The organism is Klebsiella sp. 2680 (genome assembly GCF_900198535.1).
Classification (GTDB): Bacteria; Pseudomonadota; Gammaproteobacteria; order Enterobacterales; family Enterobacteriaceae; genus Klebsiella; species Klebsiella indica.
In genome coordinates this window covers 115,344-230,686 of record NZ_FZNJ01000002.1, presented here as the reverse complement: position 1 = coordinate 230,686, position 115,343 = coordinate 115,344, and the positions used below count along the sequence as shown (strand labels likewise).

General features: G+C 54.2%; 104 protein-coding genes, 5 pseudogenes and 2 riboswitches (2 of these 111 cut by a window edge). Of the genes and pseudogenes, 36 read left to right on the top strand and 73 right to left on the bottom strand.

Features of this window, described 5'->3' with window-relative positions; translation table 11 throughout:
• Window positions 1-81 carry the 5' portion of a trans-aconitate 2-methyltransferase gene (tam, locus tag FN037_RS08475; protein WP_142502000.1) on the bottom strand. It extends 690 nt beyond the left edge of the window, so the window shows 81 of its 771 coding nt (coding positions 1-81); the start codon lies at window positions 79-81; its stop codon lies off the left edge, out of view.
• Window positions 82-781: 700 nt separating this feature from the next.
• On the opposite strand from tam, the gene FN037_RS08470 reads away from it, so the two are divergent.
• From FN037_RS08470 to FN037_RS08450, 5 genes are all read left to right on the top strand, one after another.
• A complete protein-coding gene (locus tag FN037_RS08470) occupies window positions 782-1,129 on the top strand; it encodes a hypothetical protein (protein WP_260607827.1) in 348 nt (115 codons plus the stop codon).
• Between the two features lie 74 nt (window positions 1,130-1,203).
• Window positions 1,204-1,572 carry a copper-binding protein gene (locus FN037_RS08465; protein WP_138362788.1) on the top strand — a complete coding sequence of 123 codons (369 nt, stop codon included), beginning with the start codon at window positions 1,204-1,206 and terminating at the stop codon, window positions 1,570-1,572.
• 13 nt (window positions 1,573-1,585) lie between these two features.
• A complete protein-coding gene (locus FN037_RS08460) occupies window positions 1,586-2,833 on the top strand; it encodes a TolC family protein (RefSeq protein ID WP_142501998.1) in 1,248 nt (415 codons plus the stop codon).
• A complete protein-coding gene (locus tag FN037_RS08455) occupies window positions 2,833-4,302 on the top strand; it encodes an efflux RND transporter periplasmic adaptor subunit (protein WP_142501997.1) in 1,470 nt (489 codons plus the stop codon). Before FN037_RS08460 ends, FN037_RS08455 begins: the two co-directional genes overlap by 1 nt.
• Window positions 4,299-7,412, top strand: a complete 3,114-nt coding sequence (locus tag FN037_RS08450; RefSeq protein WP_142501996.1) for an efflux RND transporter permease subunit — start codon at window positions 4,299-4,301, stop codon at window positions 7,410-7,412. Before FN037_RS08455 ends, FN037_RS08450 begins: the two co-directional genes overlap by 4 nt.
• Before the next feature lie 35 nt (window positions 7,413-7,447).
• Here FN037_RS08450 and FN037_RS08445 read toward each other — a convergent pair whose 3' ends face one another.
• Window positions 7,448-7,738 (bottom strand): hypothetical protein, encoded by a 291-nt coding sequence (locus FN037_RS08445; RefSeq protein ID WP_142501995.1) that lies wholly within the window; start codon window positions 7,736-7,738, stop codon window positions 7,448-7,450.
• Between the two features lie 301 nt (window positions 7,739-8,039).
• Window positions 8,040-8,432 (bottom strand): VOC family protein, encoded by a 393-nt coding sequence (locus FN037_RS08440; protein WP_142501994.1) that lies wholly within the window; start codon window positions 8,430-8,432, stop codon window positions 8,040-8,042.
• 59 nt (window positions 8,433-8,491) lie between these two features.
• On the opposite strand from FN037_RS08440, the pseudogene FN037_RS08435 reads away from it, so the two are divergent.
• Together FN037_RS08435 and FN037_RS08430 are read left to right on the top strand one after the other, a co-directional pair.
• Window positions 8,492-8,779, top strand: a pseudogene (locus FN037_RS08435) (LysE family translocator); the annotation flags it as partial.
• Window positions 8,780-9,267: 488 nt separating this feature from the next.
• Window positions 9,268-9,360 (top strand): annotated as a pseudogene (locus FN037_RS08430) (LysE family translocator); the annotation flags it as partial.
• A 49-nt stretch (window positions 9,361-9,409) separates the two neighbouring features.
• Here FN037_RS08430 and FN037_RS08425 read toward each other — a convergent pair.
• Window positions 9,410-9,700 carry a hypothetical protein gene (locus tag FN037_RS08425; protein ID WP_260607826.1) on the bottom strand — a complete coding sequence of 97 codons (291 nt, stop codon included), beginning with the start codon at window positions 9,698-9,700 and terminating at the stop codon, window positions 9,410-9,412.
• On the opposite strand from FN037_RS08425, the pseudogene FN037_RS24575 reads away from it, so the two are divergent.
• Window positions 9,684-9,818: pseudogene (locus FN037_RS24575) on the top strand (nitronate monooxygenase); the annotation flags it as partial. The gene FN037_RS08425 and the pseudogene FN037_RS24575 overlap by 17 nt on opposite strands.
• Before the next feature lie 140 nt (window positions 9,819-9,958).
• Here the strand turns inward: FN037_RS24575 and FN037_RS08415 are convergent.
• Both FN037_RS08415 and FN037_RS08410 read right to left on the bottom strand, forming a co-directional pair.
• Window positions 9,959-10,150, bottom strand: coding sequence for a hypothetical protein (locus FN037_RS08415; protein ID WP_138362383.1), 192 nt, complete (start codon window positions 10,148-10,150; stop codon window positions 9,959-9,961).
• 70 nt (window positions 10,151-10,220) lie between these two features.
• On the bottom strand, window positions 10,221-10,430 hold the full coding sequence (locus FN037_RS08410; RefSeq protein ID WP_142501993.1) for a YdgH/BhsA/McbA-like domain containing protein: 210 nt from the start codon (window positions 10,428-10,430) through the stop codon (window positions 10,221-10,223).
• A gap of 308 nt (window positions 10,431-10,738) precedes the next feature.
• On the opposite strand from FN037_RS08410, the gene FN037_RS08405 reads away from it, so the two are divergent.
• A complete protein-coding gene (locus FN037_RS08405) occupies window positions 10,739-11,338 on the top strand; it encodes an inorganic diphosphatase (protein ID WP_142501992.1) in 600 nt (199 codons plus the stop codon).
• A 69-nt stretch (window positions 11,339-11,407) separates the two neighbouring features.
• Here FN037_RS08405 and FN037_RS08400 read toward each other — a convergent pair whose 3' ends face one another.
• The 4 genes from FN037_RS08400 to FN037_RS08385 form a co-directional block, all read right to left on the bottom strand.
• On the bottom strand, window positions 11,408-13,120 hold the full coding sequence (locus tag FN037_RS08400; protein ID WP_142501991.1) for an ABC-F family ATP-binding cassette domain-containing protein: 1,713 nt from the start codon (window positions 13,118-13,120) through the stop codon (window positions 11,408-11,410).
• Window positions 13,121-13,464: 344 nt separating this feature from the next.
• Window positions 13,465-15,162, bottom strand: a complete 1,698-nt coding sequence (locus FN037_RS08395) for an NAD-dependent malic enzyme (RefSeq protein WP_138362379.1) — start codon at window positions 15,160-15,162, stop codon at window positions 13,465-13,467.
• A 183-nt stretch (window positions 15,163-15,345) separates the two neighbouring features.
• Window positions 15,346-15,486 carry a stationary-phase-induced ribosome-associated protein gene (gene sra, locus FN037_RS08390; protein WP_138362378.1) on the bottom strand — a complete coding sequence of 47 codons (141 nt, stop codon included), beginning with the start codon at window positions 15,484-15,486 and terminating at the stop codon, window positions 15,346-15,348.
• 314 nt (window positions 15,487-15,800) lie between these two features.
• On the bottom strand, window positions 15,801-16,652 hold the full coding sequence (locus FN037_RS08385; RefSeq protein ID WP_142501990.1) for a Vmh family MBL fold metallo-hydrolase: 852 nt from the start codon (window positions 16,650-16,652) through the stop codon (window positions 15,801-15,803).
• A gap of 113 nt (window positions 16,653-16,765) precedes the next feature.
• Between FN037_RS08385 and FN037_RS08380 the strand changes: the two genes are divergently transcribed.
• The 7 genes and pseudogenes from FN037_RS08380 (at window position 16,766) to FN037_RS08350 (ending at window position 23,710) form a co-directional block, all read left to right on the top strand.
• Window positions 16,766-17,692 (top strand): LysR family transcriptional regulator, encoded by a 927-nt coding sequence (locus tag FN037_RS08380; protein WP_142501989.1) that lies wholly within the window; start codon window positions 16,766-16,768, stop codon window positions 17,690-17,692.
• The gene (locus tag FN037_RS08375) at window positions 17,667-18,146 is read left to right on the top strand and encodes a GNAT family N-acetyltransferase (RefSeq protein WP_142501988.1); all 480 of its coding nucleotides are present in this window, start codon (window positions 17,667-17,669) and stop codon (window positions 18,144-18,146) included. Before FN037_RS08380 ends, FN037_RS08375 begins: the two co-directional genes overlap by 26 nt.
• A 228-nt stretch (window positions 18,147-18,374) precedes the next feature.
• A complete protein-coding gene (locus tag FN037_RS08370; protein ID WP_138362374.1) occupies window positions 18,375-18,806 on the top strand; it encodes an OsmC family protein in 432 nt (143 codons plus the stop codon).
• A 115-nt stretch (window positions 18,807-18,921) separates the two neighbouring features.
• On the top strand, window positions 18,922-19,791 hold the full coding sequence (locus FN037_RS08365; protein WP_142501987.1) for an oxygenase MpaB family protein: 870 nt from the start codon (window positions 18,922-18,924) through the stop codon (window positions 19,789-19,791).
• A 90-nt stretch (window positions 19,792-19,881) separates the two neighbouring features.
• Window positions 19,882-19,974 (top strand): annotated as a pseudogene (locus FN037_RS08360) (ibestrophin); the annotation flags it as partial.
• 328 nt (window positions 19,975-20,302) lie between these two features.
• The gene (locus FN037_RS08355; RefSeq protein WP_138362372.1) at window positions 20,303-22,603 is read left to right on the top strand and encodes an FdhF/YdeP family oxidoreductase; all 2,301 of its coding nucleotides are present in this window, start codon (window positions 20,303-20,305) and stop codon (window positions 22,601-22,603) included.
• A gap of 216 nt (window positions 22,604-22,819) precedes the next feature.
• Window positions 22,820-23,710 (top strand): LysR family transcriptional regulator, encoded by an 891-nt coding sequence (locus tag FN037_RS08350; RefSeq protein ID WP_142501986.1) that lies wholly within the window; start codon window positions 22,820-22,822, stop codon window positions 23,708-23,710.
• A gap of 122 nt (window positions 23,711-23,832) precedes the next feature.
• On the opposite strand, the gene FN037_RS08345 is transcribed toward FN037_RS08350, so the two are convergent.
• On the bottom strand, window positions 23,833-25,242 hold the full coding sequence (locus tag FN037_RS08345) for an MFS transporter (RefSeq protein WP_142501985.1): 1,410 nt from the start codon (window positions 25,240-25,242) through the stop codon (window positions 23,833-23,835).
• Window positions 25,243-25,971: 729 nt separating this feature from the next.
• Here FN037_RS08345 and FN037_RS08340 point away from each other — a divergent pair.
• The 4 genes from FN037_RS08340 to mgtU all read left to right on the top strand — a co-directional run bounded on the left by FN037_RS08340 (window position 25,972) and on the right by mgtU (window position 29,770).
• Window positions 25,972-26,667 carry an MgtC family protein gene (locus FN037_RS08340; RefSeq protein WP_138362369.1) on the top strand — a complete coding sequence of 232 codons (696 nt, stop codon included), beginning with the start codon at window positions 25,972-25,974 and terminating at the stop codon, window positions 26,665-26,667.
• Window positions 26,668-26,823: 156 nt separating this feature from the next.
• Window positions 26,824-29,556, top strand: a complete 2,733-nt coding sequence (gene mgtA, locus FN037_RS08335) for a magnesium-translocating P-type ATPase (RefSeq protein WP_142501984.1) — start codon at window positions 26,824-26,826, stop codon at window positions 29,554-29,556.
• A gap of 18 nt (window positions 29,557-29,574) precedes the next feature.
• On the top strand, window positions 29,575-29,667 hold the full coding sequence (gene mgtR, locus FN037_RS08330; protein ID WP_138362367.1) for a protein MgtR: 93 nt from the start codon (window positions 29,575-29,577) through the stop codon (window positions 29,665-29,667).
• A 16-nt stretch (window positions 29,668-29,683) separates the two neighbouring features.
• Window positions 29,684-29,770, top strand: a complete 87-nt coding sequence (gene mgtU / locus FN037_RS24570) for a magnesium transporter protection protein MgtU (protein ID WP_260607868.1) — start codon at window positions 29,684-29,686, stop codon at window positions 29,768-29,770.
• 40 nt (window positions 29,771-29,810) lie between these two features.
• Here the strand turns inward: mgtU and katG are convergent, their stop codons facing one another.
• Both katG and FN037_RS24370 read right to left on the bottom strand, forming a co-directional pair.
• Window positions 29,811-31,988, bottom strand: a complete 2,178-nt coding sequence (gene katG / locus FN037_RS08325) for a catalase/peroxidase HPI (protein WP_138362366.1) — start codon at window positions 31,986-31,988, stop codon at window positions 29,811-29,813.
• Between the two features lie 362 nt (window positions 31,989-32,350).
• Window positions 32,351-32,497 (bottom strand): hypothetical protein, encoded by a 147-nt coding sequence (locus FN037_RS24370; protein WP_185929241.1) that lies wholly within the window; start codon window positions 32,495-32,497, stop codon window positions 32,351-32,353.
• Between the two features lie 141 nt (window positions 32,498-32,638).
• Window positions 32,639-32,737, top strand: a riboswitch (guanidine-I (ykkC/yxkD leader).
• Between the two features lie 57 nt (window positions 32,738-32,794).
• Between FN037_RS24370 and FN037_RS08320 the strand changes: the two are divergent.
• The 9 genes and pseudogenes from FN037_RS08320 (at window position 32,795) to FN037_RS08280 (ending at window position 45,325) form a co-directional block, all read left to right on the top strand.
• Window positions 32,795-33,853, top strand: a pseudogene (locus FN037_RS08320) (putative urea ABC transporter substrate-binding protein).
• Between the two features lie 24 nt (window positions 33,854-33,877).
• Entirely contained in the window at window positions 33,878-34,693 is an 816-nt protein-coding gene (locus tag FN037_RS08315; RefSeq protein ID WP_138362364.1) for an ABC transporter permease, read from the top strand.
• Window positions 34,690-35,466 carry an ABC transporter ATP-binding protein gene (locus tag FN037_RS08310; protein ID WP_138362363.1) on the top strand — a complete coding sequence of 259 codons (777 nt, stop codon included), beginning with the start codon at window positions 34,690-34,692 and terminating at the stop codon, window positions 35,464-35,466. Before FN037_RS08315 ends, FN037_RS08310 begins: the two co-directional genes overlap by 4 nt.
• Before the next feature lie 4 nt (window positions 35,467-35,470).
• Window positions 35,471-36,199 (top strand): urea amidolyase associated protein UAAP1, encoded by a 729-nt coding sequence (locus FN037_RS08305; RefSeq protein WP_142501983.1) that lies wholly within the window; start codon window positions 35,471-35,473, stop codon window positions 36,197-36,199.
• A 10-nt stretch (window positions 36,200-36,209) separates the two neighbouring features.
• The gene (locus FN037_RS08300) at window positions 36,210-36,845 is read left to right on the top strand and encodes an urea amidolyase associated protein UAAP2 (protein WP_138362361.1); all 636 of its coding nucleotides are present in this window, start codon (window positions 36,210-36,212) and stop codon (window positions 36,843-36,845) included.
• Window positions 36,846-36,971: 126 nt separating this feature from the next.
• A complete protein-coding gene (uca, locus tag FN037_RS08295; RefSeq protein ID WP_142501982.1) occupies window positions 36,972-40,577 on the top strand; it encodes an urea carboxylase in 3,606 nt (1,201 codons plus the stop codon).
• On the top strand, window positions 40,578-42,371 hold the full coding sequence (gene atzF, locus FN037_RS08290) for an allophanate hydrolase (RefSeq protein ID WP_142501981.1): 1,794 nt from the start codon (window positions 40,578-40,580) through the stop codon (window positions 42,369-42,371).
• Window positions 42,372-42,557: 186 nt separating this feature from the next.
• On the top strand, window positions 42,558-44,477 hold the full coding sequence (gene mrdA / locus FN037_RS08285; RefSeq protein WP_171034920.1) for a penicillin-binding protein 2: 1,920 nt from the start codon (window positions 42,558-42,560) through the stop codon (window positions 44,475-44,477).
• A gap of 104 nt (window positions 44,478-44,581) precedes the next feature.
• Window positions 44,582-45,325, top strand: a complete 744-nt coding sequence (locus tag FN037_RS08280) for a glutamine amidotransferase (protein ID WP_138362358.1) — start codon at window positions 44,582-44,584, stop codon at window positions 45,323-45,325.
• Window positions 45,326-45,547: 222 nt separating this feature from the next.
• Here FN037_RS08280 and FN037_RS08275 read toward each other — a convergent pair whose 3' ends face one another.
• The 17 genes from FN037_RS08275 to FN037_RS08195 all read right to left on the bottom strand — a co-directional run bounded on the left by FN037_RS08275 (window position 45,548) and on the right by FN037_RS08195 (window position 63,004).
• Entirely contained in the window at window positions 45,548-47,029 is a 1,482-nt protein-coding gene (locus FN037_RS08275) for a pyridoxal phosphate-dependent decarboxylase family protein (RefSeq protein WP_185929240.1), read from the bottom strand.
• Window positions 47,030-47,038: 9 nt separating this feature from the next.
• On the bottom strand, window positions 47,039-48,424 hold the full coding sequence (locus FN037_RS08270) for a diaminobutyrate--2-oxoglutarate transaminase (RefSeq protein WP_138362356.1): 1,386 nt from the start codon (window positions 48,422-48,424) through the stop codon (window positions 47,039-47,041).
• 304 nt (window positions 48,425-48,728) lie between these two features.
• Window positions 48,729-49,664 (bottom strand): ABC transporter substrate-binding protein, encoded by a 936-nt coding sequence (locus FN037_RS08265; RefSeq protein ID WP_142501979.1) that lies wholly within the window; start codon window positions 49,662-49,664, stop codon window positions 48,729-48,731.
• 25 nt (window positions 49,665-49,689) lie between these two features.
• Window positions 49,690-50,430: an ABC transporter permease gene (locus tag FN037_RS08260; RefSeq protein ID WP_142501978.1), complete on the bottom strand. Its 741-nt coding sequence runs from the start codon at window positions 50,428-50,430 to the stop codon at window positions 49,690-49,692.
• Window positions 50,427-51,155, bottom strand: coding sequence for an ABC transporter ATP-binding protein (locus FN037_RS08255; protein WP_185929239.1), 729 nt, complete (start codon window positions 51,153-51,155; stop codon window positions 50,427-50,429). Before FN037_RS08255 ends, FN037_RS08260 begins: the two co-directional genes overlap by 4 nt.
• On the bottom strand, window positions 51,152-51,847 hold the full coding sequence (locus tag FN037_RS08250; RefSeq protein ID WP_142501977.1) for a TenA family protein: 696 nt from the start codon (window positions 51,845-51,847) through the stop codon (window positions 51,152-51,154). Before FN037_RS08250 ends, FN037_RS08255 begins: the two co-directional genes overlap by 4 nt.
• 69 nt (window positions 51,848-51,916) lie before the next feature.
• Window positions 51,917-52,018: riboswitch (TPP riboswitch) on the bottom strand.
• Between the two features lie 158 nt (window positions 52,019-52,176).
• The gene (locus FN037_RS08245; protein WP_142501976.1) at window positions 52,177-53,349 is read right to left on the bottom strand and encodes a Gfo/Idh/MocA family protein; all 1,173 of its coding nucleotides are present in this window, start codon (window positions 53,347-53,349) and stop codon (window positions 52,177-52,179) included.
• A 15-nt stretch (window positions 53,350-53,364) separates the two neighbouring features.
• Entirely contained in the window at window positions 53,365-54,288 is a 924-nt protein-coding gene (locus tag FN037_RS08240) for a TIM barrel protein (RefSeq protein ID WP_138362351.1), read from the bottom strand.
• 184 nt (window positions 54,289-54,472) lie between these two features.
• Window positions 54,473-55,507 (bottom strand): LacI family DNA-binding transcriptional regulator, encoded by a 1,035-nt coding sequence (locus tag FN037_RS08235; RefSeq protein ID WP_138362350.1) that lies wholly within the window; start codon window positions 55,505-55,507, stop codon window positions 54,473-54,475.
• 244 nt (window positions 55,508-55,751) lie between these two features.
• Window positions 55,752-56,150, bottom strand: coding sequence for a hypothetical protein (locus FN037_RS08230; protein WP_138362349.1), 399 nt, complete (start codon window positions 56,148-56,150; stop codon window positions 55,752-55,754).
• 246 nt (window positions 56,151-56,396) lie between these two features.
• Entirely contained in the window at window positions 56,397-57,476 is a 1,080-nt protein-coding gene (lptG, locus tag FN037_RS08225) for an LPS export ABC transporter permease LptG (protein ID WP_142501975.1), read from the bottom strand.
• Window positions 57,473-58,543: an LPS export ABC transporter permease LptF gene (gene lptF / locus FN037_RS08220; RefSeq protein ID WP_142501974.1), complete on the bottom strand. Its 1,071-nt coding sequence runs from the start codon at window positions 58,541-58,543 to the stop codon at window positions 57,473-57,475. Before lptF ends, lptG begins: the two co-directional genes overlap by 4 nt.
• A 3-nt stretch (window positions 58,544-58,546) precedes the next feature.
• On the bottom strand, window positions 58,547-59,137 hold the full coding sequence (locus FN037_RS08215; protein ID WP_138362399.1) for a YtfJ family protein: 591 nt from the start codon (window positions 59,135-59,137) through the stop codon (window positions 58,547-58,549).
• A gap of 24 nt (window positions 59,138-59,161) precedes the next feature.
• On the bottom strand, window positions 59,162-60,028 hold the full coding sequence (locus FN037_RS08210) for a hypothetical protein (RefSeq protein ID WP_138362346.1): 867 nt from the start codon (window positions 60,026-60,028) through the stop codon (window positions 59,162-59,164).
• A gap of 4 nt (window positions 60,029-60,032) precedes the next feature.
• Complete coding sequence (locus tag FN037_RS08205; protein ID WP_142501973.1) at window positions 60,033-61,361, bottom strand: lipopolysaccharide biosynthesis protein; 1,329 nt, start codon at window positions 61,359-61,361, stop codon at window positions 60,033-60,035.
• 131 nt (window positions 61,362-61,492) lie between these two features.
• The gene (locus tag FN037_RS08200) at window positions 61,493-62,248 is read right to left on the bottom strand and encodes a hypothetical protein (protein ID WP_138362344.1); all 756 of its coding nucleotides are present in this window, start codon (window positions 62,246-62,248) and stop codon (window positions 61,493-61,495) included.
• 30 nt (window positions 62,249-62,278) lie between these two features.
• Entirely contained in the window at window positions 62,279-63,004 is a 726-nt protein-coding gene (locus FN037_RS08195) for a hypothetical protein (RefSeq protein ID WP_185929238.1), read from the bottom strand.
• Window positions 63,005-63,372: 368 nt separating this feature from the next.
• On the opposite strand from FN037_RS08195, the gene FN037_RS08190 reads away from it, so the two are divergent.
• The gene (locus tag FN037_RS08190) at window positions 63,373-64,104 is read left to right on the top strand and encodes a dTMP kinase (RefSeq protein ID WP_142501972.1); all 732 of its coding nucleotides are present in this window, start codon (window positions 63,373-63,375) and stop codon (window positions 64,102-64,104) included.
• 60 nt (window positions 64,105-64,164) lie between these two features.
• Here FN037_RS08190 and spt read toward each other — a convergent pair whose 3' ends face one another.
• The 4 genes from spt to FN037_RS08170 are packed head-to-tail and all read right to left on the bottom strand — an operon-like array spanning window position 64,165 to window position 68,266.
• Window positions 64,165-65,337: a serine palmitoyltransferase gene (gene spt, locus FN037_RS08185; RefSeq protein ID WP_138362341.1), complete on the bottom strand. Its 1,173-nt coding sequence runs from the start codon at window positions 65,335-65,337 to the stop codon at window positions 64,165-64,167.
• Entirely contained in the window at window positions 65,324-65,584 is a 261-nt protein-coding gene (locus FN037_RS08180) for an acyl carrier protein (protein ID WP_138362340.1), read from the bottom strand. Before FN037_RS08180 ends, spt begins: the two co-directional genes overlap by 14 nt.
• A gap of 31 nt (window positions 65,585-65,615) precedes the next feature.
• Window positions 65,616-66,530 carry an NAD(P)-dependent oxidoreductase gene (locus FN037_RS08175; protein WP_142501971.1) on the bottom strand — a complete coding sequence of 305 codons (915 nt, stop codon included), beginning with the start codon at window positions 66,528-66,530 and terminating at the stop codon, window positions 65,616-65,618.
• Window positions 66,527-68,266 (bottom strand): fatty acyl-AMP ligase, encoded by a 1,740-nt coding sequence (locus FN037_RS08170; protein WP_138362338.1) that lies wholly within the window; start codon window positions 68,264-68,266, stop codon window positions 66,527-66,529. The genes FN037_RS08175 and FN037_RS08170 overlap by 4 nt, the downstream gene beginning before the upstream one ends.
• Before the next feature lie 824 nt (window positions 68,267-69,090).
• Here FN037_RS08170 and FN037_RS08165 point away from each other — a divergent pair.
• Window positions 69,091-70,215, top strand: coding sequence for an N-acetyltransferase (locus FN037_RS08165; RefSeq protein ID WP_142501970.1), 1,125 nt, complete (start codon window positions 69,091-69,093; stop codon window positions 70,213-70,215).
• Between the two features lie 73 nt (window positions 70,216-70,288).
• On the opposite strand, the gene FN037_RS08160 is transcribed toward FN037_RS08165, so the two are convergent.
• From FN037_RS08160 to FN037_RS08100, 13 genes are all read right to left on the bottom strand, one after another.
• Window positions 70,289-70,930, bottom strand: coding sequence for an NrsF family protein (locus FN037_RS08160; protein ID WP_138362336.1), 642 nt, complete (start codon window positions 70,928-70,930; stop codon window positions 70,289-70,291).
• The gene (locus tag FN037_RS08155) at window positions 70,917-71,477 is read right to left on the bottom strand and encodes an RNA polymerase sigma factor (RefSeq protein ID WP_138362335.1); all 561 of its coding nucleotides are present in this window, start codon (window positions 71,475-71,477) and stop codon (window positions 70,917-70,919) included. Before FN037_RS08155 ends, FN037_RS08160 begins: the two co-directional genes overlap by 14 nt.
• Window positions 71,478-71,490: 13 nt before the next feature.
• The gene (locus FN037_RS08150; RefSeq protein ID WP_142501969.1) at window positions 71,491-72,714 is read right to left on the bottom strand and encodes a protein-disulfide reductase DsbD family protein; all 1,224 of its coding nucleotides are present in this window, start codon (window positions 72,712-72,714) and stop codon (window positions 71,491-71,493) included.
• 15 nt (window positions 72,715-72,729) lie between these two features.
• Window positions 72,730-73,296 carry a peroxiredoxin gene (locus FN037_RS08145; RefSeq protein WP_138362333.1) on the bottom strand — a complete coding sequence of 189 codons (567 nt, stop codon included), beginning with the start codon at window positions 73,294-73,296 and terminating at the stop codon, window positions 72,730-72,732.
• A gap of 249 nt (window positions 73,297-73,545) precedes the next feature.
• Window positions 73,546-74,871 carry a glycoside hydrolase family 10 protein gene (locus FN037_RS08140; protein WP_142501968.1) on the bottom strand — a complete coding sequence of 442 codons (1,326 nt, stop codon included), beginning with the start codon at window positions 74,869-74,871 and terminating at the stop codon, window positions 73,546-73,548.
• A gap of 200 nt (window positions 74,872-75,071) precedes the next feature.
• The gene (locus FN037_RS08135) at window positions 75,072-76,472 is read right to left on the bottom strand and encodes an efflux transporter outer membrane subunit (RefSeq protein WP_374043509.1); all 1,401 of its coding nucleotides are present in this window, start codon (window positions 76,470-76,472) and stop codon (window positions 75,072-75,074) included.
• Between the two features lie 3 nt (window positions 76,473-76,475).
• The gene (locus tag FN037_RS08130) at window positions 76,476-79,577 is read right to left on the bottom strand and encodes a multidrug efflux RND transporter permease subunit (protein WP_138362331.1); all 3,102 of its coding nucleotides are present in this window, start codon (window positions 79,575-79,577) and stop codon (window positions 76,476-76,478) included.
• A complete protein-coding gene (locus tag FN037_RS08125) occupies window positions 79,574-82,786 on the bottom strand; it encodes an efflux RND transporter permease subunit (protein ID WP_142501967.1) in 3,213 nt (1,070 codons plus the stop codon). Before FN037_RS08125 ends, FN037_RS08130 begins: the two co-directional genes overlap by 4 nt.
• Complete coding sequence (locus FN037_RS08120; protein WP_138362329.1) at window positions 82,783-84,000, bottom strand: efflux RND transporter periplasmic adaptor subunit; 1,218 nt, start codon at window positions 83,998-84,000, stop codon at window positions 82,783-82,785. The genes FN037_RS08125 and FN037_RS08120 overlap by 4 nt, the downstream gene beginning before the upstream one ends.
• Window positions 84,001-84,391: 391 nt before the next feature.
• The gene (locus FN037_RS08115; RefSeq protein WP_142501966.1) at window positions 84,392-85,273 is read right to left on the bottom strand and encodes a LysR substrate-binding domain-containing protein; all 882 of its coding nucleotides are present in this window, start codon (window positions 85,271-85,273) and stop codon (window positions 84,392-84,394) included.
• Between the two features lie 106 nt (window positions 85,274-85,379).
• On the bottom strand, window positions 85,380-86,513 hold the full coding sequence (locus FN037_RS08110) for a M20 family metallopeptidase (protein WP_138362327.1): 1,134 nt from the start codon (window positions 86,511-86,513) through the stop codon (window positions 85,380-85,382).
• Window positions 86,506-87,300 carry an Asp/Glu racemase gene (locus FN037_RS08105; protein WP_171034916.1) on the bottom strand — a complete coding sequence of 265 codons (795 nt, stop codon included), beginning with the start codon at window positions 87,298-87,300 and terminating at the stop codon, window positions 86,506-86,508. The genes FN037_RS08110 and FN037_RS08105 overlap by 8 nt, the downstream gene beginning before the upstream one ends.
• Before the next feature lie 16 nt (window positions 87,301-87,316).
• Window positions 87,317-88,657, bottom strand: coding sequence for an alanine racemase (locus FN037_RS08100; protein ID WP_142501965.1), 1,341 nt, complete (start codon window positions 88,655-88,657; stop codon window positions 87,317-87,319).
• Window positions 88,658-89,046: 389 nt separating this feature from the next.
• On the opposite strand from FN037_RS08100, the gene FN037_RS08095 reads away from it, so the two are divergent.
• From FN037_RS08095 to FN037_RS08085, 3 genes are all read left to right on the top strand, one after another.
• Window positions 89,047-89,838, top strand: a complete 792-nt coding sequence (locus tag FN037_RS08095) for an ABC transporter substrate-binding protein (RefSeq protein WP_142501964.1) — start codon at window positions 89,047-89,049, stop codon at window positions 89,836-89,838.
• Between the two features lie 87 nt (window positions 89,839-89,925).
• The gene (locus FN037_RS08090; RefSeq protein ID WP_142501963.1) at window positions 89,926-91,443 is read left to right on the top strand and encodes an amino acid ABC transporter permease/ATP-binding protein; all 1,518 of its coding nucleotides are present in this window, start codon (window positions 89,926-89,928) and stop codon (window positions 91,441-91,443) included.
• 37 nt (window positions 91,444-91,480) lie between these two features.
• Entirely contained in the window at window positions 91,481-92,446 is a 966-nt protein-coding gene (locus tag FN037_RS08085) for an ornithine cyclodeaminase family protein (protein WP_142501962.1), read from the top strand.
• Between the two features lie 76 nt (window positions 92,447-92,522).
• On the opposite strand, the gene FN037_RS08080 is transcribed toward FN037_RS08085, so the two are convergent.
• Window positions 92,523-93,191, bottom strand: a complete 669-nt coding sequence (locus FN037_RS08080; protein WP_138362322.1) for an epoxyqueuosine reductase QueH — start codon at window positions 93,189-93,191, stop codon at window positions 92,523-92,525.
• Between the two features lie 293 nt (window positions 93,192-93,484).
• On the opposite strand from FN037_RS08080, the gene yjjJ reads away from it, so the two are divergent.
• Complete coding sequence (gene yjjJ / locus FN037_RS08075; protein WP_142501961.1) at window positions 93,485-94,789, top strand: type II toxin-antitoxin system HipA family toxin YjjJ; 1,305 nt, start codon at window positions 93,485-93,487, stop codon at window positions 94,787-94,789.
• A 264-nt stretch (window positions 94,790-95,053) separates the two neighbouring features.
• The gene (locus FN037_RS08070) at window positions 95,054-95,401 is read left to right on the top strand and encodes a DUF596 domain-containing protein (RefSeq protein WP_260607825.1); all 348 of its coding nucleotides are present in this window, start codon (window positions 95,054-95,056) and stop codon (window positions 95,399-95,401) included.
• A 235-nt stretch (window positions 95,402-95,636) separates the two neighbouring features.
• On the opposite strand, the gene FN037_RS08065 is transcribed toward FN037_RS08070, so the two are convergent.
• The 25 genes from FN037_RS08065 to FN037_RS07950 form a co-directional block, all read right to left on the bottom strand.
• Window positions 95,637-96,023 carry a type II toxin-antitoxin system death-on-curing family toxin gene (locus tag FN037_RS08065; protein WP_142501960.1) on the bottom strand — a complete coding sequence of 129 codons (387 nt, stop codon included), beginning with the start codon at window positions 96,021-96,023 and terminating at the stop codon, window positions 95,637-95,639.
• On the bottom strand, window positions 96,020-96,241 hold the full coding sequence (locus tag FN037_RS08060; RefSeq protein WP_142501959.1) for a type II toxin-antitoxin system Phd/YefM family antitoxin: 222 nt from the start codon (window positions 96,239-96,241) through the stop codon (window positions 96,020-96,022). The genes FN037_RS08065 and FN037_RS08060 overlap by 4 nt, the downstream gene beginning before the upstream one ends.
• 295 nt (window positions 96,242-96,536) lie before the next feature.
• Entirely contained in the window at window positions 96,537-97,754 is a 1,218-nt protein-coding gene (locus FN037_RS08050; protein ID WP_142501561.1) for an IS4 family transposase, read from the bottom strand.
• Between the two features lie 543 nt (window positions 97,755-98,297).
• Window positions 98,298-98,528 (bottom strand): hypothetical protein, encoded by a 231-nt coding sequence (locus tag FN037_RS08045; RefSeq protein ID WP_142501958.1) that lies wholly within the window; start codon window positions 98,526-98,528, stop codon window positions 98,298-98,300.
• A gap of 200 nt (window positions 98,529-98,728) precedes the next feature.
• The gene (locus FN037_RS08040; protein ID WP_185929237.1) at window positions 98,729-99,904 is read right to left on the bottom strand and encodes a type II secretion system protein GspD; all 1,176 of its coding nucleotides are present in this window, start codon (window positions 99,902-99,904) and stop codon (window positions 98,729-98,731) included.
• Complete coding sequence (locus tag FN037_RS08035) at window positions 99,901-100,953, bottom strand: zonular occludens toxin family protein (RefSeq protein WP_094638162.1); 1,053 nt, start codon at window positions 100,951-100,953, stop codon at window positions 99,901-99,903. Before FN037_RS08035 ends, FN037_RS08040 begins: the two co-directional genes overlap by 4 nt.
• Before the next feature lie 10 nt (window positions 100,954-100,963).
• Window positions 100,964-101,242, bottom strand: coding sequence for a DUF2523 family protein (locus tag FN037_RS08030; protein WP_094638161.1), 279 nt, complete (start codon window positions 101,240-101,242; stop codon window positions 100,964-100,966).
• A gap of 15 nt (window positions 101,243-101,257) precedes the next feature.
• Complete coding sequence (locus tag FN037_RS08025; protein ID WP_142501956.1) at window positions 101,258-102,529, bottom strand: hypothetical protein; 1,272 nt, start codon at window positions 102,527-102,529, stop codon at window positions 101,258-101,260.
• Between the two features lie 123 nt (window positions 102,530-102,652).
• Window positions 102,653-102,871, bottom strand: a complete 219-nt coding sequence (locus FN037_RS08020; RefSeq protein WP_142501955.1) for a hypothetical protein — start codon at window positions 102,869-102,871, stop codon at window positions 102,653-102,655.
• A 351-nt stretch (window positions 102,872-103,222) separates the two neighbouring features.
• A complete protein-coding gene (locus tag FN037_RS24365) occupies window positions 103,223-103,396 on the bottom strand; it encodes a hypothetical protein (RefSeq protein ID WP_153255412.1) in 174 nt (57 codons plus the stop codon).
• Between the two features lie 102 nt (window positions 103,397-103,498).
• Complete coding sequence (locus FN037_RS08015) at window positions 103,499-103,807, bottom strand: DNA-binding protein (protein WP_142501954.1); 309 nt, start codon at window positions 103,805-103,807, stop codon at window positions 103,499-103,501.
• 17 nt (window positions 103,808-103,824) lie between these two features.
• On the bottom strand, window positions 103,825-104,826 hold the full coding sequence (locus tag FN037_RS08010) for a replication initiation factor domain-containing protein (protein WP_142501953.1): 1,002 nt from the start codon (window positions 104,824-104,826) through the stop codon (window positions 103,825-103,827).
• Entirely contained in the window at window positions 104,810-105,100 is a 291-nt protein-coding gene (locus FN037_RS24360; protein ID WP_185929236.1) for a hypothetical protein, read from the bottom strand. The genes FN037_RS08010 and FN037_RS24360 overlap by 17 nt, the downstream gene beginning before the upstream one ends.
• 900 nt (window positions 105,101-106,000) lie before the next feature.
• Window positions 106,001-106,582 carry a DJ-1/PfpI family protein gene (locus FN037_RS08005; protein ID WP_142501952.1) on the bottom strand — a complete coding sequence of 194 codons (582 nt, stop codon included), beginning with the start codon at window positions 106,580-106,582 and terminating at the stop codon, window positions 106,001-106,003.
• Between the two features lie 83 nt (window positions 106,583-106,665).
• Window positions 106,666-107,208, bottom strand: coding sequence for a GNAT family N-acetyltransferase (locus tag FN037_RS08000; protein WP_142501951.1), 543 nt, complete (start codon window positions 107,206-107,208; stop codon window positions 106,666-106,668).
• A gap of 39 nt (window positions 107,209-107,247) precedes the next feature.
• Entirely contained in the window at window positions 107,248-108,087 is an 840-nt protein-coding gene (ccmI, locus tag FN037_RS07995; RefSeq protein WP_142501950.1) for a c-type cytochrome biogenesis protein CcmI, read from the bottom strand.
• Window positions 108,084-108,527 (bottom strand): cytochrome c-type biogenesis protein, encoded by a 444-nt coding sequence (locus FN037_RS07990; RefSeq protein WP_185929259.1) that lies wholly within the window; start codon window positions 108,525-108,527, stop codon window positions 108,084-108,086. Before FN037_RS07990 ends, ccmI begins: the two co-directional genes overlap by 4 nt.
• Before the next feature lie 11 nt (window positions 108,528-108,538).
• Complete coding sequence (locus FN037_RS07985) at window positions 108,539-109,096, bottom strand: DsbE family thiol:disulfide interchange protein (protein WP_142501948.1); 558 nt, start codon at window positions 109,094-109,096, stop codon at window positions 108,539-108,541.
• Complete coding sequence (locus FN037_RS07980) at window positions 109,096-111,045, bottom strand: heme lyase CcmF/NrfE family subunit (RefSeq protein WP_142501947.1); 1,950 nt, start codon at window positions 111,043-111,045, stop codon at window positions 109,096-109,098. The genes FN037_RS07985 and FN037_RS07980 overlap by 1 nt, the downstream gene beginning before the upstream one ends.
• Window positions 111,042-111,500 (bottom strand): cytochrome c maturation protein CcmE, encoded by a 459-nt coding sequence (ccmE, locus tag FN037_RS07975; protein WP_138362288.1) that lies wholly within the window; start codon window positions 111,498-111,500, stop codon window positions 111,042-111,044. Before ccmE ends, FN037_RS07980 begins: the two co-directional genes overlap by 4 nt.
• Window positions 111,484-111,714, bottom strand: a complete 231-nt coding sequence (gene ccmD / locus FN037_RS07970; protein WP_142501946.1) for a heme exporter protein CcmD — start codon at window positions 111,712-111,714, stop codon at window positions 111,484-111,486. The genes ccmE and ccmD overlap by 17 nt, the downstream gene beginning before the upstream one ends.
• Window positions 111,711-112,448: a heme ABC transporter permease gene (locus FN037_RS07965; protein WP_142502415.1), complete on the bottom strand. Its 738-nt coding sequence runs from the start codon at window positions 112,446-112,448 to the stop codon at window positions 111,711-111,713. Before FN037_RS07965 ends, ccmD begins: the two co-directional genes overlap by 4 nt.
• A gap of 52 nt (window positions 112,449-112,500) precedes the next feature.
• Complete coding sequence (gene ccmB / locus FN037_RS07960) at window positions 112,501-113,160, bottom strand: heme exporter protein CcmB (protein WP_142501945.1); 660 nt, start codon at window positions 113,158-113,160, stop codon at window positions 112,501-112,503.
• Window positions 113,157-113,780, bottom strand: a complete 624-nt coding sequence (gene ccmA / locus FN037_RS07955) for a cytochrome c biogenesis heme-transporting ATPase CcmA (protein ID WP_142501944.1) — start codon at window positions 113,778-113,780, stop codon at window positions 113,157-113,159. Before ccmA ends, ccmB begins: the two co-directional genes overlap by 4 nt.
• Before the next feature lie 223 nt (window positions 113,781-114,003).
• Window positions 114,004-115,343, bottom strand: partial view of a c-type cytochrome gene (locus FN037_RS07950; protein WP_260607824.1) — the 3' portion only. 88 nt of this gene lie beyond the right edge of the window; the window shows 1,340 of its 1,428 coding nt (coding positions 89-1,428); its start codon lies off the right edge, out of view — the gene reads right to left on this strand; it ends in the stop codon at window positions 114,004-114,006.

Below are 115,343 nucleotides of genomic sequence, written 5' to 3'. Positions count from 1 at the left end.
GATGCGGGCGAGGAGTTCAGCGGCGGGGCGCGTGCGTTCCGCGCCAAATTTCAAATACAGAGAAGGATTCCAGTCTGCCATAGGGGGCTCCGGTTGAGGGATAATCCACCACCAGCATATACTGCAATGCTTATCTGGCAAAGCGTCGGCAACATCATCATAACAATCTCGGCCATACTGCAATTTACAGGCGAGTCCTCACCCTGTCCGCACAGGGAAGTCTGGTTACCAGGATTCGTGTCTGCCAAATTTGTCGCTCTCTGGCTGCATTGTTCGCTCCGCGGTGGTCAACGTATGAGCGGTTTAAATTAGTTGTGGTATATACCCGTCATACTTCAAGTTGCATGTGCGTTGGCTTTCCTCGTTCACCCCAGTCACGTACTGGAGTACGCTCCCGGGGATTCACTGCCTCGCCGCCTTCCTGCAACTCGAATAATTTAGGGTATATCTCTTATTTAAAATCACAAATAAATAACATCTGTGTTATTTATTGAATACAATTACTGATGGCCAACATGGCAGCAAAATGCCAGACATTTAAAATGCAATGGCCATATATCTTCACCACAACGAAAGGTCAAATTGTTTTTTGCCATGCTGTGTAAATAATTATAGAGAAACTTCATTTATATATTTAGCTGAAAAATCGCGTTTAATTATTCTGATGAGTGTGATTTAATTCATCGGTCGTTTTATTGTGAATATCATTATGATCCAGTCCATACAGGTATTATTCAAACAAGCAACCCGGCGCAGGCTTCGTATACGCGCAGGGCTTGTTATGGCCTGTTGGCTACTACTTAATCTTCAGTTAGCTGTCGCAGCGCATCATAGCGGGCAGCAGCAACCAGTCACGACGCAGCTTCAGGTTCATCATGTTGTCGATGGCAGGGTGATTATGCCGGGTATGGAAAACGCAGGCCAGAAAGTGATCTGCGATAAACACTGCGGCCCGGATAGCGCACAGCCTAACGCTTCCACCTCGCTACAACTGAATGCATTGACTGGCGACACCGCCTTAGTTGTTGTTTCTCCACAACAGGAGATTTGCGCTGAACGTATAGACTGGCATACGCCGCCCGTCACTGGCCCACCGGCTGAAATACGCTTCTGCCGCTTCAGAGAATAAATCACCGTTAAAAAACATCCATCAGATCGGCCCGGTTTGCGGGCGACTTACTGTTTTTTTTCGGAGATTTTATTATGCGTTCGACCTCTATTTTTCTGGTTATCACCAGCGTTCTGACCCTTTCCACCGCTTCATTTATCGCCAGCGCTGAAGAGAGCGCCATGCATCACCATAATATGTCTGCAATGGCAGATATGCCGGGTATGAATTCGCAGGATAATAGCGCACCGATTTATTCCGCCAGCGGCGTAATAAAAGCCTGGCGTGACAATGCTGTCGCGATCGCCCATGGTCCGGTGACACAACTGAACTGGCCCGCGATGACCATGAGTTTTGCACTTGATGATTATCAGGGGGAAAAACTCATGGCAGGACAGCGGGTCGATTTTACCTTCCGTCAGACTGATTCCGGCTACGCGCTCGTTTCCATTACCGCGCTATAACCTCGGAGTCATTATGCACATCTTAAATAAGGCGGCCCTGGGGCTGCCACTTCTGCTGTTGCTGATATCAACCGGCGGGCAAGCGACGACGCTGACAGAAGCCTTATCGGCGGCGGAAAGTTATTCCGCCGAACTTTCCGCCAACGATTATCAGGTTAACGCATTAAAAAACAGGGCGGATTCCGCTCTGCAACTGCCCGATCCGAAGCTGAAACTGGGGATTGAGAATGTCCCGATCGGCGGAAACAACGGTCGTCGTCTGACCCGCGAGGGCATGACCATGGAAAAGGTCGGCATAATGCAAGAATACATCAGCAGCACCAAGCGCGAGCGTAAAGCCGACTCGATAACCGCCGAGGCGCGGCGAGCTGCCGCCAATGCGGATGTTATTCGCGCGAGACTTCAGCGGGAAACCGCTCAGGCGTGGCTGGATCTGGCGGTGGCGCAGAAGTCGCTGCGTTCGGTTCAGGCACTGATTAGCGAGACGTCCCGACAAATCGGGGTGCAAAAAGCGGGCGTCAGCAGCGACAGCGTCACGCCCGGTAGCGTGCTGGACGTTCAACTGGCGCTGAACGCCATGAGAAATGAGCAGGATAACGTCCGTCGCGACGTGCAGATTGCTCAGGCGCGGTTAATGCAGCTTACCGGCAAGGATGTCCGCGATATCTCCGGCCCGCTACCGCGTATCGAGCGATTGCCTGCCGATGAGGCCACCTTGCTTGAAGGCGTTAAGCTCCATCCGGAAGTGATTCAGGCGGCGCGAGAAGCCGATCTGGCAAAAGCGAAGTCGGGGCAGTCCGCCGTGGCGGCGATCCCCGATGTCGGGGTCGAGGTCTATTACGCCAGGCGCGGGGACGATTACGACGATATGGTCGGTGTGATGTTTACCGTCGACCTGCCTGTTTTTCAGGGTAAACGCCAGGACAAAGATCACGCCGCCGATGTCTCCCGCACCTATGAAGCCAATGATCGGTTGACCCTGCTGGTGCGCGAACACCAGGCGCAGCAGTATCAGTTGATCTCGCAATACCATGCCGCGAAAGCCATTTATGACCGCCAGCAAAACGACATTTTGCCGCTGCTGCGCAAAAAAGTGAGCCTCGTCAACGCCCGCTATCGGGCTGGCGGCGGTGGGCTGATGGAACTGCTCTCGGCCCGGCGTGATCTGCTTAACGGCGAGATCGCCAGTAATAATGCTGAGAAAGCGCTCGCTAATGCGTGGGCCGCCATTCGCTACCTTATTCCGCAGGATGTTAAATAATGAAGCTTAAATCTGTTCTTTTTTTTGTGGCGCTGGCCGTCATTCTTGCCATAACGGGTGGATACTGGCTGGGCTCGCGTAACGTGTCGATGTCATCCGTTGAGAAGCCGCACAACCCGGCGGAACGTAAAGTGCTGTACTGGTACGATCCGATGAGCCCCGGCACGCGGTTTGATAAACCGGGAAAATCACCGTTTATGGATATGGATCTGGTCCCGCGCTATGCCGATGAAGGCGAGGGGGATGACGCCGGTGGGGTGCGAATCAGCGCCCGTGTGCAGCAAAATCTTGGGGTGCGCACGGCTAACGTTTCCCGCCAGCCGCTGGCGCCGAAGCTAAATGCCTTCGGGACGGTCGCCATTGATGAGCGCAGCGTTGAGACGGTTCCGGCGTTGGCCACAGGCCTGATTGAGAAACTCCACGTCAACGCCTCTCAGCAGTTTGTTAAAAAGAACGAGGCGCTGGCGGAACTGTGGATTCCCCAGTGGGCGGCAGCCCAGCAGGAGTATCTGGCGGTGAGACAGCTTGGCGATCGCGGGCTGACTGCCGCCGCACGCGGCCGCCTGCAACTGCAGTTTATGCCGGAAGCGATTATCCGCAGCGTCGAGCGCAGCGGCAAGCCGCAAACCCGCATGACCGTTCGTGCGCCGCATGAGGGGTATATCAGCAAGCTTGATGTCCGTACTGGCGCGCAGGTGACGGCAACGCAGCCGCTGTTCGAGCTGGCCAGCCTCGATCCGGTATGGATAGTGATTGATTATCCAGAAAACCAGGCCAGCTTGCTGCACGTTGGAAGTCAGGTGACGGCGACCACCCGCAGCTGGCCTGGCACCACCTTTCAGGGAACGGTGAGTGAACTGCTTCCTGACCTTGAGACCAGCACCCGCACGCTGAAAGCCCGCGTGGTCCTCACTAATCCGCAGCATCGGCTCAAACCGGGAATGTATGTAAACATCCAGTTGGTTGATGAGACTCAGGGGAGTGCGGTTCTGACTATTCCTGAAGAGGCGCTGATCGTTACGGGTGCCAGCAATCGGGTGCTGATCGCCGACGGCGAGGGGCATTTCCGACCGGTGGAAGTGATCGCCGGGCGTACGCAGAATGGTCTGGTTGAGATTAAATCCGGTCTTGCAGAGGGACAGAAAGTGGTCACCTCCGGTCAGTTCCTGATTGACTCCGAAGCCAGTCTGCGCAGCGCGTTGCCACAGCTTTCCGGGCAGAGCGAAGAGAGAAAAAACTACTCAACGCATGGCGTTATCAAAGCGCTGAACGGTGAGACGGTGACCATTGAGCATCAGCCGGTCGCCGAACTGAAATGGCCGGCAATGACCATGGATTTCGCTATTACGCCGCAGCAGCGCCAACAAATCCGCCCCGGCGAGTCGGTTATGTTTAGCTTTGCCCTTACCGATGACGGGGCGCGAATCACGACAATAATGCCGATGAGCGGCGCTAAGGAGTCGCTATGATTGCCGCCGTTATCCGTTGGTCATTGCGCAATCGCCTGCTGGTACTGTTGGCGGCGTTTATTATGGCTGCCTGGGGCGTCTGGTCGGTGCAGCGAGCACCGCTGGATGCGTTGCCGGACCTCTCCGATACCCAGGTGATCATTCGCGTGAGTTATCCCGGTAAAGCGCCGCAAATTGTGGAAGACCAGGTAACCTATCCGCTCACCACCACGATGCTGTCGGTGCCGGGAGCGAAAACCGTGCGCGGTTTTTCCATGTTTGGCGATTCTTACGTTTACATACTGTTCGATGACGGGACCGACCCGTACTGGGCGCGCTCCCGGGTACTGGAATATTTAAGCCAAATCCAGAGCAGTCTGCCGCCGGAAGCGAAAGCATCGCTGGGGCCGGACGCCACCGGTGTAGGTTGGGTGTTTGAATATGTGCTCACCGATAAAAGCGGTCAGCATAGTCTGGGCGATTTGCGGGCAATTCAGGACTGGATCATTAAATATGAACTGAAAACTGTGCCGGATGTTTCGGAAGTTGCCAGTGTTGGCGGGATGGTGAAAGCGTATCAGGTGATCCTCAATCCCGATCGGCTGCGGGCGCTGAATGTCACCCATGAACAGGTCATTAGCGCGATCCAGAGCGCCAACCAGGAAGGAGGCGGTTCAGTGCTGGAAATGGGCGAAGCGGAATATATGGTGCGCACCACCGGCTACCTGAAGTCTATTGATGATTTCAATCAGGTGGTAATCGCTTCGCGCAACGGCGTGCCGGTGCTGCTTTCCGACGTCGCCAGCGTGCGCCGCGGCCCGGCGATACGTCGCGGGGTCGCCGAGCTGAATGGCGAAGGCGAAGTGGCGGGCGGGATTATCATTATGCGCTCGGGCAAAAACGCCCTGACCACCATTAATGCGGTGAAGGCCAAACTGGCGGAGGTGAAAAAAAGCCTGCCCGCAGGAGTAGAGATTGTCCCGGTCTATGACCGATCGCAGCTGATTAAAAATTCGGTCGAAACCCTGACTCATAAGCTTATTGAAGAGTTTATCGTCGTTGCGCTGGTTTGCTCGCTATTTTTGTTCCACTTCCGCAGCGCGCTGGTGGCGATGATCACGCTGCCGCTGGGGATCCTCGGCGCGTTTATTGTCATGCACTATCAGGGCGTCAGCGCCAATATGATGTCGCTTGGCGGCATTGCGATAGCCATCGGGGCGATGGTCGATGCGGCAATCGTGATGATTGAAAATATGCATAAGGTACTGGAGCAGTGGCGGCACGATCATGCCGAACGCCAGCCATCTTCCGCCGATTACTGGCAGATAGCTCAGCGCGCGGCATCGGAAGTGGGGCCTGCGTTGTTTTGCAGTCTGTTGATTATCACCCTGTCGTTTATTCCGGTATTCACCCTTGAGGCGCAGGAAGGCAAGATGTTCGCACCGCTGGCGTTCACCAAAACCTGGTCGATGGCGGTGGCTGCAGGGCTGGGGATCACGCTGGTTCCGGTGCTGATGGGGTATTTCATTCGCGGCAAAATCCCTGATGAAACCGCCAATCCGCTTAACCGCTGGCTGATCCGCGCCTATGAGCCGCTGCTGGACAAGGTGTTGCAGTGGCCGAAAGTGACGCTGACGGTGGCCGGGCTGCTGCTGGTTGCCACGCTATGGCCGCTGTCCCGGCTTGGCAGCGAGTTTCTGCCGCAAATTGATGAGGGCGATCTGTTATATATGCCCTCGACGCTGCCGGGGATCTCCAGCCGTGAAGCCGGACGCCTGCTGCAACAGACCGACCGTCTGATTAAGACCATTCCAGAAGTGCAAAGCGTGTTCGGCAAGGCCGGACGGGCGGATAGCGCCACCGATCCGGCGCCGCTGACCATGCTGGAAACCACCATCCGGTTAAGGCCCAAAAGTGAATGGCGGCCCGGCATGACCATGGATAAGCTTATCAGCGAGCTGGACAATACGGTGAAGGTTCCGGGAATCGCCAACGTCTGGGTTCCGCCGATTCGTAACCGCCTGGATATGCTGGCGACCGGCATTAAAAGCCCGGTAGGCATCAAAGTGAACGGCAATAATCTTGCGGAAATTGAAAAAACCGCCGAGGAAATCGAACGCATCGTGCGTAACGTGCCGGGGGTGACATCGGCGCTGGCCGAACGCCTCGACGGTGGTCGTTATATTGATATCAATATTGACCGGGTGAAGGCGGCACGTTATGGCGTATCGGTGAAGGAGCTACAGTCGGTGGTCGCCAGCGTCGTGGGCGGCGATAACATCGGTGAGACCATCGAGGGGCGCGAACGCTATCCAATAAGCGTCCGCTATCCGCGTGAAATCCGCGACTCGCTGCAAAAGCTGCGCGATTTGCCGGTGGTAACGCGTGGCGGGGCGCAGGTGGCGCTCTCTGAACTGGCGGATATCGCCATCACTGATGGACCGCCGATGCTGAAAAGCGAAAATGCCCGCCTGTCGGACTGGATCTACGTCGATATTCGCGGGCGCGATCTGAAATCCGCCGTTGACGAGATGCAGAGTAACGTCAGCAAGCAGCTCACGCTGCCCGAAGGCGTCTCGCTGACCTGGTCCGGGCAGTATGAGTATCTGGAGCGCGCCACGGCGAAGCTGAAAATCGTGCTGCCATTTACCCTGATGATTATTTTTATCCTGCTTTACGTCACCTTCAGTAAGGTTAAAGACGCGCTGTTGATCATGGGCACCTTGCCGTTTTCACTGATCGGCGGCGTCTGGCTGCTGTGGTTGCTGGGCTACAATCTGTCGGTAGCGGCAGCCGTCGGCTTTATTGCCCTTGCGGGCGTGGCGGCGGAGTTCGGGGTGATTATGGTGCTCTATTTAAATCAGGCAATCGCCAAACGACACGGCCAGCTTGATGACCAAAGCCTCAACGAAGCGATCCATGAAGGGGCGGTGCTGCGTGTCCGTCCGAAAGTGATGACCGTGGCGACAATTATGGCCGGACTGCTGCCGATTATGTGGGGAGGCGGTACCGGCTCAGAGGTGATGCAGCGTATTGCCGCGCCGATGATCGGCGGGATGATTACCGCGCCGTTACTGTCGATGCTGGTGATCCCGGCGGTTTACCGCCTGATGCACCGTAAAAAACGCTAATACCGGACATCCGGGTCAGACGGCCCGGGTGTAAATTATTCGGCGTTTTTAAGATCTTCCGCGCGTTTAGCGGTGGCGTAAACAAAATCCAGCATCGGCTCAAGGTCGGTATCATAGCCAGCCTGAATAATTTTGCCGCGTAACCATTCGATCTCACTGGTAATATCCGGGTGGAAGATATTGTTGTCCTGAGCTTTGCGCAGCCATTTCAGCAGGAAATTATTTTTCCCCCGGACGCCACCCGATTTTTTCGATTTTGTATATATTTTCAGTGCGACCAAAACGCAGTAATAAAAATGGACGCGCTGATTAAAACTTTGGTGCATGTTTTTATTTCCCGCCAGATCAGGTTGCGGACGGGCATGGACCTTAAATCATACGATCTCTGATATTCACCCGTACCACCATCGCGCCTCTTTGCCGGGCGCTGACGCGATGGTGGCATGGAAGCCGAATTGCAGTCAAATATTGATTAGTTTTTTGCCAACATTTGCGTCAGACATCGCTCGACGCATATTCCTCAGCGCCGCAATAAACCAGCACGTTATTGCAGGTAAATTCACGAACTCGATATAACACCAGCCGGTTAGCGCGATAATCAATACATCGATAAGTGGTGTAGCCGATTTAGAGTATCCAGCGTCTGTTTTGCAGCACCACGCGATAACCATCGTGATCGACAAAGGTTTTGCCGTTCACATTCCAGTACGGATTAAACGCGCTGACCAGTATGAAACCGGCGGTCAGCATTTTTCCGCACTGCTCCTGCCATGCTGCGGCTTGCGGGTAATAGAGCACCAGTAAATCCTCCGCGCCGGGTGAGGGCGTGAGCGGATGATGATGGCAGAGGGTGAACTCCAGATGCCAGCCAGTATCCCGGTGCCCGACCATCACACCGCTAAAGCCGTCATGATCGGAAAAACTCGCTATCTGCGCCAGGCCAAGGCCTTCGCAGTACATTTTACTACTCAGTGCAAGATCGGAGACCGGCCTGGCGATGCGCATATGGTTAAATGTCATAATAACCTGTATTGATAAAGGGTTGGTCAAATGACTGTATCTGTTTTTGCGGCAGTCATTTGTCGCGAAGAGCCTTTATTCTTGCCTGTTCTTTTGCCGCGCTTCTGCTGACGCTTACCCCAGGCCTTGATACTCATTAATTTTGCGCACATCCACCGCGGAAGGCGGAAAAAAGTCTTTCAGGCGGCACTGGGGATTGATACAGGGTGTTTTATCTGGGGGCGGCGGTCGCTTTTGGTCTCGGGGCGTTGCTGGCGGCATCGGAGCTGGCGTATGACTTGCTGAAGTGCTGCGGAGCCGTCTACTTATGCTGGCTGGGTAGTCAATTAATACTCAGACCCCGTCGTAATGCCGTTCACTTAAGCAAATCATCGGAGTTGTCTTTTGTTTTATTTTCCTGTGGCAATCGCATTATCGGTGGTTTAAACGAAAATCTGATTCAGTTGATTCGCTTACTGAGCTGATACGGGCTGAAATATAAAGGATATAACTTTTTTATGATTTTCAGCCTCTGAAAAGCCCCTGACGAATAACGGACTCACCGCATGGGGGTTGGGCGCATCAAGGAAACCTGGCGGGAACGCAGGCGCGCATCCAGGACTGGTCGCCAGGACGGCGGCCAGAGGGCGGGTCGAGACAGGGACGTCGAGTCCCGCCCGGTCCGCCAGATGAAGCCGGAGTGGAGCGGACCGCGGAGCGGCAGGTTTTCAGCGCAATGCCGGGGGTGCAGGGGGACGGGCGAAACGTCCCCCTGCCCGTTCACACGCTGTGGATATAACGAATATCCGCGAGTTTATAGTGAACGGAACAGACCACGGAATCTGAATGGGTGAAATTGAAAACACCGACCTTCGTTCAATGGATGGATCGCGCGACCGGCGGTCTCTTTATGCTGTTTGCCGCCAGACTGGCTTTCAGCCACCGATAAAATATCCCGGACATGAATGTCCAGGACTCAGCAGTACCCCGCGTCATATTCACTGTTCAGCTAAGCATCTGGTATCGTTCAATCCCGCGTTAATCGTGGTGTCGATCATGCTGCTGGTTCTGGCACCCGGTAACGCATCATGATCGGACGCTGATTCAAGGAGCTGGCGCATTTGATTCAGAGCCGGAGAGGAATAGTCTTTACGCCAGATAAGTTGCGTGATCGCCTGTCCAACCGGCTGCACCTGGTTTCCCGGAGGCAGATACAGAGTGTCGAGTACGCTTTGAGGCAGCAGGCAGGCGTAGCCACCGGAGGCGACGCAGGCCAGCGCGGCAAGCATTCAGGGGGATTACCAGTATGGCGCTCACTGGGCAGGACAGGGAGTTAATCTTATTCGCGAGCTTCCTGCGGCTGAGCTGATACGAACTTTGATTAAAGAATGCGGGTTTATAGAGTAACGTGACGTTCTTTTCTTTTATAGCCTTGAACGACTGCTTTTTGCGAATTTTGAATAAGGGAATCACCGGCGGATAATGGGTGGGGAAAGGGCAGGAAAAACAGGCGCCAACGGATATTTCCGCTCGCGCCATGTACTGTCTTACTGAAGATTATTTGCCGTCAGACTCTCTTTATCAAAAGCATGGCTGACATCAATATGATTTTGATGCACCGAGGTATCAATATTTGCCCCCGCTTCTGGTTGAGTAAAACTATGTTCTGCGGCCACCACACCGGACGAAAGCGAAGCAGCCAAAAGCAGTGCGGTGATCATCACGCTGATATTTTTCATGTTTTGTTCCTTCTCTCATCGTGCTGTCGTTGTCGACTGTCTCTTTTGGCGGCCCGGCGATGTGTTAATTTTATTTAGTCAGTTCAGCGGTCATATGCACGCGGTTATTGAACTGAGCGCTGGTAATTTTGTAGGACGAATCTTGTTTGGCTGCCTGGGCGGCAATTTTCGCTTCTGCGCGGTCCAGTGTTGCAGCGCTGGCGCTGATGCTTTGGGCAAAAGAACCGAAGGAGATCATTGAGAGAGCGGCAACTGAAACGAAAATTTTGATGGATTTCATGGTCGTATTCCTTAAGCATTTTGTGTGTAGAGGAGCGTTTTTGCCCCGATGTGATAAATAATATGCCGACCATTCGCTGATTAAAATCGAAACAATTTGCGGATATTGTTCATAAAATTTGAATAAATTATGCAGGCAGAAAATGATTGTTATACACCGGACTCATCGCGTAGCGGAACAGAAGGGCGACGGAGGTAAGTGCCCGGATTTCGCCATCACCTTAGTGAAATATTATCGTCATATTTAATTCATCCGTTCCCTTTATCGTTTTGGTTTTCAATTTCTTATAACAATAGAGCGATAATACAATGCATCTGGTAAAAACTATCCTTACCGCAGGGCTTCTGCTTTCCGCAGCCGCCCAGGCACAGAACGTACTGGACTTCCCGCAGCCGAAAAACAATCCGGAAGAGTTTTACGCCGTGACTGAAATCCCGGCGGGCGGCATTATCAAATATGAAACCGACGCCAAAACCGGCTTTCTGATTGCCGATCGCTTTCAGTCGATGCCGGTGGCCTATCCGGCTAACTACGGTTCACTGACTCAATCTCTGGCTGGCGATGGCGATCCGCTGGATGTGGTGTTTTATACCCGTGCGCCAATGGCCCCAGGGACGCTAATCAAACTGCGCGCCATTGGCGTACTAAAGATGATTGACGGCGGCGAGAAGGACGACAAAATCATTGCCGTTCCGGCAAGTAAAATTGACCCGACCTACGACGACATCAAAAATATCAGCGATCTGCCGAAGATTGAGCAGGAGCGTCTGCAGGCCTTCTTCCGCGTTTATAAACAGCTGCCGGATGGCCGTAAAAAAGTTGAGCTGGACGGTTTCAACGATGCCGCCACGGCGAAGCAGGAAATTAAAGCGGCATGGGATGCCTGGAAAGAGAAAAATCCGCAATAGATTAAAAAAACAGGCCCACGACCGGGGCGAATGCGTTCCCGGCGCGGATATCCCCGCCGGGAACGACATTTAACTTAACAGCGCGTTGATGGCTGCAATCTCTTCACGCCACTGCGCCTGTCGCTGCGGTTTTTGATGCTTTAGCTTGCGGGCGAGATCGTCGGCCAGCAGTTGCTCAAGCGTCAGCAACCGCTCCAGCAGCGCATCATGATTCATGACCGGCTCACTGGTGATTACCGGCCAGGGTTGCCTCGCCGGAAGAGAATTGCGGTTTCGCAAAACATCGTAGACCTCCTCGGCGCTATGCCATTCGTTCAGCCCGTGCTCATCAATCAACCAGAAGCGATTGCAGCTCATGTCGATCAGTTCGCGATCGTGACTCACCAGCAGCAGGCCGCCGGGGTAATCACGCAGCGTGGCCGCCAGCGCCGCTTTGCCATCCATATCCAAATGGTTGGTGGGCTCATCCAGTAGCAGCAGGCTATAGCGGGCCAGCGACAGACCGACGAATAGCAGACGCGAACGTTCGCCGCCGCTTAAGGTGCCGACTTTTTGCCCGTGACGCGACCAGGTAAACCCGGCGGCGATCAGCGCCCGCTTGCGCGTTTCCGCTGCCGGTTCAAAGGATTCCAGCGCGTCGAGAAGTGTGTCGCCATCCGCCAGTTGGCGCAGGGTCTGGTCGTAATAACCCGCCTTCAGTCGCGGGTGCAGACGCAACCCGTTATCCGCCTTCTCCTGTTGCATTTGCCGCCACAGCAAACGCAGTAGCGAGGATTTACCGCAACCGTTACGGCCCATAACCGCCACCCGATCGCCGCTTTTCAGGCGCATCAGACTAGCGGTGAACAGGGCGGGCAGACCCGGCGCCGATGGCACGGCGAGCTGCTCCATCTCCAGCAAGCTGTCCGCCCGCAGCGCGTCGCCGTGCAGCGCCAGCCGCCATGGCGTTCCGACGGTGAGATCGGTCTGGCTCTCCTTCAGGCGTTGTACCTGCTTTTCCATTTGCCGGGCCTTGCGCGAGAGATCTTCGTTATCATACGTCCGCCCCCAGATAGCCAGCCGTTTGGCGCTGGCGGTAACACGGTCGATCTCTTTTTGCTCCGCTTTATGGCGCAGCGCGTCGCTGGCGTCCTGTGCTTCCAGCGCCCGGCGGGCGGCGCTGCAGGGCAGGGAGAAGGCGTGCAGGGTTCTGTCACGCAGGATCCAACTGCAGTTAGTTACCGCATCCAGTAATGTATTATCATGCGATACCAGAACGAAACTCCCCTGCCAGGTTTGCAGGAAGCTCTCCAGCCACAACAGGGTCGGCAGGTCGAGGTGATTTCCCGGTTCATCGAGCAGCAGGAGATCCGGTTGCTGGATCAGCGCTCTGGCAAGCAGCAGTCGGGTATGCTGACCACCGCTCAGGGTTGACGTTTGCTGCACAATCTCCGCTGACGTAAACCCCGTCTCCGCCAGTAATCTCTCTGCCTGCCAGCGCTGGTGCTCTCGGTCAATGGCGGGAAGTTTTGCCAGCACCGCCTGAAGCAGAGGCTGCGCTAACAGCGTATCCGGCAGATGCTGCTCAACCCGCGCCATCAGGCAGTGGTTTGCCAGTGACACGCAGCCGGAAGTGGGAACGATAGTGCCGTCCAGCACCTGTAATAGCGTGCTTTTGCCGCAGCCGTTATAGCCGATAAGGCCAATGCGGTCGCCTTTTTTCAGGGTAAAAGAGAGATCGGTGAACAGCGGGCCAAACGCCGTATCAGCATGGAGAGATTGCGCAGTTAGTAATGTGCTCATTGTGAACTTACTCAAGAGTTACAGGCGTAAAAACGCCTCGTCAAACATCGCTGACGATAACCCGGTAAGCCCGAGGGAAGGGATTCAGACGTTGGTTTCTTCGCTCAAGCCGAAGTTATCGCAGCACGATACCGATAACGCTTGAGCAGGTGCGATCGCCAAATGTATGTGAAAAATTAAACATTTCACAGTACGGCATGGGATCCTCCTTTTCTATTCAGTTGGTTGATGGGTGTCTGCAGTGTAGAGGGCAAAAGGCGTTTTGGCTAGCGCTGAACGAAACGGAGACAACTGAGGAAAAGTAACAAGCCGGACCTGAACCTCAGGCCCGGCCGTGCTGCCGCTTAAATTGATGTCCGGCGGTAGTTTCGATACTCAGGCTGCCAGAAGTTATCCGCAATTGCCTGCAACAGCGCTTCGGCGGAGGTTTTCACCGCCACGCCTTGTTCCTGCGCAACTTTGCCGACAGCAAACGCAATAGCGCGGGAAACGGTCTGTATATCCTTGAGCTCAGGCAGGACCGGCCCTTCACCGTTATTAACCAGCGGCGAATGTTTTGCCAGGGTTTCGCTGGCGACCATCAGCATCTCGTCGGTCACGCGGGATGCGCCGGAGGCGATAACGCCGAGCCCAATCCCCGGGAAGATATAGGAGTTATTGCACTGAGCAATGCGATACTGTTTGCCTTTAAGCGTGACCGGCGCGAACGGACTGCCGGTGGCGACCAGCGCTTCGCCGTCGGTCCAACTGAGAATATTCTGCGGCGTCGCTTCCACGCGGGAGGTCGGGTTGGACAGGGGCATCACAATCGGACGCGGGCAGTGTTTATGCATTTCGCGGATAATCTCTTCGGTAAACAGCCCCGGCTGACCGGAAACGCCGATGAGAATATTCGGTTTCACATTACGCACGACGTCGAGTAACGACAGGACATCATTGGTGGTGTCCCAGTCTTGCAGATGTTCCCGTTTTTGCACCAGTTTGCTCTGGAACGACAGCAGGTTCGGCATCGCATCGGTCAGCAGACCAAAGCGGTCAACCATAAACACGCGTTTGCGGGCCTCTTCTTCGCTTAAACCTTCACGCTGGATCTGGGCGATGATTTGCTCGGCGATCCCGCAGCCCGCGGAACCGGCGCCGAGGAAGACAATTTTCTGCTCGCTTAGCTGGCTGCCCGCGCCGCGGCTGGCGGCAATCAGCGTACCGACGGTTACTGAAGCGGTGCCCTGAATATCATCGTTAAATGAGCAAATTTCATGGCGATAGCGGTTAAGCAGCGGCATGGCGTTTTTTTGCGCGAAGTCTTCGAACTGCAGCAGAACGTCCGGCCAGCGGGCCTTAATCGCCTGGATAACGTCATCAACAAACTGGTAATACTCGTCGTCGGTGATGCGCGGATGACGCCAGCCCATATACAGCGGGTCATCCAGCAGTTGCTGATTATTGGTGCCGACATCCAGCACAATCGGCAACGTGTAGGCCGGGCTGATGCCGCCGCAGGTGGTATAGAGCGACAATTTACCGATAGGAATGCCCATCCCGCCAATACCCTGATCGCCGAGGCCAAGAATTCGTTCGCCGTCGGTCATCACGATCACCTTGACGTTATGGTTTGGCACGTTTTGCAGGATATCGTCGAGGTTGTTACGGTTCTGCCAGGAGATAAATACGCCACGGGCGCGACGATAGATCTCAGAGAAGCGTTCGCAGGCGGCACCGACGGTGGGGGTGTAAATCACCGGCATCATTTCGTCGAGATGATTGCCGACCAGGCGATAAAACAGGGTTTCGTTGGTATCCTGGATGTTGCGCAGGTAAATGTGTTTATCGATCTCGGTCTTAAAGCCCTGATACTGGATCCAGGCGCGCTCAGCCTGTTCTTCGATGGTTTCCACCACTTCCGGCAGCAGGCCCAGCAGATTAAAACTGCTACGCTCTTCCATACTGAAGGCGCTGCCTTTGTTGAGAAGAGGAAACTCAAGCAGAACGGGACCTGCATATGGGATATAAAGAGAGCGGTTTTTCTTATGAGTAAATTGCATCGCACTAACTCCTTGATGATCGCTTCAGCCCATGCGCGGCGACAGGCGAGGGGCTGGCAGGAAATTGCAGCGGCCAGAGTATAGAGCAGATGACATCAAAGAAGGGTAAATATCCGGGCGATAGTATTAAAAAACACCATCCGCAGGAAGGGACGGTGTTTTTATCATCATTCAGCTGAAAATTTATCCACCGCGGCGTTTGCGCCCGGTGGCGTGGACGTGGTTAACCGTAGTTTCTTCATCGCCCTCCAGCAGCACTTTTTTCTGCCGGGAAAGTTTGTAGTTCAGACCGAGAAGATGACGTGCCTGATGGTTCGATTTCATTCTTACTCCTTTATCCTGTTGCGGTTTCAAGGACAAGCCCGACCTGCGCCGGACGAAATTTAACCCTAAGTACACCGCCCGTTTTGGGGCAGTGATAATTATCGTGGTCCAGTTTGCCTGGATTGGCAATGCTGAAAGCACAGATTAACAACGCCCGCTCGACGGGAGTAACGGACGAACCGTCCGTATTGCCCGGAAGGCTGACGCCTTACGGGGCTGCGGGATAAATTCGGGCCAGGCTGGATCTGGCGTTAGCCGCCGTCCGGCAGGAATCGTGAGCCCGTGGTTATCCATTGTTGCTGGTTAACGGGGGATTACCACTTCATTTCGCCGGTATTCACTTTTGCGCTCAGCGCCAGCGAACTCTCTTCCGCGAGCCCCGGCCAGCGCTGTTTCATCACCTTAATGACGTCTGCGGAATCTTTATGCTCTTTGAGCGTCTGCTCAAATTGGATCAGATAATCGCGGGTAAAGACAATCGCGCGATCGCCTGCTGGCAGCGTGCCGAGATAATGACCGGGGATCACCCGTTGCGGATGCAGAGCAGCCATCTCGTCAAGGGTATTGATCCACTGCTGACGGCTGGCGACGCTTTGGGTATCCGCTGTCCAGACGTGCATCCCCCACGCGACGCCGGTACCGCCAAGAATCGCTTTGTTCCCCGGTATCCAGACAAAGGCGGCATAATTCTGTGGCTGGCGGATCTCGACTTTTTCGCCATCGATAGTGAAGCTGTTAGCGGCAATCACCTGTGGAACGTAAATCTGTTGCGGCGCGCCGTCTTTCATCTGCGGGCCCCAGTACGCCAGTTTGGCCGCTTTGGTGGCATTGATATGTTTCACGACCTCAGCGGTGGCTACCACGTTTGCATCCGGGAAGGCTTTAACCAGCGGCTGCAGGCCAAAGTAGAAATCAGGATCGCCGGACGTGATGACGATGCGGGTGAGCTTTTTACCGCTTTTTTTAATCATATCAACCAGTTTGTCACCATCTTTACTGCTGAACTGGGCATTAAATAACACGGCTTCATGGGGGCCGGAGACGAGAGTGGAGTTGACGGCGAAAATACCGTTCTCCTGCGGATTGTAGGTTTGCAGCGTTAAAGGGGCGGCCAGTAGTGTGGTGCTGAACAGCGTGGTGGCGATAGCAAGGGCAGATAATTTCATATTGGTTTCTCTCCGTCAGATGAATAGACGCTATTGTACGGATTTCTGGATTTGCGAAAATTCCTGAAAAAAGAGATGCTGAGTTTCATAAAACGTGCAGATGGAAACGGAAAATGGATCGGGTGATCGCCGCGCAGGTGTATATGCGTATTTGTGAACTGGGGAGTTTAAGCGCCGCCGCGCGCGCGCTGGGGATGTCGCGACCGATGGTTAGCCGCTATCTGGAACAGATGGAGCAGTGGGCAGGAACCCGGCTGATCCATCGTTCAACCCGTAAGCTGACCTTAACGCCCGCCGGGGAAAAGGTGCTGCAAAAGACGCGAACGCTGACGCAACTCGCGGATGAAATCGCCGGGCAATCCGAACGGGCGATCCCCAGCGGTACGCTGCGGGTTGCCTGCGCCCATTTCACCGCCATGCAGCTTATCTCACCGCTCTTACCGGATTTTCTTGCCCGCTATCCGCAGCTGCGTCTTGAACTGGATATCAACAACCATCCAGTGAGCCTGATTGGCGAGCGGATCGACGTAGCGATTCGTATTACCGATAAGCCGGAGCCGGGCGCTATCGCCCGCCGCCTTGGCGTCTGCCGTTCCGTGCTGTGCGCCTCGCCGCGCTGGTTACAGCACCACGGACCGCTGCGAACGCCGGAGGATTTGGCGCATCACAATTGCCTGCACTATAGCCATTTCGCCAGCCAGAGCTGGCAGTTTACCGATCCTGCTGGCGACAAGATCGCGGTGGCGGTGTCCGGTAATCTTAGCGCCGGGATCTCTTCGCTGCTGCTGGAGGCTGCGGTTGCCGGTTGCGGCATCGCCATGCTGCCGGAACTGGAGGCGCAAAGGGCGCTGAACAGCGGCGCGCTGAAACGGGTGTTACCGGCCTGGCAGCCGAAAGCGCTGGGCGTGTATGGCGTTTATCTCTCACGTGATTATCCCCCGAGCGCATTGCCGCTATTTCTCGAAGCGATTCAGCAGACGCTGACTCAAACTACCGGAAGACAAGGAACCGCCAATGATTTTGTTTCGCCCGATGCGTAATGACGAGTACCCGGCTTATCTCGACTATTTTCTCCCCGATTATGCCGCAGAAATTGCGGCCAACTATGGCCTTTCATCGTCGGCCGCGCTGGCTCAGGCGCAACAGGAAATCGCGGAGGCTTTACCCGCTGGCGTCAATACCCGCGGCCAGGTTCTGCTCTGTTTACTCAATGATGTTGAGGGGAGAGAAACGCCGATTGGCTATCTCTGGTACAAGCCAGATGAGCCAACGCGCTCTGCGTTTATCTGCGATTTTTATATTTTTCCGACCGTTCAGGGCCAGGGGTTGGGTAAACAGACTATGGTTGCCTTTGAGAATGAACTGAAAAACAGAGGTATCAGGCAAATTAAATTGCGGGTTGCCGGGGATAATCAACGCGCTCGTCATCTCTATGAAGCCACCGGATTCCGCGTCACCGGCGTCAATATGAGCAAAAATATCACAGCGGATTGAACTGACGAAAAAAGCGTGCGCCGTCCAAAGGGGTAAAGGGCTTCTATACTTAGAGCCTATCCCACCAGGCGTTATTGGCGCAGACAGTTTGAACACGGCCAGCGCGGAAGAACCGGAGCGTACACGTAGTACGTGAGGATTCTGAGCACTGCCCAGGTTCAAAATGACAAGCAAAATAGCCCTAATGGGATAGGCTCTTAACCCTTTAATGTCAAAAAGGAGCGAATAATGGCAATTCATAAGAAAGGTCAGGCGCATTGGGAAGGGGATCTGAAAAGTGGTAAGGGAACCGTCTCTACCGAGAGCGGCGCGCTCAATCAACAGCCTTATGGTTTCAACACGCGCTTTGAAGGCGTAAAGGGGACCAATCCGGAAGAGCTTATCGGCGCCGCCCATGCCGCCTGTTTCTCTATGGCGCTCTCGCTGATGCTCAGTGAAGAGGGCTATACCGCCACTTCTATTGATACCGTGGCGGTGGTGACGCTGGATAAATCCGGCGGCGGCTTTGCGATCACCAACATTGCGCTACAGAGCAAAATCGTTCTGCCGGGCGTTGATGCCGACGTCTTTGACGGCATTATTCAGAAAGCGAAGGCTGGCTGCCCGGTATCACAGGTGCTGAATGCTGAGATAAGCCTCGACTATCAGCTTAACCCTTAACCTCTCTGGTGCCCGCTACCGGCGGGCATTTCCTGGGTTAACGCCACCGTTGGCGAATGCCTCCCGCAGCGAATAATGCTATCTTTGCCGCTCAACGAAACGAGCAGGTAAAGTCATGATCGGCATACGCGGAATGATCGAATCCCAGGTTCTGGGCTTAACCGGCATGGCGCTGAAAGAGATAGATTTTGAACATCCCAAAGGCGAACCGGGGCTGTTTGGCCCGCAGTCGGCTATCTGGCAGGTTCACGGGGATTTTACCGCCATGCTGTGCGGCGGCATCAGCGCGCTGCTGTTACAGATGCTGCACCCGCTGGCGCTGGCGGGCGTCTGGGATCACTCCCGTTTCCGGGACGATATTTTTGGCCGTCTGCGCCGAACCAGCCAGTTTATTTCCGCCACGACTTTTGGCACCGTCGTTGATGCCGAACGGCTGATCGCAAAAGTGAAGGCGATCCATCTGCGGGTGAGCGGCGAGGACAAAGATGGCACGCCGTATCGGGCCAGCGATCCGGATTTGCTCACCTGGGTCCATGTTGCCGAGTGCAGCAGCTTTATGGCCTCGCATCTGCGCTATAAACGCACTGTGGTCAGCACCGCCCGTCAGCAGCAGTATTATCAGGAAGCCGCGGAGATCGCCCGCCGTCTTGGGGCGCGTGATATCCCGGTCACTCCCCGTCAGGTTGCCGACTACCTGCAGGATATGCGCCCGCAGTTACGCTGTGATGAACGAACCCGCGAAGTGGCTGACCTGCTGCTGTCGACGCGCTTGCCAGGCCGGTTAAGCCAGCCGGTTGGGCGGATCATGATGTGTGCCGGTATTGACCTGTTACCGTCCTGGGCGCAGGAGATGCTTCATTTGCCGATGCGCCCGGCGCGGCGGCATGGTGCGCGGATTGCGGTACATGGCATTGCGCGCATATTGCGCGCGTCGGTACGTAACGGCGCGTATCACTGTGCAATGCGCCGGATGAGTGCCGGTTAGCCATCCTGTAATGTGAATTATTCAGGGGATGCATTGTCGTTGAACTCGGTCATGCGCTCGGTGGGTGCGAGCGACTGGTCGGCGCGCCGGTGCAATACTATTGAGCGCAATCTGCTGGATATGACAGACCAGTCCCCCTTACCGGAGCAACTTAAGCCGGATCGCTACTTCAATCTGACCTGATGTCATTAGCCATTGTGTATGTTTATTATTCGTTAAATAAGTTAAATCTAATGCATGATAGACAACATTGATTATACAGAGACGGCCCTGATTGTTATGCTTTCGTTAATAAAAAGCCCGTTATCGCCCCTGAATCATTTAAGTTGCAGGACAAAACGCTGTGGCTGTTTTTAAACAGCGCTTGCGTTGCCCAGAAGTGGTGAGTCCAGATTATTGCCCACGCCCATGCAACCTGAAGTATGACGGGATGATATGCCGATCGCGGGCGATAAGAGAGAGTACGGCGGATCGCCTGCAATTCGCTGCTGAAAGCACATCAGGAGTTAACATGAGTAGTAAAAAACGCGTCGTTCCAGGGGTCCATCCTTATGATGGTCCGGCAGGGGGCTGGGGCGCATTAAAAGCCACCGCTATTGCCGTGCGTACGCAAATGGATGTACTCGATGCACCGTCCACGCTACTTCGTACTAACCAGCCGGATGGATTTGACTGCCCCGGTTGCGCCTGGCCGGATAAAGAGCATAAATCGACGTTTCAGTTCTGTGAAAACGGCGCCAAAGCCGTGACCTGGGAAGCCACCAGTAAACGCGTCACCGCGGAATTTCTGGCTGCCAATACGGTCACCTCACTGCTGGAAAAGAGCGACTTCGAACTGGAAGGTTATGGTCGATTAACCCGGCCTTTAGCCTACGATAAAAAGAGCGATACCCTGCGTCCGGTTGCCTGGGAAGAGGCATTCACCCGTATCGGCGAAATCCTCCGTTCTCTGCAGCCCGATGAGGTTGAGTTTTACACCTCCGGGCGGGCCTCCAATGAAGTGGCTTACTTATTTCAGCTTTTTGCCCGTGAACTGGGTACCAACAACTTCCCGGACTGCTCCAACATGTGCCATGAGTCGACCAGCGTCGGCCTGCCGCAGTCCATCGGTATCGGCAAAGGCACGGTCTCGCTGGATGACTTTGACAAGACCGAACTGGTGATTTCCATCGGGCACAACCCTGGCACCAACCACCCGCGAATGATGGGGACGCTGCATGAGCTGGCGCGCCGCGGTGTACCGATCATCGTTTTCAATCCGCTAAAAGAGCGTGCGCTGGAGCGTTTCGCCGACCCGCAGAATGTCATCGAGATGGCGACATACCGTTCAACCAACATTGCCTCCACCTATTTTCAGGTGAAAGCCGGCGGCGACGCGGCGGCATTAAAGGGGATCGCGAAAGCGTTGCTGCGGATGGAAAAAGAGCAGGGCGGGGTGCTGGATCGGGCGTTTATCGACGAACATACGCTGGGCTTTGCTGATTTCGCCCAGGATCTTGCAATTACCCACTGGCACGATATTGAACGTGAGTCTGGCCTGACGCGCGACGATCTTGAGCGGGTGGCGGCGGCATACGCCAAATCGAATGCCACCATTATTACCTACGGTATGGGTATCACCCAGCACAACAAAGGCACGTCAAACGTGCGCCTGATTGCCGATCTGCTGCTGATGCGCGGAAATATTGGTAAGCCCGGCGCCGGGATCTGCCCGTTGCGCGGCCACTCCAACGTGCAGGGTAACCGTACCGTGGGCATCACTGAAAAACCGGGCGCCCCGTTTCTGGCCAACCTTCGCCGGGTGTTCGGTTTTGAACCGCCGCAGGCGCACGGTCACGATGCGGTGAAAGCGCTACAGGCGATGATCGACGGCGAATCCAAAGCCCTGCTGTGTCTTGGTGGTAACTTTGCGGTGGCGATGCCGGATCACCAACGGGCCTTTCCGGCAATGCGGGGGCTGGATCTGAGCGTACATATTGGCACCAAGCTTAACCGTTCGCATTTGCTGGTCGCCAAAGAGACCTTTATTCTGCCCTGTCTGGGCCGCACCGAGCTGGATATCCAGGAGACGGGGCGTCAGTCGATTACCGTCGAGGATTCGATGTCGATGGTTCACGCTTCATCAGGCAAACTGAAACCCGCTTCCCCGCATCTGCGCTCGGAGCCCGCGATTGTCGCCGGAATGGCAATGGCGACGCTGCCTGAGAGTAAAATTGACTGGCTGGCGCTGGTCGCGGATTACGACAGGATCCGCGATTTGATCGAGCAAACGATTCCCGGCTTTGACAATTACAACCAGCGTATACGCCATCCCGGGGGCTTTCGTATGCCGCTGCCGCCAACTGAACGTATCTGGCCGACGCCGACCGGTAAGGCGATGTTTTCGGTTTTCCACGGCATCCATGAAAACCAGCAGGTTGAGGGGGAAAATGTGATGCGCCTGGTGACACTGCGCAGTCACGATCAATATAACACCACCATCTACGCTATGGATGACCGCTACCGTGGCGTTTTTGGTCGTCGTGATGTGCTGTTTATGAATGAGCAGGATATGGCAGAGCAGGGGTTAGAGCATGGCGATCGGGTGGATATTAGCTCCGCGCTGCCGGGTCATCACCAGCGGCTGGAGGATATCACCGTGGTGGCTTATAGCATCGCACCGGGCACTGTTGCCGCCTATTACCCCGAAGCGAACGTGCTGGTGCCGCTGGATTATCTTGATAAAGAGAGCGGCACGCCCTCCTATAAATCGGCCCCTGTCCGTCTGACTCTGCGCTCGAAAGAGATCCGCGCGCTGGCGGGGCTTCGTTAAGCCGTTATTCCGCGTATGTCGCCTGCCATTGCGGGCTCTGTGTCAGAGCCCGCCCAACAAAATCCGCCCCCTGTAGCTGTAGGCCGATACACGCGCCACCGTTGATGGCGCTTGAATTTCATCAAGGCTGAACATAACATTTAGCTAACATTTTTCCTGTTGTGCTGACAGCAGCGGCGGAAAGCGCCGGCGCAATGCGCAATAACTGGATTATTGATGGATATTAAACAGCTTAAATATCTGATTGCGCTCGACAGAACGCGTCATTTTGGCCAGGCCGCGGCGGCCTGTCACATCACCCAGCCCACGCTCTCCATGCGCATCCGTAATCTGGAAGACGAGTTGAACCTGACGCTGATTCAGCGAGGACAACGCTTTGAAGGATTTACGCCGGAAGGCGAGCGTATTCTGGCCTGGGCGCGCGCGCTTTTAGCGGCCCACGATGGACTGGAAGCGGAAGCGGCGATTTGTCGTGGGCATATGGTCGGCCAGCTAAGAGTGGGAATGGTGCCGTTAGCCAGCCTGAATCCGATGCAACTGATTAAGCCGCTGGCCGATAAATACCCGGAACTGCAGTTCAGTCTGTTATCAATGACGTCAGAGCAGATTATTGATGGTGTCAGCCGTAATCAGTTGGATCTTGGGATCTGCTATCTGCACCACGTTGATAGTCCGTTATTTCACGCGGTCTGGTTGCCCAGGACCCGGATGGGGTTGTTACATGATAAGCGTTATTTTCAGTTTGGCGATGCGATCCCTGAGTGGGACGCGCTGGCCGCGCTGCCTCTTGGCTTTCTGACTAAGGGCATGTATTACCGTGAATCGATTGAAATGAGCTTCAAGTCAAAGGGGCTGACGCCGAAGTACGTTTTTGAAAGTGACTCCACTTTTCAAATTATCCAGGCGGTACAGGCCGGGATCTGCTGCGCGATTATGCCGCTGAATAATGGCCTCGAAGCGTTAAGCGATAATCTGGAAATCCGCCCCATTGCGGAAACGGAGGTCGACTCAACGCTGGCGTTGATCATGCGCAACAAGGAGCCGGTGTCGTCGCTGGCGGAAAAATGTTTTGCCGATGCGCAGGTGATTTTTACCGAACGCCAGTAGGTTAGCGATGTTTGACGGCCTGAGATCGGCTTTATAGGTCGGCCTTAAGGTTCGCCGACCGACTTAGCGATGACAAACGATTGCAGGCAAGCGCCGCCCGCGAATCCTGGCGGCGCTTGCCATCAGATATTCTCCAGGCTGATTCCCCGGGTTTTCGGCCCGAAGATACCCACAGACAACATCACCATCAGCATGCTGGCGACGATAAAACTAATCACCCCTGGCGCACCGGCATATTGCAGGATAATGCCAATCAGAATACTGGTAATTGCCGTTGAGAGCCGACTAAAGGAGTAGCAGAAGCCCACTGCCCGGGCGCGAATGTGCGTTGGAAAGACTTCCGCCTGATAGGCGTGATAGCTGATGGTCAGCCAGGCGTTCGACCAGGTGATCATAAATCCGCACACCACCAGCAATAGTGGGCTGTTCTCCAGCGCAAACAGGGTGCCGAAAATCACCGTCATCAATGCAGAGAGAACAATTTGCCATTTGTTTTCAAAGTGATGGACAAAGCGGGTGCAAAACAGACAGCCAAGCGGATAGGCAAGGGTAATAAAAAATGCATATAACAGGCTGTGGGTGATGCTGGCTCCCTGGCCGGAAAGCAGCGCTGGCAGCCAGTTACCAAAACCAAAAAAGCCGATGGACTGGAAGAAATTCATTACCATCAGCATGATCGTGCGTTTGCGGTACTGCGGCGTCCAGATCTCTTTAAACGCGCCCAGTTTCAGCGGGTTATTTTGCTTCTCAATATGATGACGCGGCGATGGAGAAACGCCGCAGCGTTGTTCCATTTCGCACATTACCTTGTGGGCGTCCTCGTGACGGCCTTTTTCATCCAGCCAGCGTGCCGACTCCGGCAAATTCTTGCGAATAATCCAAATTACCAGCGAACAGAGTGCGCCGAAAATAATGACCCAGCGCCAGCCGGTGAGACCGAAAAGGGTGGTGGGCACCAGTAACCAGGACATCAGCGCCACGGCGGGAACCGACAGGAACTGAATAAAGAAAGCGAAAGCGAAGGCTTTGTTGCGCAGATGCGTAGGCACCCATTCACTTAAGTAAGTATCAATGGTAACGAGCTCAATGCCGAGGCCGACCCCAACCAGGAAACGGCAGAAGATCACCCCTTCGGCGCTGTTCTGCAGCGCCATAATCAGGGAGAAAACGCCGTACCATGCGAGGGCGAACATAAATGTCAGGCGACGTCCCAGTTTATCCGCCAGAGGCGCCAGCAGGCTGGCGCCGATGAACAGTCCCATAAAGGTTGACGAGGCAAATGCCGCCTGGTCGGAGATGCCGAAAATGCCGTTTTCACCGGTATGAAAGATATTTTCTGCCAGTAGTCCTGTACTGATATAACCGGTCTGAAAAAGATCGTATAGCTCGAAGAAACCGCCCAGCGCCAGTAGCGTGATAAATGTCCACAGGCCAACTGATGCGGGGAGCGCATCAATGCGCGCGGTTAAGCTGGAGTGGGGCTCTCCTGGGGCGCTGAACGGTACGTCGCCCAGAACCTGGGGGGTAGACATATTATTATTTCCTTAAGGTAAAATGTTTGCCTGCTAATGTTAATTGATTGTTAGTGGTTTTAAATTTTTAATCATGCGCCATACGGACGATGAGCAGCAAAAAATGCTGATAAAATGCCATATTATTGGTAATTAAACTGCTTTCTGTTCACCCCGACGGTGATATTTGAAGTTAACCACCAGATGGGATAAAGATTGCCGGTTATCGGCGTTGAATGGCGATACAACATGAATCTTTCCCTGCGACTGATAACACCCCCATAGGGGAAGTGCGTGCTGGGCTGTTCGTCAGAGTGGGGTTAACGCCTTACCGGGCCTGGCGGATCAGCCATATTATCCAGTTATGCAGTCAGCAGTCCGGATTTGTAGCATCAGATAATCCTAAACAAATCGTCACTAACGGAAGATTTTAACTTTACTCATATAAACGGATGACTATAATAGGCGCAAATTCAAACAGGAGAAATATGTTGGACAGTCACCCTAACAAAAACAAAAAGGCAAGCTGACGCTATTTTCCCTGCGCTGCTTGCCAGACCGGCGGGCAGCAATCTCCTCATTTGACGATTGCCACCCATAATACACAATGCAGCATGGCTGCGAGGATAATCGTCATGTTCATGTTTAAAAATACATTATTCCCTCCACCGTCAACACGACGTTAATCGCCTTAATGGCGACAATTTGTCGTGTGCTTAATAAAGCACGTCATTAATTCTTCCAGAAAAAATGGAGGAAGCTGTGTTGATGTTTCCTTATATCGCAAATTTACTCGCAGCGATGCTATTAGGCGCGCTAATTGGCGCTGAAAGACAATGGCGGCAGCGAATGGCAGGCCTGCGTACGAATGCGCTGGTGGCTACCGGCGCGGCGGTTTTTATTCTTAGTTCAATTTCAACATCGCCGGATAGTCCGGGACGTATTGCGGCGCAGGTGGTTTCCGGAATTGGCTTCCTCGGCGCTGGCGTCATCATGCGTGAAGGCATGAACGTGCGGGGGCTGAATACTGCCGCGACGCTGTGGTGTTCTGCGGCGATTGGCGTGCTGTGCGGGCTGGGGCAGTTCTGGCAAGCGGCGGCGGCGACGCTGATAATCCTCTGTGCCAATATTTTATTACGTGAAGCGGCCCAGCGTATTAATCGCTTCCCCGGGGCGACAGAGGAAGAGAAATGCTACGTCCTGAATATTATCTGTAATAGCGAACATGAAAAGGCGATTCGCCAGCTATTACTCAATCTCAGTAAAGAGATAGCGCTCAGCCTGCAGGGAATGGTTTCAATTTCAGCGCAAGAACAGGGGCATAAAGAAATCCGCCTTGAACTGGTCGGTCATACCGATTATCGCAAGGCAGGGGATATTATTATGTCAAGAATTGGCGGGCATGAAAATATTACCTCTGTCCGCTGGTGCGTCGAGGGGAGTTAATCTCGCTGATATTCCACAATGACGGTGGTTCACCTAAGGAGGGAATGATGGATGTTCCCTGGCAATTAAAATAATAGGCGCGTAAGCGCGTAAAAAATAAATTATGCATAAACATTTTATGCAGAGTTAACGACGTCTTAAATTTGAGGGTTAATCATGACTGACATGAAAATAGAACGCCGGAAAATAAACCGGAATACGTCAGCAAATGATAAGCAGCATAAAAAAAGCTTTGCCATTGAAACCGAGGCATTTAACAGCCCGGACCATACCCTGGCACGGCTTAACAGCAGCCGTCTGGGGCTGACAACGGAGGATGCGCTTGAACGGCTGGATGAATATGGCCGTAACGAAGTGGCCCATGAGCAGGCACCGCCTGCGCTGATCCAACTTCTGCAGGCATTCAATAACCCGTTTATTTACGTGCTAATGGCGCTGGCTGCCGTAAGCTTCGTCACCGATTATTGGCTGCCGAGGCTTCACGGTGAAGAGACCGATCTGACCGGGATCATTATCATTGTGACGATGGTCAGCCTGAGCGGTTTATTGCGTTTCTGGCAGGAGTTTCGTACTAACAAAGCGGCGCAGGCGCTGAAATCAATGGTTCGCACCACGGCGACGGTGCTGCGTCGCGGACCGGGCAATATCGGCCCGGTGCAGGAAGAGGTTGCGATTGCAGAGCTGGTGCCGGGAGATGTGATCTTCCTCGCCGCCGGAGACCTTGTCCCGGCAGATGTTCGTCTGCTGGAGTCACGGGATCTGTTTGTCAGCCAGTCGATTCTCAGCGGCGAGTCGCTGCCGGTTGAAAAGTATGATGTGATGGGCAGCGTTTCCGGTAAAGGCAGTGAACAGCTGTCCGGATCGAACAAGGGCAAAAGTCTGCTTGAAATGGGCAATATCTGCCTGATGGGCACCAATGTCACCAGCGGCAGAGCGCAGGCGGTGGTGGTGGCCACCGGAAATCGCACCTGGTTTGGCTCGCTGGCGAAGTCCATCGTCGGTACGCGCACTCAGACGGCGTTCGATCGCGGGGTGAACAGTGTGAGCTGGCTGCTGATCCGCTTTATGCTGGTGATGGTGCCGATCGTGCTGTTGATTAACGGTTTCAGCAAAGGTGATTGGGTGGAGGCATCGCTGTTTGCTCTTGCGGTAGCGGTCGGCCTGACGCCGGAAATGCTGCCGATGATCGTCAGCTCTAACCTGGCGAAGGGCGCTATCGCCATGTCGCGGCGTAAAGTGATCGTTAAGCGGCTCAACGCCATTCAGAATTTTGGCGCGATGGACGTGTTGTGCACCGATAAAACCGGTACGCTGACCCAGGACAACATCATTCTTGAACATCATCTTGATGCCAGCGGCGCAGAGAGTGACCGGGTACTCACGCTGGCATGGCTCAACAGCAGCAGCCAGAGCGGGGCGCGTAACCTGATGGATCGGGCGGTATTGCGCTTCGGCGAAGAACGGATTACGCCATCGACAAAAGAGCGTTTTGTGAAGCTTGATGAACTGCCGTTCGATTTTGTCCGCCGCCGCGTGTCGGTCTCCGTGGACGATGTGCGCCACGGCGACAAAAGTCTGATCTGCAAAGGCGCCGTCGAAGAGATGCTGATGGTCGCTACACATCTGCGCGAAGGTGACAGCGTGGTCGCGCTGGATGATGCCCGCCGTGCGCAGCTGTTAGCAAAAACCGAAGATTACAACGCTCAGGGCTTCCGCGTACTGCTGGTGGCAACTCGCAAACTGGATGACTCCGCGCTGACAACGCCGCTAAGCACGGCAGATGAGCAGGGATTAACGGTTGAAGGAATGCTGACGTTTCTCGATCCGCCGAAAGATAGCGCGGGAAAAGCGATTACCGCGCTGCGCGATAACGGCGTGGGGGTGAAAGTGCTGACTGGCGATAACCCGGTCGTTACGGCGCGTATTTGCCGGGAAGTGGGGATTGATGCGGATGACATCCTCACCGGTGCGCAGATTGACGCGATGTCAGATAACGAACTGGCGCGGGAAGTGGAAACGCGTTCGGTGTTTGCGAAGCTGACGCCGCTACAGAAGTCACGCATTCTCAAAACATTACAGCAAAACGGCCATACCGTCGGTTTTCTTGGTGATGGTATTAATGATGCCCCGGCGCTGCGCGATGCGGATGTGGGGATTTCGGTTGACAGCGCCATGGATATTGCGAAAGAAGCGTCCGATATCATCTTGCTGGAAAAAGATCTGATGGTACTGGAAGAAGGCGTGATCAAAGGACGTGAGACCTTCGGCAATATCATTAAGTACCTGAACATGACCGCCAGTTCTAATTTCGGCAACGTGTTTTCGGTACTGGTGGCCAGCGCGTTTATCCCGTTCCTGCCGATGCTGGCGATTCATTTGCTGATCCAGAACCTGATGTACGATATTTCCCAGCTGTCGCTGCCGTGGGACAAGATGGACAAAGAGTTTCTGCGCAAGCCGCGCAAGTGGGATGCAAAGAACATTGGCCGCTTTATGCTATGGATTGGTCCGACATCGTCTATTTTTGACATCTCCACTTTCGCGCTGATGTGGTATGTGTTCGCGGCCAATAACGTTGAAGCGCAGGCGTTATTCCAGTCCGGCTGGTTTATAGAGGGCCTGCTGTCGCAGACGCTGGTGGTGCATATGCTGAGAACGCAGAAAATCCCGTTTATCCAGAGCCGTGCGACGCTGCCGGTTTTGCTCACCACTGCCCTGATTATGGCGATTGGGATCTATATCCCGTTCTCGCCGTTGGGGACGATGGTCGGCCTGGAGCCGCTGCCAATGAGCTACTTCCCGTGGCTGGTCGCCACGTTGCTCAGCTACTGTCTGGTGGCGCAGGGCATGAAGCGGTTGTATATCAAACGGTTCGGTCAGTGGTTCTGATATTAAGGAGGCACCGGGATGCATCGTTCTCCGGAGACGATTATCGCGCTGATATTTTTCCTCATGGGTCTGCTGGTACTGCTGCTGGCTATCTGGCAAATCCTGTTCTGATAATAAGGCGGGGCCAATGCGCAAAGGATCGCTGGATAAAGTCTTTATTCAGGTGGTGATTATCGCAGTCATTATTATTCTGCTGACCATCTGGATAAGGTAAGAGAAGCCCCGGCGGGCGTAAAGCCTGCCGGGGAAAGTTATTACAGATCGAAGCGGTCCAGATTCATTACTTTGGTCCATGCCGCCACAAAATCGGTAACGAACTTCTGCCGCGCGTCGCTGCAGGCATAGACTTCTGCCAGGGCGCGAAGTACAGAGTTGGAACCAAACACCAGATCAACACGGGTAGCGGTGTATTTCTCTTCACCGCTCTTACGATCGCGGCCGATAAACAGCTCAGACTGCTCGTCAGCGGCTTTCCAGACGGTACCCATATCAAGCAGATTGACGAAGAAATCGTTGCTCAACACGCCTGGCCGGTCGGTAAATACACCATGCTGGCTGCCGTCGAAGTTGGCGCCCAGAACGCGAAGACCGCCGACCAGTACCGTCATTTCCGGTGCCGTCAGCGTTAACTGCTGGGCTTTATCGATCAGCAGCGTTTCGGTGGACACGCCGCCTCCCACGCGACGATAGTTGCGGAAACCATCAGCCAGCGGTTGCAGCAGATCCATCGCGTCGACATCGGTCTGATCCTGTCGCGCATCGACGCGGCCCGGCGCAAAGGGAACGCTGACCGGAACACCCGCCGCGGCGGCCGCCTGTTCAATGCCAACGACACCCGCCAGGACGATAATATCGGCCAGCGATGCCTTACCTGACGCGTTGTGGATCGCCTGCAGCGTCGGTAATACGCGGGCGGCAATCGCGTTGACCGGCCAGGATTTTTGCGGCTCCAGCGCCAGACGCGCGCCGTTGGCACCGCCGCGTTTATCGCCGCCGCGGAAGGTGGATGCCGAAGCCCAGGCAACGGAAACCAGTTCGCTTACCGACAGCCCCGCATCGGCAATAGCGGTTTTCAGGGCCGCGATATCGTCTGCGGTCGGGGCGTGAATGGCTGCCGGTAACGGGTCCTGCCAGATCAGATCTTCTTTCGGGACTTCCGGCCCCATGTAGCGGGATTTTGGCCCCATATCACGGTGGATCAGCTTGAACCACGCGCGGGCAAAGGCTTCGTTAAAGGCCTGCGGGTCGTTGAGAAAACGGCGTGAAATTTTATCGAATTCCGGATCGAAACGCAGCGTCAGGTCAGTGACCAGCATCGTCGGCTTGCGTTTTTTCTCCGGATTGAATGGATCAGGAATAATTTCCGGCGCGTCTTTCGCTTCGAACTGAATTGCGCCAGCCGGGCTGCGCGTTTGTACCCATTCATATTTATACAGGTTTTCGAAGAAGTAGTTGCTCCACTGGGTAGGGGTTTGCGTCCAGACCACTTCCAGACCGGATGTTATCGCATCCGCACCCGCGCCGCTGCCATAGCTGTTAGCCCAGCCCAGACCCTGGGCTTCAATCGGCGCGGCTTCCGGTTCTGCGCCAACATGGCTGGCGACGGCGGCACCGTGCGTTTTACCCAGCGTGTGTCCCCCGGCGATCAGCGCGACGATCTCTTCATCGTTCATCGCCATATTGCCAAAGGTCGCGCGAATCGCGGCGGCGGCGGAAAGCGGGTCGCCGCTGGCGCCGGGCCCTTCCGGGTTAACGTAGATCAGCCCCATCTCGGTTGCGCCGATGGCCTGCTTATTCAGGCTTTCCGGATGGCGATGCGCCAGCCATTCCGTTTCATTACCCCAGTCAACGTCCAGATCCGGTTCCCACACGTCCTCACGACCGGCGCCAAAACCAAAGGTGCGGAAACCGGCGTTTTCCAGCGCGACGTTGCCTGCCAGCATATAAAGGTCGGCCCAGGAGATTTTCTGACCATATTTTTGTTTCACCGGCCACAGCAGGCGGCGGGCTTTGTCGAGGCTGACGTTATCCGGCCAGGAGTTCAGCGGGGCGAAGCGCTGCTGACCGCGTCCTGCGCCGCCGCGGCCATCCACGGTACGATAGGTACCGGCACCGTGCCAGGCCATACGAATAAACAGCCCGATATAGCTCCCCCAGTCCGCTGGCCACCACTCCTGCGAGTCGGTGAGCAGGGCGCGCAGATCGGCTTTCAGCGCCGAATAGTCGAGCTTCTTAAACTCTTCCCGATAATTAAAGTTTTCACCCAGCGGGTTTGAACGATGAGAGTGCTGATTCAGCAGATCCACGCGTAGTTGATTTGGCCACCAGTCGCGGTTAGTGGTGCCACTCCCGGCGCTCTGCGTCGGCGCTTCAGTGTGGAAAGGGCATTTTCCTGCTGCGGCGTTATTTGAAGGGTCGTTTGACGTGCTCATATCAGGCTCCGTTTGCTTTTGTGAATGCCATAACGATATACACTGCTTCCAATAAGTGATACTTGAATAAGTCTACGGATTTAATAGTTATTTCCGTTCAATTGTCGGGATGAGAAACGCGTATTGATTGTTGTATACCCGACATAATTCGCGCCGCAGTGAGGGACAAACGAAACCGATCCCCGGACGGGCGCATCCCGTACATCGCCGAAGTAAGCGCAGGCGGCCAATAAAGCGGCAGCGTGAACTATGACGGGTATATAAAGCTGGCTATCGCAACCATCTTAATAACCATAGTCGTAACAGGGGAGTAACGGAAACGCTAAAGTGCTTTCACTGCTACCGAATGCTAATTGTTTGAGTTATGACAAGTTTCCGTTCGTCATCGCCTGCAGAAAGGTTTTGCCATCGTGGCTTTTTATACGTTCTCGGTTGGGGGGGGTGATTGCTTGTTTTTTCGCCTTTCGCGTCAGTTCCGCCACAATCGCCGATCCACGCACCAAATCCATGCAATGCTCCATTATTACACCCCATTTTAGGGAGAAAGGACGCGGCTTATCTCTATCATGTTGATTTTATTTGCCCTTAATTTCTGGCGCAGGGATTGCTTTTCACCATAAGAAGGCAGCGCAACAGACAATCTGGATAACATAATAGCTGGCTAGGGTTCCGGTTCACGCAGGTGAACGTCTGGTCCGAGAGCTGGCGACCTCTGCGAGGTTACACGGCGGGATAAAAGCCCGGGAGACAGCAGCACCGTTGGGTGTCGCGCTGCCCCCGTTTCTCGTGCCAACCAGAGGTTTATCATGAAGACATCATCAATATTCCGCTCTTTCGTTTTGTCAATGGCGTTACTGGTCAGCGTGCCATCCTTTGCCGCCGTAAAAAAAGAGTTCAATATCTGTTGGACTATTTACGCCGGATGGATGCCCTGGGGCGCCATCAGTAACGAAAAAATTATTGATAAATGAGCCAGTAAATACGGCATCAAAATCAATATCGTTCAGCTCAACGACTATATCGAATCCATCAACCAGTACACCGCGGGCCAGTTTGACGGCTGCACCATGACGAATATGGATGCGCTGACCATTCCGGCGGCAGGTGGCGTTGATACCACGGCGCTGATTACCGGTAGCTATTCCGACGGTAACGATGGCGTGGTACTGAAAGGCACAGGGAAAAAACTCAGCGACCTGAAAGGGATGTCGGTCTACCTCCCGGAACTCTCGGTCTCACACTATCTGCTGGTGCGCGGTCTGGAAAAGGCCGGACTGCAGGAAAAAGATGTCAAAATCGTCAATACCTCGGATGCTGATATTGTCTCCGCCTTTGGCACGAGCAGCGTGCGCGCGGCGGTGGCCTGGAATCCGCAACTCTCCGCGATCAAAAAAACGCCGCAAACCACTGAAGTGTTTAGCTCCTCGCAGGTGCCCGGTGAGCTAATCGACATGATGGTGGTGAATACCCAAACCCTGAAAGATAACCCGGCACTGGGCAAAGCCCTGACCGGCGCCTGGTTTGAAATGATGGCCAAAATGAAGGCTGGCGATACGCAGGCGCTGAAAGCGATGGCCGCCGATTCCGGGACCGACCTGGCGGGTTACCAGGCGCAGCTTAAAACAACCCATCTGTTCTGGACGCCCGCAGACACGCTGGCATTCATCTCTTCCCCTGAACTGGCAAAAACGATGCAGCGGGTGGCTAAGTTCTCCTTTGACAAGGGGCTGCTCGGAGAAGGCGCACAAAGCGCTGACTTTATCGGTATGACGTTTCCCGGCAACATCACCGTCGGTGATAGCGCAAACAGCAAACTGCGCTTTGACGATCGCTACCTGAAGATGGCCATTGCCGGCCAGCTGTAATTACTGATCCTGGGAGTCCACGCCATGCGCCACATTAACCGCCATCCTCGACAGGGTATGCGCCTGACGCTGATGCTATTGCCTTTCGTGCTGCTGATTGCCGCCTGGTTTATCGGGTCAGCGGTGCGTCTGGAAGCCAATCCGCAGGACAAGCTGTTGCCCGGCCTGTCGCAGATGCTCGCGGCCATTGACCGGATGGCATTCACCCCGGATAAGCGCAGCGGCGAGTATCTGCTGTGGGTCGACACGCTGGTTAGCCTGAGCCGTCTGTTGACGGGACTGGCGCTCTCTTCGCTGATCGGCCTGTGCATCGGTATTGCCGCAGGCGTATTCCCGATGTGTCGCGCCGCGCTATCGCCGTTGATGACCGTGGTGTCCATGATCCCGCCGCTGGCGATTCTGCCGATACTGTTTATCGTCTTCGGGCTGGATGAGCTATCAAAAGTGATGCTCATTGTTATCGGCATCACGCCGATGCTGGCCCGTGACCTTGAACAACGGGCGCAGGAGATCCCGACGGAGCTGTTTATTAAAGCCCAAACCCTCGGCGCCAATAGCTGGACGGTGGTGCTGCGGGTGGTGCTACCCCAGCTTTTATCACGGCTGATTACCTCACTGCGACTGCTGCTTGGATCGGCATGGTTATTTTTGATCTCTGCCGAGGCCATTTCCGCTACCGCCGGGCTGGGGTATCGCATCTTCCTGGTCCGTCGTTATATGGCGATGGATGTGATTATTCCTTATGTCCTCTGGATAACGTTGCTGGCATGGCTGATGGATCTGGCGCTGCGTCGGCTGCATAACGTTTGTTTTCCGTGGGCGGAAGGAGGCCGGATATGAGTTTTATCAACATCAACAATATCTGGCAGGAGTACGGCGACCATGTCGTGCTGGAACGCATCAACTTGCAGGTTAAACAGGGAGAGTTCTGCTCGATGGTTGGTGCATCCGGCTGTGGGAAGTCGACGTTTTTACGTCTGTTGCTCGGCCAGGAGCAACCCACGCGAGGAACCATCACGCTTGAAGGTCAGCCGCTGGTGGCGGAACCGGATCGCAGCCGCGGCGTGGTATTCCAGCGCTATTCCGTATTCCCGCATCTCAACGTGCTGGATAACGTCGTTATCGGGCTCGAACTGCCGGTTTCGCCGCTGTTTGGTCGCTTGTACGGTCGCCGGAAACGCGATGCTCGCCAGCAGGCGCAGCAGATGCTGGAGCGAGTCGGGCTGGGCCATGCGCTGGAAAAATATCCGGCGCAACTGTCGGGCGGCATGCAGCAGCGGCTGGCGATTGCTCAGGCGTTTGTGATGCAGCCGCGCGTGCTGCTGCTTGATGAACCCTTCGGCGCGCTGGACCCCGGTATTCGCAAGGATATGCATACCCTGTTGCTCCAGCTATGGCGCGAAACCGGTATGACGGTGTTTATGGTTACGCACGACCTCGCGGAAGGCTTCAACCTTGGCACCCGGTTGCTGGTTTTTGACAAAGTGCGCATCGACCCACAGGCGCCAGAAGCCTGGGGCGCGCGCATTACCTACGATATACCGCTTAATGAAACGCGGATGTCGCAGTTGACAACCGATAGCGACAATAACGTTTACGCATTAAGGAGATAGTCTGATGACCGTACTTTTTCACTCATCCCCCAGCCTGCGCGAAGAGCGACTTCCCGGCGGGGCGCATACCTCGTTGATTTTGCGTAAGGGACAGATCCTGCGCCTGACCGATATCGAAGGCGGGGCTAACGTCAGCATGATGATGCTCAATCCTCACGAGAAAAGTGAACGTCTGAACCTGCCGGATACCCTGAAGGGGCAGCACACCGCCCGCCTGACCGCCGGTCACTGTTTCTACTCCGATATGGGCCGGGTGCTCGCCGGGATCGTGGCAGATAGCTGCGGCTGGCACGATCCGTTCGGCGGCGTACTCAATGCGGATGAAACGCGCGACAAATACGGCGCAGGACGCTACCAGGAACTGCGCAACGGCTTTTATCGCAACGGCGTCGATAACCTGTTGGTGGAGATGGGGAAATGGGGGCTTGGCCTTGAAGATTTGCTGATGGTAGTCAACTTCTTCAGCAAGGTCACCGTCGATGACGACGGCAGCTTCCGGTTTATCACCGGCCACAGCCGCCCCGGCGATTACGTTGAACTGTTTGCGCCGATGGATGTGTTGCTGGTACTGACCGCATTGCCGCATCCGCAGGACCCTGCCGTTGAATACGCCCCGCGTCCGGTACAACTGAGCTGGTATCGGGCCGACGATGAGCACGCCGCCGTAGACGCGCTATTCACCCGCGACGAAAACCGGCGCGCGTTCCTCAATACCCAACTTTTTGCCCTGTAAGGAGGCTGCGATGACGCTTATTACCAGTAACTTTCGTCCCGAAGATGCCGTATACCGCCACGTGATCCCGGCGGGAGAACCCTGGCTTTTTGAGGTGAAAAAAGGGCAAACCCTGCGGCTGCTCGACCTCGAAGGCAATCAGGCGATTGATACGCTGTTCTACAATGCCGATAACCCCCGCGAGCGTTACGATCCCCAGCGTACGCTGCGCCGTCAGGGCAAGGCTTATCTGACCACCGGCAGCGTACTGTATTCCAATCTTGGTAACCCGCTGCTCACCATCGTCGCCGATACCTGTGGCCGCCACGATACCCTCGGCGGCGCCTGCGCTCAGGAGAGTAATACCGTGCGCTACGCCATGGATAAACGCTATATGCACAGCTGCCGGGATAACTTTCTCTGCGCCTGCCTGCACGATGGTCGTCTGCGCAAGCGCGATATCGGCGCCAATATTAATTTCTTTATGAATGTCCCGGTGACCCCTGAAGGCGGCCTGACCTTTGAAGACGGTATTTCGGCGGCGGGAAAATACGTTGAGCTGCGCGCCGAATGCAACGCCGTGGTGCTGATTTCCAACTGTCCGCAGTTGAACAACCCCTGCAACGGCTGGAACCCAACGCCTGCTGAAGTTCTGGTGTGGAATTGACCGGGTTATGCCTATCGGCTGAATAGTCTACCGACGCACAAATCTTAAGCGCCGGTTGGCCCCGGGGACGACCCCAGGGGAAACGCGATTTTTGCGGGACGACCCGCGTTCCTGTGAGTTCCGCTTATGTTTGATACCTTACTGATTGCCAATCGGGGTGCTATCGCTTGTCGCATCCTGCGTACACTGCGCGCCATGCAAGTCAAGGGCGTGGCCGTGTACTCTGAAGCCGATTTGAGCAGTTTACATATACGTGACGCAGATGAAGCGTTAAGCCTCGGCGACGGCCCGGCGGCGCAAACTTATCTGGCGAGTGAAAAAATTATTGCCGCTGCGCGGCAGAGCGGCGCCAAAGCGATTCACCCCGGCTACGGTTTCCTCTCGGAAAATGCCGCGTTCGCCGAGGCGTGCGAAGCGGCGGGGCTGGTTTTCGTTGGCCCGACGCCGCAGCAGTTGCGCATTTTTGGTCTGAAGCATACCGCTCGCGCCTTAGCCAAAGCCGAGGGAGTACCGCTGCTGGAAGGCAGTGAGCTGCTGGCCGATAGCGCTGAAGCACAGCGTGCGGCGGAGACGGTTGGCTATCCGGTGATGCTCAAAAGTACCGCTGGCGGCGGTGGAATCGGTATGCGCGTCTGCCGCGATGCCAGTGAGCTGTCAGCGGCATTCGAGGCCGTACAGCGACTGGGGCAAAACAACTTCAGTGACGCTGGGGTATTTCTCGAAAAATATATTGAACGCGCCCGTCACCTGGAGGTGCAGATCTTCGGCGATGGATGCGGAGATGTCATCGCCCTCGGCGTACGGGACTGCTCGGTACAGCGACGTAATCAAAAGGTGATTGAAGAGACGCCAGCGCCAAACCTGCCCGAAGGGATGGCCCAGGCCCTGTGTTCGGCAGCCATCGCCCTTGGTAAGGCGGTGAATTACCGCAGCGCCGGTACCGTTGAATTTGTGTATGACAGCGCGGCGCGGCAGTTTTACTTTCTCGAAGTGAATACCCGGCTTCAGGTGGAACACGGCGTGACGGAGCAGGTCTGGGGCGTGGATCTGGTGCGCTGGATGATTGAATTAGCGGCAGGCGATCTTCCGCCGCTGAGTCAACTGGCTGCCGGGCTACGGCCACAGGGGCATGCTATTCAGGCGCGCATTTACGCGGAAGATCCGGGGCAGCAGTTTCAGCCTTCTCCGGGGTTGTTGACGGAAGCGGCGTTTCCGGCGGCGGATGGCAGAAGTCTGCGTATTGATCGCTGGGTGGAAGCAGGCTGCGACGTGCCGCCATTTTTCGATCCCATGCTGGCGAAAATCATCGTATGGCGCCCTGGCCGTGAGGACGCGATCGCCGGTCTGCTCCAGGCGCTGACGGAGACCCGTCTGTACGGCGTGGAAACCAATCTTTTGTATCTGCAGCACATTCTTGCTTTTGCACCGTTTACCGAGGGCCACCCCTGGACCCGTTGCCTGGAGCAATTGCGCTATCAGGCGGCAACGGTTGAGGTTTTGAGCGCCGGTACCCAGACGACGATTCAGGATTATCCGGGGCGCCTGGGGTACTGGGCGGTGGGGGTACCGCCATCGGGGCCGATGGATGACCGCGCCCTGCGTTTTGGTAACCGCCTGTTGGGCAACGCTGAAGGCGATGCCGCGCTGGAGATCACCCTTAACGGGCCAGCGTTGAAATTTAATACCGCTGTTCAGGCGGTGATTTGCGGCGCATCGCTGCCCGCCACGCTGGATGGCGTCCCCCAGCCAATGGACCGCGTTTTTACTGTCCCTGCAGGGGCGACGCTGAAACTGGGCGCCATCAGCGGCGCGGGCGTCAGAAGCTATCTCTGCCTCAGCGGTGGCATTCAGGTGCCGGACTATTTAGGGAGTAAAAGTACCTTTACTCTCGGCCAATTTGGCGGCCACGGCGGGCGGGCTTTACGTGGCGGCGACGTATTGCATCTGGCGCCGCGGCCCACTGCCGCGCATGACAGTAAACTGCCCGACGCCCTGCGCACGGGGCTGGCGGATGTGCGTACGCTGCGGGTCATTTATGGCCCTCACGGCGCGCCGGAGTTCTTTACGCCTGACTACATTGAGACATTCTTTGCAACCGAATGGGAAGTGCATTTTAACTCCAGCCGTACCGGCGTGCGTCTGATTGGGCCGAAACCGCTCTGGAGCCGGGATAGCGGGGGCGAGGCGGGGCTGCATCCCTCGAACATTCATGACAACCCTTACGCCGTTGGCGCAGTGGATTTTACCGGCGATATGCCGGTGATCCTGGGGCCTGATGGCCCGAGCCTCGGCGGTTTTGTTTGTCCGGTGACGGTGATTGAAGCCGATCTCTGGCAAACAGGACAGCTTAAAGCCGGGGATAAAGTGCGTTTTGTGCCGGTGGATCTTCTCACCGCCAGACGGCTGGCCGCCGGGCGACGCGCCGAACTGGCGACGCTCCAGCCACAGGAGACGGTCTGGCAACCTGCGCCGCTGACTTCGCCGATGGTCATGACCTGCGGCGAGGGGGATAAACGTCTGGTGGCGCGTCTCTCCGGCGATACGCATCTGCTGCTGGAAGCGGGAGAGGCGGAACTGGATCTGGTGCTGCGTTTTCGCATTCACGCGCTGATGCAGGCGCTGGAAGCGCAATCCCGACAAGGGGTGATTGATATCACGCCGGGGATCCGTTCGCTGCAAATCCATTTCCAGCCAGAAACCCTGCTCCTGGAACAACTGCTGGCGTGGGTACGCGCTGAATGGGCGACGGTCTGCGTCAGCGATGATCTGCAGGTCCCCACGCGGGTGGTGCACCTGCCGCTCTCCTGGGATGATCCGGCCTGTCGTAAAGCGATCGACAAATATATGACCACCGTGCGCCATGACGCCCCCTGGTGCCCGAGTAACCTGGAATTTATCCGTCGGATTAATAACCTGCCTGATGAACAGGCGGTGTGGAATACGGTGTTTGACGCCCGCTATTTGGTGATGGGGCTGGGCGATGTTTATCTCGGCGCGCCGGTTGCGACCCCGCTCGATCCCCGTCACCGACTGGTGACGACCAAGTACAACCCGGCGCGAACCTGGACGGCGGAAAACTCCGTCGGTATCGGCGGCGCCTATCTGTGCGTCTATGGCATGGAAGGACCTGGCGGCTATCAGTTTGTCGGCCGCACGCTGCAAATGTGGAACCGCTATCATGATGTCGCTGATTTTGCTGGTAAACCCTGGCTGCTGCGCTTTTTTGACCAGTTGCGGTTTTACCCGGTTTCGGCTGAGGAACTGCTGCGGATCCGTCGCGATTTTCCACTTGGGCGCTATCCCCTGCGTATTGAACATAGCACGCTGCGGCTGGCGGAATATCAGCAGTTTCTCGCGCGTGAAGCGCAGAGTATCGCCGCGTTTCGCGACCATCAGCAGCAGGCGTTTAATGCCGAACGTGAGCGCTGGATTGCCAACGGCCAGGCGGATTTTACCACTCAGGAGAACGTAACCGAAGAGGGCGGCGATATGCCGTTGCAGCAGGGTGAGCAGGGGGTGGAAAGTCCGATTTCCGGTAACTTATGGCAGGTGCAGGTCGCAGTGGGGAGTCGGGTGCGCGAGGGAGAGGTGCTGGTTGTGCTCGAATCCATGAAGATGGAGATCCCATTACTGGCGCCGTGTGACGGCATTATTCAGCAGATTAGCGTTCAGCCGGGTAGCGCGGTTCATGCCGGGCAACGGGTGGCGGTGATTATTGAGGAGAATGTGTAAATGCAGCAAACGTTTGATTTACGCCTGGCAACCCTGGCGGCGGATTATCGCAGCGGTAGCATCACCCCACGTGCGTTGCTGGCGAAAATACGCCAGCGGGCGCAGGCGTTGAATCCGGAGTTTCGGCTTTTTATTCATATACTGAGCGAAGAGGAGCAGGCGCCTTTTCTGGCGCGGCTGGACGCATGTACGCCAGAATCGTTGCCGTTATACGGCGTGCCGTTCGCCATTAAAGACAATATTGACCTGGCGGAGAGTGTGACGACCGCAGCCTGTCCGGCCTTTGCCTACCGGGCGGAGCAGAGCGCCACCGTTGTCGAACAGTTAATTGCGCTGGGGGCGGTGCCGGTAGGTAAAACCAATCTCGATCAGTTTGCCACAGGCCTCAATGGGACCCGATCGCCATATGGACGCTGTCGCAACAGCTATCACCCGGATTACCCCGCCGGCGGGTCCAGCGCCGGTTCCGCGCTGGCGGTGGCGTTAGGCGTCGCCAGCTTTTCGCTGGGGACCGACACCGCCGGTAGCGGACGGGTGCCCGCCGGGCTGAATAATCTGGTGGGACTGAAAGCGAGCAAAGGGCTGATCTCCACCGCAGGGGTGGTGCCCGCCTGCCGTACGCTGGACTGCGTAACCTTTTTCAGCGCTACCGCCGATGAGGCCAGTCAGTTGCTGGATCTTGTCGCGCGCGACGATCCGCGGGACGCATACAGTCGCCACAATCCGCAGTGGAACCGTCGTCAGGCGTTCGGTACGCCGTCGGCGGGTTTTCGTTTTGGCATACCGCGCGAGCTTAATTTTCTCGGCTGCGAAGCGAGCGCACATCTGTTTACCCGCGCCTGCGAGCGAATGACGGCACTTGGCGGCATCCCCGTCGAAATAGACTTCACCCCGTTTCTCGCGGCGGCCCGTTTGTTGTATGAAGGGCCGTGGGTTGCTGAACGCTATGCGGTGGTTGGCCCGTTGATTGAACAAAACCCGGATGCGGTGCTGCCGGTGATTCGCGACGTGCTGGCGAAAGCGCCGGGGACGGATGCGACGACGACCTTTAAAGCGATGTATCAACTGCAGCATTACAAGGCGCAGTGCGACGCGATTCTGGCAACGCTGGACTGCGTTCTGACGCCAACCTATCCGCGTCCGGTTACGCTTGACGAACTGGAAGCCGAGCCGATCAAGCGTAATGCCGATTTGGGGTATTACACCAACTTTATGAACCTGCTGGATTATGCCGCCGTCAGCGTGCCGGCTGGATTTATGCCTGACGGGCTGCCATCCGGCGTGACCCTGTTTGGCCGGGTCTTTACCGATCAATATCTGCTGAGCCTCGCCGATGCGTTTCAGCGTTGTGAACCGCTGGCGCTGCCCGGCGGGACGTTGCCGGACAGAACGCCACCTGCACATGCCGCCAGCCATGACCGAATGGCGCTGGTTGTTTGCGGCGCGCATCTTGATGGCCTGCCGCTTAACGGCCAGCTACGGGCGCGAGGCGGACGATTGCTACAGGCGACCCAAAGCGCGCCTTATTATCGTTTATACGCGCTTGCTGATGGTAAACGTCCGGCGATGGTGCGTGATAATTGCGGCGGGAGAGCGATTGCGGTCGAAGTGTGGGAATTACCTTCCGCAGAGGTCGGTTCATTGTTAGCCGGTATCGCTGCGCCGCTGGGTTTAGGGCAAGTCGAACTCGCCGACGGACGCAGATTAACGGGGTTTATCTGCGAGGCTGAAGGGTTACAGGGGGCCACGGAAATCACCGCGTACGGCGGCTGGCGCGCCTGGCTGTCACGCTAGTCGGTCTGGACCTTTGTCGCGTGCGGCAAAGGTCTTTTATGTGACGGTGTCACTTATTTTTCTAACATACTGATACATTTCTGCCAGGTCATTAGCAACCTTTCGGTAGGGCTCGCGCCCTGAGAACGTTATTCTTCCCCGCTTTTCCATTTTCAGGCCCTTTGTAACCCAGGTAAACGACCGCTAATGTCCCTAATGAGAGATGAAATTCGCGACCACTCAGCGGAAAAGATGCTGTTTATCCGCCGTGCCGTAATTGCTTTTCTGGTGGTGGTGGTCTGCTTTGTTATTCTGATTGTCAATCTCTATCACCTCCAGATAGATCAGTACGACTTTTACCAGACCCGCTCAAACCAGAATGACATCAAGATGCTGCCCATCGCGCCAAGCCGGGGGCTGATTTTCGATCGTAACGGTATTCCGCTGGTGCAAAATGTTACATTGTATCGTTTACAGGTGATCCCGAGCAAAATCGCCGATATGAAGGCGCTCCTGCGGCAGTTAACGCCGATTATCGATCTCACCCCACAAGATATCGCCGATTTCCGCGACGACATGCAGCACAACAGCCGCTATAAAGAGGTGACCTTAAAATCCGATCTCAGCGATGTTGAAGTGGCGCGTTTTGCCGTCAATGAGTTTCGTTTCCCCGGCGTGACCATTGAAAGTTACCAGCAGCGCCGGTATCCCTATGGCGCGGAACTGGCGCACGTGGTCGGCTATGTATCGAAAATCAACGACAGCGATCTGCAAAAGCTGGCGAAAGCGGGCGAAGCGGAGAACTATGCCGCCGACCACAATATCGGCAAGCAGGGCATTGAAGGCTACTACGAGAAAGCGCTGCACGGCACCACCGGCTATCAGGAAGTTGAGGTGGATAACCATGGTCGGGTGGTACGCCTGCTGAAAGAGGTCCCGCCGGTGGCCGGAAAGAACATCTACCTGACGCTGGATCTGCATTTACAGCAGTATATCGAATCGGTGCTGAAGGGGCAGCGTGCGGCGGTCGTCGTCGTCGATCCGCGCGATGGCGGAGTGCTGGCGATGGTTTCCAGCCCCAGCTATGATCCAAACCCGTTCGTCAGGGGGATTGGCTATCAGGCTTATCGCGCGCTACTGGATAATCCGGATCGCCCGCTGATTAATCGCGTGACCCAGGGGCTGTATCCACCCGCATCAACGGTGAAACCCTATATGGCGCTGTCGGCGTTGTCCGCGGGCGTCATCACCCCTACCACGACGTTTTTTGGCGGGCCGACCTGGACACTGCCGGGCACGCAGCGCCGCTATCGCGACTGGCTGAAGAGCGGTCACGGTATTCTAAATGTTACCAAAGCGATTGAAGAGTCGGCGGATACGTTTTTCTATCAGGTGGCGTATGAAATGGGGATCGACCGTATCCATGAGTGGTTAAGTAAGTTTGGCTACGGACAGTCAACGGGGATCGATCTGAATGAAGAGTATACCGGGGTGCTGCCGAGCCGGGAGTGGAAGCTGAGGGTACATAAAAAACCGTGGTATCAGGGAGACACGATCTCCGTCGGCATCGGCCAGGGCTACTGGATTGCGACGCCAATTCAGATGGTGAAGGCCCTGACTACCCTGATTAACAACGGTAAGGTGAAAAACCCGCATCTGCTCTATTCCATGAAGCAAGGCAATATGATTGAACGCTACCAGCAACCGCAGAATCTTCCACAGATTGGCGATCCGCATTCACCTTACTGGGGGATTGTGCGTAACGGAATGTACGGCATGGCGAATCTGCCGAACGGTACCGGATATAAGCTGTTTCACACTGCGCCGTACCAGATTGCGGCAAAATCCGGTACTTCCCAGGTCTTCAGCCTCAAGGAGAACCAGACCTATAACGCGAAAATGATCCCGGTGCGTCTGCGCGACCATATTTTCTATACGTTGTTTGCGCCGTATCAGCATCCGAAGGTGGCGATGGCGTTGATTCTGGAAAACGGCGGCGGCGATGGTGTGGTGGCCGGGCCGACTGCACGTAAGATTCTCGACCATATCTTTGATCCGGCCAGTGCATCACAGGACGGTGGCGCGGGAGCGAACGTGCCGCAGGTGGAGAGCGCCGATGCGCGGTAGGCCGTTATTCACTCTGGTCATAAGCGATGACGGATTGGTTATTTGCCGCCGTCTGCGCTTTTGCTCATAGTAGGGTTCTGGATGATTCTGAAAAAGGCGCTCTGATGTCGTTAAGCCGAAAAACATTGCTTCTTGTGCAAACTGGTACTCCGCCGGTTGAAATCATTTCCGACCATGGCGATCTTCCTGTCTGGTTTAGCCATTTACTTGCGCCCTGGCGCAATAAAATCCGCGTCGCGCGGGTGTTTGCCGGGGAACCGCTTCCCGCGCCCGATAAGGATACGGTGGCGGTGATCACCGGCTCCTGGGACATGGTAACTGAGCGTCTGCCGTGGAGTGAAATGACCGCCGAATGGATCCGTGAAGCGATGACGATGGCGATGCCGCTGTTTGGCGTTTGCTATGGGCATCAACTCATGGCACACGCGCTGGGCGGTGAGGTGGATTATCACCCGGCAGGGCGCGAGGCGGGAAGCAAAACTATTTCACTGTCTGAGCGTGGGATTAAGGATAGCCTGCTGGCGAAGCAACCGGCCTCTTTCAGCGCACATCTTACCCATATGCAGACGGTGATCAGGCTACCGCAAGGGGCGACGGTGCTGGCTTCTTCCCGGCACGATCCGCACCAGATTGTCCGTTATGGCGAACATGCCGTGTCCACTCAGTTCCACCCGGAAATTACCCCGGCGATTGCCCGCTCGCTGATTGCCTGGCGCCAGACGGCGCTGCGCAATGAGGGGATTGATCCAGAAAAGCTGAGTCGCGAAGTGGTGGAGAGCCCTGAGGCATCTGCTGTTTTGACCCGTTTTATCGCTCACTATCTGACGCCGGATCTGAAAACGGCTTAACGAGGGGCGTCGGAGGGAAGCAGGGGAATAAAAAGCCGATAAGGTGAGTTATCGGCATACGATTGCTGACATCGCGCATTTTTCCGCAACCGCCCGGCGGCGCTTCGCTTGCACGGGCCTGTGGGAAATACGTACCACAATGATACTATTGGTGTTGTAGGCCGGGTAAGGCGTCAGCCGCCACCCGGCAGAAAGGTGTATAGCAGTGTCCGGAAAATAAGGTTATTGCGCCAGCAACTCCTCAGTGGTACGTTCCACCAGGCTCAGCAGAACCTTTATGTCATCTAACGTGACGAGGGGGTTCAGCAGCGTCAGTTTCAGGCAGGTCACGCCTTTGTGCTCGGTCACGCCAACGTTGGCGCGACCAGTCGCCAGCAGCGCATCGCCAACACGCTGGTTGAGCAGGCCGATGGTCATATCATCGCTGCCCGCCATCTGGTGAGGGCGAGAACGGAACAGCACGCTCGCCAGCTGCGGCTGCATCACCAGTTCCAGCGACGGCTGAGTTTCGACATATTCCGCCACGTTCAGCGCCATGGTCACGCCGTGATCGATGATCTCCGCGTACTGCTTCCGGCCCAGTGCTTCCAGGCCCATCCATAGCTTCAGCGCATCGAAGCGACGGGTGGTTTGCAGCGATTTAGACACCAGGTTCGGTACGCCGTGCTCTTCATCGAATTCGGAGTTCAGATACGCGGCCTGATAGCGCATCAGCTCGTAGTGACGGGCTTCTTTTAACAGAAACGCGCCACAGCTGATGGTCTGGAAGAACTGTTTGTGGAAATCCAGGGTGATGGAATCCACTAACTCAATACCGTCCAGGCGGTCGCGATACTTTTCAGACATCAGCAGCGCGCCGCCCCAGGCAGCATCAACATGCAGCCAGATCTGGTGTTCGGCGGCGATTGCAGCAATGGCCCGCAGCGGGTCAATTGCCCCCGCATCGGTGGTGCCTGCGGTGGCGACAATCGCCATGATCTGTTCGCCGTTGGCCTGCGCCTGCGCGATCTTCGCTTGCAGGTCCGCTATGTCCATCCGGGCGAACTCATCGGTTTTCACCAGCGTCACGGAACGGTAGCCGAGGCCCATCAACGCCATATTTTTCTGCACCGAGAAGTGGGCGTTTTCTGAACACAGCACTTTGTACTGACGGATATCGCCCGGCAGCCCCTCCTGCTGGATCGAATGACCCTGGCGGGCGAAGAAGGCATCACGCGCCAGCATCAGCCCCATCATATTGCTCTGAGTGCCGCCGCTGGTGAACACGCCCGCATCGCCAGCGCCGTAGCCGACCTGGGTGCGTAGCCACTCAATCAGCTTAATTTCGATAAGGGTCGCTGACGGACTTTGATCCCAGGAGTCCATGCTCTGGTTGGTGGCGTTAATCAGCACTTCCGCCGCCTGGCTAATCACCAGGCTCGGGCAGTGAAGATGCGCCACGCAATGCGGGTGATGTACCGACAGGCTGTCTTTGAGGAAAAACTCGATCGCCCGGTCAATTGCCGCCTGGTTGCCGAGCCCTTGTTCATTGAAATCAAGGTGGATGCGCTGACGTAATTCGTCAACGCTTTTCCCCTGATACATCTCAGGCTGCTGCAGCCACTGCGCTACCGCCTGGCTGCTCTGGGCGATCGCCTGCTGGTAGGCGTCAATGCTCTGCGTGGTACCGGCGAGAACTGGATTCAATTTTGACATTGCGGTCATTCGCTCCACTCAGACCGGTTTTACGCCGGCGCCCAGCAGGGCCTGTTCAAATTTATCGAAGAAGATCTCCAGCTCCGCGTTACTGATCAGCAGGGATGGCAGCAGACGCAGTACGCAGCCGTTACGACCGCCGCGCTCAAGGATCAGACCCGCTTCAAAGCACTTCTTCTGCAACAGCGCAGAGAGTTCGCCATCCGCCGGGTAGCTACCCAGATGGTCCGGCGCTTCGTTCGGTTTAACGATTTCAATACCGATCATCAGACCCAGACCGCGCACGTGACCGATAACCGGGTAACGTTTCTGCATTTCCGCCAGTTTGCCTTTCAGCCACTCGCCCTGGGCGGCGACTTTATCGGCGATATGGTTGTCTTTCAGATAGCGCAGGGTGGTCAGGCCGGTCGCCATCGCCAGCTGGTTGCCGCGGAAAGTCCCAGTGTGGTGACCCGGTTCCCAGGCATCGAACGGCTTTTTAATACCGAGAACGGCCAGCGGCAGACCGCCGCCAACGGCTTTTGACATCACGATGATGTCCGGCTCAATGCCTGCATGTTCAAAGGCGAAGAATTTACCGGTACGGGCAAAGCCTGCCTGAACTTCATCGATGATCAACAGAATGCCGTGTTCCTGAGTCACTTTACGGATGCGCTGCAGCCACTCGACCGGCGCCGGGTTCACGCCGCCTTCCCCCTGAACGGCTTCCAGGATCACCGCCGCCGGTTTACGCACGCCGCTTTCCACGTCGTTGATCAGGTTTTCGAAGTAGTAGGCCAGTGCTTTTACGCCCGCATCGCCGCCGATACCCAGCGGGCAGCGATACTGATGCGGATAAGGCATAAACTGCACTTCCGGCATCATGCCGTTCACCGCCGCTTTCGGCGACAGATTACCGGTGACGGACAGCGCGCCGTGGGTCATCCCATGGTAGCCGCCGGAGAAGCTGATTACGGAAGAACGACCGGTGTATTTTTTCGCCAGTTTCAGCGCCGCTTCCACGGCGTCAGCGCCGGACGGGCCAGTGAACTGCAGGCAGTATTCTTTGCCTTCGCCCGGTAACAGAGAGAGCAGGTATTCAGAGAAGCGATCTTTTAACGGTGTTGTCAGATCGAGGGTATGTAACGGCAAGCCGCTGGTAATGACACTTTGGATGCTTTGTAACACATCAGGATGGTTGTGGCCGAGAGCCAGAGTACCGGCGCCGGCAAGGCAATCCAGATACTGCTTGTTATCCGCATCGGTCAGCCAGACGCCTTCCGCTTTAGTAATCGCCAACGGCAGTTTGCGCGGGTAGCTCCTGACATTCGACTCGAATTCAGCCTGACGGGCCAAAAAGGTATCGTTGTTTGCATCTAATAAATCTGCGCCTAAAGTATCAATACGGACTTTATCCGTCATCATATCACTCCCACAACCCGTGTTTCGCTTGAACGCGGGTTGAATAAAATGGTGTAAAAAATTGAATTGCCATGCATAAGGCGCGCACAATATATGGCTTTTTAAATTTGCATTCAACGTTTTATTTATTAAGGTATTTTTTCATTATTCTTACTTTAACGGATAGACCTTTAATTTATTGATATTGTTATTAATTATTAAATAGCCCAAGGCCTTTTAAATTGTCATTTTTAGTTAAAAATAACGTACTTTTATTACCGCGATGCTGCCCTTGCCGGTGGAACGATTCCGCCAGCAAGGCCATGACTCAATGCAGTTCAACCGCATAATTTGTCAGCGGGGTAATTTTTTTAACTAACTTGTTGGTGTATAAAAACTGTTCATAGGCTTCATAGCGCGGTTTATTCAGCGCCGCCGGATTGACGGCAAACAGGGGGAGGGTTTTCAGCCAGGCCTGCTTGTTCAGTTCGGTGTTAAGTTCAGGATGCGCGTCGGCAAAGGCCAGCCAGGTCTGCTGAGGATGGGCGCGCAGATAAGTGACCCCTTTTTGCAATGCGGCAAGGAATTTCTTGATTTTCGGGGCGTTGACCTCGTCACGGTTGGCGACGATCACCAGTTCATCGTAGGCCGGTACGCCATAATCCTCGACGTTCATCACAACGGGATCTTTCCCCTGCAGCTTCAGCTCCAGCGCTTCTATATTACGATAGCCGCCAATGACCGCATCGACCTGGCCGGCTAGCAGGGCGCTGGTTAACTGGAAGTTAACATTGACCAGTTTGATACTTTTGGGGTCGATATGCGCATACTGCGCCATGGTTGCCAGCGTCGCCTGTTCAATACCGCTAACCGAATAGCCAACTTTCTTGCCTTGCAGGTCGGCCGGGGTTTTGATGTCTTTATCCAGGGTAATTACCGTGTTTAACGGTGAATTAATCAGCGTACCGACGCGCACCAGAGGCAGCCCTTCATCAGCAAAAAAATGCACCTGCGGCTGATAGGTGATCGCCAGATCGGCCTGATGAGCGGCCACCAGTCGCGGCGGTAACGCCGGGTCCGATGGCGGCACAATGGTGACGTCCAGTCCGGCTTCTTTAAAGGCGCCAATCTGTTCGGCCACCATGATCGGCGCGTGATCCGGGTTGATATACCAGTCCAGCACCAGGGTGAGTTTCTCGTTGGCCAGCGCCTGGCCGCAGAGCAGCGCGGTGAGGGTTATTGCGGCGGGTACAGATTTACGCATGGTTACTCCTTATATAAAAGCGTCATTATTCCGGCGCCCAGTTAATCAGCCGGTGTAGAAAAGCATCCACTGTCAGCCATAACAGGACCGTCAGCAGCACTAAAATAAACAGCGCCGCAAAACAGATATCCGTCTGCAGACGCGCGTTGGCATTGAGCATCACGTAGCCCAGGCCTTCGGCTGAGCCGACCCATTCGCCGATAATCGCCCCGATGGGGGCGACGGCCGCGGCCATTCTCAGGCCGGAGGCAAGAGCCGGAAGGGCCGCCATCATGCGCACATGGCGCAACTGCGCGCCAAAAGATGCCCCCATGGTGCGCGCCAGATCGAGATAGTCGTGGTTGACCCGCCGCAGCCCGTCAAAAAATGCCGAGGTCACGGGGAAGAAAATCACCAGCACCGCCATCATCACTTTGGCGCTTATGCCGAAGCCAAACCACAGTACGAGTAGCGGGGCGAGGGCAAAGACCGGGATCGCCTGACTGGTCAGCACCAGCGGCATTAGCCAGCGTTGAATACGCGGCGAGACGATCATACATAGCGCCAGCGCGACGCCGAGCAGCACGCCAGCCGTGAGGCCGCAGAGGATCTCGCTCAGGGTGATCAGCGTATGCCAGCCCAGGTAACCCCGGTTGAACCACAACGCGCTGGCCACCGCTGATGGTGAAGGAAGCAAAAAGGCCGGAATTCCGCTACGGCTCGCCAGCCACCAGAGCAGCAGCAGGCCGCAGAACACCACGCCGCCGCGCAACAGTTTAGCGTTCATCCGTTGGCCCTTATTAGCTGTTGCAGCAGCTCCGCCTGGCTGGTTAATACCTGCGGATCGTCACAGGCTCGGGGCGGCATGCCGGATAAGCGGTGCGTATCGTCAATTCCTCCGGCAGCGGGCGAGAGTACCAGCAGGCGATGGCTGAGTCGGCAGGCTTCCATCGGATCGTGGGTGATAAGCATCACGGTACGGTTCACTAACAATTCGGCGGCCAGGGTTTGAATTCGCGTGCGGGTAAGGGTATCGAGCGCTGAAAAGGGCTCGTCCATCAATACAATGGGGCGATCTTCATAAAGGGTGCGCGCCAGGGCCGCCCGCTGGCGCATTCCCCCCGACAGAGAGGATGGCCGGTCGCTGGCGCAGTGTTCGAGACCCACCCGCCTTAACAGCGTGGTGACGCGCGTGTCATCAATGGGTTCGCCGCGAAGACGCGCGCCGAGGGAGACATTGTCACGCACGCTTAGCCAGGGATAGAGCAGATCCTTTTGCCCCATCCAGGCCAGACGTTTTGCCATCGGCTGGCCATCGCTGGCGCGAACATGACCCGCCGTCGCCTGCTCCAGTCCGGCGATAATGCGCAGCAGGCTGGTTTTCCCCACGCCGCTGGCCCCCAGCAGAGACACCCACTGACCGCCAGGAATATCAAATGAGAGGTTGTCGAAGATCTGCCGGGCGTGAAAACGTAAGCTGAGGTTGCGCACCTCGATACCCGGCGCTATCACGTTGCGCACTCCGTGACGGCATTGAGTCCCATTTGCCAGAAGCTGGCCTCCAGCCGCGTGGCGGTGGTGAAGATGCGGCTGAGTTCAGCAAATCGGGCTTCGCCGCCACGTTGTTGCCACACGGTTTCCAGCAGATTAATAGCCGAATTAACCCCGCGCAGATAGCCCTCATCGCCATAGTTACGGATCCAGGACGCATAGGGGTTGGTGGTGAGTTTCGTGGCGGGATCGTGCAGTAAGCCGAGGCCGATTTCGGCGTATCCGGCAACGCAAGGCATCAGCGCCGTCAACAGATCCAGCGTATCGCCGGCGTGACCGATATCCAGTACGTAACGGGTGTAGTTGACGGTTTCCACGGCTTCAGGTGTGGCCGCCATTGTCGCCTCATCCAGACCCCATCCTGTGCAGTAGTCTACATGTAGCGGGAGCTCGTCAAGAATGGCGTTCATCGACGCGGCGGCGGCGCGCATTTCTGGCAACGTCTGCAGTTTACTCACCAGCAGCGCATAGCTCCGGGCAAAGTGGATCAGAAACAGATAATCCTGAGTCAGGTAACGGCGAAAAGCGATTTCGGGCAGGGTGCCTGCAGCGAGTTGCCGGAGAAAGGGGTGAGCGACATAGTGCTGCCAGTCAGCGTTGGCCTGCTGACGCAGACGACCATAAATACCCTGGGTGAACGCGGGAAGAATCACTGGACCTCCTGATAACGGGGAGATCCGGGCGTGCTGTCAGAAGTGTGAACAGGCAGTGGCGCAAAACTGGCGAAAATGCCGACCCGTCCCTTCGCTGGCATGACCCAGATCAGGTTCAAAGGGTTCGGCTCGCGCCATCTCAGTCCTTACAGGACACCCCTCGGTTGGCCCTTGTTATACGATATTCGCTTTTTGATTACAATCCTGTGATGTGACAAGATTAGGTGACGTTGTCACCTTTTTTCAGGCCCGGTAAAGCCCGTGAATGAACCGGCTGCGCCAGGCCCGGTCAGCACAGTGCTGCCGGGCGAGCACGCACAGGGGGATCATTAGCGAAATTCAACCCAGCGGGCGCCGTCATCCGCTGAACGTACGCAGTTTTCCACCCAATGCACGCCGAGCGCACCGGCTTTGGCGTCCGGATACCAGAAATTATCCAACAGGGCGCGGTCATTACGATCGGTGGCGTCCATCGCGATGGCGAAACGGCGGTACAAATTCGACCATGCTTCAAATAAGCCTTCGGGGTGACCGCCGCCAATGCGATCGTCCTGTAAAGCCAACGGGTCGAGATAGGACATCCCGCGTTCGAGAATACGCACCGGCTCGCCCTGAATTTCATAACGCAGCTGATTGGGTTGCTCATCCCACCACTCCAGGCTCGCTTTCTCACCGACGATACGCACTTTCTGGCCGTGCATCGAGCCGCAGTTTACCGCTGAACACCACATTGAACCGATAGCGCCGTTGTCGTACTCCATCAGCACATAGGCGTTATCCTCCAGCGGCGCACGGGTTTTGACAAAGCTCTGGCGAGAGCACATCAGACGCGTGATGGCGAGTTTTGGCGCCATGGTTTCCGCCAGAAACAGCGGGTGAGTGGCTAAGTCACCTAATACATAGCTGGGCCCGACAAATTTCGGATCCACCCGCCAGCGCGTGCTCGGGTTTTCCAGCTCTACCGGCTGCGCGTGGAAACCATGTGCGAACTGCATATTGATGATGCGGATCTCGCCCAGCAATCCCTGCTCAATCATTTGTCGCGCCTGCAAAATCATCTGATGACCGGCGTAGCCGTAAGTCACGCCAATGATTTTGCGTTGTTTTTCGCTAAGCGCTACCAGCGCATCCGCTTCTTCGGCGGTAAAGCACAGCGGTTTTTCACAAACCACATGCAATCCGGCCTCCAGCGCCGCACGGCAAATGGCGTAGTGGGTGTTGTTCGGCGTGGCGATGGAGACCGCTTCGATACCGTCTTCCCGCGTCGCTTCTTCACGAAACAGGGTTTCGTAATCGGCATAGCAGCGTCCGGCTTCCACGCCCAGTTGCTGACCGAATTCACGCCCACGCTCGGCATCAATATCAAATGCGCCCGCTAACAGAGTAAAAGCGCCGTCGCGCAGCGCCGCAGAACGGTGAATATAGCCGATCTGGCTGCTTCCACCGCCGCCAACCATGCCCCAGCGTAACGATCTGCCTACGGGTTTTGTTCCATTAATCATTCTCTTCTCTCCAGATTAAAAGCCAACGGAACGCAGGTAGCGCAGGCTTTCCGTGACGGCCTGTAAGCTGCCTTCAACATTGCGCGGATCGCGCTCTTGCTCAATGGTTATCCAGCCCTGATAGCCGCGTTTTTCCAGAAACGCCCGTACCGCCGGATAATCAATTGCGCCGCTGCCAAGCGGACACATCACCCCTTCAGCGCAGGCGGAGAAGAAGTCGATGCCACGGGAAATCACGCTTTCAAACACGTTCGGATCAACATCTTTGAAGTGCAGGTAGTCAAGGCGGTCAAAATGACGATCCAGCCAGCTGACGGGATCCATTCCAGAGTAATAAAGATGGCCGGTATCGAGACACAGACCGGCGATGTCGTGGGGGATTTGCGTCGCCAGCAGGTCAATCTCATCGGCAAATTCGATACAGCCGCCCGCATGGGGATGAATGACCGGACGGACGCCGTACTCCTGCCATGCCAGTTTGCTGATGATGACAATATGGTTAATCATCTGCTGCCAGTCGGCAGGAGACAGTCGCGGCGCCAGCTCGCTACGCCCGGCATATTGCGCTCGCTGGGGATTACCGAAATCAATGATCACCAGGTAAGGAGGCTGGAAAGGATTACCCGCTGTTTTTTCCGCAACGGGGACCTGCGATAAATTACGGCAAATGTTATGCGTCAGTTCGACGATATTCGGGAAGTTCTCTTCGCTGACCAGATCATCAAAGATCGTCCCGGCAACCAGAGATAACCCTTGTTTATTCAGCGCTGCGCTGAGTTCACTGGCCTGGGTTGGCAGATAGCTCCAGGGCCCTAATTCAATACTTTTATAGCCCGCGGTGGCGGCTTCCTGCAGCACTTTCTTGAAAGGCGGCAGATAAGGATTTTTGGGATCATCGACGCCCCAGCTACACGGCGCGTTGGCAATATGTATGGTCATGACGGATTCCTTTTCAGTGTGCGATGAAAGCGGCATCAGTATTGAATGAATATTTCAAATTCAACAACATCGAATTTTTATTTTTTTGATGTTATTCAAGGTTTATTTTGATGTTCTATTTGATGGTTTTTTATCAAAATGAGGCGGGAGAAGGCGCGCCGAGGAAATGCCCGCGCCATGGCGATCAGAGATTTTCTTTGGTGAGGAGGTCGAACGGCTGCAGGGCGTTGATAAAGGTTGCCTGTGACTGACCGCTGGCCTGGAGAAATGCGTTTATGGTTGCGTCTGCGAGTGCGGGCAGGCGGTGCGTGATCATCAGATCGATAGTGCCATCAATTAACGCCAGTTCGCCATTTTCCACCGGGCCGTGACAAATCAGCATCACCTGATGCTGGCGCTGATGCGCCTGTAGCGCGTCAATAATCCCCTCAACGCCGCCGCAAGGGGCGTAAATCGCCGTCAGGGAAGGGTAATCTCGCAACATGGCATCCGTTACCTGCCGGGCTATATCCGCACGTTCATAGCTGCGTACCGGTTCCAGCACCCGCTCGCCTTTTCCGTGTTCGCGCAGATATGAACGAAAGCTAATTTCGCAACTCTCCTGACAGATAAACCGATTATCACCGATGATGATGCCAATTTCTCCTTCATGGCGACAAAGCCTGTCGATCGCCCAACCGGCGGTGCGGCCCGCTTTTTGATTATCCAGACCGATATAGCCAGTGCGTTGCGCCACAGCCATGTCAGAGAGCAGGGTAAAAACGCGAACGCCTTTATCAATGGCCTGGGTAATCGCGTGGCGGATCAGCGGGTTGTCCAGCGCGACAATGCCGATCACATCCACTTCATCGCTCAGACGGTCGATGGCGGCCACCATGTCATCGATGGCGTTAATATCGTAATGCAGAAAAACGGGAGGCTGCGTCGGGTTATGCCAGGGCATGGCCGCCTGCTCAAGCATCTGCGCCAGTTGATGATAAAATGAGTGTGATTGCTGAAGCAGAATAAACCCCATTCGCAGCGTTACCGCTGACTGACCGCCAGCCTGCCGATAGCGCGATTGTTCCAGCGCGAATCCTAGCCGACGGGCGGCTTCAAGCACTTTACGTTCGGTACTTGCTTTGACGGGGGTACGTTTATTGAGCACCCGGTCAACGGTGGCAATGCCGACTTTGGCATCCCTGGCTATATCTGTCATGGTGACTTTTTTCGCTGACATTGATATTCCCCTCAGAAAATAATGATAAAAATCTATCATTATTTCTTTCGGTAAAAAAGCCCGCAGTCCTGGGTTTAAACAACGCCATCGGACAGTACATCAGACTATGCATATTAGGGGCGTCATTTATCCGGCAACGTTGTTTGTAACCGCTGAGAACAAAAGGTAAACCACCAGTGGTTGCGGCGTTGTTCCTGACTTTTCATCTGTACGGGCATATTTCGCCATGTCTGTCATCGTGATTTCACGGTTCGATATCTTGTCGGTACAGATGGCCTTTCCCGGTTCTGGCTCGCAACCATAGCTCTTCATCAGTCAACGATGTCTGAATCAGTTCAATGGGCACGCCGGCATCATTAATTATTGCGACAAAATAATCATCGATGGGTTCATAAGGCCCAAGCAGTATCTCCTCATCTTTTAGGGCATCGGCAAGACAATCTACTTTAAATGCAACGTGTGGGACCGTTTTGATTAAAGGATGTAACGGAGAGTCGTCCGTAAAACGGTGCCATTGCACCCGGAAGCGCCCGGGATTATCCGTGGTGTACATGCCTGCTTTTTCGCTGAAAATACCCTCTTCCTTACCATCCTGCACGGGAATGCCGAAGTGGTGAAACTCGTATTTCACATTCGCTTTCATCTGTTTTGATTGCCTTATTTAATTGCTTGTCCCTTCGGGGGGCTAAATGGCAAGTGATGCGACCCAGGTTGAACAGGCTCAAAGTATAGCGTCAGGCCAGCTATCTTAAAGACGATGTCTGAGGATGGCAATCTGCCCGCTGTACCCGTCATACCCGGTTCCAATGTACGTCAACAACAATTCGGCTCCATACGGGGCCGCATTTTCGCTACAGATGGCATTGCGCAGTCTGCCTGTATGTGACCATTAATGTTTTTGATCAAAACGGTAAACGAGGGCTAAAGCGAGTAACAAGATAAATATGGGAGGCGCGAGAACCACTGCAGGGACATTAAGGGAAAAAAGCAGCCCCAGGTTGAGCACGATCTGATAGGTAATATAGGTGAGCAGGCCCACGATCGCGCCAATAGCTAATCGACTGCCCAGTCCGGGCGCGCGCGGAATGGTAAAAGTAAACGGAATGGCCAACAGAATCATGGACAGAACCAAAATGGGCTGCCCCAGTTTTTTCCATAGCGCGAGACGATATTCGGTGCTCGGCTGCCCTGAATCGTGCAGATAATCAATATAGTGATCCAGTTGCCGGATGGAAAAACTGCCGGGCGGCAGAATGAGCTCATTCAGACGAGCGCCGGAAAAGAGTGAATGCCAGAGCAGGCTGTCGCGCCTTTGAACGGTCTCTCTGTTATCTTGCCAGTTTTTTTGCATCACGTTGTGCAGCAGCCAGATGCCATTGGCCGCGGTGCTGGCCTTTTCCGCGTAAATATAGGACTCAAGCGAGCGATCGGCTTGATAATGAAAGATTTCAATACCCACCGGTTGGCCATTTTTATCAAGGGACTTCACGGTCACAAATTCGTTACCTCGTCGTGCCCATAGCGCGTTGACGGAAGCGTCGTCATCATTCGATTGTGCCAGAGTGCTGTTTTTCATCTGCAGGGCTCGTTGTTGTAGCGGCGATGCCACCCATTCATCGACAGCGCCTAACGAGACATTTATCAACAGCCCGGCGGAGAGCATCACCAGCGCAATGTTGAAGATCGACATACCGGCAGCGCGGATCGCCGTCAATTCCAGACTTTTGGCAAGCTGCCCCAGCCCGACGATCCCCCCGAGCAGCGCGATAAAGGGCCCCAAATCCACAAGAGTGCGGGGCAGCGTCATGACGGTCACATACAGCGCCTGGGTCCAGCGATAACCGTCAGGCGTGACGTCCTCAAGTTCATTGATCAACGTAAAGGTGGTAAACAGCGGGAGAAGCAGGCCAGCTGCGGCGGCGAACCCGATGAACACGTTACTGATCAGATAGCGGCTAAAAATCGTCATCGGGATATTTTCCACGGCAGGGATACATCGCGCGCGAGCAGCGCGCCCATACCGAGCGCCATCACCAGCGGAACCAGCCAGATGCCGGGGACCACCGGCAGGCTACCGTTAGCCACCAGTGTGCGACAAATGTTCCCGCCGTAGAAAATCACGGTAAACATGAGGGTGAGGGGAAGCAGCGTGGCGTAGCGGCCTTGTCGTGGTCTGGTGCGGCTCAAAGGGATCGCCAGCAGTACCATCAGCACTGTTATCAGCCCGCGGCTCTCCCGCCATTGCAGTTCCGCCGTGTCGGCCGGATCGACGGAGTGCGCCAATGCGATCAGGGAGGCAGATTTATGCCTGAACTCAGGATCGGGGATGAGCGGCTTCAGCGCAATATCGTAGCTGACGTAATTCTGCGCATTGTCATCGCGCCCCTGGCGATCCAGTACATAGGCGGAGCCCGTTTTCAGCCGAACGACGGGGTTACCGGGGGAGGCGTCGATCACCTCAACCGAGTGCGCACGGTACAGGTGCGTATGACTGGCGGAGCGCAGGTATATCAGGGCTTCAGTCAGACGGCTGGCTGTTTTGTCAATCTCGCTGGCGAGGATCATGCGGCCATTGCCGCTAACGTTGAATTTGTTAGCCTGCAAATGGCTGACATCCAGCATCGATTGTGACTCTTGCTGCAGCTGATAAATATTGGCGTAAGCCCAGGGGCGACCATACATTGAGAGCAGCGTGACCCCTGTCGCCAGCGGAATGGCAAGTATCAGAACCGCTTTGTACAGCCGTAGCGGACTGGCGCCTGACGCCTGCATGGCGGTAATTTCCGCATCGCTGTAGAGCTGGCTCAGCGCGACCGCCACGGAGACGTACAGGGCCACGGGCAGTATCATCTCTAATGCAATCAATGTCTTATAAAAAACCACATCGGCGACGACCCGCAGCGCCAGGGTACCATTGGCGGCATCGGTAAGATAGCGCTGGGCGGAGTAACTGGCAAACATGAAGATGAGAAAACCGGCGATCATTATCACCAGTCGACGAATCTCAACCATGATGTAACGTTCAATCAGCGACATGCGTCACGGGCTCCCGGCGATTGTCTCATGTGGCTTATCACGGTCAATCAGCCTGCGCAGCAGGGCGATGACCTGATCAACTTCATCCGGCGTCAGCGCGCCGTCTTTCGCCCACTGCACGCGACCGGCCTTATCCAGGACGATGATGGTGGAGCTCTCCTCCGGGAGTTGCCAGGCCTTGCGCCCAAGACCATCGCTATCGACGATAAATTGTGCCCACGGGTAATGCCGTTTATTTTTCTCGATTTTTCCTCGAACAAAAAAGCCGGAACCCGGTATGGCATCGTCGGTGTTGACGATAGTGGTAGGCTGGAAGCGGTCGTCGGGAAGATTCGCTTCCTTGATGGCGGCGATCAGCAGCGAATTTTTCTTTTTGGCGGACGTGCGGCCCGCGATGTACTGGATGACGCGCACCTTGCCCGCCAATTGCGCGCTTCGCCACGGCCTGTAGCTGAAATGGCCCTGACTCAGCAGAAGCTCACCGCGATCGTCAATCGCGATCGGCGCGACCGGTTCGCCATGAATGAAATTATGCGCTGATGCCATCAGCGGAGACAGTAGCAGAACAATGGTCAGCACTCTACGTAACGTCATCATGCCTCCGGGGAATAGCCATTGTTATCTGTCCGCGATTATCGCGGGCGCCGAAAGTGACAGGGGAAACCGGTCAAGAAGTTGTTCCAGCCGCTGGCGGATATCGATATCCAACAGCGCGGGTTGGTCGTAACCATTCCCGCCGGCCAGCTTATCCGCCACCATCACATCATGGCGATCGCCCATTAACCCGTTAATTGCGGCCAGAAAACGCGAGATCTGTCGGGCCTCCCGATTATCCGGGTCGATTGAACGCAGCGTGTCGTAAAAAGAGACTTGTCGACTGATGATTTTTCGCACGTCATGAAACTGCTTGCCGGTGAGTTTCTGGCTGGCGATTAACAACCGTAGCAGCCGCATCTGTTGCAGACGGTAGGCGATAAACCCATTCTCGGTTTCCAGCCGCGTATGGCGCAGTCTGTAACGCACGCACGACCAGACCGGTTTGCTGAGAAGCAGCCGCAACTGATTGCCATAAAACCGCATGTTTTTCCGGTTGCCGTTACGAAACGCATCCTGAAAATGGCCGAGCACCACCGTCGTGCTGTGAAACAGACGGTTGGCACGATGCTGTACACTGTAAAGCTGCAGGGCAAAACGTAAATGCTTATAGCGTGCGCGAATATATTTGTAGCGCATACGGGTTGCCTCCGATTGCGGAGCTTTCAGGAAGCTATTCACCAGTTGCAACAGTTCCTGACGGGAAAACCCGTCCTCCCAGAACTGCAGGCACAGCGCGTAGTTGTCACGAATGCTCTCAGGGGAACATTGCAGCTCAATATGTTGCGGCAGGCTGATTTGAGCCTCAACCAGATCGTCTTCTTCCACTGCGACAAATAGCGCCTGCGTGGTTTCAGCGGAGAATTTTTTCCAGGTATTATTCGCGGTCATGACTTTACTCTCTGGGCACATTCAGCCCTAACATATAGCGATTGCGATAGGCACTGATCGTCGGTATCAGGGATAACAGAACGTCTAAACATTGCCCTAGTAAATAAGCGAAGGCGGAGCCCTGCACGCCGAAGGCGTACGACATTGTCAGGAGTAGCGTAATGTAGGACGCCGCGGAAATAGCCTGCACGATGAGGAAAGCGCGCTGCTTGCCTGCCATGAACAGTAAAGATTCTTGCGGGAAGCCGATCATTGAAACGATGATCGCCCCCAACATGATTTCAATAAGATCATAGGCTTCCAGATACTGATGACCGAAAACCGCGGCGATTAGCGGCTGACCCACCAGGATGACCAGCAGTGCGACGGCGATGCCAATACCGCCAGCCAGCAGCGCGGAGCGCAGTCCCAGCAGCCACGGTCTGGTTGTGCGGGGATCAAGGCGCATGATTTCCGGGTAGAAACTTTTCTCCAGAAGTTTCGCCGGAGTACCTGTCGCATCGAAGAAGGTCATCGCAATTTTAAACAGCCCGGCGGCGGCGGGCCCCAGCACCACACCAACCAGCACGGTGGTACATGAGTTCCGCGCAGCCCAAATGGTATGGGCAATATTGGTCGTCCAGACAAAATTCCACGCGCCATGAATGCGACGCGCGGTATTGAACAGGCGCGGTTTCAGCGCGCCGTGGATCTGCCGACGGCGCAGCTCACGCGCGGTGAACCACCAGAATAACGTGCCGCCGACGAGATTAGAGGCGTACCAGGTGATGATGAACCCAGGAAACCCCAGATCCAGGTAATATGAAATGACGCTCCCAACGGCCTGCAGGAAAGGCTTAATGGCCTGCTGCACGGCGATTAAATCGAAGCGATTAAAGGCGCGCAGCACTCCTGTTGGGGTCGATGATGTCATTGAGGGAATGAGGGTACAGTACAGCATGGCGAGCCAGAAACTTTGCGTATTCAGCCCGAGGGAGTGGGCCAAAAAAGGCAGCAGCAGCATCCCGCCCAGTATGGCGACGGCGCCGCTCGCAATATCCAGACCGAATGAAAAGGCGATGACGTCGCGGAAGCGTCGGGTGTTTTGCTGCTCCAGAGCCGGCGTGCCGAATTGAACGACAAATTGCCATGTCTGAAATTTGATAAAGTCACTCACCGCTTTTGTATAAGCCTGAATCACGACCAGCACGCCGAACATGTCGGGCGACATGCCTTTACCGGCGCACGACAGCGCCAGTAACCCGAGCAGCGCGCTGGCCACACTACCGGAACCTAAATATGCGGCGTTACGTAGAATGGAGCGAAAAGCGCCGTCGGAAAACCACCGTTTCATGACAAAAACCAGCCGTTAGGGTTATTTTCTCGTCTCTTGCGCTGCCTGATCATAATATTTCTCTGCATCTGTTTAACCACCAGAATCGGCGTTTCCCCGGCCATCGACTTTTCTACCGTTGCACGACATCGCTACTGATAAGCGCGGCTCATTCGCGGGGTGGGAAATGCGATAGCGGATATGGCATTGAGCGCGTTGTTCAGCACGTCATCGTAGGGTGCTCTGGCGTCCAGTTCGATAATGCGTGAACCGTTGTATTGCAGGCGCACCATGGTGGCAATTTTGTCTTTCAGCTCTTCATAACTGTGATCCGGCTTGCGTGCAAAAGCCGTATCGACGTCAATATTAAGACGAATGATCAGTTCTGGCCGGTACTGGGCCATACGTTGATATAAACGGCGTTCGCGTGCCGCCAGCCGCGTCAGCAGCCAGCCTTTTGCACGCTCCACGCCAATGCCGGGCCCATCGTAATAAAAGCCGGAAATTTCTGCTTGCGGGTAGCGATCGCTGATCACCAGCACGCCGCTCTGCGCCAGCCGGCATACTTTCCGCAGATTAGATGCGCGCCACAGTGAAAATCCGTACATGATCAACGCAGCCCAGAGCGCGGGCGGCTTATTACTCATCCGTTGGGTTTTATCGGATTTAGCCGCCAGGCGCCGCTCCAGCCAGACGCCGATGAAAGGCAGACGCTTGATTTTGTCGCCATCCTCGCCGGATATCAGCCCTAAATAACGCCGCTCTGTTGTGCAATATTGTCGCAGGCTATTGACCAGATCGGCGGTCAGCGTGGACTTTCCTGTACCATCGCTGCCCACCACGGCAATAAGCCCGGTGATACAGGCGGAAGACGAATCCGGGGGAAAGGGGCGTTTATTTTTTTTCATCTGTTTCAGTACGAAAAAGTTATTTGTCAGCTACACACTGGCGGCCATCAATGAAATTTGAATTGCACGCAGTGCTTCATTAAAAATTTTATTCGCTGGTTCACGACCGTCTAAATCCAGTATTTTTGCGCCATTAAAAGTCAGGTGCGGGATAACGGCGATCTTTTCACGCAAGGCTGACAGTGGATGGTCGGGTTTGCGTGAATACGCCGTTTGTTCATCGATATCCAGACGAATTAATAATAAAGGCAAGTGAGAGGCCATCCACTGGTACAGGCGTCGCTCGCGCTTTCTTAACCAGCTAACCCAGCGGTTACCGCCGACCGTTTTTGCCAGTTGCGGGCCATCGAACCGAAACCCGGCAACTTCCGCCTGCGGATAACGGTCGGTGATCAGCAATATACCTCGGCGACTTTTTGTTAACATGCGGCGAAATTTATAAACGCGCCAATATGAGAGTAAAAAAATCACCAGCGCCGTTGCGTTGTCCGGCGGTGTGGAAGGACATTCATGCACGCGTCTGGATTTCGCCAACAAATAACGGGAGAACGGCGCACCAATAATGTGCAGGGAAGCGATCCATTCGGCAATACGCCCGGACGACTGACCAAGATAAAGTTGTTCCGTCGGTCTTTGTGCCGATAAAGCGCGGGTCAGACTGGCGGCTAAGGTTGATTTTCCTGAGCCGTCACAGCCCGTTATCGCAATTACGCGCAAGGGCGTATGATGAGATCCCGATCTTATTTGCTGACTCACAATAATTGATCCAATGCGAAAAAAACCATTGTATTCCAATCCACATTGGGTTCAAGATATTTATTGTTGTCTGCCACGATAATAATACGCCTTTTATTTCCTCTCGTTATTCCCGGTTGATATCTGGAGTAAGCTTTCTTGTTATTTTGTGCTAATTATTTGCGAAGAGGGGGATTTCGCTTTTTATGTTAATTATCGGCGTACCAGATGGGTGACGAAAGCAGATATTTTCAATAATAGTTTAATTTTTTGTGCTATTTGGTGCGACGTCGTAATGTTGCCCCGCGCACCAAATCTCTGGCGACGTAAGCGTTGTTTCGCATCAACAGTGGCACACCGTTTTCGTTTATTTGGCATAGGATCATATTATGAGTACAAAATTTCCGCCGCTGATCGCGGTAATTGGCTGTGACGGTTCGGGTAAGTCCACCGTGTGTGAACATGTGATCGGCTATATGAGAAGATATGGGCCGGCGGTCAGGGTTCATCTGGGAAAACAGGCGGGGAATGTCGGGCGTGCGGCATCCCGGCTTCCTCTGTTGGGAAGTCTGGTTGGCAAGGAGATCGCGCGCAATAGTAAAAAAGTCAAAATGGCAAAATCGAATCCTGGTTTGCTGCCGTCGCTGGTGATTAGCATTTTCGTGGTGCGCCGGTTGCTGCGCTTTCGTCGGATGCTGGCGTTTCGTCGGCAAGGATTTATTGTGTTGACCGACCGTTTTCCGCAGGCGCAGATCCCCGGCGCCTACGACGGCACGGTATTCCCGTTAAACGTTGAAGGGAGCCGCCTTGTCAGATGGCTGGCAGACCGCGAACGGGCGGCGTTTCAGTGGATGGCGGGGCATCATCCGGATTTAGTCATTAAGCTGAATGTTGACCTGGAAGTGGCCTGCGCACGTAAGCCCGATCATCGTAAAGCGTCGCTGGAGAAAAAAATCGCCGTCACGCCGCTGTTGACTTTTGACGGTGCAGATATCGTAAATATCGATGCTAATCAGCCGATTGAACAGGTGATCGCGATGACGGAAAAAGCCATCGCCGAATTTATGGCGACGCAAGGGTATGGTTATTCGGCTGATGAGACATCTGCCGTTATGCATTAATGGTTTTACTCAAGGGCGGCGATGGCATTTCAGGCATCGCCGCCGGGGTAGCGGAGGGGATTACTGTTTCAGTACCGCAAAGGCATGGATGATCGCGTCGATATCTTCATCGCTGTGTGCGGCATTGACGCTGCAGCGCAGCAGGGTCATCTCCGCCGGGGCAGCAGGCGGTAAAACCAGATTGACATACACGCCCCTGTCAATCAGATCGCGCCAGAAGCGCAGACCCTCTTCTTTAGAACCGATTATCACCGGAACGACCGGGCTGATGCGCGGCCCCAGCGTATATCCCAGCGCGACGAGCCCCCGGTACAGGCGCTGCGCGTTGCTCCACAGTTTTTCCCGCAATTCGGGATGATGCGCAATTTTTCGCAGCGTCGAACGTACCGATGCGATGCTGGAGGGCGACGGCGAGGCGGTAAAAATATACGGGCGACTGCTGTAGCGCAACACCTCCATCTCCTTGCCGCCGACGGCGAAACCGCCGATAGAAGCCAGGCTTTTGCTGAACGTCCCGACAATAATGTCAACATCCTGTTCAACGCCCAGCGCTTCAGCCAGGCCGCGGCCGTTAGCCCCCATCACGCCAAATGAGTGCGCCTCATCTACCAGCAGATAACCGCCTAAGCGTCGCTTAATTTCGACAATTTCTACCAGCGGCGCGACATCGCCCAGCATACTGTAGATGCCTTCAACAATAATGAGCGCCTCGCGGGCGCGTTCGCCCAGGCGCAGCATGCGGCGGCCCAGATCCTCGGCGTCATTGTGGCGGAAGCGAATAATCTCCGCGCCCCCGAGTGCGCAGGCGTCGTAAATGCTGGCGTGGCTGTCCGCATCGATCAGCACCACCGAACCCGGTCCCGCCAGCGTGCTGATGACGCCGAGATTTGCGGTATAGCCGGTGGAAAAGACGATCGCGCAGGGGCGATCGAAGAAATCAGCCAGTTCCTGCTCTAACATCAGGTGCGAACCGTAGCTGCCGTTCGCCATGCGGGAGCCGGTGGTGCCGGTGCCCAGTGCGGCCATTGCCGCCTGGCCTTCGGCGATGGCCTGGGCGTCGAAGGTCAGGCCGAGGTAGTTATTGGTGCCTGCGAGGATAATCTGACGATCGCCGATGCGTCCGCGGGTCGCCGAATAGACTTCATCAATGCAGGTGCCGAACGGATTGAGGCCGGAAGTTTGAAACTGTACACGATCGTTGGCGAGTCGTGAAAATTTGTCATAAAGTCCCATGGCTTTTCTCCAGATAAGGGCGCAGCGCGTCAAGCAATTGCTCTGGCGTTCTGACATCAAGCAATATATTGATAGGAATGGAGATATCTAATTTATCTTCCAGCATCATCAGCAGATTCAATACTCTGATGGATTCCAGTCCAAGATCATTGACGAGATCGCTATCAGGTTTTATTTCCAATCCGCCTTCGACGATACTTTGTAAACACGTCAGGATATAATCCATCACAGCATCGCGATTTAGCATAAGAATGTTGACACACCTCTGTTGGGAATCATTAAAACAGTCCTTCGCGCAGCGCGCGCGCCAGGCTCACCTGTGGGTACCAGCTAATATGTTGTGACAGACGTTGGTTGCTGGCGGACCAGTCGCGATGGGTTAATTCATGTATTTTGCTGTGCGTCAGCATCGGCTCCTGTTTTGTCATCCGGCACCACAGCAGACTGATTTCCGCTATGCACGTCAGCAGCGGCAGCGGAATGGGCAGCAGATGCACTGGGCCCTGACGCACCGCGGCGCCAATATCCCGCAGACGCCGCCAGGTATAGCCTTCGGCAGCGCCGTCACACAGTTCGTAAATATTCGGCTGCGCCGGACTGACCAACAACCATTGACTGACCGCTGTCGCTAAATCGCTGACGTGCAGAAAGGAGAGTTTCGCCTCCGGCGCCCCCAGACGAGGAAGTACGCCGCGCAAAAGCGCGTTGAACAGCGGTTTAAGCTCTTTATCGCCCGGCCCGTAAACCGCGGTCGGGCGGAAAATTCCCAACGTCACCCCTGACGCGGCGGCCGTTAATTGCTGTTCGGCAATATATTTGGAATGCGCGTACCAGGAGAGCGCCGGGTAGCGGGCGGCCAGAGAGGAGATGAACAAGAAACGTCTGCAACGGCTGCTTTGCCGGACAGCCTGCATCAGGCACAGGCTGCCGGTGACGTTGCAGCGTGTGAATACCGCTTCTGCGTGTCCGCGTACCTGACCGGCACAGTGAACCACGGCATCCGCGCCGTAAACCAGTTCGGCAAGGGATGGTTGATCTTCCAGCGCGCCGGGCACCCAGGTCAGATTGTCGACGGCAACGTTTCCTGCGCGCCGGGTCAGGGCGCGCACGGTAAACCCTTGCGCCAGCAGTGCGTGGACGATATGGCGGCCGATAAAACCGGTCGCCCCCGTGACGGCGACGGTTCCTGTCATTGGGCGAAACCCGCCAGGTGCTGCCGTTGCGGATAGAGCGAAGCGCTTAGCCAGCGTTTTTTCGCTTCGGCACGGGCCGGTTTTCCCGATGAGGTGCGCGGAATACTGTGCGGCGGCAGCAACTCGATATTTACCGTAATACCGAACTCGCTCTGAATACGCGCGCTCAGCGAGTGGATGATTTGCGCCCGGCGCGTTTCCTCGCTGATTCGGCACTGGATTTGCAAAATCACCCGTGCCGCTTCACCGTGCTCTTCAGTGACGAAGGCGATCGCGTCTCCGGGACGGATTTCCGGTTCCGACTCCGCAACGTATTCAATGTCCTGCGGCCAGATATTTCGCCCGCGAATGATGATCAGATCCTTTTTGCGCCCGGTGACATACAGATAACCATCCAGCAAGTAACCGAGGTCGCCGGTATCCATCCAGCCGGTGACCTGAATCTGCTGCTGGGATTCATCATCGCAGAAATAGCCGTTCATCAGGCTGGGACCGGAAATGTAGATATGGCCGACATGGCGTTCAGGCAACAGTTGCCCGCTTTCACTGCGGATCTCAATACGATGACCGGGCAGCGCTTTGCCGCAGTTGACGAACGTTGAGATTGCGCGCGTTTTTTTACCGGGCGCGAGCGCTTTGCCCTCATATTCCAGAATATCGCGGTCGACGGTATTGGTTTGCGGGCCGGCCGATTTATCGGAAAAGCTGACCGCGAGCGTATTCTCCGCCAGACCATAGCAGGGCATGAATGCCTTGCTGTCGAAGCGAAAGTGACGGAAGTGCTCGCCAAACTGGCTCAGCAATTCGGCCGGAATCGGCTCGGCGCCTACGCCCGCGACGCGCCAGCTGGAAAGATCCAGATCGGCAAGTTCTTTGGCGTTGCTGCGGCGCAAGCACAAATCGTAGCCGAACGGCGGCGCGACACTCACGGTGCCGCGATTTTTGGCGATCAGTTTTAACCATTGCATCGGGCGCATAGCAAAATCTTGCGTGCGCAGATAGTCGACGGACAACTGAGTCGCAACCGGCGTCAGCAGGAAACCCACCAGCCCCATATCGTGATAGAAAGGGAGCCAGGAAACACAGCGATCCCCCGCACGCAGCTTGATGCCGTGGCGGCTGATCGCCCCCAGATTCGCCATCACCGCCCGCTGGGTAATGATGACGCCGCGCGGAAAGCGGGTGCTGCCTGAGGTGTACTGCAGATAAGCGATATCGTCAGGCGAGGCTGCCGGTAGTGCGATGGCCGGTTCGGGCAGCGTATTGAAATCGGCGTAGCTGAGAATATGCGCAGAGGAGCTTTCCGCCGCGGCGGAGGCGATCAGCGGCTTCCACTCCTCGCTGCTGATAATCGCAGAGGGGTTGCAGCTGGCGATCAGTTCCTGCAGCCTGGCGGTGTAGGAATCGCGCTGACCAAGCCCCATGGGGATCGCCAGCGGTACCGCCACGAACCCCGCATACTGGCATGCAAAGAAGGCTTCTACGAATCCCGCGCTGGTTTCCGCGAGCAGCGCAATGCGATCGCCTTTCTTAAGGTTCAGTGAGAGTAAACGCCGCGCGCCCGATATTGCGCGTTGTTTCAACGTACTGTATTCAAGAACGGCCACCAGTTGATTACGACGGTCATAAAAATTCATTCCCGTTTTGCCGCGCGCCGCATAATCTAACGCATCCACTAAAGTAGGAAAATCCGCATAACGCATGGGAAGAGAATGAACGGAACTTGTTTCAGACATAGACAAACATCGCCATAGAGTAAGATCGCCAAAAGAGCCAACACGACGCCTGGCGAGGGATTTGATATTTTTACTATGAACAGGTATTGAATAATTTTGTTATTCAACCATCTTCATTCCACAAACAACGTATATTGGCGTGCATAATTCGCCCGCCGGTTATTCTCCGGAGAAAACCGGCGACAACCGCGTTATTAACCTTAGGTGGCGCCTTAAAATATGCAGAGCGCATTGTAATAACCGAATATCGCCGTTCCTTAGGTCTGTATCTGTAGGGCAGGAAATAACGACTAACTCATATAGTCTGACCTCGTGCATAACAATCTGTACCCGGCATTTTTCAGGCTGCAGATGCACCGGTGTACGTCTTCGTGGAGCTGGCGCAGCGCGAAACGGTTAACCGTCTTGCCTTGTAGCGTGAATAATATGGGGTAAAAAAACGTAAACAAACCATAAACAGTATGCCGTTAGAAATTCAAAAGTGAATGACTCATTTAACCTGAGCATTAAAAAAAGCATTAAGTGGTAAAAAATACAATGCTGCTCGTTATTAAAGTCGATAACCAGAAAAGGTAATTTTTTTATAAAAAAGCACGAAATAATAAAAAAAGCTCAAAATGGTAAAAAAGGCACTAAATAACAAAAATAGCGCTAAATAATAAACCATCACCTTCATTGCAAGCGGTTTTGAATGCGCCAACGCAATCGGGCCGTCATTTTGTTCGGGAGGTCATACATCATCAAATAAATAAAGAGTGCGTAAAAATGCTAACGGTGCTGTCGGGCCATTATTTAATTATGTTATTAAAAATCTAAGGCTATTTATGATCCGTGTTGAGAAAATTTCGCATAAGCGCAATCTTAAAGAATTTATTGCTTTCCCTTCGTTACTGTTCCGTGATGATCCAAACTGGATCGCACCGCTGTATCTGGAGCGTGAAGAGCATTTGTCCACAAAGAATCCCGGCACCGAACATATAGAATGGCAGGCGTGGGTCGCTAAAAAACAGGGGAACGTGGTCGGTCGCATTACCGCACAAATTGATACGCTGCACCGCGCGATTCACGGAAACGATACTGGCCACTTTGGCATGATTGACGCCGTTGATGATGCCGCCGTTTTTAGTTCGCTCTTTACGGCGGCGGAAGCGTGGCTGAGATCGAAAGGCGCGCATAACATCACCGGCCCATTCAGCCTTAATATCAATCAGGAGAGCGGCCTGCTGGTTGAGGGGTTTGATACTCCGCCATCGGCCCTGATGACCTACGCTAAACCCTATTATGCCGACAGGATAGCGCAGCAGGGGTATACGAAAGGAATCGATTTACTGGCCTATTGGATGGAGCGAACCGACCTGCATTTTTCACCTTCGTTAACCCGGATGATGGAGCAGGTACGCAAAAAAGTGACCATTCGTCATCTTAATCGCAAGCGCTTTCGCGAGGAGATGCAGGTGCTACGGGAGATATTTAATTCCGGCTGGCAACATAACTGGGGGTTTGTCCCGTTTACTGAGCACGAATTTGCCACGATGGGCGATCAACTTAAGTATCTGGTTTCTGAAGATATGATCCACATCGCCGAAGTGGAGGGGGAGCCCTGCGCTTTTATCGTGGGGCTGCCGAATATTAATGAAGCCATCGCCGATCTGCAGGGACGTTTAATGCCGTTTGGCTGGGCTAAATTATTGTGGCGTCTGAAAGTCAGCGGCGTGCGCACAGCAAGAGTGCCTTTGATGGGCGTTCGTCAGGAATATCAGTTCAGTCGGATCGGGCCGGTGATCGCGCTGTTGCTGATTGAGAGGCTGCGCGATCCCTTTGCCAGGCATCATATTGATGCGCTGGAAATGTCGTGGATATTAGAGTCCAATACCGGCATGCGAACCATTTTAGAGCGAATCGGCGCGGTCCCGTATAAACGCTACCGCTTATACGAAAAAACAATTTAATTTGCGGATGAAGGCATCTGTGTGTTTTCCGGTCCTGTACGCGGAGGACCGGATGTTATCGGCTTTATCCTCGTCAGCGGAAAAACGAATCGACGCTAACCCAACGTTTACCGACAAGGACCGTCAGCGCGATTATTGCAACCACGGCAGCCAGATGGGTAACAAAGTCCAGCGAATCCAGATGTACCGGATGACAAAAGGCCAGCAGGCTTACCGCCAGGCTGGCAATCCCCAGCCCGGCCATCGCCAGGTTGCGAACCGGGTGCAGCGTGCGGGTACGTCGCAGACTGGCAATCATCAGCGCCATCATCGGCGTGCTGACGGCCAACAGAAAGGTAAAGCAGTGGATGCTATCGTCATCATGGATTGGCGATGCGTCGCCGTGCATCGCGCGCAGGCTTAATCCAAACCACATCAGCCCGATGGGGAGCAGCGCTTTCCCGCTGAGCGTTCGCCGCCCGGCAATGCTCATCGCGAAGGCGTTGCGAATCGCCAGCGTGCCAAGCAAAAATGCCAGCAGGAGCTGGGCGATGGCCCAGGCGGCACCGGGTTGTGACCAGTCGGTCAGATCGCGCGGCAGCAGGCAACTCACGACGATAGCGCAGGGAAGGGCAACGCCCATCCAGCTCACTACCCGCCAGCCGGTCGGCTGCGGGCGTCTGACTGGCTGTATGTCGCGGCTAAGTTTTTCAATCAACAGATTATGATCGGTCATGATGGGCTCCAGAACGGCGCAGATTCTTCAGCGCCCGATGCAATAGCGACTTTACCGCCGCAACGCTCAGATTGTTATGCGCGGCGGCCTCGGTCAGGCTCATTTCATGCAGGTGAACATGCTCCACGATCTCACGCTGGCGTGCCGGGAGTTGACGTAAATAGCCTGCCAGCTCTTCCTCGCGGTCCAGATGCTGGGCTGCGTGCGCAGAAGAAGGGACGTCAGGCAGTATTTCGTCGTTGGTTTCCCAGCGCTGACGACGACCGCGCCGACGCAGGGTATCGATGGTGCGCGCCGAGATAATGGCCATCAGCCAGGGCAGAAATGGAAATGCCGGATCGTAGGTATGGCGAACCCGATGTACCGTCAGCAGCACATCCTGAATGACATCTTCAACTAATGCTTCATCGCTGATGTGTTTACGTACCTGCGCGCGGATCACGGATACTAGCGCTTTTAATAAACGGGTATAGGCGAGGCGATCGCCAGCCTGTGCCTGCGCCATGAGCACAGGCCAGTTTTCGCGTGCGTTGTCGTTTGTTTGCATAATCCGCCTTGTGCTATGACGCTTTTTTACGCGCGGCCTGGTGCAGCGCGTTGATCACGATGCCGGGCGTCAGCACCTGCGGCAGGACCTGCGGTTGGCCGCCATCGGCGGGATAAACCACGTACAGCGGCAGACCGCCCTGGCCGAAGTGATTAAGCGCATCATCGACATCCGGGTTAAATTTTGTGGAGTCGGCGACCATATACAGCGTACCGGTTTTCGCCAGCGCCGCTTTTACCGCCTGAGTGGAAAGCGAGGTTTTCTCGTTGACCTGGCAGGTGATGCACCAGGAGGCCGTGAAGTTGACAAAAATCGCTTTGCCATGCCCGCGCTGTTCGGCAACGGACTGCGGCGTCCACTTCTGCGCCGTCACTTCAGCGACTTGCCTCTCACCGGAGGATTTCATCACCCCCGGCAGCGGTGCGATAACGGCGGCCACCAGCGCCGCCGTCACAACGAAAAGCGCTTTATGCCCTTTGCCCTGAAAACGGCGCTGCTGGGCTATGCCATACAGCCAGGCGGCAAAACTTAGCACCACGCAGGCGGCGAGCAATGCGCCCAGCGCGGTGGTTCCGGCCTGTTGCGCCAGCACCCACACCAGCCAGGCATAAGCGCCGAACATTGGAAACGCCAGAATACGTTTAAGAATATCCATCCAGGCGCCGGGCCGCGGCAGCAGCTTTGTCAGCGGCGGGAACAGGGAGATCAGTGTAAAAGGAGCCGCAAAGCCCAGCGCCAGGAAAATGAAGACGATCAGCGCCACCTCTCGCGGCTGTACCAAAGCATAACCTATCGCGCTGGCCATAAACGGGGCGGCGCACGGCGTGGCGACCACAATCGCCAGCGCCCCGGTTAGCGCGGAGCGAGTAAATGCCCCGCGGCCTATCTCCAGCGCGCCGACACGCTGCGCTGCTAACCCGACCTCAAACACGCCCAGCAGGTTAAGCGCCGCGGCGAGAATAATCAACGCAAGCAGGCTGATCACCAGCGGCGACTGTAGCTGAAAGCCCCAGCCAACCGCCGTGCCCCCTGCGCGTACCGCCAGCAAAATGGCGGCCAGCGCCACCATAGTGATTACGACGCCCAACAAAAATCCCAATCCCTCGCGGCGGGCATGGGCGGCGTTATCCGAATGGCGCAACAGACCAAGCGCTTTCAGTGAAATCACCGGAAAAACGCAGGGCATAAAGTTAAGGATGATGCCGCCGATAAAGGCGGCCAGCATGGCAGTTAACATCGCTGGCCTCTTTGTTTAGTGGGATTGCGGATGAGACGCGTCGTACTGCTTAACCGCCGCGAGCGTTTTTTCAATGTGCGTTTCCGGATTTCTGTCAGTGTAGCTCAGCAGGATGTCGCCATCAGGCGCAATAACATAAGAGGTACGGTCAGAAAGCGTTTTGCCTTTCATTTCTATCAGTGTCTGATACCGGGCTGCGACTTTGGCGCCTGGATCTGCCGCCACGGCGAATTTGTCGCGGCACTCCAGTCTGGAGAAATCACTCACCTGCGCGGTGTTGCCTGCGGTGACGCCCACCACCGTGGCACCCATTTTATTGAAATCATCGGTGGCTTCGGCAAAGTCATGCGCCTCAATGGTACAACCCGCGCTGAAGGCGGCCGGGAAGAAGTAAAGCACGACCGGCCCTTTTTGCAGTGCCTTTTTGAGCGAGAAGGTCAGGGGTTTACCAGCAAGGGCGCCCTGTAGCTCGAAGTCAGGGGCTTTGGCCCCCACCGGTAACGCAGCGTGGGCGCTGAACGCAGGTAGCGCGATAACAGCGGCGAGGGTCAGGGTGGAAACGAGAGTGTGTAACGATTTCATTATCAGCTCCTGCGAGGTATGAACGCTCTGGTTCGGGTAGACTCAGTTATTCAGTTCGCAGGAGCAGGGAGAAAAGTTGCGCGCGGGTGAAAATTTTTTAACACGGCATGAACCTAACCGTGTTCAGTGTTCGATGATTGTACGCGGCCCGGCTGACTCGTGTTCTGTTACGACACAATATTGTACGTCACGATCGCCAGAATCGGGTTGCGGCAATGTTTATCAGGCTACGGGTCTCAGGGGCGTGAATTACTCTCCCCAGCGGGACTTCAGATAGTTAACGGCCTGCTGGGTTTGCGGCTGATTAAGATAATTTTCTCTGAACAAAATAGTGCCCTGAATTTGCGGTATCGACGCGTTTAAATCAAGCTGCTTTTTCAGTTCCGGCACGCCGCCGTTCACCATCCAGTCCGGCTCATTTTTCGACGGTTCGCCAACTTTATACAGCGCCACGCCAATATAGAGGCGGGTATGCGTTGGTTTCACCACATCCGCCCACCACTTTGCCAGCACATCGTAACGGGCGGCGCTGCGGGAAAAAGGCCAGTACAACTGCGGCGCGATATAGTCCAGCAATCCCAGTTGCACCCAGCGGCGGGTGTCGGCATAAGACTCGTCGTAGGCCGCCGCGCCGCGAGTGTCGGAACCGGCGGCGTCGTGCGAGCGATTGCGCCAGACACCCGCCGGGCTGACGCCGAATTCGACATCGGGATTGATTTGCTTGATGGTGCGCGAAACCTGCTCAATCAGCAGCTGCGTGTTGTGTCGCCGCCAGTCCGCTTTTGTGGCAAAACCCTGACCATATTGCTGAAATGTCCGGTTGTCGTTCAGGGGCGATCCCGGCGTTTCGCTATAGAAATAGTCATCGAACTGGACGCCATCCACCGGATAGTGCTGTACCACTTCCGCCACAATGCTGGTGATCCAGTCACGCACCTGCGGAATACCGGGATCGAGAACGAAGCGATCCCCGGCGGTGCGGATCCATTCCGGATGCAGGACATAGACGCTGGCGGGAACCTGTGCCAGCGTCGCTTTCAGCGCTTCTACGGTTTTCGGGCGAGTATTGGTCGAAACGCGATAGGGGTTAAACCACGCATGAACGCGTATCCCGCGTTTGTGCGCTTCGTCCAGCATAAAACGCAGCGGATCGTAGCCCGGATCCTGACCAATTTTCCCGGTCAGCATATCGGACCACGGCAGAATTTTTGACGGCCAGAGGGCGGTCGCGTCGGGTTTTACCTGAAAGAACACGGTATTAATACCGAGACTTTTTAATTTATCCAGCTTGGCGATCAGGGATTGCTGCTGCATGGCGATACGGCGGCTGGCATCGATATTGCCATTAACCGATGCCAGCGGCGGCCAGTCGAGCCGCGATACGGTCGTCAACCAGACGCCGCGTACCGGCTCATGGCTTTTCGGCAAAATGGACGGTTTGCTGGCTGGCGGGAGCGGGGTGACAAGGGATGCGGGGGGGTTACTGCGGCAACTGGCCAGTAACAGCCCCGCAGCAATTGCAATGACGGATATATTTATTTTATTCAACAGAAAGCTATGACCGCGGATCATCATATATGCCGACTTTTTCTGGTCGTGACGTAGGGGGCTATTTTCGTATTATGCGGCGTTAAGTCAACCGCTTAGATGACCGGCGCGGCAGTTTACGCCGTGAAGCCTTAACCCCGTCAGCCCGGCAGTCCATGGATCTTGCCGCGTTCCCGGGTCAGCCTGGTTATCTGGGCCGGGAACGCGGCTTCCCCGGCCCGATTTTTTTACTGTTCCGCTTTTTGCTGCCAGCCGCCGCCAAGCGCGGCAATCAGCTCAACGCTGGCGACCCACTGCGTGCTTTGCAGTGACAGCAGACTTTGCTGTTCGCTCAGACTGCTGTTTTCGGTTGTGGCAACGTCAAGATAGTCAATCATTCCCGCCTCATACTGATTACGGGTGACTCTCGCTGATTCCTGCGCCGCCACGGTGGCCCGCTGCCGGGAAAGGATCTCGCCTTGCAGAACGCGTAGCTCAACCAGATAGTCCTCCACCTCCTGCAGCGCTTGCAGAACCGTTTGCCGGTAGCTGGCGACTTTCGCGTCATAGTTGGCGCGGGCCTGAGCGACTTCCGCCGATGTCGCGCCGAAGTCCAGCAGCGTACCGCTTAATGCCGGGCCGAGCGACCAGATACGGTTTGGCAGCGATAGCAGATTGTGTATCGCTGAGGAACTGACGCCGCCGCTGGCGCTTAAGGTCAGGTCCGGGTAATAACCGGCGATGGCGACGCCCACCGCCGCGTTCGCCGCCGCCACATCACGTTCTGCTTCGGCAATGTCCGGACGGCGCTGTAGTAATTGCGCGGGCAGCGTTTGCGGAATGGCCGGAAGCGTGGCCTGCATGTTACTGACCGGCAGGCTGAAATCCGCCGGCGCTTTCCCGATCAGCAGGGCAATGGCGTGTTCCAGCTGCGCGCGCTGCCACTGATAATCCTGGGCGGAGGCGCGAGCGCTCTCTAACTGCATCTGCGCCTGCGCCAGGGTGGCCCGCGATTCGCTGCCCACCTGATATTTGTTGTTTATCACCGTCAGATAGCGTTCATATGCGTCGATACTGCGCTGATACAGAGCGATTTTTTCGTCCATTACTCGCAACTGGAAATAGTCCTGCGCCAGCTCGGATTGCGCGCTGAGGGTGATATTGGCCAGTTCCGCGGCACTGGCTTCGGCGCTGGCTCGGTTTTCCTCGACCGTGCGGCGTAGTTTGCCCCACAGATCCAGTTCCCAACTGGCGCTAAGCTCGGCGGTGTGCGAATTACCGGTGGTGCGTTGCCCGCTACTGTGGCTACTGCTGCGCGTCGAACTGGCGTCATAACTGAGGGACGGGAAGAGTTCGGCCCGCGACTGGGCCACCAGGGCCTGCGCTTCTCTGTACTGCGCGGCATAGCTGGCGATATTCTGGTTAGAAAGACTCACCTGACGCAACAGGCTGTCAAGCTGCGGATCGTGGTAGACGGCCCACCACTCTCCCTTTTTGACATCATCCTGCGGCACCGCCTGCTGCCATCCTTTGGCTTCTTTATAGTGTAAAGGCAGGGGCATTTTCGGCCGCTGATAGTCCGGGCCGACGGTACAGCCAGTGAGGAGTAATACACAGATGACGGAAGTCATCGATAATGACATTTTCATTAATCAGGATCCTGCATGACGAACGCGATGCCAGTGATGTCGGACCGCGCGACTAAGCTTATCTAGCCAGAGATACACTACCGGCGTGGTGAAAAGGGTCAGTAGCTGGCTCAGAGCCAGTCCACCGGCAATCGCCAGGCCCAAAGGACTGCGTAAATCAGCATCGCCACCGCTGCCTAACGCCAAAGGCAGGGCGCCGAAGAAGGCGGCAAGGGTGGTCATCATAATCGGGCGGAAGCGCATCAGGCAGGCCTGAACAATCGCCTGCTGCGGCGACATGCCCAGCCGCCTTTCGGCATCAAGAGCGAAGTCGATCATCATAATAGCGTTCTTTTTCACAATCCCGATCAGCAAAATAATGCCAATGAGCGCGATAACCGTCAGTTGAGTATTGGTTAACAGCAACAGCAGCAGAGCCCCGACCCCCGCCGATGGCAGAGTGGAGAGAATGGTCAGCGGATGGATGTAGCTTTCGTACAACACGCCCAGCACGATATAGATGGCGATCAGTGCCGCGACAATGAGCCACGGCATGGTTGTCACCAGGTCGGCATAGGCTTTAGCGGTGCCCTGAAAGCCGGCCTGCACGCTTGAGGGCAGGCCGATTTTCGCCATCGCGTTATTGATCAGAACCTGCGCCTGCTCCAGCGAAACGCCGTCGTTAAGATTAAAGGCGATAGTGCTGGTTGCGGACTGGGACTGGTGCGCAACCGACAGCGGGGCATTGCTGCCGACAAACCGGGCAAAGGCGGAAATCGGTATCCGGTCGCCGTCATCATTGATCACATATAACTCGCTCAGTATCGCAGGATCGCGTGTGTACTTATCGGACAACGTCATGACCACATGGTACTGGTTCAGAGTGTGATACAGGGTGGCGATTTGCCGCTGGCTGAAGGCGTTATTCAACATCTCATCAAGCATTTTGACGTTAACGCCGAGCCGTGTGGCGCGGTCGCGATCGATCTGGATAACCATCTCCTGCCCCCCGGTTTCAGAGTCCGAATCCACGCTGTTGAACTGCGGAATAGCCGCCAGCGCCGCCTGTACCTTCGGCGTCCATTCGCGTAGCAGATCGAGATCGTCGGCCTGCAGGCTGTATTGATAGCTGGCGTTGGCGCTGCGCCCGCCGATGTGTAAATCCTGAGCGGCCATCAGGAACATTTGCGCGCCGGGAACATGATTGGTTTTCATACTCAGGCGGTTGGCCACTTCGGTGGCCGTTGCGTCGCGCTGATTAAAATCCTTCAGCCGGACAAAGAAGTTAGCGGTATTGCGCGAGCCGAACATGCCGCTGCCCATTGATGACATCACGCTGTCAACGGCCGGATCGGCCTCAATCATTTTGGTGAACATCTGCACTTTCGGCTCCATCGCCTGGAAGGAGATATTCTGATCGGCGCGTACCGCCCCCATCAGCAGGCCGGTGTCCTGGTTGGGAAAGAAGCCTTTCTGTACCACGCTATAAAGAAAAATATTCAGCATCACCGTCAGCAGCAGGCTAAACATCACCAGCTTCTGGTGCGCCATTACCCAGTGCAATCCCCGTGAGTAGGCAGCCAGCAGGCGGTTAAGTTGATTCTCGATCCATTGATAAAGTGGGTGAGGCCGTCGGGTGACCGCCGGTTTTGCTTTCAGAAGCCGTGAACAGAGCATCGGGGTCAGGCTGAGGGAGACAAACATCGAGATCAGCAGCGCGACGCTAAGCGTGACTGCGAATTCGCGAAACAGTCGTCCGACAATACTGCCCATCAGCAGAATCGGGATAAATACCGCCAGCAGCGAGACGGTCATCGACAAAACGGTGAAACTGACTTCACGGGAACCACGCAGCGCCGCGCGCAGCGGACTGAGGCCCTCTTCAATATGGCGGGCGATATTCTCCAGCACCACAATCGCGTCATCGACCACAAAACCGGTGGAGATGATCAGCGCCATCAGGGACAGATTATCGAGACTGTAACCGAGCAAATACATGACCGCGCAGGTGCCGATCAGCGACACCGGCAGCGCCAGCGCCGGGATCACCACCGCCTGTAGATTGCGCAGAAAAACGAACACCACCGCGATAACCAGCAGCACGGCGATCAGCAATGTTTCCTCTGTCTCATACAGCGACTCACGCACGGTGGTGGAGCGATCGACCACCACTTTTAGTCGGGTATCGGCAGGCAGGTTTTTTTCCAGCGCGGGCAGTTGCGCCTTAATCGCATCAATCGTCTGCAGCATATTTGCGCCGGCCTGGCGCATAATGCCGATCATGACCGCCGGACTGCCGTTAAGAAAACCGGCCTGATATTTATCTTCGACGGAGTCGTACACGCGGGCGACATCGCTCAGGCGTAATGTTTTGCCGTTGCGATAAGCAATAACCAGATCGCGGTATTGCGCCGCTTTATCGAGCTGACCATTGCTGTCCACCACCCAGGACTGATTGTTACCCTGTAACATTCCTTTCGGCAGATTGGTTGTGCTGTCGGCAATGGCGCTGCGTACGGTATCCAGTGAAATACCGTATTGGCTGAGTTTATTCGGCTGCAGATCGATACGCACAGCAGGCAGCGCGCTGCCCATTAATGAGACTTCGCCGACGCCTTTTACCTGTCCAACGGCTTGCTCTATTTGGCTTTCCGCCAGATCGTACAACTCCCCTGGGGAGCGTGAGGAAGAGGTCAGCGCCAGCATCACAATAGGGGCATCGGACGGGTTGGCTTTACGGTAGGTCGGCAGTGACTCCATACTGCTGGGCAGCAGGCTGCGGGCGGCATTGATCGCCGCCTGGACGTCGCGCGCCGCGCCGTTAATGTCGCGGTCGAGATCAAACTGTAAAATAATGCTCGACGAGCCCTGCGAACTGGTCGAAGTCATTTCGCTGATTCCGGCAATTTGTCCAAGGGCGCGTTCCAGCGGTGTGGCAACGGTCGCCGCCATGGTTTCCGGGCTGGCGCCAGAGAGGCTGGCGCTGACCATAATGGTCGGGAAATCCACCTGCGGCAGAGGCGCGACCGGCAACAGCCGATAACCTAATCCCCCTAACAGCAGGATCCCCAGCGTGATCAGCAGTGTGGCAACCGGGCGAAAAATAAATAACCGGGTCAGATTCATTGTTTCTCTTGCGCCTGCTGTTTACGTTTTACCCAGCGTCTGCCGTGTGCGGCGAGACCATCAAACCACAGGTAAATAACCGGCGTGGTAAACAGGGTGAGTATCTGGCTGACCACCAGGCCGCCGACAATCACCAGGCCCAACGGCTGGCGCAGCTCGGCGCCAGAGCCGGAGGCCAGCATCAGCGGTAACGCGCCCAGCAGTGCCGCCATGGTGGTCATCATGATCGGGCGAAAGCGCAGCAGACAGGCCTGATGTATGGCTTCCCGCGGACTGAGGTGCTGCTTGTATTCCGCCTCCAGCGCAAAGTCGATCATCATGATGGCGTTTTTTTTCACAATGCCAATCAGCAAAATGACGCCAATCAGGGCTATCAGGCTGAAATCGGAACCTGCAAGCATCAGCGACAGCAGCCCGCCGACCGCCGCCGAAGGCAGCGTGGACAGGATCGTTACCGGATGAATAAAGCTCTCATACAAAATACCCAGTACCACATACATGGTGAGCAACGCGGCGAGGATCAGCCACAAGGTGTTGGCGGTAGCGCTCTGGAACGCCGCGGTTTCGCCCTGGTAGCGCAGGGTGATACTGGAGGGTAAGCGCAGTTGTTCGACCGTCTCAGCGATCGCTTTTTGCCCGTCCCCCAGGGAGTAGCCATGATTGAGGTTAAAGGAGATCATCACCGCCGGGAACTGATTCAGACGCATATGCATCAGCGAACCGGTACGCTGGTGGATGGTGGCGATCGAGGTCAGTCTGACCAACCCGGTGCTGCTGCTCTCTGTAGAGGCGTCGGATGATGATGTGGTTGACGATGTTGACGATGTTGATGATGTCGATGTGCTATCACTGTCGCTACTGCTGTCGCTGCTACTGGTTGATGACGGCTGTAGCCAGATATCGTCAAAAGAAGCCGGAGACTGCTGATACTTCGGCGCGACTTCCAGCACGACGCGGTACTGATTGGACTGAGTAAAGATGGTGGAAACCAGCCGCTGGCCGAAGGCGTTATACAGCGCGGTGTCGACATCGGATGCGGTAATGCCGAAGCGGGCGGCTTTATCGCGATCCAGAGTGACATAGGCCACCTGGCCCTGGGACTGCAGATTACTCACCACGTTGTTGAATTCGGGGCGTTTTTGCAGTGCGGCGACCAGTTGCGGCGTCCAGGTGATGAGATTCTCGCTGTCAGTATCATCCAGGGTGAACTGGTACTGACTTGGCGTCACCTGGTCATTGACGGTTAAATCCTGCGCTGGCTGCATGTACAAACGGATCCCGACCACCGATTGCGCCGCCTGCTCCAGTTGGCGGATAATCGCTGCGGCTTTTTCATCACGCTGATCAAAAGCGCGCAGATTGATCTGAATTCGACCGCTGTTGAGGCTGGTATTGCTGCCGTCGATACCAATGGTCGAGGAGACGCTCTGCACAGCCGGATTCTGAAGAATGACTTTCGCCAGCGCCTGCTGCCGTCTGGCCATCTCGTTAAATGAGACATCCTGAGAAGCGATCGTCACTCCCTGAATCAGGCCGGTATCCTGCACCGGGAAGAAACTTTTGGGGATAATGATATAGAGCAGGGCCGTTATGGCAAAGGTCGCCAGTGCCGCCAGCAGCGTCAGTTTACGATGGTTAAGCACTACGATAAGCAGCCGATCGTAATAGTGGATCACCGCGTCGAATACTGCGCCGCCTTTGCGCGCAAAGCGCGACTGTTTTTCTGGTGGAATATAGCGCAGCAGATACGCGCACAGCATGGGCGTCAGCGTCAGCGAGACCACCATCGACACCAGAATCGATACCGCGAGGGTAATGGCGAACTCGCGAAACAGGCGTCCAACCACATCGCCCATAAACAGTAGCGGGATCAGGACCGCAATTAGCGAAAAGGTCAATGAGATAATGGTAAAGCCGATCTGTCGCGACCCCTCCAGCGCCGCTTGCATCGGAGGGGCGCCTTCTTCCAGACGGCGGGAAATATTCTCCACCACCACGATGGCATCATCGATGACAAAACCGGTGGCGATAGTCAGCGCCATCAGCGACAGGTTATTGAGGCTGAAACCAGCAAGATACATGACGCCAAACGTGCCGACCAGCGACAGCGGTACGGCAATGCTGGGGATCAGCGTTGCCGCCACGTTGCGCAGAAACAGGAACGTCACCATCACCACGAGGGCGATAGAGAGCATCAGTTCAAACTGTACATCATGGATCGAGTCGCGGATTGTCTGGGTACGATCGGAAAGAATGGTCATCTTAACGCCGTCCGGCAGCGCCGCCTGCAATTGCGGCAGTTTCGCTTTAATATCATCCACAACCTGAATCACGTTGGCGCCGGGCTGGCGCTGAACGCTAATGATAATCGCCGGACTGTTATTGGCCCAGGCTGACTGGAAGCTGTTTTCCGGCCCCTGTTCAATATGGGCGATATCCTTCAGGCGCAACGCCGCGCCGTTCTGGTAAGTCAGGATCAGGTTGCCATATTCCTGCGCGGTATGAAGCTGATCGTTGGCATCAATAGTGACCGAATGGTACTGGCCATCAAAACCGCCTTTCGAACCATTAACGTTGCTGTTGTTGATCAGGGTGTTGACGTCTTCCAGCGTCAGCCCGTGGGCCGCCAGCGCGTTGGGGTCCATTTGTACGCGAATTGCCGGTTGATGACCCCCCGCCAGCGTCACCATCCCGACGCCGGAAATTTGTGACAACTTCAGCGCAACCCGGGTATTGACCAGATCCTGAATACGGAGCAAGGAGAGGGTATCGGAACTTGCCGCCAGGGTGATCACCGCGTTATCCGCCGGATTCACTTTTTTATAGGTCGGCGGATTTGGCAGGTCATCCGGCAACAGGTTATTGGCGGCGTTAATGGCTGCCTGCACTTCCTGCTCGGCGACATCCAGCGATAGATCGAGCGAGAATTTCAGGGTGATGATCGATGAACCGCTGGAACTGGTGGAGGTCATCTGGCTCAGACCGGACATCTGCCCTAACTGGCGCTCCAGCGGTGATGTTACCGCTGACGCCATTACATCAGGGCTGGCGCCGGGGTAAAGGGTGGTAACCTGGATGGTTGGATAGTCAACCTGCGGCAGGGCCGAGGTTGACAGAAAGCGGTAGGCGAAAATTCCGCTAATCAGCACCCCCAGCATCAGCAGGATAGTGGCGACCGGACGTTGAATAAAGAGACGAGATGGGTTCATTTGGCGCCAGCCGTCGCAGATGTGGGTTGCTGAGTGTCGCCCACAATTGAGACTTTACTGCCGTTGCTCAGTCGGTCAATACCTTCCGTCACCACGCGCTCGCCGGGCGCGATCCCCGTCAGGATCACCTGCTGATTATTCTGCCACGTCGGGCCCAGGGTGACGGTCCGGCGGGTGACGGTATTGTCTTTGTTAATCACATAGACAAAATTGCCATCACTACTGAGCTGTAGTGCCTGAGTGGAGACGACCGTCGCCTTTGGCAACATACGGGTCTGTAAACGCAGATTAACGAACTGGTTAGCGTATAACGCTTCATCATCGTTAGGAAATTCCGCTTTAAGGGTCACGGTGCCGGTACTGGTATCGATCTGGTTGCTGATAAATTTCACTGCGCCTTCGGCCAGCACGCGGTTGCCGTCCTGATCTAAGGCGGCGGCGGGTAACGTCTGACCACGGTGCAACACGTTGGCCAGCGTGGGAATATAGCTTTGCGGGACGCTAAAGGTAACCGCTGCAGGCTGCATTTGGGTGATGGTGACCAGCCCAGTGGAGCTGGAACTGAATATCATATTGCCGGGATCGACCAACCGCAGACCGACGCGTCCGCTGACCGGCGCGGTGATGCGGGAGTATTCGATATTTAACTGCGCGCTGGCGATCTGCGCCTCATCGGCTGCGACGGCGCCGCGATACTGGCCGACCGTGGCAATTTGTGAATCCAGATCCTGGCGGGCCAGTGAGTCCTGGGCATACAATTTTCTATAGCGCGCCAGCGTCAGTTCGGCGCTTTGCAGCAGCGCTTTGTTTTCGCTCAGTTCGCCCTGATACTGCTTCAGCGTTGCCTGGTAGGAACGCGGGTCGATTTGCGCCAGTAGCTGGCCCGCCTGGACCTTCTGCCCCTCAGTAAAGTAGACCTTTTCCAGTTGACCATCGACCCGGCTGGTGACGGTCACCGTGGCATTGGGAATGACCGTGCCAAGTGCATTGAGGTAAACCGGAACATCTGCCGTTGTTGCCGTCGCGCTATGGACCAGCGTCGTACCGCCGCCCATTTTGCCCATCGGCCCGCCAGGCGGAAAGTCGCCGCCGCCCATTTTTTTCCCCATGGGCAATAAGCGCCATATCACACCGGCGATAATTAACAGCACACACAATATCAATAACCATCTAAACCAATGGCGGCTTCGGAACAGCGGAATGTTCTTTTTCATTACGGTCTTCAAATGTCAGATGAATAAATAGCAACCACTTATATGCACAATTCAGTGAAGGGAAAGCGAAGTAGCATGAAATTTTGTGAACACGTTACCTGTAAATAATGGAAAAAATATGGATATATTAATAAGATCGCATTGGCTGACTGTCCAGTATCCGGTGCGATTCAGTTAAGATCGTCAGCGGCTTTTTATGCTGTTTTGCGTGCCCGCGAGAATCGCGTTTTTCAGCGGGTTGTACGGAATGGCGCATTTTTTTCCCGTGCTGAGTTCGCGGCCTGTTCCGTTCACTTGACACCACGAGAATGCGCCGCATTCCCCGCCATTACGCCGAAAACCTGCCGCGTCGCGCCGTCCTCAGCGACATGAGTCAGGACAGGCGCAGGCATTAATTCCGTGGCGCTTTTACGTTGCTACAGACGCCGGCGAACCACTGGCAAAAGGCCTGGGTGGAATGGTTACACTCCTGATCTGAGAGCAGGTAATAACCTTCATCGTCCAGCGTCGAGATATCGGACAGTATCACCAGGTCGCCGCTTGCCAGTTCCCGGCGAAAGACCTCCGTAGGGCACAGCGCGACGCCGTGTCCGGCAATCACCGCCGTGGCAAGCAGATTAAAGTCCTGATAAACCGGGCCATGCGTCAGGTTTTCTGGGCGGTATCCCGCTCTGATGAACCACTCTTCCCACGCGGAGATCACTTCATCATGCAGCAACATGGCGTTATTTAATTGGGCATCACAACGGCTGGTCTCCAGATAGCGGGGGCTGGCGACGGGTTTATTTATCCGGGAAAACAGCTTATGGGAGGCAATCCCCTCTGCATTGCTGTTTTTATGGGTGATCAGGACATCATGCTTCTCCGGATCAAAGGCTTCATGGGCCCGCGAATAGGCGACCTCGATGGTGATCTGCGGGTGGAGTTCAGTGAACTCAGGCAACGCTGGAATTAACCACCGGGTGGCGATAGAGGGAATGCAGGCGACGGAGATCGCATTGCGGTCTTTGCGGATCCGCAACGACTGGGAAGCCACCGAGATAATGCTCAGCGCCTGCTGTATGGACTGATAATACTGTTGCCCGGCGGGCGTCAGCACTACGCCGCGTCCCGAACGCTCAAACAGGCGTCTGCCGAGCCAGGACTCAAGCTTCTTGATCTGCCCACTGACCGCCGCATGCGTTACGCACAGCTCTTCACCGGCTTTAGAGATACTGAGCAGCCTGGCGGTAGCCTCGAACGCACGGGCCGCATTGAGCGGGGGGAGCATCATAGAAATACCACCGTCATTAACTGAAAGTGGCAGCATAGCGTTTTTAAATGCGTAAAGTCCAGGTCCTGAGAATGAGGCGGCTCCAGCGGCGGAGCCACCGTCGCGTTTATTCGGCCCCCAGATATGACCGGGCGACGCGCTCGAAAATTCGCGTCGCGCACTCAAGTTTCGCCACCTGGACATACTCATCTATCGCGCCGCTCATTCCCACTTCGCCCGGGCCGATAATGACCATAGGCAGATTCAGAGGCGGTGCGATAATTGCGGCATCTGAATAATAGGCAACCCCAGCAGGCCCCGGATCGTCCACGCCTTCGGCCTGGCAGGCGTTGAGGCAGTGTGTGACAAAGGGGTGGTCGTCAGGCGTATCCACCGGCAATTTGAGATCCAGCAGTTCAAGCGTAATGTGCGGCCCGGCGATGGCCTGAAACGCGTCCATTACCGACTCAGCGCTCTGGCCCGGAACCAGCCTGACGTCAATGTCGGCAGAGGCGGTATCCGGGATCAGTGGGAACGAAAGTCCGCCGCGGATCATGCCGATATTGATTGTCGGAGGGCGAATGTGGCGATGCGCTGGGGCATCCAGTTGCAGGTCGTGGGCTTTGTCCAGATATCGGGCAAGCCGTACGATAGCGTTGCCGCGATCGCCTTTACGGCTTTCTGAAAATGCGTTATGGCCATATTCACCGCTGGCGGTGGCGCGTAGCCAGAGGGCGCCTTTCTCTGCGACAAACGCGCGATTACCGGTTGGCTCCGAAACCAGCAGAGCGCCGACACCGTCAAAGTGTCCGTCTTCAAGCAGTCGACGCGCGCCCAGACAGTTTGAATTTTCGGCGGCGGAAAAAGTCAACAACAGGTCGCCCTTCAGGGGCGTACCCGACCGTACAAGATTAATTGCGGCAACGGTCATCGCCGCCATCCCCCCTTTCATATCTGTCGCGCCGCGTCCGTACAAGCGACCCTCACGAACCTCTCCGGCAAAGGGATCCACCTGCCACTTTTCTGGCTCAACGCCGATCGTGTCAAAATGCGCGGAAAAAGCGAGGGCGGGGCGCTCCCCGCTGCCTTTGATGCGCGCCACCAGATTCGTCCGTCCGGGGGCGATCTCATAGACCAGCGGCTCAATGCCTTCTTTACGCAATGTCTGGGCGATAACCATTGCCGCCAGCCGCTCATTACCTGGCGGATCGATGGTATTCTGGGCAATTAATGCCTGCGTCAGTGCGAGAGTTTCACTCATTTTCGTCCCCCAGGGAGTTCAGTAACCGTCCGTAACCCGGAATGTTTTGTCGCCAGCCGGACAGTTTCAGCGCATGCCAGAATGCCGCCTGGTTACTGACCACGACCGGTAAGCCGGTTTTTTCTTCAATCCGCTCAATAACGTTGAGCGCTTTGGTGCCGGTGCAGGAAATAAAGATGGCGTCGACGTCGGACAGGTCAGAAGCCAGCACCGCATCAACAAAAAAATCGGCCGGAATACTGCCGATAGCGTGATCGGTATCGTAACCCGCGACGCGGACAGAGCTGAATGTGATGCCTTCCTGTTGCAAAAATGCCATCACATTTTCCGTCATCTGCGGCGTATAGGGGGTGACGAGGGCAATGCGGCGGGCGTTAAAATAGCGCAGCGCCGCCAGCGCGGCGGTCGCCGGGTTGGTCACCGCCACGCCTGGGCGTCCCTGCTGAATATTCGCCTGGATCGTCTCCGGGCCAATGAGCGTGGATGCGGAAGTACAGCCAAAAACAACCGCGTCCAGCCGGGAATCCGGCAACAATAATGCCGCCGCCGGGGCCAGTTCCTCTTTCAGCGCCAGAAAGGTTTTGTCGCTGTTCGGCGTTTCCAGATAAATACGCGTGGAAAAGACGCCCAGGCTGTCGTCTGGCACCATGTGATGAAAATCCCGCTCAATCACAGGATCGGTGGAGAGTACAATAAGGCCAATTCTGGCCGTGTGCCCGTAAGGTTCTTCCAGACCGGCGGTGGTCGGGTGGACAACGGGGATAACCGAAGATGTCTGCGTTATCATGACTGCGTTCCTGATCTCAGAAAAATGTTCTCACCGCACCGGTGACGCGATACTGCTCATCAACCCTGAGCAGGCAACGCCATTTGTCGAAGGTGGTGCAGGCGTGAGAAATACCAAATCCGATAAGATCGCCTATCTGCAGCGGCGTGTTTTCCGGCAGATGAAGGTAGGCGTGCTGATCGTTTAATTTTGTTACCGTGTGGCCCGCAGGCAGCGGTTGCGGGCGCGCCATAACGCCGGGTCTGTACCACAAGCAGGGCACGGGCAGCTCCCAGTCATGGGAGATGTCCCGTTTACCAAGCGTGGCGAAGCCCAGACCAGGTTCAGGCATGGACTGCAGCGCGGCCCAGACTTCCAGCGCCCCCTCCGGAGGCGGGGCGTCGATCTCCCGGGTCAGCGGGGTACGTTGCGTAATACGCTGAAATGCACGTTTATAGGCGATGCTGTCGCTGGTGATATAGCAGCCTGAACGGATAACCACCCGGTGAGGAAGGCGGCCGCTAAACTGTTGCAACGGGCTGCATAAATCAAAAAACTCGGTTCCACCGGCGGTGAGCAGGATCTCATCACTTTCCCATAACGCTTCGTCGTCGCAGCGCCGGGCGCATTCACTCATCGCCGCAACCATTTGTCGCACGGCGTCTTCGCGGGCCTTTTGGTCCGCTCCGCCGACAATACCTTCATATCCCTCAATCCCTGCCAGTTGCATATGCGGCTGCTGGCGGATATAGCGGGCCAGCGTCATCGCGTCCGCCAGCGTCCGTACGCCGGTGCGCCCCTCCTGTACACCCATTTCGACCAGCACGCGGAAAGTCACCGGCTGGCCATACTCCGTTGCCGCCTGGACGAGCTGATCGATATTTTGTCGGCTATCGGCAATCAGCCAGAGCTGTAGCGTCGGATAACGATGCAGCGTGTTGAGGAGGGTATGGATATTGCCGTTCCCTACCAGTTGATTGGCCAGAATAACTCGTCTTAATCCCAGTCGGGCGAAGAAGGCGACCTGTTGGGCGGTGGCGGCGGTAATTCCCCAGACGCCGTCTTCCAGCTGCATGTGAAACAGTTCTGGTGCGAGGGTCGTTTTGCCATGAGGCGCAAGGCTGACACCGCTTTTTGCAAGATATTCCGTCATCCAGCGACGATTTTGCTGCATCACGGCATCGCGTAAAAAGGCGACGGGAAGCGGCAGGCGAGGATCGCCCAGCGCATAGCCCCGATTGCCAATCTCGGCAAAGTTGCCCTGGTGATCCACCGGGACGCCTTTGTGGATAAGGCCCGGGGATTCGTCCCCCAGTGCCGCGAGATTTTTCGCGAGTTGCTGCCGATCGCATGCCATCGGGTCGGGAAAAGGTTTCATGACTGGCTCCTTTGACCACTGAATATGTGGCTCTGTGCGGGCAAAGTGTAATGAGCCTCCGCCTTTCTCTTCCAGCAGCTTTTTCTATGTGAATTATTAGTTTTTTTAACACCAGAAATTGTGATTTTTATTAATTCATTGATTTTATTGTTTTTTAAATAAGTATAACAAAAACATGTTAGATTTATTAACGTGTTTGCGAGAATTTATGGTTTGTTTCCGGCTAAACAGTCATCAATAGTAAGTGTGGAAGGAAGAGGGGAGAGGGGCGTTCAGGTATATCGGCCTCATCACGCATCGCAAGGAGCGCCGTCATTAATCTCTGAACTGTTGGCTGTCCTTCGCGGGAGAGTAAGCAAAATGCAGAACAAAAATGAGGTAACGCAGCAATGAAGACGTTTTTGAAAAGTGCAGTAACTTCTCTGTTATTTATCGGTTGCATCGCTCAGGCTCAGGATGAACATACATTAAGGGTTGGCAGCGATATCACTTCACCGCCCTATATTTACTATGATGCCAATAAAAAACCGGCGGGATTTGATGCCGAATTTATGCAGGCGCTGGCGACTGCCGGTAAATTTAAGCTGCAGTTTAATGATACGCGTTTCGAAAACCTGATCCTCGGCCTCAACGCCGGTAAATTTGACGTGATTGCCTCATCAATGTTTATCAAACCAGAGCGGGCAAAGGTCATTGATTTTATCCCTTATGCCAATGCCGGGCTCGGTTTTCTGGTGAAAAGCACCAGCGCGTTTAAACCGCAGCAACCGCTTGAACTGTGCGGTAAACGAGTCGGGATTATTAAAGGTGCGGCTTACATTTCTACCCTTAATAAAGTCTGCGCCGATGCCGGGAAAACGATTGATATAAGAGAGTATCCAACATCCGCTGAGGCCAGTCAGGCAGTGATATCCGGTAATGTAGACGCTCAGGCTGATGATGTGGCCGTGCTGAAGGTGGCGGTCGATAAAACGCAAGGAAAACTGGCTATCAGTTCGAAAGAGGTTTTATTTCCGGTGGTGCTCGGGATCGGTGTGGCGAAAAATCATCCGGAAATTAAGAAGGAACTGGAGTCGGCCTTTACCATTATTAAAAATAACGGCGTGTATCAGTCTCTGCTGAATAAATATAACCTTGTAAGCCCAACGCCGGAACAATTCCGGATAGCGACTGGCGCATAACCTCTGGTGGTTTCTGCATTAAAAAGTGTATGCGAAACCGGGCATGGCATGCACTTATTTTCCCACTCACTGGTATGAGAAAAGGTAATGACTGATTTTGACTGGCATTATGTAATTAATTTGTTTGCTGATGCCGATTTCTGGAAGGCCAGCGTCACGGTTGTGGTGCTCTCTGTTCTGACCTGGGTGACGGGCCTGGTTTTAGGGCTAGGGATAGCCCTGTGCAAAGAATCGTCTAAAGGTTATCTGCGCCATACGGCGGTTGGATATATCTGGTTATTTCGCAGTTTGCCGCTGCTGGTGTTACTTATTTTTGTTTATAACTTGCCGCAGTTATTTCCCTCGACAAACAGCTTTTTATCTAATCCCTTTATTGCCGGGCTAGTGGCGCTTATTGCCAGTGAGTCTGCCTATATTGCCGAGATCCATCGCGGAGGCTTACTCGGCGTGCCGCGCGGTCAGCATGAAGCAGGTAAGGCGCTGGGTTTCAGCTTTTGGGGGCGTCTTCGCCTGATCGTGGTGCCGCAGGCATTTCGCATCGCTTTACCCAGTTTATCCAATGAGTTTATTACCATTGTAAAATTAACATCTCTGGTGTCAGTTATTTCCCTGAATGAAATTCTGCTCGTGGGACAACGACTTTATACCCAGAATTTTAAAGTCATCGATACCCTGATCGTGGTGGCGGTTTTCTATGTCATGATTGTCAGTGTTTTTACGCTCTTAGTTAATCAACTGGAACGCTGGCTGGATGTGACCAGAATCCGTTCCGTTTCCAGCGAGCATAGCGTGGCCGATGGAGACAGCCTCCCCGCTATTTCTGGGCGAACTCGCCAGCCGCCTTCGGATAAAAATCCGGTGGTCATCGCGATTGAAAAAATAAGTAAAAGCTTTACCGGGAAGACGGTATTAAAAGCGGTGAGCTTTCGTATTCGTCAGGGGGAGGTGCTGTCAATTATTGGCCCGTCCGGTTCAGGTAAAACAACCTTAATTCGGACCATTAATGCACTACAGGATATTGATGATGGCGTCATTCTTTTTGATAACCGGGAATGGATTGGCGCACATAATAACCATTATCGTCTGGCGCCGGATTTTGAGAAAAGAATTACGGATATCGGCATGGTATTCCAGAGTTTTAACCTGTTTCCCCATATGAGCGTGCTGAAAAACGTCACCCTCGCCCTGAGCTATCACGGTAAAGCCAGCGGTAAACAGGCAAAGGCGCGGGCAATGAAGGCATTGCAAAAAGTCGGGATGCAGCAGCACGCGCATAAATATCCCCATCAGCTTTCAGGTGGACAACAGCAGCGGGTGGCCATTGCCCGGGCGGTCGTCATGGAACCCCGGGTCATGCTGTTTGATGAGCCAACTTCAGCGCTCGATCCTGAGATGGTTAACGAGGTGCTGCGCACCATTGAAGAGCTGGCGGGAGAAGGGATGACAATGATCATCGTCACGCACGAAATGCGTTTTGCTCGCCGAATCTCTGACCGGATTATTTTTATGGAGGAGGGCAGCATTGTCGCCGATGCGCCGCCTGAAACGCTGTTCAATAACACCAATCCGCGAATTACGGGCTTTCTGCGTCAGTCGGCTGAGTAGTTTTATCCGTTAAATTCCGCGACCGGAGAAAAAAGTTATGCAACCTACGGTGATTCCCACCCAACAGATTATCGATGCCGTCAGCTTTGATGACAGCGCTATCGACGCGATTGCGCACGCGTTTGCGTCGCTTTCCGGCGCCAGCGCTGTGGTTATGCCGCCGGTTATGCAAATTAACGTCGATGCGTTTCATGGGCAGACCTGCGTCAAATCAGCCTATGTGGCTGGTTCAGCTTACTTTGTGGTAAAGCTGGCCAGTACATGGCACGACAATCATTTGTCTGGTTTGCCGAACAGCAGCGGCTTGATGCTGGTATGCCGCAGTGAGACGGGATTTGTCGATGCCATACTGCTGGATAACGGGTATCTGACAGCCTTACGGACACAGGCGGCTGGCGCGGTGGCGGCGCGAACGCTTTCACGGCCAGAGAGTCGCCGTGCGGCAATTATTGGCGCGGGCCGGCAGGCCGGATTACAGCTCGCGGCATTGCTGGCCGTACGGCCTATCGACAACGCGCGGGTATGGTCTCCGGACCTGCAGCAAACGACAGCCTTTTGCCAGAAAATGTCACAACAGCTACACATTGATGTACAGCCGGTCAGCGCTCCTGAACAGGCCGTGTATGGTGCAGACATTATTGTGACCGCAACACCGGCCCGGACGCCCATTATTCGCGCGGAATGGTTAAGCCCGGGCCAGCATATCACCGCTATGGGCGCTGATGCGCCGGGTAAATCAGAGCTCCATCCCGACGTTCTGCTGCGCGCGACCCGCTATGTTGCCGACAGCGCCCGGCAGTGCCGCGCACTCTCGGAATTACACATGGCGCTGCGCGCGGGCGTGGTAACGGAAGATTATACGGTCGTTGAGCTTGGCGATGTCATTACCGGGCGTCAGCAAGGACGGGTAAGCGCAGAGGATATCACCATCGCCGATCTGACGGGACTCGGGGTTCAGGATACAGCTATTGCCTTGCTTGCCATGGAACGAACAGGTAAATGATAGCGCCCAGGCAGGCTGGCGCGCATATGGCGTCAGATCGGCTGGTGTAAGCTGTGGGGGCGTGAGCCCCTGCCGCTTAATCTTTGCTGTCTTCTTTGCCGTAAAAAAGCTTACCGATCTTAATGAGCGGTCTTCCCTTTGATTTTCGATGCATGTTTGTATCGCGTAATGAGTATACGCAACCACAGTATTCCTGTTGGTAAAATTGTTCCCGTTTACTAATTTCAATCATGCGCGCAGAACCGCCCTGTTTACGCCAGTTATAGTCCCAGTAAACGATGCCGGGGTAAGATGCGGCTGCGCGCTGGCCGCAATCATTAATCTGCTGCATATTTTTCCAGCGGGAAATACCCAGTGAGCTGCTTATTACGCTGAAGCCATGCTCAGCCGCATACAGAGCCGTTCGCTCGAAGCGCATATCGAAGCACATTGTGCAGCGAATACCGCGCTCAGGCTCCCATTCCATGCCTTTTGCACGCTCAAACCAGTTGTCCGTGTCATAATCGGCATCGACAAACGGCACGCCATGTTTTTCCGCGAAACGAATATTTTCCTCTTTGCGGATGAGATACTCTTTTTGTGGATGAATATTCGGATTGTAGAAAAAAATCGTGTAATTGATACCCGATGCCTGTATGGCTTCCATTACTTCACCGGAGCAGGGCGCACAGCAGGAGTGCAGCAGTAATTTATCTGCGCCGTCAGGGAGTTCAAGTTTGGGTCGTTTAAATTCGGTGAAAGTCATCTGTCTTTTTCAGGAATAGTGCTATTTGCGGAAATTATAGCATTGAAAACGTCCGATATTGAAAAATCAAAAATCATCACTCCTTGTCAGGCTATAAATCGTCAGTTTTTACTTACTGGCTACCGGCGCTGTTAATCTGACTGATGCGGCAGAGCAACGTGCCGTAACCGCGAGGCACATTCTGGCGCGGTCACGGAGAAGAGCCTCTCGCCAGGATGACGGGTGAGCAAAAAACTGATAGATTATCTATTCATAAAGCTATTCATCTATCTATTCATTAAGTGATTCACCCTATGAAAAACCGGTTTGACACGATACGCCAGACGCTACGTCATGGGCCAACAACAGTAAGACAAATTATTGATATAATGGATATTAGTCAGCCAACCATTTCCAGAACTTTAAAGGCGCTTGGTGATGAGGTTGTCAGGATTGGCTCTGGGCCATCTATTCAATATGCTTTGCGCGATACTTTTCGCGGGTTTCATTCCGCCCCCATTTACCGCATAACCGAAGAGGGGAAAGTAAAACCACTGGGTAAACTTATCCCCGTTCATCCAGACGGTTTTGTCATTGAGCAGACGGATGACGTGTGCCTCCATAGTGACGGGCTGCCATGGTGGTTATTTGACATGCGACCACAGGGATATCTGGGGCGCGCCTACGCATCAACATATTCAACCAGGCTTGGCCTGTCTCCTGATCCCGAAGACTGGACAGACACTGATGTTATCCGGGCGTTGTTAGCACACGGTCATGACGCGGTGGGGAATCTCTTAATAGGGGAACAGGCACGAAACCAATTCCTGGAGATGCCGTTGCCCACTGCCGTTGATCGCGCGACAACATTCCCCGCGCTAGCGTTAGCAGTCAGCGCCGGGGCAGTGCCGGGTTCCTCTGCTGGCGGTGAGCAACCCAAATTTTGTACTTATACCGAACGTGGCCATGTGCTGGTGAAATTTACGGCACTGGATGATAACCCTGTCAGTGAACGTTGGCGCGATCTGTTACAGGCTGAACATCTTGCATTAAAGGTACTTGGCGTCGAGACCGAGGTGTTTGATTTTGCCGGGCAGCGTTTCCTTGAGATCCCCCGATTCGACCGCGTAGGCCCGCTAGGCCGGATAGGTCTTTTTTCTCTACGGGCGCTGGAGGCGGAGTTTGTCGGTCGGGCCAGGGCCCCGTGGCCCATTCTGGTTAATGAACTGATCAGACAGGGGCATGTTCATCCTGATGCCGCCAGCGGCACGGCGCGGCTGTGGGCGTTTGGGATGCTGATCGGCAATACCGATATGCACCACGGTAATCTGTCGTTTATTAGTAGTCATGGTCGTCCATACCACCTTGCGCCAGCTTATGACATTCTGCCAATGGGGTTTGCCCCTAAGTCCGGCGGCGAAATAGTGAATGTGCTTCGGCCAGCGACACTCCTTGAGACGATCGGCGAGGAAATCTGGCAGGAAGCGCTGGCGCTGGCGGAAGACTTTTTTGCTTTAGCCAGTGGTTGCCGTCGCTTTTCCACCCATTTTGACCCATGCCTTGCGGCGTTACGTAACCACCTTGACGAGGCCCGATCGCGTATAGCGCGTCTGGGATAATGCGCTGTCATTGCGAAGCAGGTCCAGGGAGAGCCGTATTAGATTGAGATTTATATTTTGATGATCTAGGGGTTCTTCGCCGGAACCGCCGAAATTTCTGGCCAAGTGATTAGTCAAAAAGCAGTTTTGTCAGTTTATACATTTTTCCCTTACTCTCAGTGACCTAAACCATGCTATGACTGCAAATTCCCATCGGATCAACCACCAATATTCAAAACGACGCAAATGCTGGTTCATTGCTCTAAGTGCTTCAAGTATTTTGTCATGGCAATCATCAGACGACTGCTGTTTTCCATTAACTTGTTACGATTTGGGAAAATATTCACCCAGGCTAGCCTGTCAGGTAAGATAACGCTGTCATTTGATGAAGAGAAAGAGTTATTTCTCTGGTTTATTGAGCGCTTAATGTATGAGGGGAAAGTAAAGCTTGGAAACGGTGGCGAGTTCTGGACGGGAACAATAAAAGAACAGGTCTCTAAGTTTAGAGAAAGTTTCCCCAATTCTCCTGAAGAGATGGAGTGTGGCGCTTTTAATGGGTATTGGTTTTTATCTGATACTTGTCCTGCTGGGCTTGTCTGGATTCACGAAAATGGCTATCAGGATTGGACTTAGGTAATGATGTTTTAACATCCGCCCCGTCATTTATGATGGGGCGGATGTCATGATATACAATTACATCTAGGCTGTGTACCAAAGTATTCAATGATATCAACAAAGAGTTAAAAGAGAGTTATGTAATCAGCGATCCTGTCGCGATTACTGGAACGACTGGAAGCAGAAGGCAACGACAAGGGCATTGAGGCTTTGACTAAAACTTCACGATGCGGAGTAGGGGGCTTTTCTTTCATTAATTCCCGGAATTATCCACTCGTTCACGTAAACACTGCGCCAACTGGTCGACCGATTTTTCACCGGTAGCCGCTTCGACCGTCAGATTTTCCAGCGAGTTATCAACGTCAAGGATACGGATGCCATTGCGCCAGAGAAAGGTCATGGTAACGAAAAATGCAGTGCGTTTATTGCCATCATGAAAGATATGGCCGCGGGCGATGGCAACCCAGTAGGTAGCCGCCAGTTCAAACAGATCAGTAACACCTTCGTAGTGAACACGATTCTGCACCCGATAAATCAACGCCTGTGCTCTGCCGGGGTCAGTGATGCCAGTTACACCGGAAAAGTGTTGCAAAATGCGGTCGTGAAAGGCAATGACTTCCTGTGCACTGACCCAAATCATCGGTCAGTCAGCGCTTTGATAGTGTGTTCATGCCGTTGCATGATGGCATCAAATTCCGCGTCCAGTTTGGCATTTTGATAGGCTTCGAAGGCTGCTTTGCTGATAAGCACGGCAGCGCTGCCGTCGCGACGGGTGATTTCAACCGGCTCACCATTTAACGCGGTATCCAGTACAGTAGAAATATTGGCTCTGGCCTGTGTGGAGGTGTAGGTTTGCATAGCTCTCTCCTGAGATGTACATCTAAATTGTACATTATCCTGGTGCTAATGTGTATGTCCATTTCACTGACATATAAAACCACAATCACCTACGTAACACCAGGCAAGGTCTGACGGGGTTTGCGGTTGATGTATTGCTGTTTTTCTTTTGGTCGCAGATTTAATAGGCCAGGTTGCTGATCAGCATAGGCAGCAATCAGGCGTTTGCTGTCAAGACTACTCAGCGTGTTAAACCACCGTTAATGACCTTTGTCTTGAGCCAGCTATGCACTGAGGGATCCCCACAAACTCAGCGCTAATAAACCAACACCATACTTCGGTAGGTTTTGGCGAGATGATTAAGAAGGGTGCTCAGCACCATTCGTCTTAAAATTAGCGGGGAGTGTCGCAGGACATTCTCCGCTAATGTCAAATATGAGATAACCCGCCGCGATTTAATACTGTTGGCCTGGTATCTCAGATGTAATCCTTTATTTTCAGCATGATAACCAATAAGCCACAGGACTATTATACTCAGTGTTGCCAGCAGACTCAGCGCAAGAAGACGTCCTGCTGAACGACTGTAACTGGCACGCAAACCGAACCCAAAACGCTCACTTTTCTCATCCCGGAAGTTTTGCTCTATCTGCATACGGCGACTGTATAACTTCATGATTTCCCGTGGCTTAAAGTCACCTGTGCTACTGAATATAAGCCAGGGTTCTTTTGCCGCTTTGCGGGCATCCCGGACCTGCGATTTACGATGAATTCGACACCGGGAATGTTTGTGCTTACGCCCACGAGTTTGTTTTTTGTGAAGATAAAAGTGTCCGTCACAGCGTGCATATTCTGCCCGTCCCAGAGTTCCAGACCCGAGATGTACCGGTCGTATGCCTGCCTTAATTTGTGAATGTTTTTCAGCTTTGATATCAGAGACATCGTGCCAGCATCCACCTGTTTTTTGTAACCTGAACTTTACCTTACCCCGGATACGACCAATGAAATCCCAGCCCAGCGATTTTATATGATTGAACCATGCATTCTGGAAGCCAGCATCAGTGACGATAAGTACCCTGGACTTCGGGTTTACCGCTCCGGCAAGCGCATCAAGGAACGCTTTTTGGATCTTTGCGTTCTGCTGTTTTTCTGAGGGAACGATCCAGCTCAATAACGGGAGCGAACGCCCGTCGCAAATCAGGCTGGCGCGGAGGACATGATATTCCTGAGACGGGTAGCCACTCCAGTCAACAGCAATGACGCACAAGGATAACTGGCGCGTCAGCATCGAAATAATATTATTGAAAATCAAAGGAATATCACGATGAAGTGATTCATTGCCGAGCAGACGATCAACGCGTTTGATTTTATTTTTAACCTGAGCAGGTCCGGGTAAATAACGACCAATACTGGTCAGCGTCAGCGATGCGCCATTAATGAGTGCAACAGTGGCATCCAGCAGGGCATTTTGCCGGTATTTGTGAAACGGAGCTAAGGCATCCTGGAAGAAATTCTGACATACTCGATAAGCAGGCATAGAGGTGATCTCATTGAATTGGTTGCACAATCAGTAGATCACAAAACTCTATGCCTGTCTTTTTTCACCCGCACATTACTGGGGATTCCTCAGAGCTATGCAGGGCTTTGGCAGTAATAGGGGACTTGTCAAAGCCTTCAACCAGCATCAGTTATCAGTGTGTCCAGTTTCTTGACGCGCATCAGTCGTTCTCCTACATCAATTGTTGGTATTCGAGGGCAAAAGTCAGGGGCAGTGTACGGATTTTGCCCTCGGTGATTACTTCACCAGACAACACATTCTCTGTAGCTTGCTGTCGTATGCTATTTAACATAATATACATTATGCGCACCAATGGTGATCGATGCAGAAAAACACTTTTTCTGCTTACCCGATGGACTCTATAATGGATTCGTGAACGATTATGCTGAGCGGTTACGAACTGCAACGACATAGAACGAGGAATTTTTGCGGTAGCGCGACGGCTCATAACCTGATTGCGGCAAACTACCGCAAAATGAATTCGTTTTCCTGAGCCCGTCTAACTCAGGGTCGTTCACCCAATCAGGCAATTTTGCCTGATTGAATCCACGCTCCCAAAAGTGTTTTTGTGCAATACTGACACAAATCCAGCCTCAGATACTCTCCGTCACCGAAAACCGATCCATAACCTGCAACGCGGTCTACAGACAGAAACTCCTGAAATTCAGAGGTTGCCAGTTCAGCCCGACGCCCGCAACGATCGCAGATTTTGGCGGATAGAGACAAAACCTCAAATTTTGAAAACTGCTGCATGGCATAGTACCCTCATAAAAATGTTTTGCCAGCGCTACGCTCGGCCAACCCCGGACAGCACCAGAATGAATTCTGGCACTGACCGGCGTTTTATATATAATGATCCGGCTTAGACATACAGACAATAAAAAGAGCCGTAAAAGCAGTCTGTTCTCCAAATCCGGTGACGCGCCCTCCTCGCCCGCGCTGCGGTGAGCGCGTCACCGGATTTTTCGTACCTGTAAAATAATAACGATATCAGTTCTTGTTGAATCGCCACCCCTGCTGGTCAGAAACGGAAACAACGAAAATCCCGTTTCAGTATCAGTATTTTTGTTATCAGCGAGACCACCAATCAGAATAATATCCCCATTTTTCAATGAGATATCAGTAGAAATTGCCCGTTTAATCAGTGTTGGAGACTCGTTAACACCATTATCAGTAGTGGTGAAATTGGATAATTCCTGAGACAGATTCAGGTCGATAACACTAGATCTGACCTGCGGTAGAATTTTAAAAATAATCCCAGAGTCTTTATAGTTCACAGACTGAACAGCCGATTGCCCCTGATAACTAACAGTTCCCAGCGTAGGAGTTGAACTGCCAACCGAAAATTCTGCCTGCGAACCTGAACGCGCCCGCAATGTCGGGGCAGAAACAGCAGTAAACCGCGAATCTGTGTTAAACAGTTCAACCAGCGCACTGAGGGAGCCGGTGCTAATTTTCAGAAAATTGTCATACCCTCTCGCTGAACTGCCACCAATCTGTAAATTCAGTTTTGAATTCAACAAATTAACAGCCAGTTGCAGACCTGAACCCGTTTTCGACGTGCTCTGTACCTCATACACATAACCGGATACCAGAACCTCATCAGCCGGAATATCTACCAATGGCAACGCCTCAGAAACACGTCTAATCTCAGATTTTGTACCGTAAAAAACCAACACGTCAGCAGCCGTTTTCTCACCACCTCCAGAGAACTGACCACCGTCACTGGCTAATGATCTCATCTGTGATGACAGGTAATCGACAGACCGGTACAGTGGTTTATAGGTGTAACTGAATTTCGGCAAAACTGTTTTTTCTGCTGATTGAGAGGGCACATAATAGAAATCGACACCATTTTTTGTTTTAGATTTAACGCCGATATCAGCCATGTAATCAATAAAAAATTTTCTAGCGTCCTGCTCCGGCATCAGGTGAAAAGAAACATTTTTGTTAGTCATTGCAACAACATCGGGAGACAAACGAAAAGGCATTTTCAGAATTTGAGTATAAAATACGCTCAGAGCATCAGGCACTGGTGTCGATTTGAGTTCAAAATCCACCCCTGAACCAGTTGCATTAGCAAAAAATGGAAACAGCAGCATTGACGAAAGCAAAATACTTTTTTTCATTTTTGCACCCCTGAACCTGACCATGACGTAACAACCTCCCCATCTAAAACACCACTGATTACAGCACCGTTGATAACAAACCCTGACGCTGGCTCGACACGCTGACGCCCATCAGCACCAGATAGAACAACAAAACGCCCCGCCTTATCCCTGATAACACCGATAACTCGCCACTGTCTGGAAACCACTGGCCTCGACACAGATACCTGAACAGAATTCGAATTCGTTTTAGCCTGAACAGCACTATGAGCTGTCAATTCTGAATCCGTTTTGTCATCAACATTTTTCCCCAACCCGTCACCATGAAAAAAACCCCATAAAAACCAAACTCCCGAGATACCAACAACCGTAAAAAAAATAATGCCTAACCAGAGCAGGCCGGAGGAAAAAATACTCTGCCTCTTATCAACTGTTTTTTCCTGACCGTTACCATCATAGGACTGATAAAGAGGAAATATTTTTTTATCAAAATTGTAATTACGTTTGCTGGTTAACTCAGATTTAATCAGTTTTGCACCTGAATAAATTTCAACGCGATAACTGGAGTTAAGGCCCAGCATTTTCAATTTAGTCATTTTGAATGTTGTTTCTATTCTGTCTCGAATAAACCGAGGGAGATTAGTAATTGACTGATTCGCAACAACTAAATCGCAGGTCACACCAGTTTCAGGGTGAACAAAATGGCGATGTTCTGCCAAAAATGATCTATGGTTTTTAGGCATTTTAGAGTCCGAGGCCCAGATACGCCATGCCTCATCGACACAAATCAAATCCCCCGGCTGGCAATAGGTTTTCACCCCGTCTGAATCTGAATTTTTATAGGGGAAAAAATTTTCGTCCTGAACCTGCTCATTTGTAACAAGCAAAACCTCGCCAATCTCAGCATTTTTATAATTATCACGAACATAACTATAAATTTTTTCAGCATTCAGGCCATAGATATTAGATACAACCCTACGCCCCTGAGCAACAGCGGGAATTATTACACTGCGGACAACCTCAAAACTTTTACCACTCCCCGGAACGCCAACATATGCAGAAATCGCCATAACCGCCCCGCTATCCAATAACCGGAATTCGACGAATTATGAATCTGGTAATAATTGCAGCCACCATCATCGAAATACCCGCAGGAACCTGAAAAAGATTCAGCCAAAACCAGACAGAATCAGGTAATTGCGCGAACAACTCAGCCACAGGTAACGGACTGACATCAATTAAATCGATCAATACAGGTGTGAATTCCTGAACGATATAAAAAAGTCCAAACAAAAAAACAAATTTTATAACCACGGAACGGAGCAAAAAACCCAGCGCGGCATAGATTGCACCCAACATATCAATCAACCCCCATCATGCAGACATCACCCGACGAAATGCAGAAAAGGCCCAGACAATCAGAAAAATTATTTTTATCAGTTCGCGATTCTGTTCAATCAACCCGCAATGAGAATCGATAACAAAATTTTTATCCCATATTTCGAACTCAGCGACAGGACATGCCGCATCACGTGAACCAATCGAAAAATTACCCCAATCGGCTGGGAATATATTTAGCAGAGGCGACAAAATAGTTTTTCCGTCAGGAGGACTATCGAGCGTTGGTTCAGTAGCCGTCTCACTGCCTGACCCCGAATCAGTCCCTCCCCCTGTTCCTGTATCTGTACCAGTGCCTGTATCGCTGGTCGTTTCCAGATCCTCCCATGGAGTAGTCCACTCGGCGTTAGTGGGCTCTGTTCGCCCTACAGCAGTCAGTGCATCAGTGAAATCCTGCGCTGTTACGAGCGGATTAGAACTGGAGATTGGAATACCCGCATAATCGGACTGACTAGCGGCGTCCAATAGCAGCGCATTGGCCACATCGGCCAGCCGTTGAGGATTCAGCGGGGTGTTTTTGGCCGTCTCCTCCTGCTCAGCCGTAATATCAGCTGATTGCGGCGTGATAGACGAATCGTAACTAGCGTTAGGTAGCACTGTGTAGCTCGCCGTTCGGTCTACCGTGACTATAGAACCCGAGCTGGTCGAATAAGAATTCTGATATTGAATCTGATAAGTCGTGGAGCCGCTCGAACCAGTGCTGGAACTAAGAATAGAAAAACTGGCCGAATATGAGCAGCCACTGGCGCTGTTACAGGGCAGGAGACCGTTGGAGGACTGATAACGATACGCTGAATAAATCAGACTTTCTGGGTAATCGCCTGAAAAATAAGGCTTTGTTCCGCCTGAGCCGGCACCAACATAAAATTTTCGACCGTTATCAGCAGAATCCCCGGAGGAAACACCCGCACTCTGGTCAACACCAAAAATTTCATCGCCCAGATCGAGCAGAGCAGAACCGAGGCCTGCCCAGGTTATTGCACCAGTGGCGAGCTGGAATTTTGTAGGGTTTGGCGACATAGCAATCAACCGCTTAACTGACTGATTTAATGCGGTTTTTGTTGCATTCTCCAAAACCTGCCTCTCAGCAGCACTAACTGCGAGCTGGGCCGCGCCCCGAGAAATTGCAGTACGTAAAGCAGCAGCACCGGCAAAATCTGCGCCTGCGATTAGCAATGGCAAAAATGCATAACTAATTGTTGGCAGGAATATAAAAAAAACAGCCAAACCCAAAACAATTTTTTTCATAATCCTCTCAGTCCAACGATTATCGCCCACGCCGAAACCAGACCCCAGATAAAAAAAATCATTTCCCAGCCCATAATGACCTCAATAAGGAGGGGATACCCCCTCCTGAAATTTTTTTTATTTTTAGCCGCCACGAACCAGCGCCAAAATAATTTTGGCACCGCGCATGGCGGCGTATAGGCCGAGAAGCACCGCTGCAATAGCCAGCACCCCCGTAATCACTGGCCCGACAGAGAATGAATCTGTCAGGGTGGAGAGATCGAGACCCCCCTCGGCGGCAAAACTCGCAGCCGGGGCCAGAATAGCGGTAGACAGAACAGATAGTGAAAAAATTTTTTTCATTGGTGAACTCCACAGATATTAAAACACGATTCGGTTTTTAGCCGAATCTCGCGAGGCGCAGAATCACGCCGATTGAATGCGCCGCCAGCCACAATCCCAAAACGCTGGACAGCGCAAAAAAATAGAATGGTAGAAATTCAGAGTAATCAATCATTTTTTAGCTCTGCGATTTAGAGTGAGTGGGTTATAACCAGACAGGAATAAATTCACCCCAGTAATTAGAGCTGCACAGAACATTAATAGCAAAAATAACGGCAGATCAGAAGATTCAATAGGAGCCCTATAAATCATATACAGTGTAATTGCTAGGCACATCAGCGCATTCAACGCAATAATATTATTGATTCTCACTCAACCAAACTCCGTGCCATCGGCATTTCTAACCTGAACAACGCCCAAAAAATTACATTCAGGGCAACCCTCACAATCACAGTTGTCACAACGATCAAAAAATGACAGTAATTGCCGAGCAATTTCTATCACCTCTAATGAACGCAGATCCATCTCATCAAAAATAATTTTCATGAAATCACCGGCAACAGATAATATTTTATTACCGCGGCCACAGCAAACACAGCCAGAAAAAGTTTGCACAGAAATGATATTGCTGGATCCATGATCATAGTCCTATTTAATTTCTGTAATTTGATCGCTCTCCAAAAAATATTTTATCGCCGCGCCATTTTTACCGACATAGGCATCAGCCCAAATTGGGATCTCCACGTTTTTTCCCTGTAATGAGGCAATCCTATTGAGAATCCCAGAATCAACCAGCTTTTTTGGTACTTGGATAACTGTCTGAACTGACTGTGAGCCGCCCCACCCGTCAGGGCGGGAGTTTTCAACCCCGATCTCATAGAACGAGAAACTGCCCTGCGAATTAGTGAATTCGCGATTGCGAGCACCGAGAAATTTTCCACGAATTAAAATAGACATTTTTTTTCTTACCTCATTTAGTTAATCATTTGCAACGCCGTTCGATAGGTAGAAATTTCCCCCGGCGTCAGGTGCAGGCGACCACGTTCCCCGGCAGTTAGTAGCGCCAGAGCCGTGGGCGCGTCAAACAAATCAATTAGAGAGCGCAGAGTTCTACCAATCAGGCGGCGCCCCCAACGGATCTGAGAATCCAGAGTTGACGCAGCCTTTTCAATTTTTGTGCGGACACGAACAGGCTCAGAATTAGCCAGTGTGCGAGCAAAATCATTGCAACCGGCATAAGCCGCCGGAACATCCAACAATAAATCAACGGAAACTTTTTTCAGCTCTGCCTCGTGTCGCCACCACGGCGTTACGGGGTTAACTATCCCCCGCTCAGCATTTTTGTCGTAGGATCGCCAGTAAACCTGAGACTGACGCGAACCAACGTAAATCGTTGACCCTAAGTCGTTTTTCCCTGATCGCGTTCGAATAGTGGTGATCTGAGGCCTCGGGCCTTTTCCGCAATAAAACGCGTCGCGGTCATATGCAGCAATAACCGAGTCAAAACCGGTTACACCAGAATAATCATCGTAGGCGAGATCGAGTCGGTTCAGTCGAGAGACACCCAGAATCTCAGTCAAAAAATGATGCAACTCAACTGGTTGTTTTCTCTCAAAAAATTCTTTGCATGCGTGCCCATTCAGATAACAGTGAACCGTGTCCCGATTGCCACCAAACGCCAGATACCCGAATTCCACAGTCCCGGAGAGGTCAGTGATACGACAGTGATCGTAATACCCTAGCCGCCCCCTACCAGTAGCAGGCGATAACGTCATCCCGAAAAAATCGCTGAACAAAAACCGAGCACGATCCTCCAGAGCAGCGCAACACAAATCCTGAAACTGATTTGTATCTCCAGATTCTGGCAGAACCGGCCACGGGCCGAATCCAACGGGCCGAGGATAATAATAATCAGCCAAATCCCTGAGCGCGGACATTTGGAACGTAAAAGAAACGGTATCAACGATAACAGTCATTATTACCACCACCAAAAAAGTCGATACAAATAGCAATCAGATCACGCGAATTTTTTGCGCAATAATAGGAGTCACCGATACGCAGATGAAATCCAGAACTATCAAAACCCTCAATGACCAGTTCTACTGGCTCGGCAGAAAATGCAAAATCTGCGTCATCTGGTACTACCCCCGTAGTTACTACCCCCGTAGTTACTACCCCCGTAGTTACTACCCCCGTAGTTACTACCCCCGTAGTTACTATAACGGGGGTTTCGGTGTCATATTCCTGCATCTGAATAGCCTCCAGAAATCAATGATTGGAGTAGATCAAAAAGTAACAGCCAGTTCAACAAATAAAAAACAAGGTAATGTATTGACAAAATAAAAAAAGACAAAACAAATATAAATCAATAAGTTATATAAAATATGACTGGCGGCAGAATCAATTACCATGAATAAGGCGGGATTTTGATGTGCTGTAGCGGGGAACTAATGTGCTGTAGTGGGGAAATAGTGAATAAATGACCACAGAATTGAGGATAAAAAATAAAAAATGATGTGCTGTAGTGGGAAGAAAAGCACTTTTTGCTAAATTGATAATAATGTAAAAGTGTTTTTTCAGGGTTGGCAATTCGTGCTATATATTTTTTCTACCACGATCTGTCCTCAAAAAAAATTGACCGAGGAAAAATATTCTCAGGATAATGGTGTTGCGCATAATGGGGATTATGATAAAGATTGCCCTGCGGGTTTTATGTTCGCAGGGCAATTTTTACCATAATCCCTGATCACATTATGCGCACTAATGGTAAGGATGGCAGAATCTGATGTTCTGCGGCCGTACTTTGGTTTGGTCATATCTTTACCGTTATGATCCCCATCATTAACTCAAATCCTCGTAGTAATAAATTTTTCCACTCGGACCAACATGCGGCAAAAAAACGGCATCACCTAGCAACTGAATCCGTTCCCAGTCAGGACGAATTTTACCTCGCCGTTTCAGCCGACGCGTATTACTGGACTCAGCACTATCAACAGAAAAATTAACAACTGAACTCAGTGGCAAATCCCATTGCACGGCCTGCCGCAGCAATCGAGTCAAAAACCTTTAATAGCCAGAACACCGATAGTCACTGACGAGACAGAAAAAGAGTCAGATAGAAAACCTGCTGGTCGCCTTAAGTGACCAGCATTAGGCGAAACCCATTCCTTCTTTGATTTTTTCTACGTTAGCTCTGGACGTCAGTTTTTCTATTAAAGTAAATGCGACATTAATAGCTGTCGCAGGACTTTGCGATGTAATGATATTTCCATCCACTACAATTGGGCGTTGAATAACATTGACACCCATTTCTGATAACTGCGTTTGACGTTTACTGCTCAGATGATACGTCGTACCCATTCTATCTTGAAGAGCACCGCTTTTTGCTACAGCTAAAGCGCCAACACAGACAGAAGCGATAAATTTGTCTTGGTTATTAAATTTTCGAATAAGGCTGACCAGTCGATCATCAAATGCATCCTCGTAAAAACCAGCCCGACTCATCCCCCCTGGAATGGCAATGGCATCAAAGCTATCAGCATCAATTTCATCCAGTTGATATTCTGGTTCGATGGTGAAATTCCAGGCGCATTTAACTTTTTTTCGTAGACCAACTGTTACCAATTCTACGGGTTCTAATCCGTATGTTGTTGTCCAGCCAATAGCACCAGTAAATGCACTGGCTTCATACTCTTCTAATCCCTGACAAAGGAATAAAATAACCTTCTTCATTTCATAATACCCACAACAAGGGAATGGAGTCCTGTGCTACCATTTGTTGCCACCCGCAGTCAATGAATTCATCCTCGCCGTAGCTACATCGAACAATATTTAAACTCTTCTCTAAGTAAGCCAAAAACCCAATCATCTCGCCAACAATCATGCAGGAAATAGTTTTGTCTCAGCGTGCCTTCTTGTTGAAAGCCGATTTTTAGCAAGGTTCTACGCGAGGCCTCGTTTCCTGAAGTCACCGTGGCGGTTAACTTGCGATACTGATGAGTATCAAAGGCGAATCGGGCAATATCTCTCAGCGATTCACTGCCAAAACCCTTACCATGAAATTCAGCGGCGAGGATGAAACCGACTTCTGCTATGCCATCACCACGCTCAATAAAACCAGTGACACCAATGGGTACCTCTGAGCCCTTTTGACTGATAATCATGCATAGCCAGTGTTCGCTACCTTTATGCCAGGCTTGCAGGCGTTGCTCGAAAGACTGAACTCTGATTTCGTCTTCCGTCCGTGAATCGCTAATAAACTGCATCACATCACGGTCCTGGTTTAATGCCAGGAAAAATGGCCAGTCCGTGGGTTCAAGGCAACGATAATCAAGCGTTGAAGAAGAAATTTCATGCATCAACCATTTCCTTTTAGAAGATAAATGTTTTCGTCAGATTCACTTCTTCTGTGCTTCAGACAATTGCCGGCTTATCGCTTCACGCCGCGGATCATCCGGCGGCAACAATACCAGCATACGTTGCAATGTTTCCACGACCTGCGGATAGTCTTCATTGCGCAGCGCGCATAGAGCCAGAAGTTCCAGAATGGACAGGTTCTTTGGCTGACGCTGGAGTAAATCGCGTAATAAAAACGCCGCCATTTGAGCCTGTCCCTTATCGCCTGCCCTCACCAGCGCGTTGGCATAGTCAAAGGTGACCGAGGGATCATTTGCCGCCAACTGGTGAGCGCGAGCGAAAGCACCTATTGCCGTTTCGCCATCATCCAGCACCATACCGATGCGGCCCAGCATCTGCCAGCCCGCCAAATCGTCTGGTTGTTTCTGCAATTGACTGCGCAGTCCAAGACGGAGTTCGGCTATTTCGTCCATTCGCAGCGGACGAGCGCCAGGATCTTTTGCCCGTTGCAACAATTGCGGAAACTGATGTTCCGCCTGCTGCCATAGCAAAACCTGACCAATATCACTGGTCTTCAGATAGATCCCCACACTCAGCAATACCAGCGCCAGCGCGCCGGGCAGCAACACCCAACGGCTGACTGGCTGCCGGGTTGTCTCCGGTGCTGAACCTGGAATATCCGCCAGCAGCGTACGTTGCAGTTCAACAACCATTTCCCCTCTGGTATCCGGGTTTTCCTGTTCCAGCTCCTGCAGACGTGCCTGGTAAAACGTGCGATTCAGCGTGTCGCGATTGCTTCCGCCGCTCACCTTCCACGGGAAATACAACAGCGCCAGACCTCCTGACAACAAGAGTATCAGCGCGATAAGAAACACACTCATGCATCATTTCCTTTTTTCAATAACGCCGTCAGGCGCTCACGCTCTTCTGTACTCAGCGTTTCTCCGCCCGTAGCACGACGTCGCGCACGCACAACCACCATACCGCACCCGGCGATCACAAAAATCCCGGGGAACAACCAAAGCAAAAGAGTGCCGGGCGTCACCGGCGGTTCATAACTGACAAAACTGCCATAACGCGCCACCATATAATCGATAATCTGCTTTTTACTCTGACCCTGCTGCATCAATTGATAGACCTTAAGTCGCATATCGGCGGCAATCATCGCATTGGAATCAGCAATACTGTTGTTCTGGCATTTTGGGCAGCGTAACTGTGATGTTATCTCGCGAAATGCCTGCTCCTGCGCTTCGTCTTTAAACTGCCAGGTATCAATTACCGCCAGCGCACTGTGCGTCAACAACAGCATAAATAGCCCCATGACCCAGCGTTTCACGATGTCGACTCCCGGCTGTATTTTTCCCACAGCGGCTGTAGCTGCTCACGCCAGACCTGTTCATTGAGATCGCCAGCATGGCGCCAGCGGATAATGCCGCGCCCGTCAATCAGAAAAGTTTCCGGCGCGCCGTAAACACCCAGATCCAGCCCCAGCATGCCGTTACCGTCAAACAGGCTAAGGGAATAAGGATTACCGAGACGATTAAGCCAGTCCACCGCCTTCTGCCGCTCATCCTTATAGTTCATGCCGACAACGCGAACCCCCTGCTTTGCCAGCGTATTCAGAAACTGATGCTCCGCACGGCAGGTCGGGCACCAGGTCGCCCAGACATTTAGCAGCAGCGGTTTACCGCTAATGAGCACTGAGCGATCGTACAATTTCCCCGGGTTATCTAACGCTTCAAGACGGAATGCCGGCACCGGTTTGCCAATCAGCGCGGATTCAAGCGTCGTCGGATCGTCGCCGTCGGCATTGCGCATGAGTTGCCAGAACAATGCCACCGCCAGGGCGAGAAACAGCGCCAGCGGAATAAAAAGTAATCTGCGGTTCATCACGTCTCCTGCAACTTCTTACGCATTCTGTAACGCGGGTCGAGCATGCAACAGAGGCCGCCCAACGCCATCAGTACGCCACCGTACCAAATCCAGCGAACAAACGGTTTGTAGTACAGGCGCACCGCCCAACTGCCATCGCTCAGTTGCTCGCCCAGCGCGGCATACAAATCGCGAGTCAGTCCGCCGCTAATCGCCGCTTCGGTCATCATGACCCGGCTGACGTTATAGAACCGTTTTTCCGCATACAATGTGGCTTCCGGCTGCCCGTTACGGGAGACCTCGATAACCCCCGCGCCCCCGCGCCAGTTGGGACCAGCGATGTCGCGCACGCCGCGGAACACAAAGTGATAGTGATGGATATCAATACTGTCGCCAGCTTTCATGCGCACATCGCGTTCAATGCTGTAATTCTGGCTAAAAGCAATACCGATGATGGTCACCGCCACCCCGACATGACCCAGCACCATTCCCCACTGGCTACGCGATAAGGTCCGCAACCCGCGCCAGAAACTCTGCCGATGTGTCGCCCGTTCATGGACCTCAATAAGGGCGAAAATAAGAACCCAGATCGCCATCATCAGGCCGATAACGGCCATCGCCTCAATGCTATCCTGCAGCAGCCACGGTAATGCCAGAGAAAGTGACAGTGTCACCAATAGTGAAGTGACGAGCCGTTTAAGTTGCTTCCCTGCCTTATCACGCCGCCAGCGTATCAGAGGCCCAATCCCCAGGAGCAAAGCAAACGGTGCCATCAACGCGCTAAACATAGTGTTGAAAAACGGCTCGCCGACAGAAATACTGCCGAGTCCCAGTTCTTTATGTACCAGCGGCAACAACGTACCAAGCAGCACCACCAACATGGCGGCGACCAGTAAAATGTTATTGCCAAGCAAAAATGATTCCCGCGACCATAATGCATAGTCGACGCGCGCCCGCACGCCGCCACCTTTTATCGCGTAGAGCAGCAATGACCCCCCGATAAGGATCACCAGTAGCGCGAGGATAAACATCCCGCGCGAGGGATCCGAAGCAAATGAGTGGACCGAAACCAGCACCCCGGAACGCACCAGAAAGGTGCCTAGCAGGCAAAGAGAAAACGCGGTAATCGCCAGCAGTACCGTCCAGGCACGGAAGCTGCCGCGTTTTTCTGTCACCGCCAGCGAATGCAGCAATGCGGTGCCGACCAGCCACGGCATAAAAGAGGCGTTTTCCACCGGGTCCCAGAACCACCAACCGCCCCAGCCCAGCACGTAATAGGACCATGCCGATCCCAGTACGATGCCGAGAGTAAGAAAAACCCACGCCGCCTGGGTCCAGGGACGCGACCAGCGCGCCCAGGCCGTATCCAGCCTCCCGGCAAGCAACGAGGCAATGGCGAAGGCAAACGCAACCGAAAACCCGACATACCCCATATAGAGAATCGGGGGATGAAAAATCATGCCGGTGTCCTGCAGCAGTGGATTGAGATCCCGTCCGTCAACAGGATAAAGAGGTAACGTCCGCGTGAAGGGATTTGACGTAAACAGGATAAAAAGCAGAAAGCCAAAAGCTATCATCCCCATCACGGCCAGCACTCTGGCTACCGCATCCAGCGGCATCTGGCGACTGAACAGCGCGACGGCGAAGGTCCAGAGACTCAGCAGAAGTATCCACAGCAGCAGAGAGCCTTCATGGGCGCCCCAGGTCGCGGCAACCCGATACCAGACCGGCAGCATGCTGTTAGAGTTTTCCGCCACATAGCGCACGGTAAAATCATTTACCACAAAGGCATGAACCAGCAGCAGAAAAGCGCCGGCAATGCAGAAAAATAACGCGCAAGCCAGCGGGCGGGCCAGCGCCATCAGGCGCGAGTCCTGCCGCGCGGCTCCCCACAGCGGATAAATACTCAGCAAAAGCGCAATCCCTGTAGCCAGGCAAAGCAGATAATTACCCAGTTCCGGCATCATGGCTGCGTTCCTTTATCAACAGGTTTCATTGCGTCTTTCACTTCCGGTGGCGTGTAATTTTCATCATGTTTGGCTAACACCTGCTGCGCGGTGATATGTCGGCTGGCATCAAGGACGCCCTGAGCGACCACGCCCTGCCCTTCACGGAACAAGTCTGGCAGGATTCCCTTGTAGCTAACGTCAACCACGCCGCGAGCATCATACAGTTTGAATGTGACAGCCAGCGTCTGCGCATCGCGTTTCACACTGCCGGGCTGCACATAACCGCCGACACGCAGGCGCTGGCCGATATGGGGTTTCTCGTGATTTTCTGTTTTGCCGTAAATAATTTCTCCGGGGGTATAGAACAGATCGATGTTCGCTCCCAGGGCATACAGCGTCAGGCTAACAGTCAGCCCCAGTCCGGCCAGCAGGGCCAGTATCATATAGAGTCGGGTCTTACGACGCGTTTGCATCTGCGCCCTCCGCTTTACTACTCCGCGCGGCACGCATACGCCGTTTGCGGGCCAACTGGCGACGGACTTCACGGAATAGAGCCCGACGCTGTAACACCGTGTGTAGCGTCAGAAAAGCAAAAGCGGCCAGCGTTGCCGCCACCGCCAGCCACACGTAAAACGCATATCCCCCCATCGCCAGAAAGGCGGTGACAGAAGAAAAAGCGGGCGTCATTTCACGGCTCCTTTAGTCACCAGCGCGACAACCCACGGACGGCGGCGCTCTTGTTGTAAAATCAGGTTACGCAGGCGCATCAACGTCAACGTTGCCGCCAGGCTGAAAAAAGCGAAAATACAAATCCGCAGCGGCATACGCATGGCCGGCGCGATCGTCTGCTGCATATTGGTTGACCCCTGGTGCAAAGTATTCCACCAGTACACCGAATAATGGATAATTGGCAGGTTTACCACCCCAACCAGCACCAGTATTCCGGCAGCTCTGCCCGCCAGACGGCGGTCATCGAATGCGTGCCACAGGGCGATAATCCCGGCATAGAGAAACAAAAGCACCAGTTCTGACGTCAGTCGCGCATCCCAGACCCACCAGGTTCCCCACATGGGTTTACCCCATGCGGAGCCGCTTACCAGCGCGACAAACGTACAAACCGCACCAACCGGCGCCAGCGCCGCGACTGACAAATCCGCCATTTTTACCTGCCAGACAGCCCCGGTAAACGCGGCGATAGCCATCGCCAGATAAATCCCCATAGATCCTATTGCCGTGGGAACGTGTAGATACATAATTCGGTAACTTTCCCCTTGCTGATAATCCGCCGGAGCGTAAACAAAGCCCCAAATCAGACCGATCGTCAGCAACAGCGCGCTTAACGTCGCCAGCCAGGGGATCCAGCGCCCGCACAGGCCATAGAGCCGCTCGGGCATCGCCAGTTGATGCAATGCTTTCCACATAAATTTACTCACACTACTCTTTCATGGACTGCGCCAGTCTGGCCGCAGCAGATTATTGCACGGTCAACCGCAATGCGGCAGCGGTGGCGAACGGACACAACGTGGCGCTGCCGGTTAAAAACGCCGCCAGAATCGCCAGAAATCCCTCGACGGGCAGCCCGGCGACTGCTGCCTGGGTCGCCGCGGTGGCGAAAATTAATAAAGGTACCGATAACGGCAGCACCAGAAGGCTGAGCAGCACGCCGCCGCGCTTCAGCCCGACCGTCAGGCCAACGCCGACTGCGCCTAAAAAACTGAGCGTCGGCGTACCTAACAGCAATGTCAACGCCAGCACGCCAGCGGCATGCGGCGTCATCCCCAGCAGCAACATCGCCAGTGGCGACACCATTAATAGCGGCAGACCCGTCATTATCCAATGGGCGAACACCTTCACCAGCACAACCGCGACCAGTGGCGTCGGCAACAGTAAGAGCTGTTCCAGCGCGCCATCCTGCCAGTCATCGCGAAACAGGCGGTCCATTACCAGTAACGACGCCAGCAATGCCGCCACCCAGACGATACCCGGCGCGATTTGCGCCAGCAACTGAGGTTCAGCGCCAACGCCGAAAGGAAATAAGGTAATCACAATCAGGAAAAACCACAGCGGGTTGAGGATCTCGGCGCCATTACGCCAGGCAAGGCGTATTTCGCGGTGCAACAGGGTCAGCATCATACACAAACCTCCCGTTCCCCCGTCAGACGTAGCGTATTCAACGGACAAGCCAGCACCCGTAATGGTTGATGGGTTGTCAGTATCGCGATGCCTCCCGCCAGCACATGCTGTTCCAGGCGTCGGGTCAGTGTTTCTATAGCCGTAATATCCAGGGCGGTGAACGGTTCATCAAGGATCAACAACCGGGCCGATGTTAGCCACAAGCGTGCTAACGCTACGCGCCGTTGCTGCCCCGCAGAGAGCTGACCGGATGGCACATCTTCGTACCCCGCAAGCCCGATAGCGGCCAGCGCCGCTTCACGCGCCTGCAAGGTTGAGTGAGGAAAACAGAAATACAGATTTTCATCTGCGGTAAGCGCCGCTTTGACACCCGCCTTATGACCCTGCCAGAGTAATTGTTGATGGAATTGTTCGCGTGATTTCGCCAGCGGATCACCCTGCCAGTATACCGCGCCGCTTTCCGGACGGCTTAACCCGCACAGCATCCGCAGCAACGATGTTTTGCCCGTGCCATTATCGCCGGCGATTTGCAACACTTCACCGGGATTAGCCGTCAGGGACAGCCCCTGAAACAGCACTCTGTCATCGTAGATACACGTCAGCTGATCTGCATGTAACATCGAAAATTCCATATGAAACCAGTCGGTAAAAAATTCAAAATCGCTGCATTCCTCATCAATAGCGCCGCTCGCGCGTCATCCACACCGGGTTATGAAGCGAACTCATACCATGATGTGCAGGCCTCCAGACATGAAATACGCTGGCGCCAGCGACGAACCTTGACCGACAATCGAACGGCATGCCGCGCCTGATTCAGACGCGGCTATACCGTCAGTAAAGCGATTATTTTTGACGTTTACGACGGCGAACGAGAACCACAATGACGATCAGCACAATAGCAGCGACGGCCACGCCCGCGGCGAAAAACGCTTTAGCATAACGGATCATGAACGGCACATCACCCGTACCGCGTTCTATCGCTTCAACGTCTGACGCCGTCAGCCCCGCATTGCCATAGCCAAAGTGCTCGGTCACATAATTTGTTACCGCGGCAATTTGCGCAGTGGACAACCAGGAGTGGATCATCTGGTCTTTCTCGCCAAAGGCCGGCATTACCGCCTCGCCGTCTGCCCCTTTGCGATGAATACCGTCAACGATAGCCATCACCAGGTTAGACGGATCTTTCGCTCCGACGGCGGTATTGTGCGTCAGAGACGGGAAGTAATGATCATCCGAGCCCTCACCGTTGATACCATGACAGGCCGCGCAGTTATTGCTGTAAAGAAGCGCGCCATCCGTGGTTGTGGAATCACGATAACCCGGTTGATTATTTTTGCTTCCGCCGGTCTCAAAGCTATCCCAGGCGACAGGTTTCGACTGCGTCGCCCCCCAGGATGGTTGCGCATCGCTCTGATTCCCCACCGGCGGCACGGTTCTGAGATAGGCGACGATCGCGTTGATATCATCCTGAGTCAGGTAGCGGAAACTGTGCTCAATCGCATCCGCCATCGGGCCGCCCGCCTGCGCTTTTCCTTCCGCATGCCCGTTTCTCAGGTAAGAGACCAGCTCCTGATTGCTCCAGCCACCGATACCGTCATTTTTATCGGCGGTGATATTCGGCGCTAACCAGCCGTCAACATGCGCGCCGCTCAAATACCGCGTCATATCCTCAGCCATAAACTGGTTACGCGGTGTATGACAGGTTGAGCAGTGAGTCAGTCCTTCGACCAGGTATTTGCCCCGGTTTTCTTCGGCCGTTAATGTCGGATTCGGAGTGAAAGCGGCGCTACTGGCGAACAGCGTTTTCCATACCCACATCAGACCCGGCAGATTAAACGGGAAATCCAGCGTGGTTTTTTGCGCCGGGGCCGCGTCCACGGCGGGGATGCTCTGGAAATAGGCATACAGCGCTTTCATATCATCATCGGTGATGTTGCCATAAGCGGTATAAGGCATCGCCGGATACAACACTGAGCCGTCTGGTCTCACCCCTTCACGCACCGCGCGCGCGAACTGCTGTTCAGTCCAGTCGCCAATGCCAAACTGCTTAGACGGGGTAATATTAGACGAGATGATGGTTCCCATTGGCATGCTAAATGCGTAGCCGCCGGCAAACGGTTTTTGCCCTGGGGCCGTATGACACGCCGTGCAGTCGCCAGCACGCGCCAGATATTCGCCTTTTG

Coding starts and splice junctions, on each gene's coding strand:
- FN037_RS08125 (WP_142501967.1), bottom strand. CDS start 82,786: ATGAACCCATCTCGTCTCTTTATTCAACGTCCGGTCGCCACTATCCTG.
- FN037_RS08200 (WP_138362344.1), bottom strand. CDS start 62,248: ATGAAAAAAAATAAACGCCCCTTTCCCCCGGATTCGTCTTCCGCCTGT.
- FN037_RS08460 (WP_142501998.1), top strand. CDS start 1,586: ATGCACATCTTAAATAAGGCGGCCCTGGGGCTGCCACTTCTGCTGTTG.
- FN037_RS08065 (WP_142501960.1), bottom strand. CDS start 96,023: ATGATTTGGGTCAGTGCACAGGAAGTCATTGCCTTTCACGACCGCATT.
- FN037_RS08450 (WP_142501996.1), top strand. CDS start 4,299: ATGATTGCCGCCGTTATCCGTTGGTCATTGCGCAATCGCCTGCTGGTA.
- FN037_RS08010 (WP_142501953.1), bottom strand. CDS start 104,826: ATGACTGTTATCGTTGATACCGTTTCTTTTACGTTCCAAATGTCCGCG.
- FN037_RS08110 (WP_138362327.1), bottom strand. CDS start 86,513: ATGAGTGAAACTCTCGCACTGACGCAGGCATTAATTGCCCAGAATACC.
- uca (WP_142501982.1), top strand. CDS start 36,972: ATGTTTGATACCTTACTGATTGCCAATCGGGGTGCTATCGCTTGTCGC.
- FN037_RS08465 (WP_138362788.1), top strand. CDS start 1,204: ATGCGTTCGACCTCTATTTTTCTGGTTATCACCAGCGTTCTGACCCTT.
- lptF (WP_142501974.1), bottom strand. CDS start 58,543: ATGTCGCTGATTGAACGTTACATCATGGTTGAGATTCGTCGACTGGTG.
- FN037_RS08070 (WP_260607825.1), top strand. CDS start 95,054: ATGGCAATCATCAGACGACTGCTGTTTTCCATTAACTTGTTACGATTT.
- FN037_RS07965 (WP_142502415.1), bottom strand. CDS start 112,448: ATGTGGAAAGCATTGCATCAACTGGCGATGCCCGAGCGGCTCTATGGC.
- FN037_RS08060 (WP_142501959.1), bottom strand. CDS start 96,241: ATGCAAACCTACACCTCCACACAGGCCAGAGCCAATATTTCTACTGTA.
- FN037_RS08365 (WP_142501987.1), top strand. CDS start 18,922: ATGATCGGCATACGCGGAATGATCGAATCCCAGGTTCTGGGCTTAACC.
- FN037_RS08135 (WP_374043509.1), bottom strand. CDS start 76,472: ATGAAAATGTCATTATCGATGACTTCCGTCATCTGTGTATTACTCCTC.
- ccmD (WP_142501946.1), bottom strand. CDS start 111,714: ATGACGCCCGCTTTTTCTTCTGTCACCGCCTTTCTGGCGATGGGGGGA.
- FN037_RS08025 (WP_142501956.1), bottom strand. CDS start 102,529: ATGAAAAAAATTGTTTTGGGTTTGGCTGTTTTTTTTATATTCCTGCCA.
- FN037_RS08470 (WP_260607827.1), top strand. CDS start 782: ATGGCCTGTTGGCTACTACTTAATCTTCAGTTAGCTGTCGCAGCGCAT.
- FN037_RS08160 (WP_138362336.1), bottom strand. CDS start 70,930: ATGACCGATCATAATCTGTTGATTGAAAAACTTAGCCGCGACATACAG.
- FN037_RS08230 (WP_138362349.1), bottom strand. CDS start 56,150: ATGAAAGCGAATGTGAAATACGAGTTTCACCACTTCGGCATTCCCGTG.
- FN037_RS08165 (WP_142501970.1), top strand. CDS start 69,091: ATGATCCGTGTTGAGAAAATTTCGCATAAGCGCAATCTTAAAGAATTT.
- FN037_RS08045 (WP_142501958.1), bottom strand. CDS start 98,528: ATGCAGCAGTTTTCAAAATTTGAGGTTTTGTCTCTATCCGCCAAAATC.
- FN037_RS07980 (WP_142501947.1), bottom strand. CDS start 111,045: ATGATGCCGGAACTGGGTAATTATCTGCTTTGCCTGGCTACAGGGATT.
- FN037_RS08395 (WP_138362379.1), bottom strand. CDS start 15,162: ATGCAATTTACTCATAAGAAAAACCGCTCTCTTTATATCCCATATGCA.
- FN037_RS08305 (WP_142501983.1), top strand. CDS start 35,471: ATGACCGTACTTTTTCACTCATCCCCCAGCCTGCGCGAAGAGCGACTT.
- FN037_RS08340 (WP_138362369.1), top strand. CDS start 25,972: ATGGAGGAAGCTGTGTTGATGTTTCCTTATATCGCAAATTTACTCGCA.
- ccmE (WP_138362288.1), bottom strand. CDS start 111,500: ATGCAAACGCGTCGTAAGACCCGACTCTATATGATACTGGCCCTGCTG.
- spt (WP_138362341.1), bottom strand. CDS start 65,337: ATGGGACTTTATGACAAATTTTCACGACTCGCCAACGATCGTGTACAG.
- ccmI (WP_142501950.1), bottom strand. CDS start 108,087: ATGAGTGTGTTTCTTATCGCGCTGATACTCTTGTTGTCAGGAGGTCTG.
- FN037_RS08120 (WP_138362329.1), bottom strand. CDS start 84,000: ATGAAAAAGAACATTCCGCTGTTCCGAAGCCGCCATTGGTTTAGATGG.
- FN037_RS08040 (WP_185929237.1), bottom strand. CDS start 99,904: ATGAAAAAAAGTATTTTGCTTTCGTCAATGCTGCTGTTTCCATTTTTT.
- ccmB (WP_142501945.1), bottom strand. CDS start 113,160: ATGATGCTGACCCTGTTGCACCGCGAAATACGCCTTGCCTGGCGTAAT.
- mgtA (WP_142501984.1), top strand. CDS start 26,824: ATGACTGACATGAAAATAGAACGCCGGAAAATAAACCGGAATACGTCA.
- FN037_RS08300 (WP_138362361.1), top strand. CDS start 36,210: ATGACGCTTATTACCAGTAACTTTCGTCCCGAAGATGCCGTATACCGC.
- FN037_RS08050 (WP_142501561.1), bottom strand. CDS start 97,754: ATGCCTGCTTATCGAGTATGTCAGAATTTCTTCCAGGATGCCTTAGCT.
- FN037_RS08370 (WP_138362374.1), top strand. CDS start 18,375: ATGGCAATTCATAAGAAAGGTCAGGCGCATTGGGAAGGGGATCTGAAA.
- FN037_RS08235 (WP_138362350.1), bottom strand. CDS start 55,507: ATGTCAGCGAAAAAAGTCACCATGACAGATATAGCCAGGGATGCCAAA.
- FN037_RS24360 (WP_185929236.1), bottom strand. CDS start 105,100: ATGCAGGAATATGACACCGAAACCCCCGTTATAGTAACTACGGGGGTA.
- FN037_RS08180 (WP_138362340.1), bottom strand. CDS start 65,584: ATGCTAAATCGCGATGCTGTGATGGATTATATCCTGACGTGTTTACAA.
- mgtU (WP_260607868.1), top strand. CDS start 29,684: ATGCGCAAAGGATCGCTGGATAAAGTCTTTATTCAGGTGGTGATTATC.
- FN037_RS08095 (WP_142501964.1), top strand. CDS start 89,047: ATGAAGACGTTTTTGAAAAGTGCAGTAACTTCTCTGTTATTTATCGGT.
- sra (WP_138362378.1), bottom strand. CDS start 15,486: ATGAAATCGAACCATCAGGCACGTCATCTTCTCGGTCTGAACTACAAA.
- FN037_RS08150 (WP_142501969.1), bottom strand. CDS start 72,714: ATGTTAACTGCCATGCTGGCCGCCTTTATCGGCGGCATCATCCTTAAC.
- FN037_RS07985 (WP_142501948.1), bottom strand. CDS start 109,096: ATGAACCGCAGATTACTTTTTATTCCGCTGGCGCTGTTTCTCGCCCTG.
- FN037_RS08275 (WP_185929240.1), bottom strand. CDS start 47,029: ATGACCGCAATGTCAAAATTGAATCCAGTTCTCGCCGGTACCACGCAG.
- FN037_RS08030 (WP_094638161.1), bottom strand. CDS start 101,242: ATGTTGGGTGCAATCTATGCCGCGCTGGGTTTTTTGCTCCGTTCCGTG.
- FN037_RS08405 (WP_142501992.1), top strand. CDS start 10,739: ATGCATCTGGTAAAAACTATCCTTACCGCAGGGCTTCTGCTTTCCGCA.
- FN037_RS08005 (WP_142501952.1), bottom strand. CDS start 106,582: ATGAAGAAGGTTATTTTATTCCTTTGTCAGGGATTAGAAGAGTATGAA.
- FN037_RS08205 (WP_142501973.1), bottom strand. CDS start 61,361: ATGAAACGGTGGTTTTCCGACGGCGCTTTTCGCTCCATTCTACGTAAC.
- FN037_RS24370 (WP_185929241.1), bottom strand. CDS start 32,497: ATGGATTTGGTGCGTGGATCGGCGATTGTGGCGGAACTGACGCGAAAG.
- FN037_RS08085 (WP_142501962.1), top strand. CDS start 91,481: ATGCAACCTACGGTGATTCCCACCCAACAGATTATCGATGCCGTCAGC.
- FN037_RS24365 (WP_153255412.1), bottom strand. CDS start 103,396: ATGAAAATTATTTTTGATGAGATGGATCTGCGTTCATTAGAGGTGATA.
- FN037_RS08105 (WP_171034916.1), bottom strand. CDS start 87,300: ATGATAACGCAGACATCTTCGGTTATCCCCGTTGTCCACCCGACCACC.
- FN037_RS08190 (WP_142501972.1), top strand. CDS start 63,373: ATGAGTACAAAATTTCCGCCGCTGATCGCGGTAATTGGCTGTGACGGT.
- FN037_RS08415 (WP_138362383.1), bottom strand. CDS start 10,150: ATGAAAAATATCAGCGTGATGATCACCGCACTGCTTTTGGCTGCTTCG.
- FN037_RS08270 (WP_138362356.1), bottom strand. CDS start 48,424: ATGATGACGGATAAAGTCCGTATTGATACTTTAGGCGCAGATTTATTA.
- FN037_RS08350 (WP_142501986.1), top strand. CDS start 22,820: ATGGATATTAAACAGCTTAAATATCTGATTGCGCTCGACAGAACGCGT.
- FN037_RS08400 (WP_142501991.1), bottom strand. CDS start 13,120: ATGAGCACATTACTAACTGCGCAATCTCTCCATGCTGATACGGCGTTT.
- mgtR (WP_138362367.1), top strand. CDS start 29,575: ATGCATCGTTCTCCGGAGACGATTATCGCGCTGATATTTTTCCTCATG.
- FN037_RS08090 (WP_142501963.1), top strand. CDS start 89,926: ATGACTGATTTTGACTGGCATTATGTAATTAATTTGTTTGCTGATGCC.
- FN037_RS08315 (WP_138362364.1), top strand. CDS start 33,878: ATGCGCCACATTAACCGCCATCCTCGACAGGGTATGCGCCTGACGCTG.
- FN037_RS08020 (WP_142501955.1), bottom strand. CDS start 102,871: ATGAAAAAAATTTTTTCACTATCTGTTCTGTCTACCGCTATTCTGGCC.
- FN037_RS08445 (WP_142501995.1), bottom strand. CDS start 7,738: ATGCACCAAAGTTTTAATCAGCGCGTCCATTTTTATTACTGCGTTTTG.
- katG (WP_138362366.1), bottom strand. CDS start 31,988: ATGAGCACGTCAAACGACCCTTCAAATAACGCCGCAGCAGGAAAATGC.
- FN037_RS08015 (WP_142501954.1), bottom strand. CDS start 103,807: ATGTCTATTTTAATTCGTGGAAAATTTCTCGGTGCTCGCAATCGCGAA.
- FN037_RS08080 (WP_138362322.1), bottom strand. CDS start 93,191: ATGACTTTCACCGAATTTAAACGACCCAAACTTGAACTCCCTGACGGC.
- FN037_RS08280 (WP_138362358.1), top strand. CDS start 44,582: ATGTCGTTAAGCCGAAAAACATTGCTTCTTGTGCAAACTGGTACTCCG.
- FN037_RS07990 (WP_185929259.1), bottom strand. CDS start 108,527: ATGGGGCTATTTATGCTGTTGTTGACGCACAGTGCGCTGGCGGTAATT.
- FN037_RS08265 (WP_142501979.1), bottom strand. CDS start 49,664: ATGCGTAAATCTGTACCCGCCGCAATAACCCTCACCGCGCTGCTCTGC.
- FN037_RS08035 (WP_094638162.1), bottom strand. CDS start 100,953: ATGGCGATTTCTGCATATGTTGGCGTTCCGGGGAGTGGTAAAAGTTTT.
- atzF (WP_142501981.1), top strand. CDS start 40,578: ATGCAGCAAACGTTTGATTTACGCCTGGCAACCCTGGCGGCGGATTAT.
- FN037_RS08130 (WP_138362331.1), bottom strand. CDS start 79,577: ATGAATCTGACCCGGTTATTTATTTTTCGCCCGGTTGCCACACTGCTG.
- FN037_RS08210 (WP_138362346.1), bottom strand. CDS start 60,028: ATGACCGCGAATAATACCTGGAAAAAATTCTCCGCTGAAACCACGCAG.
- FN037_RS08115 (WP_142501966.1), bottom strand. CDS start 85,273: ATGATGCTCCCCCCGCTCAATGCGGCCCGTGCGTTCGAGGCTACCGCC.
- FN037_RS08140 (WP_142501968.1), bottom strand. CDS start 74,871: ATGATGATCCGCGGTCATAGCTTTCTGTTGAATAAAATAAATATATCC.
- FN037_RS08215 (WP_138362399.1), bottom strand. CDS start 59,137: ATGACGTTACGTAGAGTGCTGACCATTGTTCTGCTACTGTCTCCGCTG.
- FN037_RS08380 (WP_142501989.1), top strand. CDS start 16,766: ATGGATCGGGTGATCGCCGCGCAGGTGTATATGCGTATTTGTGAACTG.
- FN037_RS08100 (WP_142501965.1), bottom strand. CDS start 88,657: ATGAAACCTTTTCCCGACCCGATGGCATGCGATCGGCAGCAACTCGCG.
- FN037_RS08175 (WP_142501971.1), bottom strand. CDS start 66,530: ATGACAGGAACCGTCGCCGTCACGGGGGCGACCGGTTTTATCGGCCGC.
- FN037_RS08000 (WP_142501951.1), bottom strand. CDS start 107,208: ATGCATGAAATTTCTTCTTCAACGCTTGATTATCGTTGCCTTGAACCC.
- FN037_RS08240 (WP_138362351.1), bottom strand. CDS start 54,288: ATGACCATACATATTGCCAACGCGCCGTGTAGCTGGGGCGTCGATGAT.
- FN037_RS08385 (WP_142501990.1), bottom strand. CDS start 16,652: ATGAAATTATCTGCCCTTGCTATCGCCACCACGCTGTTCAGCACCACA.
- FN037_RS08310 (WP_138362363.1), top strand. CDS start 34,690: ATGAGTTTTATCAACATCAACAATATCTGGCAGGAGTACGGCGACCAT.
- FN037_RS08425 (WP_260607826.1), bottom strand. CDS start 9,700: ATGCTTGCCGCGCTGGCCTGCGTCGCCTCCGGTGGCTACGCCTGCCTG.
- FN037_RS08440 (WP_142501994.1), bottom strand. CDS start 8,432: ATGACATTTAACCATATGCGCATCGCCAGGCCGGTCTCCGATCTTGCA.
- FN037_RS08155 (WP_138362335.1), bottom strand. CDS start 71,477: ATGCAAACAAACGACAACGCACGCGAAAACTGGCCTGTGCTCATGGCG.
- mrdA (WP_171034920.1), top strand. CDS start 42,558: ATGTCCCTAATGAGAGATGAAATTCGCGACCACTCAGCGGAAAAGATG.
- lptG (WP_142501975.1), bottom strand. CDS start 57,476: ATGACGATTTTTAGCCGCTATCTGATCAGTAACGTGTTCATCGGGTTC.
- FN037_RS08355 (WP_138362372.1), top strand. CDS start 20,303: ATGAGTAGTAAAAAACGCGTCGTTCCAGGGGTCCATCCTTATGATGGT.
- FN037_RS08410 (WP_142501993.1), bottom strand. CDS start 10,430: ATGAAATCCATCAAAATTTTCGTTTCAGTTGCCGCTCTCTCAATGATC.
- FN037_RS08170 (WP_138362338.1), bottom strand. CDS start 68,266: ATGTCTGAAACAAGTTCCGTTCATTCTCTTCCCATGCGTTATGCGGAT.
- FN037_RS08260 (WP_142501978.1), bottom strand. CDS start 50,430: ATGAACGCTAAACTGTTGCGCGGCGGCGTGGTGTTCTGCGGCCTGCTG.
- yjjJ (WP_142501961.1), top strand. CDS start 93,485: ATGAAAAACCGGTTTGACACGATACGCCAGACGCTACGTCATGGGCCA.
- FN037_RS08245 (WP_142501976.1), bottom strand. CDS start 53,349: ATGATTAATGGAACAAAACCCGTAGGCAGATCGTTACGCTGGGGCATG.
- FN037_RS08455 (WP_142501997.1), top strand. CDS start 2,833: ATGAAGCTTAAATCTGTTCTTTTTTTTGTGGCGCTGGCCGTCATTCTT.
- FN037_RS08375 (WP_142501988.1), top strand. CDS start 17,667: ATGATTTTGTTTCGCCCGATGCGTAATGACGAGTACCCGGCTTATCTC.
- FN037_RS08145 (WP_138362333.1), bottom strand. CDS start 73,296: ATGAAATCGTTACACACTCTCGTTTCCACCCTGACCCTCGCCGCTGTT.
- ccmA (WP_142501944.1), bottom strand. CDS start 113,780: ATGTTACATGCAGATCAGCTGACGTGTATCTACGATGACAGAGTGCTG.
- FN037_RS08345 (WP_142501985.1), bottom strand. CDS start 25,242: ATGTCTACCCCCCAGGTTCTGGGCGACGTACCGTTCAGCGCCCCAGGA.